Raw genomic sequence first — 115,343 nt, 5'->3', positions numbered from 1 at the left:
GTCTTTTTTGACCTTAACCTCTTCTACTTTGACGTCTTGGGTGTCATCGGTTTGGGTAAGTTTGGGCTTGTCGTCTTCTTTGACCGCATCTTTAAAGCCTTTGACAGCAGAGCCTAAGTCCTTGCCTGCATTTTTAAGTTTGCTTGTGCCAAACACGATGACCACCACCACCAATAAAATCAGCCAATGTGTGATAGAAAATCCGCCCATGATATTACCCTTTTAAATTTTAAAAAAATTAGTCTAACATAAAATTTTGACAAAATGATGAAATGCTACCCTTTTGTCGTGCGTGCATTTTTCTCATCAATGCCCGACAGCCCAAACCTTCTTGCCAGCTCGGTCAATACATCATCGCCCGACAGCCCTAACTGGTGCAAGGCGACAAGGCTATGAAACCACATGTCCGCCACTTCATAGACCACGTCCGCTTTGGCATGTTCGTCATTGTCGCCTGTGGCACGCACCAGCTGTAATTCTTTGGCGGAGATAATCGCTTCGGTCGTCTCTTCGCCCACTTTTTCTAGGATTTTGTTAAGCCCTTTATGGTATAGACTTGACACATAAGAGCTGTCTTTGTCGGCGGTTTTTCGCTCATCTAAAATACGGTCAAGCTCGCCAATGACTTTACTATTGTCTGGCTTAATCAGCGTCTGAGGTGCGTCCACTTTTACCGTATTACCATAAATTTCGCTAGGGTCTTTAATGACCTTATCCACCGCCACCCAATCAAGGCTCGCCATGTCCAATTTTTCAAAAAAACAGCTCGTCCGCCCCGTGTGGCACGCAATCCCCCCAATCTGCGTGATGATAAGCACAATCACATCCCTGTCGCAATCGGTGCGAATCTCATGAACGATTTGGGTGTGTCCGCTCGTCTCGCCCTTGTGCCACAGCTTGCCACGAGAGCGACTAAAATACACCGCCTGCCCCGTTTGTGCCGTCATCGCCAGAGCTTCACGGTTTTGCCATGCCATCATCAGTATCCGCCCTGTCTTATGGTCTTGGGCAATGGCAGGAATTAGTCCGTCTGCGTTAAAATTTAGGGCATCAAGATAGCTCATCATCGTCTCCTTTTGGGGTATTTTATCATAAATTTATCACAAAATCCGCCAATCATGCTAGGGTACGCCCTAATCAGATTTTGGCAAACCCTGCCTAATAAGTCTTGAAAATTCACGACTTTCCATGTCCGTTTTATTCAAATGCTCGACATAAGGATTGGCGCGTGCCATGGCTCGCCACATATCCACCGTGTAGCTTGTGTCAATCGCCTGCTCATCGTGCAGATATTCTGGCAACAGCCCTGCAAGTAGTGCCCGATAATCCACAGGTATCCGCTCAATCTCCCCCATCATATCAAAAATCAACGTGGTGCAATTACTAATCAGCGTATTATACCAACGGGCTTCGTGGTTGAGACTCTCGCCTTTTTGTAAATAAAGCAAAAACAGCTCACGCACGCTTTCTTTTGGCAAATTAACAGGATAAATGTACATGTCTTCGCCACGCACGTTGGTGCGAGAGTATATCAAATCCTTCTCATCGCCCACGACAAGCCCAAGCTCAAACTGGCGAAAAAATCCCCCAATCGCCGAAAAGCTCTCATGCGACTCTTTACGAATTTCAATAGAAAAGCTTAATTTTTCGCTATTTTTAAAGCCAAAACTTGCCATCATATGTACGATTTTATCCAAGCCCCAATCCGAGATGATAAGCTCAAAAGTTTCTAGCTCTTGTAGGTTATACTGGCGAGTTTCCCAATTTACATCATATTTGTCCTTATCATACCAACGAAAATTACGCACATTGTGCAGGGTAACCATGTCGCCTTGTTTTTCGTATTGAATGATTCTGGCGACTTCATCATGCCAGATGCGGTCGTTTTTTGCGTCCATGCCAAAATACCACCCAAGCCCCACGCCAAAGCAGATAAGATACACCGCCAAATCCGTCCGCCGTCTAAAAATCGCCCGAGTGATAAAAAGCCCGTTAAACTCATTGCCAAACACGCCAAAAATACCATAAAAATTTGCGTACCCACATCGCCAAAGGGCTTATGCACCCATAGTGCCATCAGTAGCCAAAAACTGCTCGCCCCAACAAAGAGCGTAAAGGCAATGGAGATAAGCCATACAAAAGCACGGGTTACAAAAAATCGGGCGATAAACCGCCGAACGGCAGGGGGCAGAGCCTTGATAAGGGCGTTTTTGGGAAGTTGGTCGGTCATAATTTTGGCAGATAAAGGGGCTATTATAAAGAACCTCAAGAATAATTGCACACAAAATCTTGCAATCCACCCAAAAACCCTTTATAATGCACGTCCCACCTTCCGCTATTTATTTTTAAATAAATTGGCAAAAAGGTTCATCGGTTGGTCTGCCAACCTTTAATAAAGAGGCTACTTATGAAAGTAAAACTAAAAACCAAACGTGGTGCGGCAAAGCGTTTTAAAAAAACCGCCAACGGCTTTAAACGCAAACAAGCGTTCAAACGCCACATTTTGACCAAAAAATCTCCTAAGCGTATCCGCCAATTGCGTGGTTGCGTCATGGTTCACGTCGCTGACGTTCCATCAATCCGCCGTATGTGCCCATACATTTAATATCTAGGAGAATATAATGGCTCGTGTAAAACGTGGTGTACAGGCTAACCGCCGTCATAAAAAAGTCTTGGCTCGTGCAAAAGGTTACTATGGTGCACGCTCTCGTGTGTATCGTGTTGCCGTGCAAGCGGTAATGAAGGCAGGTCAATATGCATATAGAGACCGCCGTAACAAAAAACGCTCTTTCCGCCGTCTGTGGATTGCTCGTATCAATGCAGGTGCTCGTCTAAATGGTCTGTCATACAGCCGTCTTATCAATGGTCTTAAAAAGGCAAGCATTGAGATTGACCGCCGTATCCTAGCAGACATCGCCATGCATGACGCAGTAGCGTTCACGGCAATCTGCGAAAAAGCAAAATCTGCCCTAGCCTAAGCTAACAGCTTGCTTAAAAACCCCAGAGCTTTTGTTTTGGGGTTTTGTTTTTACTTATTGAATAAATTTACCAATCAGCCCAAATCCGCACCATTTGGCATTTTTAAAACAGTGGTCTTGTTGGGCGTACTTTTCATGCCCTTTGGCGACATCAATCCCCAAAAGTATTATTGTCTCTCACCACCCAAACGGTTATAATAACATTCCAATATCCATTTATTGACAACCGCCATGCACCATTTTAGCCAAGTCAGCTTTGATGAAGCCTTGATTCAAAAATACAACCGTCAAGGCCCTCGTTACACGTCCTATCCGACCGTTTTAGAGTTCGCCCCCATTCTAGACGGTGTGGAGATGAGCATTTTACAGCAAAAAGACCCTGCCGTCCCCCTATCGCTCTACATTCATATCCCTTTTTGCCGTCATCTGTGCTACTACTGTGGCTGTAACAAAATCATCACCAAGAAAAACAGCGACTCGGGCGATTATTTGGATTATCTGTTTAGAGAAATTCGCCATAAAAAATCCCTGCTAAACGGCAATGCAAAGGTCAAACAAGTCCACTTGGGGGGCGGTACACCAACCTTTTTAAGTGATGATGAGCTAACCATATTGTGGCGGTTTTTACAAGATGAATTTGACTTTGCTGATGACGGGGATTATTCGGTAGAGATTGACCCACGAGAGCTTAGACAGACGACTTTGGCGGTCTTACGCTCGCTGGGGGTCAATCGCTTATCATTTGGGGTGCAGGATTTGGACGAGACCGTACAGATAGTTGTGAACCGTGTACAGCCCCACAGCATGGTGCAGGCGGTCATGCGTGAAGCCAGAGAATTGGGCTTTGGTTCGATTAATATTGACTTAATTTATGGCTTGCCCCATCAGAGTGTAGCGAGTATGGCGGACACGGTCGCCAAAATTATCGCCCTAGCCCCTGACCGCTTATCGGTGTTTAACTACGCCCATCTGCCGGAGCGATTCACCGCCCAACGCCGCATCAAAGATGACGACCTGCCTAGTCCTGCCGACAAGCTCACCATGTTTGGCAACATCATCAAGGCACTCACGGACGCAGGTTATCAGTATATTGGCATTGACCATTTTGCTCGCCCTGATGATGACATGGCCATCGCCCAACGCCAAGGCAAGCTCCATCGCAACTTTCAAGGCTATGCCATCTTAGGCGAGTGCGACCTGCTCTCATTTGGGGTGAGCAGTATCAGTCAGATTGGCGAACATATCCTACAAAACCCCACCGACCTAACAGAATATCAAGCACGCATTAATGACGGCACGCTCCCTGCCATCAAGCACATCAAAGCAGATGACAAAGACAAACTTCGCCGTTATGTCATCATGAACTTACTATGCCATGACCGTCTGGACTTTGCTGATGTTGATGAGCGATTTGGCATTGACAGTCGCCGTTATTTTGAGCCAGAGCTGGCAAACCTACACCAAATGGCAGAAGACGGGCTTGTCTTTATCGATGAGGGGGGTGTACAAATCCTACCCAAAGGGCGGATACTGGGGCGTAACGTGGCAATGGTCTTTGATGAATACCTAACCCAAAAGCACAGCGGACGGTTTAGTAAGGTCATCTGACACCCAATAAAAACAACCATCATGTGTATGGTCGTTTTTTAGGGCGTGGCTTAACCACCCACAAACAACCATATCGTATAACCCACAAAGATAGACAACAGTACCGCACCCACGCCATGCCCGAGTTTTTGACTGCCACGCACAGCAAACAGGCACAGGACAAACAGCAAGCCCGTTACCCCACCCATGACAATCATATCACGGCTCACCACTTCACGAGCCACCGCCATGGGCATGATGGCAGCAGGAATGCCCACGACCGCTAGGGTGTTAAAGATGTTTGAGCCAATGACGTTACCCAATGCCATCTCGTCTTCGCCCTTGCGTGCGGCGATGATGGATGAGACCAGCTCAGGTAAGCTCGTACCCACCGCCACGATGGTAAGACCGATGATAAGCTCGGACAGCCCTGCGATTTTGGCAATCTCCACCGCTCCCCACACCACAAGGCGTGAACTTAGCACCAGCACCACCAAGCCCCCGATGAGTTTGACGAGCGCCATACCCATGCGAAAATCCACCGTGTCAGGCACATCATCACTGGCTGATTTGCCCAGCTTTGCCATATAAATCTGAAATGTCAAAAACACCGCCAACGCCCCAAGGAGGATCGCCCCGTCCAGACGACTCACTTGTCCGTCCAATAACTGAAAAATCGCCAAAGCGGTAATGCCGATGAGTATCAAAAAGTCGGATTTGACCAAGGACTTTTGGATAAATAAAGGACTGACCAACGCTGTTGCACCCAGTACGAGCGTGATGTTGGTGATGTTTGAGCCGTACGCATTACCCAGTGCCAAACCAGGGGCTCCGTTTAGGGCGGATAGCACCGACACGACTATCTCAGGGGCGGACGTGCCGATACCAATCACAAGCATGCCTACCAGCAATTTAGGCATGCCAAATTTTAGGGCGATACTAGATGACCCTTCAATAAAAAACTCGGCACTATGCACAAGCAAAGCAATGCCGACAATCATCGCAATAATGGCTAATAACATAGAATAAAAGATAAGAAAAGGGGCGTGTATTTTAGCACATGCCAAATATTACATTGTTATTTCTCGGTAAAAATAAGAGCGTATCACTACGCCCTTAACTTTATTCACACCCCCAGACTTTCATATTGGCTACGGCTAACGACCGTATTAAATAACCCTAAATACACCGTCTTCTTATCAATCCCTGCGTATTCAAGGCTAGAATCTTCGTAGCGTTTAAATTTATAAACAGCATCATTCATTACACTTTCATCAAAGACATTTAAGGATACCAATAATTGAAAATCCTTTTGTGTTAAACCTGTTACTTTGGTAAACAATTCAGGTTCAAGCTCTTGTATCACATCTTTTAAACTGTGCTCCCGAAAATCCGACAAATACATAAAAATCGGAATGCGAGTGGCAAATTTAATCAGTTTTTCCTTGATTTCTTGGCGTTTGGATTTTTTGTCCTTTTCTTCATCGGTTAATTTTTTAAGCTCTTTCTTTTCATCATCGGACAATTCATTTTCTTTGGCTTTTTGCTTAATGGCTTTAATGCGTTCAGAGCGATTGATGACAATTTGAATGTCTTCATTTAAATTACGAAAACCTTCCAATTTATCTAATGCGTCCAATGCGTCCTTATTTGCCATCAGATTTTTTAAAGTAATATCATCAACATTGACCAAAAGTGCCGACTGCCAACGCCTTGCCAAAAGAGTCGCCGTTGTGCCACTCATCGCCATATCTAGGAGTAGTTTTGCGTCCACTTGTTGCATTGCACTGCCATCATAAGCAAGCACAGGCAAAAAGGCGATAAATTCAGCGACTTTACTCTCTGGATTGCCTTCCTTTGGGTTTAGTTTGTGGGCATAATCAGCGATTTGGCGTAAGGCACGATTGGGAGCAAAATCAAAGATATAGCACTGATTTTTAATAATATTTACCCCATCATCGCCCCGCACCGTCCACGGGGTTTGCACTCGAAACCCCGCCTGAAAATAAGTCTCAGGACTGCTACAATTACGAAGCATAAAAATCCCTGTCCACGCAGGCACAGATACGCCCGTCATCAATTTACCACAAGACAGCGTAATGGATTTGGTTGCCAAAGGATTGTTTGTCATTGCATTTTTGACAGGAATTAACGCCCTATCGCCCATTCCTGCATTATTGCCTGCCGATACGATAATATCATAATCGTGATAAAATTTATTATTAGGAGCTTTTAATAAATTCGCCATTGCAAAACAACTCGCCACACTTGGCAAAAACCAAAGGGTATGCAATAAGCTATTTAATAAATTCACATCACTAAATGGCATTGGCGGTTTGGCATTGCCTTGTTTTAAATTGGTAACAATCATTTCATCAAGATTATCACGAATTAAATCCAGCCATTTTTGTACATAATTTTCGTGTTTAAATTTAGCCGTTTCCCCATTACCATCTGCTTTAAAAAACTCGCCCAAATCAAACTCATTAAACTCGCCTTGTGTGGCAATATGGCGAATATTTTCTGGTAATTGATAAGTAAGTAACATCATTTGGGGCAATGACAAATAAGGATTATCGCCTTTTGTTTTGTCCCAATTTAATTTTTCTCTTTGTTCATCGCCATAAGTCCAATTAAAGATTTGCTCTTCAATAAATTCCCCAGACGCAATCGCTCGAAATGGCGTACCTGATAAATACAAATAATGCTCTGTGGTAATCGGCAATTCATTTTCATTAAAATTTTCTACGCCAATTTCCATTTCTTGATATTCATTTTGCATTTGTGCCAATTCATCATCTTTGGCAAAAAGCGATTTGGCACTATCACGCCACGCCCCAAAATGATATTCATCAAATACCACACAATCCCAGTTTATCGTATGTATCCATTCATTTTTGGCTTTGATATTACCAAATCTATCTTTGCCAAGCACATCTTGAAAAGAAGCAAAATATACCATTGGTTTGGTTTTATCATAATTATCTATTTTTAATTCGCTATCACGGCTGATAAATTGCCAACCATTAAAATCAATGTGGCTTGTCAAATCCTCTTCCCACGCATTTTTTACCGCAGGTTTAAAGGTTAAAATGAGCACCCGTTGCCAATTCATTTTTTTGGCTAATTGATAGGTAGCAAACGTTTTACCAAATCGCATTTTGGCATTCCATAAAAAATGCGGTGTGCGGTGGTTATTTTTATCTTGTTTAATAAGATTAAAATAATTGGCGGTTTTTTGTACAGCCGATAACTGCTCTGGACGCATTTTAAAATCTTGTGTGCGTTGCCTTTCAAAAGTTTTGGATTGTTTGATATTTAAAATGGCGTTTTTAATGGTATCTATATCACATTCAAACCATTCGCCTGCAATGCGTTTTATACCCATTTTTTCTAGCATTTTATGCACGGCAAAATCTTTAAAATAACCGCCATCATCTTTAATCGCCAACGATTCAAATTCTAGTTTCCAACTTTGGCTTGGGGTAATGGTTGGATAATGTTGTTTCATTCGCTCCATAACGGTCTCTTGGGCGGTATAGCCTACTTTAAGACAATTTGGATAACGGCTGTCTGAATAGACATAAATTTTTGGGGCGTGGATTTGGGTAAAGGTTGGATTCATTTTAAATATCCTTGTAACGGTCAATAATATGGGTAGCTTGTTTGTCTAATTCTGGGAATAGGGTTTGATGACTGATACCACAATATTCTAACTGTTTTAAAATATATTCTTTTTTACTAGCGTCAATAATAAATCTTGCTCTAACCCATTCTGGATTAACATTGGCTTGACTGGTTTTGTTGCTTTGAATGCCAAAAATTAAAAAAGCCCCTTGTTGCTTAGCAATTCTTGGATTATTTAATCTTGGCTTTACACAAATTACTTTATAAAAATCACGATAATCTATATTTGATAAAAAATATGGTTTATCTTTGCGAATGTCATTTAATAGATTAATTATTTCTTGAATTTTATTTAATTCATTGTTGATAGCATTAAACGGGATATTATTAAAACTTAAACAATTTCTTTGATGAACTTCATCATCAACTTCTTTACTTAATCTTTCTGGGCTAAGTGTATTATCTAGTAGAAAATTTGGGTTTTTTTCCATATTTCTTCTAAGAATATCTAAATTATTTAATAAATTTTCTTGTGATATTTTCTGATATAACTCAATATCAAAATCATTATTTTGTAAGGATAATGCAGACAAAATAGCAACCGTATCGCTATCGTGATATTTTATTTGACTACTTGGAATATCAAAAATAATCACTTCGCCATCTTTTAAATCATCATTAATAATATTTTCTTGATTGCATTCTTGGCAATTAACCGTTTTTTTGTCTTTACCATAATTATTATTGACAGCAAAATACAAGCCAACCAATGCATTATAAGAAATATCTAATAATCTTGTTGGATAATCATAATGTTGCATTTTTACCAATTTATCAAAAAGTGTGTCGTGTGGTGAAAAATATTCGGCACATTCCGTCAAAACATCTTTGGTAATTAAATGCTCACTTTTAATCAATTCTTGTTTGCCAGTATCCTTGTTTTTTCTATAAATGCTTGGCTCTAACAAATATTTTTTATCAGAATGTCCACGGAAAAATCTTGTGTGATTTTTTGACAACTCCAATTTTGAAATTTGCTCAACAAATTGCTCAATACTTTCAATTCTAATCGCATTATTCATCATCATTCTCCAATAAATCTGCTTGTTTAGTCTTTTTACCACGAGATTTTTTAGGCTTTACACCAGTCTCATTATCCATTGGGCGTATCATTTCTTGTATATATCTAATATCGTCATTATTAAACCCATACTTTGCAAACAACTCTTCATCAGTCCAAGGTTTTGAGAAATCCTGCATTGGCACAAGCTGATAAACTCTTTTTGGTGCATCTTGCGTATTTTTTATAAGTGTAATTAGAAAATGGAAAAATTGCGTATTGATATAACTCATTACATTTTTACAAGTTTGCTCACTATCAAAACAACCAATTACCAAATAAGTCTCTGTGCAAGCAGTATTTATACCTGCATATATTGGTTTTAGTAAATCATTTTTGCTATCACCTGTACCAAATGCTCTTGGTACAATAACTTTATGTTTTAGAACTCATTCTTGGTTTTTCAGTATTTCTGACATTTTGATATAACCAATACCACCGTTTTGGAACAAAACTACATTTTCATTACAATTTACATAAGGTTTTGGTTTTCCTTTTACAAAAGTTCTTAGTCCAAAAGGTTTTAATGAGCTAACAAAGTCTGAAAAACTTTTTTCTTTTAATTTTCTAACTTTATTTAAAATAGAAACAGCATTATTATAACGCACAAATATATCAATCCCACCTTCCTTTAAAGGGCGTTTTACTTGCGAAATACAATGACCATTATCATAGGTAAATACCATACAATCATCATTATGAGTTTTATCCCATAAAAAATAACTGACACCGCCTTTAATTTCCACATTATCAAAACAATCTTTTGAATTAGGAAAATCGTGAATTTCTTTAATGCGTTTATCATTCAACATATTATCCCGAAATTCATCAAGACCTTTACCACCTGCAAACCAACGGCTTGGCGTAATCATAATCAGATGATTGGGATTTAATTTTTTAGCTTGTTCAATAAACAAATGATAAATGGGTTTTGCACTTGCTCCTGCTCCACCGTCATCTAATTGATAAGGCGGATTGCCAATAATCACATCAAATTTCATCTTTAAAATCTCATTAAAAATTGTTTCTTTATCGCTATGAATAAATGCATAAGCGTGGTTTTCCAATCCTTGCCGATGACCAAATACTTCTTGGCTTGCCCCACATTCACTGCATTTACCATCTTTAAAGGTATGATTGACATTGCCAAAAATAATATTGCCCATTTCATTGTCAAACTCATCACAAATAGAAATGGGTGAATTGGCAATTCTGGCACAATACACACTACGGCGTGATAATAGGGCGGTTAACCCAGTAATGGCAATACCAAATACTTGATTTTTACAAATATGGTTAATGCGAGTTTGTTTATCGGGAATTTGACTTTTTAAGCCTTTATCCAAGCGTTTGACAATTTCTCGCAGGAATACCCCTGATTTACATACAGGGTCTAAAAATGTCGCCTTTGAATTTTGCCAAATATCAGACGGTAATAAATCCAGCATTTGATTGGCAAGTTTTGGCGAAGTAAATACTTCATCATTGGAAAGACTGGACAAGCAATCCAAAACATCAGGATTATAAGCCAATTCAAATAAATTTAATTGACCCTTGCCGATATTATCCAAATCAGGAATGATGTTGCTGTCTATTTGAAAGTTTGAGTTTTCCATTTATAAATTACCTTTATCTATTAATACATCAAAACCCACATTACAGCTTTGGGTTGCTATCTGATTTTTTAGAATATGATTAATGCGAGTTTTTTTATCAGGTATTTGACTCTCTAAACCCTTATCCAGTCTTTTAATTACTTCACTCACAAATATTTGAGATTTGCAACTATTATCTAAAAGTTTAATATTCGGATTAGACCAAAGATCACTAGAAAACAAATCTAGAACCTTATTAATAACTTCTTTTGTTAAGTTATCATCGACATTTAACACGGCAAGACAATTCAACACATCGTCATTGTATAAACTTTCAGATAAATTTAGATTTCTTTCTAAATTTACATCTTTAATAACATCAAATTTCATTTTTTTGTTCTCTTAATTTTTTAAAATCAGTTTCTGTATAATCAGGGGGAATAGGCTTAGCAATAAACCCTTTATCAATAGGCGAAGCGTTGTCTAGTTTTTCTACCAAATTTTCATAGACATAATCACGCCTTTGTACTAAAATATGACTAGTAAACTTCCATTCGCTAAATACAATAGGATTTTCATTTAAATCTTTTAGGGTTAAGGCATTACCATTTATGATATTTTTATTTAATAAAAATTCAGCTATTCTTATTATTTCATCATCAATATCTTTAAAATGGCTTTGATAATGTTCTGTAAAAATATCCAATAATCGCTTACGGCATTCAATGCAATTATCTGACAAAATTTCTATGCCATAAATGGACGATATGGCATAAATAGCATTCCTTTCATAATCAGATTTTGAGTATGTGTAAGATTTTTGACCTTTTTTCTTGATTTTTACCAATTTTAAAACAAGGCTAAGTTTTCGGCTTAGAATTTCCGCCAAAAAATTACCATTACCACACGCAGGCTCCAAAAAGGTCTTTCCAATAGCCTCTTTGTTACCTGCCTGCCAAATAGCATTAGGCAATAAATCCAACATTGCGTTTACTTCCCTTTCGGCTGTAAACACTTCACCAAAATCCGCCACTCGTTTTTTGGATTTGACTTGTCTATTATTGGTTGGTATTGGGGCGGTATCAGTCATTTTGCACCGCCTTGCTTGATGGGATTTGGACAAATTTTGAACACGAAAAAAGCCCGTCATTAGGCGAGCTTTTAAAAAATAAGAATGGACGGTTAATTAAACAATCATTAACCGTGCGAATTGCGAATTGCGAATTGCGAATTGCGAATTGCGAATTGCGAATTGCGAATTGCGAATTGCGAATTGCGAATTGCGAATTGCGAATTGCGAATTGCGAATTATTTTAGTGAGCATTTTACTAATGTCAAGTCTCATAAGTCATTTTTACAAAAATTTCCCCAAATATTCTAGCATAATCCCTACATATAAGCAAAAAAAATAAGAGCGTATCGCTACGCCCTTATTTATTAAACTAAACCCGCTCAATCACGGTGGCAATCCCCTGCCCAAGCCCAATACACATGGTGGCAAGCCCAAGCGTGGTGTCTTGTTGTTCCATTACATTGAGTAAGGTTGTGGTAATTCTCGCCCCAGAACAGCCCAGTGGGTGTCCTAATGCAATCGCTCCGCCATTGTGATTGACGATGTCTTGCTTGTCATACAATCCTAAGCCTTTTAACACCGACAAGCCTTGTGCGGCAAAGGCTTCGTTTAGCTCTACGGTCTGAATGTCGTTAATGGTCAAGCCTGCTCGTTTTAATGCCTTTTCGGTAGCTGGTACAGGTCCATAGCCCATAATGGCAGCATCACAACCTGCGATTGCCATAGAGCGGATTTTGGCACGGGGTTTTAGCCCAAGCTCTTGGGCAGTTTGGGCAGACATCAATAGCATTGCTGACGCACCGTCCGACAATGCGGATGCAGTACCTGCTGTTACCGTACCGCCTTTGGGGTCAAAGACAGGCTTTAGGGCTTTGAAAGTATCCAAATTGGCGTCCGAGCGAATGACTTCGTCCACAAGGCACATCTGTAAATTGCCGTCACTATCGTGTCCTTCTACGCCCACAATTTCATTTTTAAATCTGCCGTTTATGGTGGCGTCCCACGCTTTTTGGTGTGATTTTACGCCAAACTCGTCTTGCTCTTCTCGGCTAATACCATTTAACCGTCCCAGCATTTCAGCCGTTAGCCCCATCATATTGGAGGCTTTGGCATAGTGTTTGCTTGCTTTGGGATTTAAATCCACGCCGTGCATCATATTGACGTGTCCCATATGCTCCACCCCACCGATGATAAACACATCGCCTTGATTCGTTGCAATCTGGGCGGCGGCGGTGTGCAGGGCTTGCATTGACGAACCGCAAAGGCGATTGACTGTTTGTCCGCCTGCACTTTTGGGAATGCCAGCCAAAAGCCCAATGTGGCGCGCGATATTCCAGCCTTGTTCAAGCGTTTGGTTTACCACCCCCCAAATCACATCTTCCACAAGGTTTAAATCAAATTCATTACGAGCCAAAAGCTGTTTTACCACTTCGGCAGAAAGGTTGTCGGCACGCACATTGCGGAACATACCATTTTTAGATTTGCCCATTGCTGAGCGTACGCCATCCACAATGACGACATCATTCGGGTTTAGGGTTGTCATAAGTTTTTCCTTAAAAAAATAGTAAAGCAACATTAATACACAGTATACCACACCATATGGCACACCCCATTTCATTGTATCAGATAACCTGATACACAATCAAATTCTCATCAAGTCCTTTATCAAGCGTTGCAAACACCACCGCATCCGCCACATCTGCCCCGTCTTTATCATAGGACAACGCCCCAGTTTGGCTGTCGTATTTGATATGCTCTTTGATATTATCGGCGGTCAAGTTATCAAATACACGGAGTGCCAATGCAATGCTATCCTCATTCACATTAAAATCAGTAATGGTATCCACCGAGCCATTTAACAGATTGCTAAATACAAAAGTATCCGCCCCTGCTCCGCCTGTCAAGGTATTGGACAGCTCATTGCCTGTAATGCGGTTATCCAAATCATTACCAATCGCAATCTCCGCCACGCCAAACAGGCTGATGTTCTCCACATTAGGCGAGAGCGTATAACTTTGAGCATAGCTGTGGACGGTGTCTATCCCTTCAAGATAATTTTCCACCACCACATCATTGGCATTATCCACCACAAAAATATCATCGCCTTTTCCGCCGTGAATGGTGTCATTGCCACGACCGCCATCTAGGTAGTCGTTGCCATCTCGACCTTCTATCAAATCATCGCCATTTCCGCCAAAAATCTCATTATCAGCGACATTACCTTTTAGGCTGTCTGAATATTCCGAACCGATTAAGCGTTCCAACTGCGTGCCATAGCCGATAAAGGCTTGACCGTCTGTAAAGGTGTAATCGCCAACTTTACCATTAAACAGTCGCCAATTATCCGTAACCGCCCCATCGTATCCTGTAAAGTAAGTGCTTGGGGTAAAGTTTTTAAAGTCTTGTATTGCCAAGCGTTCTGCTTTATCGCCACGATAAATCCACGAACCCGCGGTCAAATCCACCGTTACACGCTCATTTTCTTTGGACGCATCAAAAGTATCCACGCCAGCCCCGTCCCAAATGTAAATATTGCCGTCAGGACTTTGCGGATTAAAGGTTTTGAAGGTGTAAGTGTCGTTGCCAGCTCTTTGCGTTTTGTTTACGCCATAACGGTATTGCACAAAAGCAATGTCAAACAGTCGCAAATCCGAACGGTTAATTTCCATATTGGTGGTTTTGTACGACATCACGCTCATACCAGTATGTTCTTCAAAATAGGACAAAGTCGGATTTTCGTGCGTGTGTTTCATACCCAAAGAATGCCCAACTTCGTGCATTATCAAAAACACCCCCAATTCTGGGTGGTTCACACTAAAATGCACATTACCGCCATAATAACCCACCCCTGCCGAACCGCTCAATGGGCGATGGTGAAAACCAATGTCCGCACGCCCCTCGCCGTTGGTGGTATTGACACCAGCATTGTCATCAATTTGCACAAACTTAATATCAGCATATTTTTCATAAGTATCAAGAGCATCACGCACGGCTTTGCGATTACCCTCTGTCCAATCAAGGGCATTTGAATATTCGTTGTTAAAAGAATAGCTAATCGTTGCCCCTTTGCCAATCTGCCAATTTTTCAAATACCCTGACGCTTGGTCTCGGTATTCTAGGCTTTGGATAAAATACGGTTTTTCGCTGTTAGAATGCTCAAAAGTGCTAACAAAATCGCCTGTTAAGTTGTCTTTGCCTGTTTTGTAGGCGTGTTCGGTATTGACGACAATGGTTTGCCCTTGATGATTTTTACCTGTCAAGGTGGCAACCACTTTGTCGCTTTGTTTTAAAATACCGTTGTCCACCAAAGTTTCAAAAGACAAATCATCTTTGACCTGTGTTTCAATTCGTTCATTGCCAATATCAAGCGTGATTGTATCGCCCACTTTGGCAGAACCCAAAACCACGCCTTTAATCAAAGTTTGCGGATTGGGCAAATTGGTTTTGACCGCCCCATTTTCAATATAAGCATTTGGGTTAAATTGATAAGCGGATTTGTCCAATTGTGGCAAAAGCTCATAGCGAGTTTTACCGTCTTCCAAATAATAAACGCTCCAACCGCCTTTATTTTCAAAGCTAATCTCTTGTCCTTTGGCATTTTGCAAATCGGCAAGGCTAATGTCCCAATAGAATGTTTGGTCTTTTAAGTTAATGCCAATTGCATATTCTTTGCCATTTAATTTGGCGACAAAGGATTGAAATTGCGTAGGATTTTGATATTGGGCATATCGCCCTGTAAGCTCAATTTTGCCTGTCAATCTCACAGTTTCGCTTGGATTGATTTCCGCCATTTCGCTAATTTTGATTTGGGCAGAGGCAAAATTATCTACCGAATACGCACGCTCAATGGTTTTACTACCCAAAGTCGCAACCATCTTACCGCTTTGATTTTCAACCAAATCTTGGGTTCTGATGTCCACGCTGAACTTGCCATTTTGTACGGTTGCCGTTGCCGTTTTGTCGCCAAAACGCAGAGTAACCATTTGACCGTCCGCACCGTTTGCTGTGCCTGTGATTTTGGTCGTTGCGATTTTGCTTTCGGTTACATTGATGACATCATCGCTGGTTAAGCTATCTAATTGAATACTAATTGGTTTTGGCGTATTGGGTGGCGTAACGACCGCTCCGACCGTGTAATTTTGTTCAACCGTTGCCGTGCCGATGTTGCCTGCGGTGTCGCTGGTTTCAAGGCTGGCTGAAAGGCTTTTGCTGGCATTTTGGATTAAGGCGGTTCGTGGCACTTCTACGCTAAATGTGCCATTTTGGGCGACATTTGCCGTAAATTCCGTGCCATTTACCGATACTTTGACTTTGTCGGTCGGCTTAAATTCGCCTGACACCGTCCCTGTTAGGGTAACAGTATCAGTACCTGTTTGGGCGATTGTGGAAATTGGGTCTAAACCTACCATCAAATCAGGGGCAATCGTATCCACAACAAATTTGCCAACGGATTGATTTTCCGCCACATTACCAGCATTATCCTGAACGCTCACTTTTACGACAAAATCATTATTGCCTTGATTTTGTTTGGCAATATTTTCAGGCAGGTTTACCGTCCACGATTTGCCGTTTACCATTGCCGAATGCGTTTGATTATTCAAAATCACATCAACTTTTACGGACGATTGCACCACATCGGCATCAAAATTCAGGCTACCTGAAAGGGTTAAACCTTTACTTTGACTATTGACCGTTTGGTTGTTTGTGGCGATTTCTACCGCTGGCTGATTGAGCGTAACATCGTAAGTATAAGATTGATTTTGCTCAATAATCTTTTCATTTCCTGCTTTATCTCGTGCGGTTAAATGCCATTTCACGGCTTGACCGCTGGCAAATTCGCCACTTGCGATAGAGACTTGATAATAATCGCTATTTTTGGTGGCAATATGTTCCTTGCCATTGACCGAAACTTTGACAGCAACGGTTTCATTTTCGCCCAGATTGGCAATTTTTCCTTTTAAAACAATATGGTTTTTGGCGACTTCACGGTTAATCACGCCATCTTTGCCAATTTTTTCATAAACAAAACTTGGGTCGGGCGGTGTGATGTCCACGCCATAGGATTTTTCGGCAGTGCCTGTGGCGGTATTTTTGGCATCGTCTGTGGTAGTAACGCTTGCCTTAACCACCGTGCGACCGCTCGCCACCATCTCTGAGCCGTCAAATGCCACGCTAAATGTGCCATTTTGAATGGTGGTCTTAATGTCCACCCATGCCACGCCCGTGCAGGTTGGGCAACCACAAGACAGGGTAACTTCATCGCCATCTTTGGCATTTTCTACCGTGCCTGAAACGCTGATTTTGCCTTCGCTTTCTTTTAGGTTGATGACATTGTCATCGGTAATATTATTAAAGCTAATCGTGGGCATGGCAATGTTGGTATCTACTTGATAAGTATGGGTAGTTGTGCCAATATCTTTGCCATTTCGGGTAAGACTTGCCGAAATTTCATTGTGGATGATTAGGGTTTTGCCGTCCAAATTTAGGCTAAATTTGCCATCGGTAATAACAACGGTTTGGCTTGCCGTGCCAATCATTACGGTCAAAACATCGCCTGTTTTGCTGTTTGTTACCGTGCCTGTAACCGCCAAAGTCGCCTGACTTTCAGATAGGTTAATGATATTATCATCAGTAATACCATCAAAGGTAATTTTAGGCGGATTTTTGGCAAGCTCGTCCGCTTCGGCTTGTTCTTTTTCAGCTTGCTCCCTCTCTTGGCGTTCTTTTTCCAAACGCTCTTTTTCGGCTTGTTCTTTTTCGGCTTTGGCTTTTACTTCTTGCTCGGCTTTATTAACCCCCTCAGCCTCATTTCTTTCTGTGTTTGGTGTTTTGGCATCAGACTTTTTATTTAAGGCAGTTACCCCGCCAACCGCCAACGCCCCCATCAGCCAAGTACCAGCCTTGATGGTGCTGACATCGGTGGCAGTCTGAGCAACCGAAGTGGCAAAGTCCGACACATAAGCACCAAAATCCTCAATCACAAAGGCAAGCTCATCATCTGCAAAATAAGCATAAACATCATCGCCCACCTGCTCAACTCGCACCTCATCGGTTGGTTGGTTCTGTTCATCAACGACCTGATAAGACATTTTGCCACGAGCTTTGAGTTTGATGGGTTTTTGCTGTTCTAAGGTAATGACTTGTTTGGTATTATGATTGTCATTAACAATAAGACGATAGGCTTTTTTCATAAATCAAATTTCCACATGGGTAATTGGTTGTTCTAAGCTTTCATTTTAACATAAATTCCCTTATTTGGACTAGGAAATACAGACAAAGCACCCAAATTCAGTTATTAATGATTTTGGCGAGCCTGAATTTTTGCCAACACAGCATCACGCACTTCATTTGAATTTACACCTTGATTGGGGTTGTCCGATAAATTTTTATAAGCAGTCATCACACGATTTTCTACCCATTTTTTATATTCATCAGAATTGAACTTTTCATTCAAATAATCATCAATTGCATCGATGGCAATTTGTTCTATGGAACAATTTTTTACTTGGCTCGCCCAATACCATAATGAATGATGCATATCAAATGGCAATGACAAAGTTAATAAAACTTCTGTATTTTCCAAATCATTTTCATTTAGTAATTCATCATTCATTGTTCATTACCTTAATTGGTGCGTACTTTTAGAAAAATACCTTACGCATTAAGTTTTGGGATTAAAGCCAATACCATAATCCATATCAATCACAATACCCAATTGCCAAAATAATAATAAATGCCTCGCCGATAATTTTAAATCAAATTCATCGTTTTTGTGTTGAGCGGATAAATATAAATGCAAAATATTACCTTCACAAAGTTCATAAAATGATTGATATTTGTCATAATTGATAATTTCAATTAATTCATTTAACCACAAGTAAAGTTTTGCATTTTGGTCTCATTCAAAATCAAGCAAATGCCCTTATTATCCTCTAATAAAGTAAATTTATCTTTAAATGGGTGATGATGAACAAATTGCAAAACTTCATCTTTGTGCGTTGAGTTAAATGACAAAACCAAATCCATGTGCTTAATATTCATTTAACTTTATTCCCAAATACTATTGGCAAATTGTAGTGGACGAATTTGAGTTCGCCCACTACCAAGCCACATTACGCTTATGATTAAGCGTAAAACGACTTCCCACTCTCCGCCATTTCTCTTAGCAATACAGGAGCTTCATACGCCTTGCCCAGATGAGCGTATTTATCGCACAAGGCGACAAATTCTTTTACGCCCACTTGGTCAATGTAGCGACACGGACCACCACGAAACGGTGGGAAGCCAAGCCCCATCAGCATCGCCATGTCTGCCTCGCCTGCACTTGCCACGATGCTATCTTCTAGGCAACGTACCGTCTCGGTACAAAACGCCACCATTAAGCGGTCAATGATTTCTTGCTCGTCAAAATCGGCATTACCGTCTTGCACCGCCTTTAACAGCTCATAAGTGGTCGTATCCACACTCTTTTTGGGCTTGCCTTTTTTGTCAAGCTCATATTTATAAAAGCCTGCACCATTTTTTTGACCTAGACGGTTACTTTCAAACATGACAGTCGTGGCACTCTTATAATCAGGGTTCATACGCTCAGGGAATGCGTTCGCCATGACCGCACTTGCGTGCACGCCTGTATCAATGCCCACCACGTCAAGCAGGTAGGCAGGTCCCATAGGCCAGCCGAACTTTTCCATGACTTTATCAATCTTGACAAAATCCGCCCCGTGTTTGATAAGTAAATCAAACGCCCCAAAATAAGGGAACAGCACACGGTTTACCAAAAATCCTGCACAGTCATTCACCACAATTGGCGTTTTGCCCATTTTTTGAGCAAGGGCAACCGTAGTCGCCACCGCTTCATCGCTCGTCTTCTCGCCGCGGATAATCTCCACAAGGGGCATACGATGAACAGGGTTAAAAAAGTGCATACCCACAAAATTCTCGGGGTGTTTTAGCGATTTGGCAAGCTCGGTAATACTAATCGTGGACGTGTTGGACGCAAGAACAGCCGTGTCTTTAATCAGGCTTTCGGTCTCGGCAAGCACCGATTTTTTGATTTTTTCGTTCTCCACCACCGCTTCAATGACGATGTCAGGCGTAGAAAAATCGCCATAGTTTAGGGTTGGGCGGATTTTGGATAGGGTTTCGCCCATTTTGGCAGTGCTAATTTTGCCACGTTCTACTTCTTTGCTAAGGAGCTTGCTCGCTTCATTCATTCCTAGATCAAGTTGCTCAGATTTGATGTCTTTCATGATGATGGGCAAGCCCTTGACCGCCGACTGATAAGCGATACCACCGCCCATAATCCCTGCCCCAAGAACCGCCATTTCATTGATGTCGTGGGCGGATTTGGATTGGTCTTTGGCACGTTTTTTGACAAGCTGGTCGTTTAGGAATACACCGACAAGAGCAGCCGCTTGTAGGGTTTTGGCGGATTTGGCAAAATTAGTCGCTTCAATCTTAATCGCTTCATCACGCCCCAAATTAACGTGGTTTTCTATCGCATCTAGGGCAAGGGCAACGGCAGGGTAATGCTTGGGATTAGCTTTGGCAAAAATCACACCTTTGGCAGAATTGAAGGCCATGGCTTGCTCGGTTCGGTTAAGTTTAACAGGTTCTAACTTCTCGGCACGTTTGGCTTGCCAGTCAAGCTCGCCATTTATGCACTTTTTGACCAAATCCAGAGCCGACTGCTCCACACTCTCGTCCGCCACGACAGCGTCCACCAAACCCACTTTTAGGGCATCGTTAGGTTTTAGTGGATTGCCTGTGGCGATGAGTTCTAGGGCGTTGTCAATGCCGATAATGCGTGGCGTACGCACACTACCACCAAAGCCAGGGAAAATACCGAGTTTGGTCTCAGGCAAGCCAATTTGAGCCGCTTGCCCCATGACACGGTACTCACACACAAGGGTCATCTCGCATCCACCGCCCAACGCTGCGCCATTAATGGCACAAACCTTAGGACATGGTAAATCTTCAAAACGGTTAAACACACTGTTAATGTCAAGTAGCCAATTTTCCAATTCTTCTTGGGGTTTTTTGAAATAACCGACAAACTCGGTAATGTCCGCCCCTGCGATAAAGATCTTTTTGCCTGACGTTACAATCAAGCCCTTGATGCTCGTGTCCTGCTCCAAGGCGGTTACGGCTTCTTTGAACTCAGCATTGGTGGCTTGGTCAAATTTATTGACCGACTCGGCCTCATTATTAAAATGAAATTTGACAATGTCGCCATCTATTCGGCTGACTTGTATGGATTTTCCACTATAAATCATGATTACTCCTGTTATGTCCCCCAATGGGGTTTGGTTAAATATCACTCATGATCGACCGATACAGGCAAAATAACAAATCACATCTGTCATCTCCATCTCGCCCACAGTCCATCACTGGTAGTGCATACTTACTATATCACAATCATTTAGGCAATGACCATTTTGTAACATTGACTTGTTGGTCATTTTCCAATAAATTTCCAATAAAAAAGCGAACCACCGTCCGCTTTTTTATTTCATGCACCTTATTTAATCACAGGCTCTTTGCCGTCTTCTATCACCGCACGAGTTACCACCACTTCTTTGGCATTCTCCATGCTTGGCAGTTCGTACATGGTGTCAAGCAGGGCATTTTCGATGATAGAACGCAGACCTCTTGCCCCTGTCTTACGCTTCATCGCCTGCTTGGCGACTGCCGTTAGGGCTTCATCTTCAAAGGTCAGCTTCGCCCCTTCCATGTCAAATAAGTATTCGTACTGTTTGGTCAAGGCGTTTTTGGGTTCGGTGAGAATCTGAATCAGGGCATCTTCATCTAGCTCATCTAATGTGGCGATCACAGGCAGACGTCCGATAAGCTCAGGAATAAGACCAAACTTAATCAAGTCCTCAGGCTCGACTTCTTTAAATAATTCGCTGATTTTGGTCTCTTCTTGGGCTTTGACATCGGCATTAAAGCCAATGCCCGTCTTCTCAGTGCGTTGCTGAATGATACGGTCAAGCCCTGCAAACGCTCCACCGACAATCATCAAGATGTTACTGGTATCCACCTGAATCATCTCTTGATTGGGGTGTTTACGTCCACCTTGGGGCGGAATGTTGGCAACCGTCCCTTCGATGAGTTTTAACAGAGCCTGCTGAACGCCCTCGCCCGACACGTCCCGAGTGATAGAGACGTTCTCGCCTTTTTTGCTGATTTTGTCAATCTCATCAATGTAGATAATCCCACGCTGGGTGCGTTCCACGTCATAGTCGGCAGATTGGAGCAGTTTTTGGACGATGTTCTCCACGTCCTCGCCCACATAGCCCGCTTCGGTGAGTGTGGTCGCGTCCGCCATGGCAAATGGCACATCTAGCATCTTGGCAAGGGTCTGAGCAAGCAGGGTTTTGCCCGAACCTGTGGGGCCGATGAGCAGGATGTTACTTTTGGCAAGCTCCACGGGCGAGATTTTGTTATCGGCACACACTTTTAGGCGTTTGTAGTGGTTATAGACCGCCACGGACAACGCTTTTTTGGCGGTGTCTTGACCGATGACGTATTCATCTAGATGTTCACGAATCTCTTTGGGCTTGGGTAGCACGGCACTCGCCCAGTCTTTATCATCGGTTTTGGCTTTGGCATGGCTTGGTTTTTTGCCTTGCTCGTTTTTGGTGTTCAAATCCATACCGCCCAACATGTCGCCACACAGCTCCACGCACTCGTTACAGATGTTGGTATTCTCATCAATGCCGGCAATGAGCTTTTTGACTTCATCTTTTTTCTTGCCACAAAAGGCACAGCACGGCTCTTTGGTCTTAATCATCAGTTTTCCTTTTACACATCTTTGCTAGGCAGGATAAGCCTGCCGTTATCGGTCATTTGCTACACAGGTCGTTTTTCAAGCACGGCATCCACCAAGCCATACTCTTTGGCTTCAAAAGCATCTAACCAATAATCACGCTCAACGTCTCGCTCGACTTTTTCAAGTGGCTGACCGGTACGCTCGGAAAGAATGGCATTTAGGCGTTCACGGATTTTTAGGATTTGTTTGGCACTAATCTCAATGTCGGTCGCCTGACCTTGAGCCCCGCCCGATGGCTGATGAATCATCACACGGCTATTGGCAAGGGCATAACGCTTACCCTTGGCACCCGCCGCCAACAGGAATGACCCCATACTACACGCCTGCCCCAGACAGATGGTAGAAACGTCAGGCTTGATAAAGTTCATGGTATCAAACATCGCCATGCCTGCCGTTACCACGCCACCGGGGGAGTTGATGTATAGATGAATGTCTTTTTCAGGGTTGTCCGCTTCCAAAAATAGCAGTTGGGCAACAATCAAATTTGCCATGTGGTCTTCGACTTGACCGGTCAAAAAAATCACACGCTCACGCAAAAGACGTGAGAAAATATCAAACGAACGCTCGCCACGACCTGACTGCTCAATTACCACAGGCACAAGGGCAGACTGTGGGGCAGTGTGAAAGGTGTCGACGAGTTGGTCATAAAAAGGGTTTTTGCGAAAATCACTCATACAATATCCTGTTAAGTCTTAGGCGTGCCTGCCCTTTATAACACAATTTAAAATTTAGAAATATTTTAGAAATAAACTATCTGTTTTTGCATGAAAAATGGCTAAATCTGGTTTTTCATCGTCAAAAGCTCGTTTGATAGAACGACTATCAGACTTCACTTTTTCTTTGAAAAACGGGCGATCTCTCCTATTTTTCATTGCAAATACAAAAGGCAGGCACGCCCTTAAAAATTCAAATGAAATCAAGCTATTTTACCACAAAATAAAAATACCCCAACACTTTTTGTTAGGGTATTTGTGTCATTTTGGCAAATTACATTTGGGCTTGCTGAGCTGCCGCCAATAGGTCTTGGTATTTGACCTCTTTGTCGGTCACTTTGCCTTGTGATAGGATATATTCCACCACTTGATCTTCTAGTACGACCGCTTCGATACCAGCACGCTCTTGTTTGTCGTTGGTGTAGTATTCGATGACCTCGGCAGGGTCTTCGTAGTTTTCGGCAGCTTCTGCGATAAAGGCAGTCACACGCTCTTGGTCAACTTCTAGCTTTTGCTTGTCGATGATTTGACCCACGAGCACGCCCAGACGTACCGCACGCAACGCTTGGTCTTCAAACAGCTCATCAGGTAGCATGTTTTTGTCAAAGGTATTTGGGTTGGCACCAAACTGCTGGGCAAAACGTTGTAGCATTAGGTTACGCTGACGGTCAATCTCCCCAGCCAGCATGGCATTTGGCACGTCAAATTCGTTTTTCTCAACCAACGCGTCAAAGGTAGCTTGCTTGACTTGGTTGCGAGCGGCACTCTTAATCTCACGCTCCATGTTTTTACGAACATCCGCTTTTAGCTTATCAAGACCACCTTCACTCACACCGAACAGCTCAAAGAATTCATCGTTTAGCTCAGGTAGTTTGGCTTCTTTGACTTCTTTAACAGTGATTTTAAAGTCTGCTTCTTTGCCTTTTAGGTTCTCGGCTTGATAATCTTCTGGGAAAGTTACCTTGATGGTTTTCTCTTCGCCCGCTTTCATGCCTTTCATGCCGTCTTCAAAGCCTGGAATCATCTGAGCTGAACCGATGATAAGACGATAGTTCTCAGCACTGCCACCTTCGAATTTCTCGCCATCGATTGAGCCTTCAAAATCAAAGGTCGCTTCATCACCGTCTGCCAACTCGCCATCTTTGGTTTCAAAGGTTTGGCGTTGTTTTTGTAGGTTTTCAATCATGATGTCCACGTCTTCATCAGACACGGTGGCAACTTGACGCTCCACTTCAATCTCGCTAAGACCTTTAACTTCCACTTCTGGCATGGTCTCAACAGACGCTTGGTACACCAAAAATTCGTTTTCTAGCTTGACATCATCAATGCTAGGCACGCCCACGGCACGCACTTTTTTGTCAGCCAATACTTCAAAAACGGTGTCACGAATGACATCATTGATGACTTCTTGCTGAATGCCGGCACCATACTGAGCACGGATGTGGCTCACAGGCACTTTACCTTTACGAAAGCCATCAATCTTGGCAGTTTTGGCAAGGCTACGAATACGGCTTTCCACTTTGCTCTGGATGGTACCAACAGGTACTTTAACGGTCAGTTGGGTTTCTTTGTCTGAGATGACATTTACAGCAACGTCTAAGTTACTCATGAGGAATCTACCTTAAAATTTGTTAAAATTCAATCACTTACTTAGTGAAATTCTCAAAAATCTGGGTAAGCATTTTATAAAAACGCCCACAAAAATCCTAAAAGATAAGTAGTATAGCTTTTTTTTGGCAAAATTACAACCTATCAAATTCGCCCTATTTTAAATGGGCGATGAGCTTATCTAGGGCTTGCCCCCGATGACTGATTGCATTTTTTTCGCTCTTTTCTAATTGTGCCGAAGTTTTATTAAGCTCTGGCAGCCAAAATAAGGGGTCATAACCAAAGCCATGCTCGCCTATCGGCTCTTTTAAAATCTGCCCACGCCACAATCCTTGGGCAATCATCGGCAACGGGTCATCGGCATGGCGAACAAGTGCCAACACACAGACAAAAAATGCGTCCACCATTTCGCCTTTTTCAAAAAAGGGCTGTAATTTAGCAAGTAGTGTTTGATTATTCGCCCCATCATCGCCTTTTTCGCCCATATTATTCAAACTGGCATAGCGAGCCGAATAAATCCCCGGGAAATTGCCAAGCACAGGCACACAAAGTCCGCTATCGTCCGCTAGGGCGGGCAGTCCGCTTGCAGAACTGGCATGACGAGCCTTAATGATGGCGTTTTCGACAAAAGACAGTCCTGTCTCATCAGCGTCCGTAATGCCAAGCTCGCCTTGGGGGATAATACTAATGCCTAGATTTGCACCATCAAAAAGAGTTTGAAATTCGGCAAGTTTGCCTTGGTTGTTGCTTGCTAGGATAAGTTTTTTCATAAAAAATTAAGCCTAAGTTTAGATGTCTTATTTTATCATAAAATCAGTAAAATTAATCAAATCTTAACTTTTGTATTTTTGGTTTGATTTTGGTATAATTTGTGTACAAAAAAACAAAAGCCATTCTCACATTAAGCATAAGGACATTGTATGTCAATCCCCAAAGACGACCAAAATACCTTCAATACCTACGACACCCTACCCCCTACCAATTATGACACACCCACACCCCCTGCCCTGCCCGATGAGCCGTATCAATACGACTTTTATTTTTATGGAACAGGGACGGAGTATTTTAAGATTTGGATTGTCAATTTACTGCTCACGATTATCACGCTTGGGATTTATTCGCCGTGGGCAAAGGTTCGCCGTCTGCGGTATTTTTATGGCAACACCGAGCTAAAGGATGAGCCATTTGACTTTACCGCTAATCCCAAGCGGATTTTACTTGGGCGACTCATCGCTCTTGGGGTGTATGTTGTCATTAGTGTCTTGGGGCAATTCTCGCCCATGGTGGCAGCGGCGGGCGGTCTTTTGCTGATGGCTTTGTTTCCGTGGCTTGTGCGTTCTACGTTACGCTTTCGGGCAAGAAATAGCCAATACAAAAATGTCCGCTTTGCTTTTGTAGGCAGTCTGCTTGCCGCTTATGTGTTGTTTGGCTTGGTTATTTTTGCCAATCTGATTATCACTGGGGCGGTGTATTTGAGCATAAATTTCGACGTGGCTGATGTGATTGGTATGATGATAATCATGATTGGCTTTGCTCTGCTTGCTCCATTTGCGTGGCGATTGTTTAAGAGTTATCAGTTTGACAACACCCAATTTGGCGAAATGGCATTTGAGTGGCACGCCAGTATGCTTGATGTGTACAAGGCGGTGTTGATACCGATTGGGATTGCTATCCTTGCCTCTATTGGTGGTGTGGTCATGATAGGTCTTGGGGCAGTGATTGGGTCGGATTTTGGTGTGGGAGTTGCAGTGCTTGCCTTGATTGGTATGTACCTTATGATGCTACTTATCGTACCGCTCACCCAAGCCTGTTTGCACAAGGTCGTGTGGGGCAATTTGACCATTGGCGAGAGTGAGTTTGTGCTAAATGAGTTTAGCATTTTTAGATTTGCTTTTATTCAATTTACCAACTTTTTGCTGATTGGCTTGACGCTTGGGCTATTTACCCCGTGGGCGGCAGTGCGACTTCATCGCTATAAGACCGAGACGCTGTCTTTGGTAAGTTATGAGAATTTTGACGAGATTATCACGCCCCAAATGGTAGAAGAATCCGCTTTGGGTGAAGAGATTGCCGATGTATTTGACATTGACGTGTCATGGTAGGTTGTCATGAGTACACGCCTAATCATCGTACGCTATTTTGATGGCAAAACAAGCAAAGCCCATACCGCCCATATCCGCCCAAGCACAAGCCCTGATAGCTTTGTGCTAGAAGGCGAAGGCTTTGGCGGAGTGTATCAGACTGCCGACTGTGAATTTGTGCCGAGCGTTGGGCGGTCGGCAGGGGTGCTTGCCTTTGGTGGGGGTGAGCGGATTGAGCTGATTGGCGGTGTACCTGATTGGCTTGAACTGCACAACAAACGCCTATTTCAAAAAATCTCCATCATGGAGAGTAGTTTTGGGTGGATTTTGGTAAGCTTGGTCGCTGTTGTTATTTTTATGACAGGCGTACTCAAATTTGGCGTGCCATTGGCATCGCACCACATCGCCCACTCCCTGCCCCCTGATGTCTTGATGGAAGTCGGACAAAAGGCAGAAGAGCACGTCATGGAGCTGACCGAGCCAAGCAAGCTGCCACAGGCTCGCCAAGATGAAATCGTCGCTCTGTATAACAAGCTAGATAGCAACCCCAAAGCCAAAGTGCTGGTACGTGGGGGCGGGGTCATCGGGGCAAATGCTCTTGCCATACCGAGTAATACCATCGTCATCACAGACGAGCTCATCGAGCTTAGTGGGGATAACAACGAAATCCTGGCCGTGCTTGCTCATGAGCAGGGGCATTTGGTGCATCGTCATAGCTTAGAGCAGGCGATTAGCAGTATTGGTGTGGGGGCACTGGTCATCGTCATCACAGGCGATGCGTCTGATTTGATACTCGCCCTACCCACCATGCTCGTCGCCGCCCAATACTCCCAAGATGCGGAGATGGAAGCAGATAAATTTGCCATCGATGAGCTAAAACGCCTTGGCATATCGCCCATGCACCTTGCCAACTTCTTTGAAAAAATGAAAAAAGAACATGGCAATGGTCAAGGACATTGGTCGCTACTGTCCACGCACCCCAAGACGGATAAGCGGATTGAGCAGGTTAAGAAGCATAGTGAATAGGACATGACTGTCATAATGTCGCAAAAACCGCCTTTGGGCGGTTTTTGTTTAGGCATGATACCCTCTGGGATTTTGACTTTGCCAACGCCATGTGTCCACGCACATACGCTCGATGTCGTATTCTGCCGTCCAGCCAAGCAAATTTTTGGCTTTATCGCTACTGGCATAGCAAGTGGCAATGTCCCCTGCTCGTCTTGAGGCGATGACGTATGGCACGGACTGCCCTGTGGTGTGGATAAAGGCATTAACCAGTTGTAGTACGCTTGTGCCGTTGCCTGTGCCTAGGTTAATCGGCTCAAAGCCAAAAGCCGTCTCACATTTGGCGATATAATCCAGTGCCGACACATGACCTTTTGCTAAATCCACCACATGAATATAATCACGCACGCCTGTGCCGTCCACCGTGTCATAATCATCACCAAAGACGGATAATTTTTCTAATTTACCCACCGCCACTTGGCTGATATAAGGCATGAGGTTATTGGGAATGTCGCTTGGGTCTTCGCCGATTGTCCCTGATACGTCCGCCCCAATGGGGTTAAAGTAACGTAGGGAGATGATATTCCACACTTGGCTACCCTTGGCGGATTTTGCCAAATCTTCTAGGATATACTCCACCGTGAGCTTGGACTGCCCATAAGGGTTGGTGCATGAGCGTTTGGCGGTCTCGGTAATTGGTAAAGTTTCTGGGTCGCCATAGACCGTTGCCGATGATGAAAAGATAAAGTTGGTTACGCCTTTGTCTTTCATGACTTCTAGTAGGTTTAGCGTGCCTGTTACGTTGTTTTGGTAGTATTTAAGCGGTTTTGTCACGCTCTCGCCCACCGCTTTTAGCCCTGCAAAATGAATCACACCAAAAAAATCATGTTCATCAAATACCCGCTCCAAATGAGCCTTATCTAGCACATCGCCTTTGATAAATGCTATCTCTGTACCGACAATCTTTTGCACACGCTCAATCGCCACAGGGCTAGAATTGGACAAATTGTCATACACCACAGGCGTATAACCTGCTTTAATCAGTTCAATCAAGGTATGCGAGCCGATATAGCCCGCTCCGCCTGTTACTAGGATTTTTTTCATGTCGTACTCTCTTAAAAATGGGCTTAGTGATTTTTACGACCAATGCCAATATAATCACCGGTTAATAATTTAATCTCATCATCACTTAAAATATTTTTGGCATCAAATATCGGTACATTGTATTTATTTAATTCATAAACATCAGGCGGTGTTAATCCTGACCAATTAATGATAAATAAACTATCCACACCATTTAATTCATAAGGGTTATTTGTTATTGCAAATAAGGCTTGATTTTCATACATCGTTTGTAATTCAATCGTGGTATTATTGGTATAAACCACCGTTTTTATGTCATAAGACCACAACAATTTTAATAAAGGGTGAATGGCACTATTGGTACTAAGCCCCGCCCCAATGCGATAACCTGCCCCCCATATCATCACGGTTTTATTTTCTATAAAGCCATTAAAATATCGCCAAAATTTTCTAAAAATCAGCTCTTTTTGGTCAGCATTAACATCAATCACAGCATTTAATACATCCGATTTGACGTTTTGATTGTCAAATTGACTTTTTAATAAAGCCAATTCATTAGGCAAGGTCTTTCCACCAAACCCCCAACCTGCCGCCAAATATGCCGAACCAATACGACTGTCCGAGCCCATAATCCGCTCAATGTGCTTGATATTGACGTTTTCTTTATCGGCAAGGCGTGTCATTTCATTCATAAACGACAAGCGAGTGGCAAGCATTGCCATAATCGCACTGCGAGCAAATTCTATGGTTTTAATGGTGTCAATTTGGCATTGTTTGGCTTGGGATTTGATAAACGAGATAATCTCACAATTTGCCACGCTATTTCCTGTTTTTTCGCCAATCAATACCAAATCCGATTGATAAAAACTGCTAAAATTCGCTCCGTCTTTCATAAAAATAAACGGCAAATAATACACCCATTTACTAATCATCTCATCGGCGATTTGCTCCATTTTGCCAATCGTATCAATACCACTTAGGATAATTTGACTGTGTGGATTGTCTTGGGTTTTGGTAAACACTGCCAATTCATCATCACTCATGTCATCAACAAATAACCAAATTAAACTACCCTGTGATTTTTTAATAAAATCAATTACATCATCACGGCTATTTTTATGATGATGAATGATTTTATTTTCATTAACATACAGCGACCACAAGGCATTGATTTGACGGTCAAAATGATAATGAAACAATGTCTCATCAATGGCATTTTTAATACTTAATAAATGCACTTTTTTATTTAAACTGGCAAGCAAAATCCCTGCGTTAATCGCTTCATGATTTGCTCCGATGATATAGACCGTGTCGTGTGTTTTCATTATTGTTTACCGTGATTTTTATTAAAAATGCTTTTTAAAATTTACCCTTAATTTTATTCAATAGCGTATTGGTTGATGAATCAAACGCCCCCACGCTTTGTTTGTCGCACAACACATCATAGACTTGATTTGCCATGACTTTACCCACTTCCACGCCCCATTGGTCAAACGGATTGATGCCCCAAATCACGCTCATCACATAGACTTTATGCTCATATAGGGCGATGAGCGAGCCGAGCGTTTTTGGCGTTAGGCTGTCAAGTAAAAGTGTCGTGGACGGCTGATTGCCACGATATTGTTTGAATTTGGCAAAATCATCGTCATTTTTTTGCAACTCATCAGGCAAGGCGTGATTGCCAAATGCCAACACCTGCGACTGGGCAAGGCAATTTGACAAGGAAAGCTTGTGCTGTTCGGACAAATGAGCATTGGCAGTTTGGTGCTGATGATAGCGATGAATGGGCGTGATAAAGTCGCAAGAGACCCGTTGCGTGCCCTGATGAAGGAGCTGATAAAAAGCGTGCTGAGCATTTGAACCAATGTCGCCCCACAAAATCGGGCAAGTGTCATAGCCGACCTGCTGACCATCTCTGGCGACCGATTTGCCGTTGGACTCCATTTCAAGCTGGGTCAGATAGTTGGGAAAATGCGACAATCTGCCGTCATAAGGTAGCACGGTGTGGGCGTTAATCCCCAAAAAAGTGCTGTTCCATACACCCAACAGCCCAAGTAGGACGGGCATATTTTGGGCAAAATCGGCTGTGGCAAAATGCCTGTCCATGTCGTTCGCCCCTGATAGTAACTCATAAAAGCCGTCCATGCCGATTTTTATGGCAATGGCAAGTCCGATGACCGACCACATACTAAACCGACCGCCGACCCAGTCCCACAGTAGCAACTGATTGTTTTCATGAATCCCCCACTCGCTCATCTTGTCAGGGCGTGTGGAAATGCCGATAAAATGACGGCGTAAAATCGTGGGTCTGTTGTCGTGGGCGAACAACAGCCAGCTCAAGGCCGTTTTGGCGTTGGAGAGCGTGTCTATCGTGCCAAATGACTTTGATGAAATGATAAATAGCGTGGTTTGGGGATTTAGCACTTTTAACAGACTGTCAAGCTGAGTACCGTCCATGTTGGAAACAAAATGCACCCGAATGGACGTGTCCGCCCACTCTGACAAGGCGGTGGTCGCCATTAGAGGCCCTAAATCCGAACCGCCTACACCAATATTTACCACGTCTGTCATGGCGTGTCCTGCATAGCCACGCCACACGCCTGTGCGGATACGGCTGACAATGGTCTCGGCTTTGGCAAGGCTGTCGTGGACTTGGGTATTTACGTCCGTGCCGTCCACGATGAGAGTTTCGCCCTTTGGTAGGCGTAAAGCGGTGTGTAAGGCAGGGCGGTTTTCGGTGTCGTTTACTTTTTTTCCTGTTAATAAGTCATTGATTTTATTGGATAAGTCAAAGTCACTGGCTAATTTTAACAAGTCTTTTAAGATCACTTCATCAATCGCTTGCTTACTAAAATCCATGTACATATCACAAGCGTTGGCGGTAAATTTTTCGCCACGAGCAGGGTCGGATTTAAATAAAGTGTTTAAATCGGGGAGCGTGGCGGCGTGGGATTGTAGGGTTTGCCAAGGGGTCATAAAAATCCTTGATTATCAATGCTTTATATAATTTTTGGGGATTTTAAGCATTTAACTGCTTTTGGGCAAAATACATAAATGCACGCATATAGCTGGTCATATCGCCTGCATCAAAACTATCGCCCACCATTGTCGTTACATCCACGCCTTTTGTATCAATCAAGGCATCAATGGCATCGGTAAGCTGAATCTCACCGCCCACGGACGGTTCAACTTTTGCCAAAAAGTCAAAAATCTCTGGGCTAAACACATACCGCCCCACCACCGCAAGGTTGGACGGAGCGTCTTTTAGCGGGGGCTTTTCTACAAAACCCTTAACATCAAAAGATTGATTGGTATCCGACTTGGCAATGGTTTGCTTATCGGCAAGGCGAGCAATGCCATATTTGTGCACATCATCGTCCGCCACAGGGTCTACCAAGATTTGTGAGCGACCTGTTTTGGCAAACTTATCCAGCATGTACGCCAAATTATCCGCCTTAAAATCGGTCTTAAAGGGGTCTAGCACCACATCGGGCAGCAGCACGGCAAAGGGGTTGTCGCCCACGACCGAACGCCCTTGCAAGACAGCGTGTCCCAGTCCAAGCGGTTTGCCTTGACGAACACTGACAATCCGCACATCATCAGGCAAAAAGTTTAGACTGTCCGCCAGCTCATTTTTGCCCTTTGAGCGAAGCTGGGTATCTAGTTCGCTGTTAATGTCAAAATAATTTTCAATGGCACTTTTTTGGGCGTGATTGACAAGCACGATATTTTTGATGCCAGCACGCACCGCCTCCATGACGACATAGTGAATGGCGGGCTTGTCGCCAAGTGGCAGAAGCTCTTTTGGCACGGCTTTGGAGAGTGGCAACATACGAGTGCCAAAGCCTGCAGTGGGGATGATGGCGTGGGTGATGTGTCTGGTCATTAAATAGCCTTATCAGTTTTATGATACTTTAAATTATAGCGAATATCATCTATATCCACAACCAAAGAATGGGGGATTTCAAATATTTTTTGGATTGTTTGCTCTTGAATGTCAGGCATTTTTAAAGGTTGTTTTTTTGTCAAACAATCAATGTGCCATAATTGCCAATTTTCCCAATAGTCCAGCCGTGTTAATGCCGATTGTCGGTTATGCACGCCAAATTTATTCGAATTCATCAAAGAATCCTTATGATGACTGGCAAAAGTTAAAGGCTGTTTAATAGGTAATATTTTATCATCGCCATAACACAACTTTAATCTCGCCCAAAATTCACTATCTGCACCTGTTCTGGCAATATGCCAAAGCCCAATTTCATTTTGGACTTTTTGACGGCGAAATAAGGGCGATGCAGGATTTTGTCTCAAAAAAGGATAATATTGCCTTGCATAAAAATTACCATTATTATCTATTCTAAGCCAATAAGAAGTTGTAGCAACTAAATGTTCATTTTTTAATAATGGTTCAACTTGAATGGCGATTTTTTGGGGATGAGCAAAATCATCAGCATCTTGACAAGTTAAAAATTCGCCAGTAGCATACATTACTCCAATACTTTTGGCAACAAAAGTCCCAGTATTTCTTGACAAATCAATCCATCTGATGCGACCATCTTGTCTTGCCAAAGCTTGAATGATGCTTAATGTATCATCATCACTATGATCATTGATGATGATGATTTCTAAATTGGCGTAAGTTTGATTTAATAGGCTTTGAATACAAGTTTTAATGGTGTTTTGGGCATTATAAGCCGTAACAATCACGCTAACCTTTGATGAATGCTCTTGTGCTTTATCAATATTGGATGACAAGTAATTAACACAAAAACAATCATTGTTTAAAGATAATGATAATAAGTGATATTCTGATAAAATATGATTAAGTTGAGTGATTTTCTTATCATTGGTATTTAAATAAATATTGGCATGTAAGCATTGCTTATCAATCGTATCAAAATGTTTAAAAAATTCACCACATTCTGATTCAAAGTCTTCTAAAATATTATTATCATTAGCATACGATAATGCCAATCCCAAATAATATTGATCACTAAGCCATTCTCTATGATTTAAAAAATATTCTACAAAAATTTTAGGATATAAATAAAAAGCTTCCTTGATAAATTCTTTGTGATATTTTTTTAAATCATCATTGGATAGTATTTGCCAAATCTCTATTTGCAAATATTCATCAGAAATAACAAAACGTTTTAATTGAGCAATTTTTTTGGTAATGAATGATTTTTTTGTTTGAATAATGGGTGTATTATTTAAAACTGTTTGATAAAGCCCCAATCGCATTGCTTGCCAGTAGCTTTTTGGGGTTTTATAACGCAACACAGCAGGATAATTTGCCACTTGACATGCCATATTATCCTGCTTTTTATGTTGTGTTTTAAAAAACACTAATCATCTACCCCTGAAATATCACGAGTATAGATTTTTTCTAACACATCAGATAGCTCATCGGTCAAGCGATTGGCGATAATGATATCGGCTTTTTGTTTAAATTCTGACAAATCTGAAATCACCTGCATTCCATCTAATTCATCGCCCGCATATTTTGGCTCATAGATAATTACCGCGATGCCTTTGGCGCGCAGGCGTTTAATGATACCAAACATCGCAGACGAACGAAAATTATCTGATCCTGCTTTCATAATCAAACGATACACACCCACGACATTGGGATTAGTTTTTAAAATGTCTTTGGCAATAAAATCCTTACGAGTGGCATTAGCATCGACGATCGCCTGAATGAGGTTTTGAGGGACATTTTTATAATTGGCAAGAAGCTGTTTGGTATCTTTTGGCAAACAATAACCGCCATAACCAAAAGAGGGGTTGTTATAATAATTACCAATGCGAGGATCTAGCCCTATACCCTTGATGATTTGGGCAGTATTTAGACCGTGTATTCCAGCGTAGGTGTCCAGCTCATTAAAATACGCCACGCGCAAAGCAAGATAAGTATTAGCAAAGAGCTTAATCGCCTCCGCTTCGGTAGGATCAGTTAATAGGATTTCAACATCTTTTTTAATCGCACAATCAAGAAGCATATCGGCAAATGCTTTGGCACGCTCTGACTGCTCACCAACAATAATCCTAGACGGATAAAGATTGTCGTACAATGCCTTACCCTCTCGCAAAAATTCTGGCGAAAAGATGATGTTGTCCACGCCTAATTTTTGACGAATGTTTTGGGTAAAACCAACAGGAATGGTGGATTTGATGACGATGAGTGCCTTTGGGTTAATGGCAAGCACATCATCAATCACCGCCTCCACACTACTGGTATCAAAATAACCTGTCTGACTGTCATAATTGGTTGGCGTGGCAATAATGACAATATCAGCATTTTGATAAGCGATATTTTTATCGGTCGTTGCTTTTAGATTTAATGATTTGGTGGATAAAAAATCGCTGATTTCTTTATCATCAATCGGAGATTGGCGATTATTAATTTTATCTACTTTATTTTTATCAATGTCTAAGGCAATGACAGGGTATTTTTGGGATAATAATACCGCATTGGATAGGCCGACATAGCCTGTGCCTGTGATGGTGATGTTCATTTTATTTTACTCTTAAATATTGATAATACAATCTCAAAACATTTGCCAACATCGCCTCTTGTCGGTATGGCTTGTCAGAATGTAACGGCAACATTGATAGAAATAGCAAAATAGTTGGAGCGACAATATCTCTATTGTTGATTTCTGGCACAATACTTCCAGAAATAAAATTTTCCTGAATTTCTTTCAATCTGTCATCGTTGATTGAAGTTGCTTAGATAATATTCCACTTGCTTATATTTGAAATTTTCATAAGAAATTTCAGAATTGATAATTATTTTGACGTTATGCTGATTTTCAAATTCATATAGTTTATTAGAGATATCAATACTGATAAATTTTGGATTTAAATGCAGAATGATAACAACTATACCAAAATTATATTCAATAATATTATCCAATTTCCTCAATAACCCATCCAGCCGATCAGGATAAACTAGGCTAAAAGCCAGTTTTACCTACACTAAATCAGATGATATATTACTGCCACTATTTTTGATAAAGGAATATTTTCTACTACCGTCATCGTTGTCAGCAGCACTATATTGATAGTTAGTAATTCCTTGACGATTTAAAGCATTATTAACAACTAAAAAATGATTTTTCTTTTGAATGCCCAAGTTTTTAATAGATGTATTATTTCCGTGCAATACCCGATTATAACTTATCTTATTGATATGCTTAAATGACCCAACCTCACTTAATTTAAGATACATATCCAAATCAACAGCATTTTCAATTTTCTCATCAAAACCAGTGGTTAGGTGCCATGCTCTTGCCGTAAACATCCTGAAATGATGAACTATCATTGCCGTAGTTAGCTTTTCCCTTGAAAATTCAGGCCAATTATACCCATTAGCTATCAAACTACCATCAGAATTTACATTGCGATTAGTTGTATACACACAAACAAGTGATCTATCCTTTAAGAATTCTTTCAAGCATAACTCTACTGCATCAGGTTCCAGATAATCATCAGAATCCAATTGACCAATATAATATCCGTTAGCATTGTGAACTGCTATATTGGAAGCTGATGCAATCCCACCATTCTCTTTAGAAATAATCTTAACTCTTGGATTGTTGCCATATAAATATTTTACAACTTCTAGAGTATTATCGGTAGATCCATCATTGCAAATACAAACCTCTAAATCAGTAACAGTTTGGTTTAAGGCACTATCAACACATCTTTGAATAGAATTTGCACAATTATAGGCAGGAATGTAGATGGTTACCAAAGGCACTTTGTAAATTTGTGCCTCATTAATGGATTGGATTTTTCGATAAAAGTAAGGAACTTTTTGCTTTACAGCATTAATTGTAATTTTTTTACCTTCGGCTCTATCCGTCTCATTTTCTTTTCCAGGCGGTTCTTGATGATATGCCATACCACCCCAAACAGCACGAAAAAAACAACCGTATTTAAATAGGCGATAACCAAATTCATTATCTTCTCCACCCCAATGAGTAAATTCCTCATCAAAATAACCAGCTTTCTCTAACCATTTCCGTGCAAAAGCAACATTGCCACCACTAAAAAACCGAAATGGTGTATCACACAAACGCAAATCTTCAGTCTTTTTAAAATGTTCAAGTCGCCAGTCTACTGAAATTTCACCGTCATTTTTCCCCGATACAGAATTATTGGTTTGAACTTCGGGCAATTGTTCGATCAAAGCGGGGTTATTTATAATTTCACTTGGCTGAATATTATGTGTATCTACATATTTTCTTGGACCAATCAATGCAACATTATCATTCTTCTCCAAAAGTTTCATGTATGATTCTACCCACAGAGGATTTGGTGCCATATCACAATCTAATATCGAGACAAAATCATACTTAGCCGTTCTTAGACCTAAATTTCTGACAGCACATAGTTGATAGCCGTAGTCTTTTTGACGCACATACTTAATATCTAAATCTTTTTCATATTTCCTGACGATAGCACAAATGTCTTCTCTACTGCCATCGTCAGCAACAATCACCTCAAAAGAGTATTGTGTTTTTTGGTTAATCAGGCAAGATAGTGTGATTTCTAAGATGTGGCCTCTGTTAAAGGTAGGTATAATCACCGACAGTCCAAAATTAGATGTCTTTTTATTACTATTTTTTCTTGTATTGCTCCAAAAAAAATCATTCACCCCTTCTGGCAAACTAGGCAAGACTAAATCTTTTGGCCAATCACTAGGAATTGGATTGATTGGTTTAATGTCCGCATCTGCAGATTTATTTTTTGTTTTTTTATACCAAGTCTCTAAAATGTCCTTGTATTCCTCATCTGAAAGTTTAGATTCTCCCATATTGGATAACATAATTTTGGTGGCATTATCCAAATCGTTTGATTGAGAAATAATCACAACTGAATCTTTATTTTGTATCTTATTTTTTAATATTTCCAGTTGGTACTGAATTATTGAGTCGCCAAATACTTTACCCAATTCAACATAGATATCATAAGCTTCTTGGTACTTCCCCTCATTATACAAACGATTTGCTTCTACAAAACTTGCCATAATATCAACCTCAGCAAAACCTATTTGTTACCAAACCCAACAATCTCCCTACCCATCTTCACAGGTAGGTCCAATACTTTTTTTGATTTTACCCCATCGACCAGCGTTTTACCCAGTCGATAGGATAGATGTTTTTTTGCTTTCTCCGCCTCGTGAGCATCTTGATACTCCTCGATTGCAGGCAAATCAGTTGGCTGATGTTTTTGAAATTCACGATATTCCTTCGCCAAAGCCAGTGGCAATATCGCCAAGTCTTTGGCGGATTTAGAATGACTCACCATGGTAGCTCCGAGTCGATAAGGCAAATCTTCTTTCACCCTATCTGCCGCTCCATAATAAACAGGTTTAGCAGGTTCTTGCTTTTGAGATTTTAATCTCTGATTCTCAAGATAATATCTTTCAAGCTCTTCTTGGGTCTGCTGAAGCTGTTTAATTAATAAATCATTTTCTTGTTTGATTTGCGGTGAAAGCTGATTCGCATTTAATAACTCTTGTTTATTAGTCAACTGTTTTTCTAAACTCTTAACCTTCTCTTGTTCTTGACGTAGCAAATCTGATGACTTTTTATTCTCAAGATAATATTTTTCAAGTTCTGCTTGTGTTTGGTGCAATTGCTCAATCATCAGTGAGTTTTCTTGCTGGCTAATCATTAACTTGCTCTGAATTTCTTGCTCAGCATCCATTTGTAGTAATTTTTTTTGCTTGCTCACTGTCTCTTTGAGTAAATCTAACGCACTACCAATCTGAGCCTGACTAACAAGTGGTATATCTGCCAAGTTTTGAAGTCTATTAAACATTTGATGTATATCATCACTAGAAGCAAGCACTTCACGAATCAAGAAATCTAATGTCAGAGAATCTGCTAGTGAAACATCATCTTGCAACGTGGGCAATTCTTCACTGCCTGAAGAAAATTCAATTTGAGTAATTTTAGCAACAGAATGAACATAATCTTTTGCCGAATCCAATACCTGTTCACCATTAACAAGCAGACAGCGATTCTTATTTTTTTGATAAAAGTTAATTAAAGCTTGATTATACTCAAACCAATCTTTTGTTTTTTCATCGATAACTGATTGTTCCAACTGCTGGACTTCAACGTCATTAAGTAGGTGCTTTAAAATAACATCGGGCTTATCATAAGTTAAGACAAAAACCATGTCTTCGTCGAAATCAGCCCAATACTCTAACAGGCTAATAGCATTAGAGTCTGCCCAGCCCCATAATGACTGTTCATCATTTGCCATAATCAAATCAAAAGCTAGACTATCCCACATTTTTTTAGGCTTTTTTTGAACATAAGAACTTTCTGATTGAGCATGACGAACTACAAGGGTTTTTTGGTTTTTTGAGAGTCTACTAGCGGCCGATCTCTGTTGTCGAGTTGATAACACTTTTTGTGGCACTGATATAGCAACACTACCAATTTTGATATTAATGTCTTGTGGTGTCATACTGTAAGCTTTGGAAGGCAATGCCTTTGCCATTCCACAAAAATTTAATATTTCTTCTAATTTTTGATAATTAGAATACTGATGACCAACAATCAAAACCTTGCTCATAAGAAACCCAATAATTAAACAAGTAAAATATTTCTATAATAGCAAATAAACACCTGTTTTTCAACAGATGTTTATTAATCTCTTACACTAATCAACGCTTCTTACGCTGAATCGCATGAATCGCACGACCGTCTGCTGACAATGCCGCCTCATGCACCGCTTCTGATACGGTTGGGTGAGCGAATGTCATGAGCTGTAGGTCTTCTACACTTGACACAAATTCAAGGGCAATCATGCCTTGGTGGACGATGTCGCCAGCACCCACACCTACCATGTGTAAGCCTAGCAAGCGGTCAGTCTTGGCGTCAGCCACAACCTTAATCACACCCACGCCCTCACCTTGTGCCAAGGCACGACCGTTGGCAGATAGGTTAAATGAGCCAGTTTTGACTTCATGTCCACGGGCACGTGCTTGCTCTTCGGTCAAGCCCACCCACGCAATCTCAGGGTGCGTATAAATCACACTGATGATGGTATCGTAGTTTACCTGAGCTTTTTCGCCATGAATGCGTTCTACCGCCATCATGCCTTCTTCCATCGCTTTGTGGGCAAGCATTGGGCCACGCACCAAGTCGCCAATGGCATACACACCATCTAGGTTGGTTTTGCACTGGTCATCTACCGCCACAAGTCCACGCTCAGTCAGCTCAATGCCACAGCCGTCTGCAAGCAAGCCTTCACTGTACGCACGGCGACCCACGCACACGATAAGTTTGTCAAAGGTTTCGGTTTTGGTTTCGCCTTTGACATCCGTGGTTACAACCACTTCGCTACCCACCACCTCAGCACCCGTCACTTTGGTATCGACACGAATGTCAAGACCTTGTTTTTTAAGGAGTTTTCCTGCTTCTTTGGCAATGTCTTTATCGGCAACTGCCAAGAACTCTGGCATGGCTTCGTACACTACCACTTCTGAGCCAAGTCTTCGCCATACCGAGCCAAGCTCTAAGCCAATCACGCCAGCACCGATAACGCCAAGACGTTTTGGGGCTTCGCTAAATTCTAAGGCACCTGTACTGTCTACGATAAATTCGCCGTCAGTTTTGGCAACTGGGATTTCAATTGGCACAGAACCTGCCGCCAAAATCACATATTTGGCAGTAATGGTGGTCTCGGTGCCGTCATGAGCGGTAAATTTGACTTGTTTTTCGGCTGATTTGCCGTCAAGCAAGGTACCCACGCCTTGTAGCCAGTCCACGCCATTGCCCTTTAATAGACCTGCCACGCCTGCGGTCAAGCCTTTGACAATACTGTCTTTGCGTTCTAGCATTTTGGCAACGTCAATCGCCACATCGCCTGTCGTGATACCGTGTTCGGCAAGTTCATGGCGGGTTGCTTCATAGCGGTGTGAGCTGTCAAGCAAGGCTTTCGACGGGATACAACCCACGTTTAGGCAAGTACCACCAAGGGCAGGCTCGCCTTTGTGAATGCGTTTTTCGATACAAGCGGTGCTAAAGCCAAGTTGAGCTGCACGAATGGCAGCTTCATAGCCACCAGGGCCGCCACCGATAACCACTAAATCATATGAATTTTTCATCATTATTCTCTCTTATTTTAAAAATAAAATGCCCACCCTTTGAGCAGGCATTATAACACATTACAAATCCAAAATCAGACGGGCTGGGTCTTCGATAAGCTCTTTAATCGTTACCAAGAATTGCACCGCATCTTTACCATCAATCAAACGGTGGTCATAAGACAGGGCAAGATACATCATCGGTAGGATAACCACTTCACCATTGACCGCCATAGGACGCTCATTGATGGCGTGCATACCTAGGATAGCAGTTTGTGGTGGGTTGATGATTGGGGTAGACAGGAGCGAGCCGAACACACCGCCGTTAGTAATGGTAAATGTACCGCCAGTCATCTCTTCAATAGACAATTTGCCTTCACGGGCTTTGGTGGCGTAATCACGGATACCGCCTTCGATGTCGGCAAGACCCATGCTGTCAGTATCACGAAGGACAGGCACAACCAAACCACGGTCGCTTGACACCGCCACGCCCACGTCATAGTAGCCGTGATATACAATATCATCGCCATCAATAGACGCATTCACCGCAGGGAAACGCTTCAACGCTTCGGTGGCTGCTTTTACAAATAGCGACATAAAGCCCAATTTTACGCCATGGCGTTTTTCAAATTGGTCTTTGTATTTGGCACGCAAGTCCATCAGTGGCTTCATGTTTACTTCGTTAAAGGTCGTAAGCATGGCTGTTTCTTGGGTGGCGGACAATAGACGCTCGGCGATACGCTTACGCAGACGAGTCATTGGCTCACGTTTTTCGATACGCTGACCGATGGCAGTAGCGATGACTTGACCGTTGTCGCCTTTTAGAGTGGGGTTCACCATGTCAGACTTGGTAACACGACCGCCACGACCCGAGCCTTGTACGTCTGCTGGGTTTACGCCTGTTTCTTTGGCAGCTTTACGCACGGCAGGGCTTTGGTCTTTAAAGTCGCCTTCTGCTTCGGCTTTTGGCTGTACAGGAGCGGCAACGCTGGCTGGGTCAATGGTTGTGCCTTTGTCAGCTTCGTCTTTGGATAGCTCTTCGCTCTCAGCCTTTGGAGCAGCAGTTGCACCTGCCTCAAAGGTAGCGATAACTTCAGCAGACACCACGGTGCTGTCCACGCCTTTGGTAATGCTACTAATCACGCCATCATCAGGGGCAACCACTTCTAACACAACTTTGTCGGTCTCAATCTCGGCAAGCAGTTGGTCGCGGGCAACTTGGTCGCCCTCACTAACGTGCCATTCTACGATGGTGCCGTCTTGTACCGATTCTGGAAATACGGGGGCTTTAATGTCAGCCATGATAAACTCCTAAGAATTAATTTGCAGTTTTGATAAATTAATAAATAAAATGAAAAGACAGATAAACCCACAAATCATGAGTTTATCCTGACACTTACTTATAGTTGGTCTTCGCTCACGCCTAGGCCTTGGGCAATCAGAGCTTTTTGCTGTGCCACATGAATCTTTGGCGAACCTGTCGCAGGAGCCGCCGCCGCAGGACGACCTGACGCAGGTAGCAGTTTGGCTTTACCTTCCGTCAAGCGGTGTAGCTCTGGCAGTAGATAGTACCACGCACCTTGGTTAAGTGGCTCTTCTTGCGTCCAGATGATTTCGCTAAGATTTGGGTATTTGGCAAGCTCTGCCAAGATACGCTCTTCTGGCAATGGATAAAGCTGTTCAATACGCACAATGGCGATGTGGTCAAGCCCTAGCTTACGGCGAGCTTCAAGCAGTTCATAATACACCTTACCGCCACACAACACCACACGAGTTACCTTGCTGTTGTCAATGCTGTCAATCTCAGGCAACACACTTTCAAATTTACCATCTGCCAACTCGTCAAGCTGAGACGTGGCAAGCGGATGACGAAGTAGCGATTTGGGCGACATGACAATAAGTGGCTTACGAGCTTTTTGGACAACTTGACGGCGTAGAGCATGGAAAATCTGAGCAGGCGTTGTCGGGGTGATGACCTGCATATTATCCTCAGCACATAGCTGTAAGAAACGCTCCAAACGAGCTGATGAATGCTCAGGGCCTTGACCTTCAAAGCCGTGTGGCAGCAACATAACAAGACCCGACAGACGTTGCCATTTGGTCTCACCCGATGAGATGAACTGGTCGATGACCACCTGAGCTCCGTTGGCAAAGTCACCAAACTGAGCTTCCCACACAATCAGAGCATTTGGCACGGTGGTAGAATAGCCGTATTCAAAGGCAAGTACCGCTTCTTCTGATAGCAGTGAGTTGTAGGTGGCAAAACGGGCTTGCCCCTCACGAATGTGCTGTAACGGGAGATATAGGCTGGCATCTTTTTGGCTGTACAGCTCGCTATGACGGTGCGAGAATGTCCCACGACCCACGTCCTCACCTGTGATACGCACAAGCGAACCCTCATCCACAAGTGACGCGTATGCCAACGTTTCGGCAGCACCCCAGTTTAGGGGCTCTTGACCTGTTTGCATGGCAAGGCGTTGCTCTAGCACCTTGGCAACTTGGCGTTGCAACTCAAAGCCTTCTGGTACTTTTGCCATCGCTTGTGCGTAGGATTTGAGCTTTTCAACAGGCACGCCAGTTTGGACGTCATCAGTCAAGCCATGACCCACATAAGGCGACCAATCCACAAACAAGCTGGTATCAGGCTCTTTGGCAAGCCCGTGAGCCACATCCTCGCCATTGTCTAGGGCGATGCGATAGTCGTCTTCAATTTGGGCAGATTCTTCTTTGGTCAATACACCCTCAGCAACCAGTTTATCAGCGTACTGAGTGCGAGTGGTGGGCAGTTTTTTGATGACTTGATACATAAGTGGCTGAGTCGCTGACGGCTCGTCCGATTCGTTGTGTCCGTTACGGCGATAGCAGACGATGTCAAGCACAACATCACGACCGAACTCGGTGCGATAATCCAAGACAAGCTGGCTTGCGAACACCACCGCCTCTGGGTCATCGCCATTGACGTGTAGGACAGGGGCGTGTACCATTTTGGCAACGTCCGTGCAGTACTCGGTAGAGCGGGCATCATCAGGGCGAGACGTGGTAAAGCCCACTTGGTTATTGATGACGACATGTACCGTACCGCCTGTTTTGTAAGCACGGGTTTGCGACATCTGGAAAGTCTCTTGGTTGACACCTTGACCTGCAAACGCCGCATCGCCATGCACCACGATGGGCAGTACCGTGCTGTTGTCAATGTCATAGCCATAAGCCTCACTACGGCGGGCTTGACGAGCACGCACCGAGCCTAGCATGACAGGAGAGACGATTTCTAAGTGAGACGGGTTAAATGCCAAGGCAAGGTGCATCTCTCCGCCTTTGGTGATGACGTTTGAGCTAAACCCATTGTGGTATTTCACATCGCCCGAACCGACTGTTGGCTGAACTTTACCATCAAATTCATCAAATAGGGCAGATGGGTTTTTACCCATGATATTGACAAGTAGGTTTAGGCGACCACGGTGAGCCATGCCGATGACGACTTCTTTGGTGCCATAGGTTCCCACACGCTGAATCATCTCATGCACCGCAGGAATGAAGCTCTCGCCCCCTTCTAAACCAAAACGCTTAACGCCTGTGTATTTACGAGCCAGGTATTTTTCTAGACCCTCGGCGGCGGTCAAGCGGTCAAGGATTTCTAATTTTTTGTCTTTATCAAATCTGATAAATCCTTGATTTTGCTCAATATATTTTTCAATCCACTTTTTCTCGGTGGCGGTAAAGACATGCATGTACTCATAGCCAATGCTACCGCAGTAGATACGCTCACAAATCTCAATAATCTCACGCAGTGTTGCTGACTCTTTACCAATATGCATGAGCGTGGTTGGGAACGTCGTGTCAAGGTCAGCCTCGGACAGACCATGATAAGCCAAGGTCAAGTCCTCAATGCCATCACGCTTTTGTAGTCCCAAGGGGTCAATCTTAGCGACACGATGTCCACGACGACGATAGGCACTGATAAGCTGTTGCACCGCCATCTGTTTGGGGTCGCAGTCACCTGTCCCAACGGTCTGCACAATAGGGCGAGCGTTGGTTTGGTTGCGGGCTAGGAGCAAGAACTGCTCTTTAATGGCATTGTGCGGGGCATCGCCTGCTTGCTCATAATCGGCAAAGTATTTTTGCCACTCGATGCTCACGCTTGCCTTATCCGCCAAATAGTCCTCGTACAACGCCTCAATATACGCTGCACCATCTGCGGTGAGTTCGGTGCTTTGATAAGCCACCGTATCTTTGCTACTTTTTGTCATAATATTCGCCATATTATTTTTAAGGAAAATTTTGATACATTGTTGCATTAGGTCAGCGAATGATGAGCATGGCAAAACCGTCTGTCGGCAAAATCATCTCGCTTACTCTAAAATCTATCCATGAATCCGTCCCAAATTAAGCCAAAGACAGCTTCATCAAATAAATACTGTATAGTTTACGTCATTTGACAAAATATAACAAGTTGCAATGGTTTTAAAAATGTGAATAGGATTTAATTTTTGAAAAAAACATATGTTTTTACATTTATTTCAATCTAAAATTTCAATAGATTTATATTTTAAAAAACATTATTTTAAATTTTTAATCGAAACTGGTCATTTTGCCCATTCTAGCACCAAGGAGAGTACCGCTACCATCAAATCAACTTAACGTCCATGCCACTAACCTGTCTGTCGATACCAATGCCATACGCAAAAATAAAAATGTCGGTTAAAACATCCATTACCAACACAGAGACAAATAGTTTTGACACAAACACCTCCAATGTTAAAAAATTAACAATAGCAACAATCTCAGACGTTGCACCTTTTAATTTTTCTGATGGAAAAGGAGCCATTACAGGTTTTGATTCTGGTGTATTGCATTGCCAAAAACAAAAAGCTTAACATTCAATTTAAACCAACAACATCTGAAAGCTTATTTTGCCGAAATTAGATTCTAGAATCAGCGATATGGTACCACTGCCATTTTCCAAACCGAAAAGTGCACATCAAAATACGGTACACCCAATGCCTATTATGCCAAAACATCTATATTATTCTATCTTGCTGATAACCCAAAACTAGCAAGCACCACCCTAACCCCTTATCAGACATAAACAGGGATGCAAGCAAAAAAATCATACCCTACTCCGACAAAGCCAACTACACTTTTTAGCCAATAAAAATAACACCAAACTACCACAAATACTCAATAAAGGCATTGATGAGTTAGTCAAAAATGGCAAGATAAAAACCATTGCTCAAAAATATGGCATGGAATAATTCGCTTTAATCATAAAAAAATAAGGCATTTGATGATGCCTTATTTTTTTATGATTACTTTACAAAATCAAACCTTCACCCTGATTGAGTTGGTTCAACACACCATCGATGTTATTTGAATATATGTCAGCGATTGCTATTTTTTCAAACATCTCATCCTTGCCATCAATATCAATCATCATCGTAATATTTTTGGCACCTGATTTTTCAAAATGAATATAATCACCAAAATTGTCCATGATTGATTTGTCAGCAAAAAGTCCTGTTAGATCAATCTTATCTCCTTGCTTTAGATCAAAATCAGCAATTTTATCAAATCCAATTTGGCTAACATCTACCACCAAATCCACGTCCAAAGAGAACACAAAAGTGTCCGCTCCTGCACCTCCTTGCAAATAATCATCGCCAGCACCACCATTTAAGATGTCATCGCCGTTACCGCCTATCAATCTGTCGTTGCCGTCTTGACCAAATAGGAGGTCAGAATTTTTAGTTCCAGTCAACCGATCATTAACAGCACCTGCAAACACAGCACCGCCATTTAAATGATTATGTTGTGCATCGCCCATCTTAATTGGTAATTCTCTATCAATCTTAAAATCAATACCATTTATCCAACCATCCAATTCATGTTTTGGCACGTTAGATACAACATGCTCTATCAAATTAACCAACTTATCTCTGCCAACCATGTTAGGTTGTGTTTGCACTTGAAGATAAGCAAAATACTCCATGATATCGCCAAAGGCAGGCATTGCGGTTTGACCGCCTACATCCAACCTTGCCTTAAAGTCGCTCACCAGTCGGTTAATGTCCAAACCAAACAGAATATTACCATCTTTGACATCTACCACAATATCTATCAAATCGCCATAACGATTCTGAACAGTTTGCGGATAGAGTCTACTATAAACAGACTTAATCAGCCTATCATAAGTATGATTGATAATTTTGGTTGTTTTTTCAAAGTCTTTGACGTTAGCATAAAACATGTTATCTGTTTTTGTGCTCATAAAACTGTCAATCACGCCAATTTTATATTTGATTTTATCAAACTCTGCCATGCCTGTCAGGTCAAGCATTGAAGTACCACCACCTGCTACTCTTACCGCTCCTTTTTGAGAGAACTGCTCATCGACAAGAGAATCGGTTTATTATAGTCTTGATACTCAGGGTCGGTCTTTGCCCACGCTTTGAGCAAACCGTTCATCATTGACAACTGTTCCTCTTTGCTTTTAGCATTTAGATAGCCCGTTACTATCTCTTTGAGCTGGGTAGACAATGCCATCGCCTCGTTTAGACTTCGGACACGCCCAGAGCCTTGTAGATTTGGCAATCTGTCATCTGTATTTTTTACACCATCGAGATGTTTGGTGTACACACCATGAAAGTTAAAATTCACATCGCCCATGATGCCTGTTTTCCCATCACGCTTTTCATAACTGCCAAGCTGGATACCACTTGGACGATAAGTCAGCTCGCTCATCTCGCCAATGGGGTCAGGCAAGCCAATCACATCATCAAGCGAGCTTAAAATGCCGTGAAAGACTTTATCGCTAATCACAAGGCGGTCAAGCAAGGCAGACTCTAAGCCTTTATCCTTGCCGTTTTGGACATCTTTGGCGTTGGCGGATAAAATCTCATCTTTGTGGGCGATGATTTGGTTTTTGATACAAATTAGGGCGTGGTTTTTGATTTTGGTGTCGGCACGGGCAAAGAGGGCGGAGGCGGTTTTGGCTTTTTGTCCCACTTCGGTCATGTAGGTGGTTAAATCGGTGGCGAGTTCGGTCATGGTAAGCTTCTAATAACATTAAAAATCACCAAGTTATAACATTAAACACATAAAATATCAAGATTATCCACCCAATCATTGACAAAATAACCATTTACGCTTAAAATCCACAAAAAGACCGAGGGAATAACCATGCCAACCAACCAACCAACCATTCTAGGGCAACTCTTGCCCAGCTTCAAGCCATCTTTGACACTTTCTTTGATAACCATCAAACCCACAACCTACACGCCCTATCCCATCTAGTACAACAGCATTGTCATTTAGATAATATCATACACATCATCAAAAATGACATTTTAAGCTCCGAAAAAACACTCCAACAAATCGCCAAACACAGTTACTTTCACGGCAATGGCTTTCTTAAAGTTGTTCTTATTGATAATGCCTACAAACTAAGATTGCATATTTGGTTTGAGGGCGTACTTGCTGAGGAAAATATTCACAATCATCGCTGGGATTATACTTCTCATATTCTGCTTGGGGAATTAAATTCCGAAACTTGGCAAGAAAGTTTTCCACATCACGATAACGCTCAACCTTTGGATTGCTATCTCTATACAGCAAAATCCCAAAATAAACCAGCACAAACAGCATATCTTGGCAAAAAATACCTCACAAAAACCAAAACACACCACCATGTCTGTGGCGATACTTATCATCTAAGCTCAAACACACTACACAAAATTATTGCTGGGCAAAAAAGCATGACCGCAACCATTATTTGCACCACACCCACAACCAATCTACAAAACCTATTATTTCCCACCAGCAACAATCCAAACATTAATCCAACTTATATCACAACCAATCAATTAAAAGAACATCTAAATACTTTTATTACTCACACTCAGTCCATGGAAAAATCATGAAAAATAATACCTTTTATCAAAAATTGATTAACAATCATCAAGTAGAGAAAATACACAATCAAAATGAGATAAACCATCTCATCAATAAGGAACAATTAAGTTTAAAAATATTAAGAAAGAAAAATTTATCAAACAAATACGATTGTTATTTAAATTTTTATGACAGAATTTTTCGCCATGTGTGCCTGCACTTATTGGAGCATAATTTAAAAATAACAGACAATCATCCACACCAAACCTTAATTACCATTCTTGAAAATAAATACCCAAAAGATGATTTGATACTTATGGTTTCTTTGCGTCATAAAATCAAAAAGAAAATCAATTTTTATCAGCAGGATTTTAACATAAAATCCTGTGAGTTAATGCTTGATATTCTCAATGATTATAGCAAAAATGATGCACAAGATTGCCAATCATTTTTACAATCCCTTTAACATTTTAGGAGCTTATTATGCAAGACAATATTGTACACTTAACAGAAACTGGTTTTAATAATCTTAAAGCCCTCTTAGAGAGAAAAAAGCAAGAGTACGCTCAAGTAAGAACAGATAGGCAAGTCGCCTTTGAATTGTCGGGGGATGGCTGGCACGATAACCCCGAATTTAACAGACAGCAACAAATGGAGGCAAACCTAAATCATTTGGTTAAAGAATTAACCGACAGATTATCGCAAGCCAAACCCATTGTGATTAATAACGACAACAGACCAACTACGCACGTCGCCATTGGCTCATGGGTCAGTATCACACGTTGGAATTTATTAACGGGCGATTCAATTGACGAGGATTGGGAAATTATGGGGTTTGATGAAACCGACATTGATAATCAACAAATTGGCTATAATACCCCACTCGCCAAATCTATTATGGGATTGCAAGAAGGAGAAATATCTGATGAGTTGGTTTTAGGTTCTCAATCTTGGGAAATAGAAGTCAATAAACTTCACAAAAAAAGATTTTGATGTTATGTATATAGCAATTGAAGGTGTAAAAGGCGTTGGCAAATCCTCCGTGATTAAATATTTATCACAAGAGTATGCCAACTACCAATTATTATTTTTACACCCAACGCATCCCATGCCATCAAATCATATTTTGGAGAGGTTATTTCCATTATTTAAATATTTCGATTTTTATCAAGCTTATTTGTATCACTTCCGTTCAAATTATCATGCCAAATCTATTGATTGGCATGATAATCATTTAATCATTAGCGACAGAGGAATTGTTACCAGTCTATCTATCAGATGGCATAAGCATACTGATAAAATGGCTTATTTTTCCAAAATTAGACAAAAAGAATATGCCATTCAAATACCAGATATTGTCATTCAACTTCATTTACCAGAAAATGAATTATTAACACGTTATCATTGCAGACAAAGAAATTATGGCAAACATGAGGAAAATAAACATTCTTTACATCAAATATCAAATAACCTTGCAGAAATTCATCATTGGCTAAAACAATCTCATGTTATTCAATATATTGGCAAGGAGATAAATTGGATAGATGTAGATTGCCATAACAAAACGGTAGAAAATATCGCCAATGATATTTTACAAATCATTGAAAAATACACACCAGTTCCAAGAATACACAACACGATATGACTTATCGCTCTTTTATCACCCCTATATCCAGCACCGTCCATAGGGCGGTTTTGACATCGGCTTTTTGAAATCCGTGATTGACCCACGAATTACAGGTATAAAAGGCATTATAACTACCCACCGCAGGATAAAAAGCGTCATTATGCCAATAGCGTGCATTACTGATTGCGAATGGTCGCTCGGCAGGCAAAGTGGCACGAATATGGGCAATGATACCTTGGTATTGGTGGGGTGTTAGGGTGATTTTGCGACATTTTTGGCAGGTTTGTACCGTTTTGTCAGGCTCAAAACTGACGTGCAACACAGACGTACTAAGCCCAAACAAGGCATTAAACGCTGTATCCGCTTGCAAATCCGCCCACGTGGGGGTATTTAGATAAAAATCCCTATCGCCCCACCCGATACTCACCCAGTTATCCGCCATGCCGTCTTGGGGCTTGGGTCAAAGACGCTTGTCCAGTTCATCTGACTACTGACAGTTGGTAGCACAAAATCCGTATGCACACCATTAGAAATCACATAAATATCAATGGCAGGCTCATCATTGGTGAGCTTATATTTACTTATTTGGCTTGGTAAAAAAGTCGCACAGGTCATCAGTATGCCATACGTCAGCAATAAGGAGATAAAATAACCCATTGTTTTTAAGAAAATTTTTAAAAATTTTGGCACATAAACACCCAATAAAATGGGTAACTGGTTTTATCCAATTACCCATGCTACACATCAAAGTGTGAAAAGCGTGATTAACCCGCCGTATCCAATAGCATATTACGGATATGACCGATAGCCTTAGTGGGGTTTAGACCCTTAGGGCAGACAGACACGCAGTTCATGATACCACGACAGCGGAACAAGCTAAATGGGTCATCAAGCCTGGCCAAACGAGCTTGAGTGTCGGTATCACGACTGTCAATGATAAAGCGGTAGCCGTTAAGCAGGGCTGACGGCCCCAAGAACTTATCTGGGTTCCACCAAAATGACGGACAAGACGTAGAACAGCACGCACACAAGATACACTCATAAAGTCCGTTCATCTTCTCACGGTCTTCTGGCGACTGCAAACGCTCTCTTGGCGGAGCGGGTTGTGAGTTGATTAGGAATGGATGAACTTTTTCGTATTGGGCGTAGAATTGGTTCATGTCCACCACCAAGTCTTTGATGACTGGCAAACCTGGTAGGGGGCGAACGATGATTTTCTCGGGCAAGGTGTTCATGTTGATAAGACACGCCAAACCGTTTTTGCCATTGATATTCATACCATCCGAGCCACAGATACCCTCACGGCATGAACGGCGGAATGTCAAGGTTTCGTCCATCTTTTTAAGACGCAATAATACGTCAAGCAACATACGGTCGGTATCTAGTAGCTCAATCTCATATGTTTGCATATAAGGGGCTTTGTCTTTGTCTGGGTCGTAGCGATAAATCTCTACAATGCGTTTGCCTCGACTCATGGGTTTCTCCATTGGGAATTTGGGATTTTTAACTGTTTTTGTTAAAAAAGACCTAATTTAAATTTGAAATGATACATTTTGCAAATCATCTATATAAGTTGGGCTTTTACACCCAACTTATCAATTTGTCAAAATTAGAACGTACGCACTCGTGGCTCACAATACTCCACAGTCAAAGGCTGTTTGCGTACAGGCTTATAAATCACACGGTTATCCTCAGAGTACCAAAGCGTGTGTTTCATCCACTCATGGTCGTTACGTCCTAGTGGGGCGTAGCTGTCATCTTCTGGCTTTTCATAATCTAGCACGCTGTGAGCCCCACGGCATTCATGACGCAAGGACGCTGATAGCATGGTCGCTTTTGCCACTTCGTAAAGGTTGGCAACTTCGAGTGCCTCAATGCGAGCGGTGTTAAAGACGGCTGATTTGTCTTTTAGGTGGATTTGGGCAACTTTTGGAGCCAGTGCCATGATTTTTTCTACACCTTCATCCATAAGTGCCTGCGTACGGAACACCCCAGCGTGAGACTGCATGATATTGCGAATTTCATCGGCAACTTCTTGGGCGTTGTAGCCTTCGGTAGAGTTTTGTAGCTTGTCAAGACGAGACTGCGTGTAGTCCAACACTCGTGGGTCAAGTGGCTTATAACTGCGGTCTGATTTGGCAAATTCATCTAGGATATGCTGACCTGCCGCACGACCAAACACCACCAAGTCAAGTAGCGAGTTCGTGCCTAGGCGGTTTGCACCGTGTACTGACACGCACGCACATTCGCCAATGGCGTACAAGCCTTTGACCACACGACCTTCGGTATATAGACCTTGTTCGTCCACATGACCGTCAAGCACAGGCACGGTTACTTGACCGTGAATGTTGGTTGGGATACCGCCCATCATGTAGTGAATGGTAGGCACAACAGGCACCGCTTCTTTGGCGATGTCCACGTTAGCAAAGTTATGACTAATCTCAAACACAGACGGCAAACGCTTCATCAAGGTGTCCAGACCCAAATGCGTCATGTCCATCAAAATATAGTCACCGTTCGGACCACAGCCACGACCTTCTTTAATCTCTTGGTCCATAGAACGAGAGACGAAATCACGGGGGGCTAAGTCTTTTAGTGTCGGTGCATAACGCTCCATGAACGGCTCACCATGCTTGTTACGCAAAATCGCACCTTCACCACGACAGCCTTCGGTCAAAAGCACGCCCGCTCCTGCCACGCCCGTTGGGTGAAATTGCCAAAATTCCATGTCTTGTAATGGAATACCTGCACGCACCGCCATGCCAAGACCGTCCCCTGTGTTGATGTAGGCGTTGGTTGAGGCACGGAAAATACGTCCTGCACCACCTGTTGCCAGTACGGTTGTTTGGGCTTGGAATACCGAGATGTTGCCTGTTTCTTGGTCAAGGGCAATCACGCCGTTAATGTTGTCGTCAGCGTCCTTGATAAGGTCAAGGGCAATCCACTCCACAAAAAACTGCGTGCCTTTTTCTAGGTTCTTTTGGTACAGAGTGTGCAAAAGAGCGTGTCCTGTACGGTCGGCTGCCGCACACGCACGGGGAACAGGTTTTGCTCCGTATTCGGCAGAGTGTCCACCAAACGGACGCTGATAAATCGTGCCGTCTGCGTTACGGTCAAACGGCATGCCCATATGCTCAAGCTCGTACACGACTTTTGGGGCTTCACGGCACATATATTCAATGGCGTCTTGGTCGCCCAGCCAGTCAGAGCCTTTGACGGTGTCATAAAAGTGAAAATGCCAGTTATCAGGACTCATGTTACCCAATGACGCACCGATACCCCCTTGGGCGGCAACAGTGTGGCTACGGGTTGGGAATACTTTGGTCAAAACGGCAACTTTCATACCGCCTTCAACGAGCTGTAAAGACGCTCTCATGCCTGAACCGCCACCGCCAACGATGACCGCGTCAAAGTTTAGGGTGGGGATATTTTCAATGGGTTTTTCTGGTGCTAATGCCATAATTATTTTTCCTATGAATATTTAAGAAGGACGATTTTGGAAAATTACCAAAAAATCATCACGCCCCAAAATAGGTACGCCAAAATGGCAACGATGACCACGCCTTGTAGAGCAATACGCAAGCCTGACGATTTGACATAGTCGGTAAATACCGTCCACATACCCACCCATGCGTGAAACACGAGCGACAAAATCGCCACAAGGCTAAATAACTTCATGGGCAAGCTCATCATAAAGCCATGCCATGCTTGATAATCCACTTGATTAAATAGGAAAAATCCTACCAACACCACAGAATAAAGGGCAAGCACCACCGCACTGATACGTTGTAGCACCCAATCACGAGAGCCTGAACCTGTCAGACCTGTGGCACTTTTAATGCCTGAATTGTTTCTTTTCATTAGAACATCACCCACACAAAGGACGCAATAATCAAGGCAAATGCGATAACAAAGCTCACAATCGCCGCCGTCTTACCTGATTTGAACTCTTCGTTCATGCCAAGGTCAGCAAGTAAGTGCTTAACTCCCATGACAAAATGGTAAGCGGTTGCCGCCACAAAAATCCACGCCACAAACCTAAGGGCGATATTATTTAGCACCGTCTCAAACCCTTCTGGCGATGACAGTGACGTCTGTAAAATACACAGCATGACAGGCACAAGCAAAAACAGCACAATGCCTGATACACGGTGCAAAATAGAAGCCATAGCGATTGGGGACTTTGAGTTCACCGCAATCACTTGACTTAGGGGTAAGTTAATCGGTCGGTTATCTTTCACGAGCGGGCGTCCTTATCAAAATGAGCCGTACAAAACGAACAAGACGGCAAGGAGAGCTGGCTTTTTGGGTGATTTTTGCCACAATTAAAATACAAAACGGCCTTTCAATTGTAAAATTAAAAACTTAAAACATCGGTTTTGATTTTAATCTGCCAAATCTAGTAAATCACCCTAAATGATTTGGCATGAGTATATTAAGGATATTTTAAATTTTTAAACGCAAAAAATCACACCGTCAGGCTGTCTTTAAAAATAAGAAGTCTGAACACAGCGTTAAATCAATGTCGCTTGTGTCACGCAGTGTCAGCGTGCCAAGCAACCATGCAAAAGCCATCAGGCTTAAACACTTCGCTATTTTTACTTTTACAAATCATTAAAAATCTTTAATCTTTTAAAAACCTTGTCCAAACAGCACATTTGAGAGTATTTATCAGTAAAATTTCACAGACTTTTACCAAACTTTTTGTGAAATTATCACAAAACTTATTACAAAATTTATCAAATGTCGTGTTACCCTATTGACAATGAAATTGATTATCGTTTTTTAAAATGACCTGCCAAGTTAAACAGATAAATTATAAAACGCTTGAACAAATTTTACAAACAAAATTACAACTTTTATGTAACTGACGTCAAATTTTTTGCTAAAATTTGAACCACTTTGACGATAATATTGTTACAAAATATGTCAAAAATCCGTATGATGGCTAAGGTTTTTACGATTTGGACGGTCGGAGCAAGATAAGCTTAGGCAAAAAAGTGAATGAGTGTAAGGGCTTGGAGATTAATTACAATTTTTTAAGGAATTTATCGTGCTAGGGCTTGTAAGTTTGGCAAAGTTTTTGTATCATCATGATACTTGATGGCGATGATGAGCAATATGCCTTTGCTTTGGCAAACGGACGCACGTTGCAAGGAATTCAGCGACCAACAAGACCAAGGACATCATGCTCGGTTACCTGCCAGCATGCAAATTCACAATGCCAAATTAGCCCAAACCAAGCAGGATAAGGCTTTTGGGTCAGGATTTAGGCACCGTTAAATTAAGGTTATTATTATGACACAACAAGTGAAATTAGTCGTTGATGGCACGGAATATGAAATGCCAGTCCTAGAATCCACCTTGGGTCGCCCTGTATTGGACGTAAGTGCGGTGGCAAAAGCAGGTCTTTGGACATATGATCCAGGATTCATGGCGACCGCCCCAGTAGAATCCAAAATCACTTATATTGACGGCGACAAAGGCGAGCTTTTGCACCGTGGCTATGCCATTGACGAGCTTGCGGACAATGCCGACTACCTAGAAGTCTGCTACGCCCTACTCTATGGCGACTTGCCAAATGCCGAAGAAAAAGACAAATTCTACGCACGCATCACAAGCCACATGGCAGTACATGACCAGTTGCGTAAATTCTTTGAAGGTTTTCGCCGTGATGCCCACCCAATGGCGATTATGCTTGGCGTGGTCGGTGCGTTGTCAGCGTTTTATCACAACCACCTAGACATCTCAGACCCACAGCATCGTGATGATACTTGTGTGGACTTGATTGCAAAAGCCCCAACGCTTGCTGCCATGAGCTACAAATACTCAATTGGCGAGCCGTTCATGTATCCACGCAAGGATTTTAGCTACGCCGAAAACTTCCTATATATGATGTTTGCCACCCCTGGTGACAAAGATTACAAGCCAGACCCTGTACTGGTCAAAGCGATGGACAAAATCTTTACCCTACACGCTGACCACGAGCAAAACGCATCAACATCAAGCGTACGTTTGGTAGGCTCAACAGGTGCCAACCCTTATGCCTGTATCGCAGCAGGTATCGCTGCCCTATGGGGGCCATCACACGGTGGTGCCAACGAAGCGGTATTGACCATGCTTGATGAGATTGGCTCTATCGAAAATGTTGCTCCATTCATGGAAAAAGTTAAGACCAAAGAAGCCAAGCTCATGGGCTTTGGACACCGTGTCTATAAGAACTTTGACCCCCGTGCCAAAGTCATGAAAGAGACTTGCGATGAAGTGTTAGGTGCCTTGGGCGTAAATGACCCCAAGCTTGCCCTTGCTATGGAGCTAGAAAAAATCGCACTAAACGACCCCTACTTCATTGAGCGTAAGCTCTATCCAAACGTAGACTTCTACTCTGGCATCATCCTAAAAGCGATTGGCATTCCAACGTCTATGTTCACTGTTATCTTTGCCCTAGCTCGCACGGCAGGCTGGATTGCTCACTGGACAGAAATGCACTCAGAAGCCTTCAAAATCGGTCGTCCACGTCAGCGTTATACTGGCGAGATGCACCGTGCCTTTGTTAAGGTGAAAGACCGCAAATAATCCTGTCTTTTAACAAATGACCATAAAATCCCCCAAGCGATTGGGGGATTTTATGGTCATGGTTGGGACATGTAAACATTAGGGCATGCTTGCCATTGTTACCGTTTTTATTAAATTATAAGGTATTAGTCCAAAAAGTATGCCAAACTAGGTTTTCCGTTCCCCCCTGAGCCTGCGAGTAGGAAAATCGTTATGAGCAGGCATGGCTCACCACGAATGGTTTTCTTTATAACATACTTTTTGAACCAGAGCCAATTATAAAATAAGGTGAAAATACAAGCATACCCCATCACCAATTTAAAAAGCATCAAACATTTTACAAAAATAACGCTTGCCATTTAGCAAAAAATATCTTATGATAACGCCTATATTAAAAAACTTTTTATATCTTATTTATCATGAATTACCCCGTTATCGCCACTCGTCATCATCACCATCACTCCTAAATTTCTTTTGGGCGTGTGGCTTTGCTTGAAAGAAAAAAGACTTTCAAGGCGATGGCACAAAAGACGGTATCAACCCTTGAAAGCAATTTCAAGGGTTTTTTGTTTTTTAATCTTAAAGGAAAAATTATGAATCGTCTAAAAATCGCCATTCAAAAATCAGGTCGCCTAAGCGATGACTGCCAAGAGCTACTCAAAGCCTGTGGTATCAAATTTCATTACAACAAAGACCGTCTCATCGTCTATGCCAAAAATCAGCCCATTGAACTACTTCGGGTGCGAGACGATGACATTCCCGCCCTTGTGTTTGATGGCGTGGCGGATTTGGGTTTTGTGGGCGAAAATGTGCTGGGCGAATGCCAGCTTGACCGCCAAAACAAGGGCGAAACCGCCAGCTTTAACAAACTTAAAGTCTTTGAATTTGGCGAATGCCGTCTGTCGCTTGCCGTGCCAAAGGACTTTGATTATCAATCACTTGCAAGCCTAAAAAACGCCCGCATTGCCACCAGCTACCCCAATTTGTTAAAAAAATATATGGACGACAATACCGTCCCCTTCAAAAACTGCCTACTGACAGGCTCGGTAGAAGTCGCCCCCAGTGCAGGGATAGCCCACGCCATTTGCGATTTGGTCTCCAGCGGGGCAACCTTAGAAGCCAATGGCTTAAAAGAAGTGGAAGTCATCTACCGCTCAAAGGCTTGCCTAATTGTCAAAAGCGAGCCATTATCCGCCGAAAAACAAGCCCTTGTGGACAAACTTCTAACTCGAATGACAGGCGTAGAGCAAGCCAAAGAAAGCAAATACATTATGCTCCACGCCCCCAAAGACAAGCTCCCTGAGATTGTCAAATTTCTGCCCTGTGCCGAAAATCCGACCATCTTGCCCCTTGCTCAAGATGACGGCAAAGTGGCGGTGCACATTGTCAGCCAAGAAACGCTGTTCTGGGAAACGATGGAAAATTTAAAAGCAATGGGGGCAAGTTCTATTTTGGTGTTGCCCATTGAAAAAATGATGATTTAATTCAATAATTTATCATCAATCGTAGGTGCGTAGCACGCACCGTTTTGGACAATGATTTTTTAAATGGTGAATACGGTTATTAAAAAAGCACACACCTTACCAATTACACCTAATTAACTGATTTTAAAGAGAAAACTATGCAAACCCTAATCTGGAAAAACCTAAGCCAAACAGAACGCCAAACCGCCCTAACTCGCCCCGCCCAAACGCTTGGCAATGAGATTACCGCGATTGTTGCTGATATTAAAAATCAAGTGGTAAATCAAGGGGATACTGCTCTGTTTGCCCTTGCCGAAAAGTTTGATAAAGTCAAATTGGACAGCCTAAAAATCGCCCCAAGCGAACTTGACAATGCCCAAAACACCCTATCAGACGAGCTAAAATCCGCCATTGACACCGCTTATGCCAACATTCACAAATTTCACACCGCCCAAATCCCCACGCCCATTGACACCCAAACAATGGCAGGCGTTCGCTGTTCTGTCGCCACTCGCCCGATTGAAAAAGTGGGTCTGTATATTCCAGCAGGCTCTGCTCCTTTGTTTTCAACGGTTTTGATGCTTGCCATTCCTGCCAAAATCGCAGGGTGCAAAAAAATCGTCCTTTGCTCGCCCGCCCCGATTTGCGATGAAATTCTATACACCGCCAAACGCTGTGGCGTGGACGAGATTTTCTCGGTAGGCGGTGCGGGGGCGATTTGTGCAATGGCGTACGGCACGGACAGCATTCCCAAAGTGGATAAAATCTTTGGGCCGGGCAACGCCTTTGTTACCGAAGCCAAACGCCAAGCGATGGCGGACGGTGTCGCCATTGACATGCCCGCAGGCCCATCGGAAGTACTTGTAATTGCGGATAATTTTGCCAATCCTAGCTTTGTGGCAAGCGATTTACTCTCGCAAGCCGAACACGGGGCGGACAGTCAAGTGATTTTACTGACCGACAGCCACGCCTTAGCCGATAAGGTTTTGGGCGAGATTGACACACAATTAAAAAGCCTGCCAAGAGCCGACACCGCACGCTTTGCCCTTGCCAAAAGCCGTATCATCATCGCTGATAATTTGACAGAATGTGTCTCAATTTCAAACAGTTACGCCCCTGAGCATCTCATTATCAATACCGACAATCCCCGTCAATATCTGGACGACATCAGCCATGCAGGCTCGGTGTTTTTGGGGGCGTACACGCCTGAAAGTATGGGCGACTACGCCAGTGGCACCAACCACACCTTGCCGACTTATGGCTACGCCCGCACCCAGTCATCGCTTGGTTTGGCGGACTTTTATAAACGAATGACCGTGCAAGAATTGTCCGTGGACGGCTTTAAAAATTTGGCGAACACCGTTGCGACAATGGCAAGTGCCGAACAGTTAGACGCTCATAAATTGGCGGTAGAAGTGCGGTTAAAAGAATTGGGGGAATAAATTATCATTTTAACGGATTTTTAAGGGCGAATTGCAATTCGCCCCTACACGCCAATGAATTAAAATGGTTATTTTTTTAAATGTAAAAATGGAAAAAATACAATGCAAACCTTAATTAAAAAAAGCGTACAAACCTTAACCCCCTATCAATCCGCCCGTAAAATTGGCGGTAATGGCACCATTTGGTTAAATGCCAATGAATATCCTATTTCGCCCAATGAATTATTAACCAATTTATCTTTGGAAAATTTAAATCGCTATCCTGAACCACAACCGCAAAGCATAATAACTGCCTATGCCAATTATGCAGGGGTGAATAATAATCAAATTTTAATCACTCGGGGTGGCGATGAAGGCATTGAGCTGATTATCCGTGCCTTTTGTGAAAATGATGAGAGCGTACTTTATTGTCCGCCCACTTATGGAATGTATAAGGTCAGCTCCGATACGCTTAATATCAATACCAAAACCATACCTTTAACGGCTGAGTTTCAATTAAATTTAGCTGAAATTGAAAATAATTTGGATAAAGTCAAAGTTATTTTTATTTGCAGTCCCAATAACCCAACGGGCAATTTATTAAACAAAGATGTTATTATTCAATTACTTGATATGACCAAAAACAAAGCGGTTGTGGTGGTTGATGAAGCCTATATTGATTTTTGTTTGGATAACAGTATTGTAGATGAATTAAATCATTTTGATAATTTAATCATCATTCGCACGCTTTCAAAAGCCTTTGCCTTAGCAAGCATTCGCTGTGGTTTTGTTTTGGCAAATGAATGGATTATCCAAAGTTTACAAAAAATCATCGCCCCTTATCCCATTCCCACGCCTTGTGTATCAATCGCCGAACTTGCTTTATCAGATATTGGCATTCAAGCAATGCAAGATAAATTTGCAATTACGCTCGATAATAAAACTTGGCTGGAAAATGAACTATCAAACTTAGAAATTGTACAAAACATTTACCCAAGTGTTGCCAATTTTATTTTGGTAACACTTAAAGATGGTCAAGCGGTGTTTGACAAACTTTGGGAACAAGGCATTATTGTCCGAAACCAACATACCGCCTTAAATTTGGCAAATTGTATTCGTATTAGCATTGGTACACAAGATGAAAATTTGGCGTTAATTAATACGTTAAAGAAATTTTAATTTTTGAACTCGTAAGGTGCGTACCACGCACCCTTTAAAATCAGAACCCTAAATGGTGCGTATTACGCACCTTACGCTTAAACCCAAGTTATTTTTTAAAGGAACAACAAATGAAACCTACTCTATTTATTGACCGAGACGGCACTTTAATTGACGAACCCAAAACCGATTTTCAAATTGACAGTTTGGAAAAATTAAAGTTAGAAAAAGGTGTGATTCCCGCCCTGTTGGCATTACAAAAAAAATACCGCCTTGTGATGGTGTCCAATCAAGATGGGCTGGGCACGGACAGTTTCCCAAAGGAAAATTTTGACAAACCGCACAATAAAATGCTGGATATTTTTACATCACAAGGCATTGTCTTTGATGATATTTTGATTTGTCCGCATTTTAAAGACGATGATTGCGACTGCCGAAAGCCAAAAACCAAACTATTACAATCTTATATTGATAATAATTTATTTGATAAAGAGAGTAGCTTTGTGATTGGCGATAGAGATACCGACATTGAGCTTGCGAATAATTTGGGTATTGTTGGACTTAAATATAATCCTGATAATTTAAATTGGGCGTTAATTAGCGAAAAGTTATTGGGACAAGCGACAACTAATATTGGCGAGCGAGAAAAACGCTATGGCGAAGTTATCCGTAAAACCAAAGAAACTGACATTAAAGTGCAAGTCTGGCTTGATGAAACGGGCGTGAATGACATTAAAACAGGCATTGGCTTTTTTGACCATATGTTAGACCAAATTGCCACGCACGGTGGATTTAAAGTCGCCATTGACTGCAAAGGCGATTTGTGGATTGACGAACATCATTCGGTAGAAGACACCGCCATTGCATTTGGGGAGGCATTAAAACAAGCGATTGGCGATAAAAAAGGCATTGCCCGTTTTGGCTTTGTTTTGCCAATGGACGAATGCCGTGCCGAATGCACGATGGATTTATCGGGCAGACCATTTTTAAAATTTAAAGGCAAATTTAGCCGAGACAAAGTGGGTGATTTTAGCACCGAATTGACCGAACATTTTTTTCAATCGCTTGCGTATGCAATGATGGCAACTTTGCATTTAAAAGTCAAAGGCGACAATGACCACCACAAAATAGAAAGTTTATTTAAAGTGTTTGGCAGAACACTCAGACAATGTATTAGAATTGAAGGGAATGAATTACCGAGTAGTAAAGGGGTTTTGTGATTTTTAAATTGTTTATTGATTATTTTTTGAGTGGATTTGTAGGGGCGTGTTGCACACGCCCAGTTATCAGAATATTATTTTCAGGGCGTGCCAAGCTAAGCCCCTACACACCAAAAAATTAAAATAAATGAATGATATGATTTTAGTTAAACAGGATAAAAAATGAAATTAGTAATTATAGACACAAACTGTGCCAATTTAACTTCGGTTAAATTTGCCTTTGAACGCTTGGGTATTACCCCGATTATTTCGGACGATAAAGAAATCATCTTATCCGCCGAAAAGATAGTATTACCGGGGGTGGGAACGGCTGAATTTGCAATGAATGAACTTAGCAAAAAAGGTTTAATTGATACCATTAGACAAATCAAAGTACCCACGCTTGGCATTTGTTTGGGAATGCAATTATTGGGCGAGTATTCTCTTGAGGGGCAAACTGCCAATATTAACACGCTAAATTTAATTGCCAACAATACGCATAAACTAGAAGTGGGTGAATTGCCCTTACCGCATATGGGCTGGAATAAACTGTATTTTGATGAGATAAATAATCCTTTGTTTAAAAACATTAACAATGGCGATTTTGTTTATTTTGTTCATAGTTATGCAATGGGTGTCAATGAATTTACCCTTGCCACAAGCCATTATGGGCAGGCATTTAGTGCCATTGTCAATAAAGACAATTTTTTTGGAATGCAATTTCACCCAGAGAAATCTGGCAAGGTTGGTTTACAATTATTAAAAAACTTTGTGGAAAATATTTAAATCATAGGGGCGAATATAATTTGCCCGCAAAGTCCACATTTTAAAAAAATATTAAGTCCAAAAACGGTGCGTATTACGCACCTTACAAATGATGGAGAATATATCAATGAGTTTAATTATCCCCGCACTTGATTTAATAGACGGGCAAATTGTGCGTTTACATCAAGGCGATTATGCCAAACAAACGAGTTATGACTTTGACCCGATTAAAAAATTCCAAGAATATATTAACGATGGGGCAAATTATTTGCACCTTGTGGATTTGACAGGGGCAAAAGACCCAAACAAACGCCAAATTGATTTGATTGGACAAATCATTAAACAAACGAGTGCCGACATTCAAGTCGGGGGCGGTATTAGAAATGAGAGCGAAATCAAAGCCTTATTTGACCTTGGGGCAAGACGGGTGGTAATTGGTTCATTGGCAATTAAAGAAAAGGCTCTGGTTAAATCGTGGTTTAATACTTATGGGGCGGATAAATTTGTCCTTGCCCTTGATGTCAATGTCATTGACAATAACCCCTATATTGCCATTAGCGGTTGGCAAGAAAATAGCGGGGTATTGCTTGATGATATTATCAATGAATATTTGCAAGTGGGCTTGGTTCATGTTCTTTGTACCGATATTAGCAAAGACGGGACATTAACGGGTTCTAATGTTGCCCTATATCAAGACTTAATAAAAAAATACCCCACTTTAAAAATCCAATCATCGGGCGGTATTGGCAATCTTGATGATATTAAAGCGATTAAAAATACAGGCGTGAGTGGTATTATTGTTGGGCGAGCGTTATTAGAAGGGAAAGTTGATTTAAAGGAAGCGATAGAATGTTGATTTTAGAAACTTTAAAACAAAAAAATGAATTAGCCAAACGCATTATTCCTTGTCTTGATGTCAAAAATGGACAAGTGGTCAAAGGCGTGCAATTTAAAAATCACGAGATTGTTGGCGACATTGTGCCACTTGCCAAGTTTTATAGCGATGAAGGGGCAGACGAACTGGTATTTTATGACATTTCGGCATCGTCAGACGGACGGACGGTGGACAAGGCGTGGGTACGTGAAGTGGCACGGGTCATTGACATTCCCTTTTGTGTGGCGGGGGGCATTCGTACGCTTGTCGATGCCGAAGTGATTTTTGAATATGGGGCGGACAAGATTTCGGTCAATTCGCCCGCCCTTGAAAATCCAAGTCTGGTTGCCGAGCTTGCCAAACGCTTTGGCGTGCAGGCGGTGGTGGTAGGCATTGACAGTTGGTACGATAAAAGCACGGGGATTTATTGGGTAAACCAATATACAGGCGATGAAAAAAAGACCAAAAAAACTGAGTGGCAGGTGGCGGACTGGGTGCGTGAAGTCCAAAATTTGGGGGCGGGCGAGATTGTGCTAAATGTGATGAACCAAGACGGCGTAAGGGCTGGCTACGATGTGGCACAGCTTGCCAAAGTGCGTGAAATTTGTGCTGTGCCACTGATTGCGTCAGGTGGGGCGGGGGCAATGAGCCATTTTTATGATGTATTTGTGCAAGCCAATGTGGACGGAGCGTTGGCGGCAAGTGTGTTTCATAAGGGGTTGATACAGATTGGCGAGCTTAAAAGTTACCTTAAAAATCAAGGTGTTGCAGTTCGAACTTAACCACCACTACCCACAAAAACGCCGTTATCAGAAAATGGCGTTTTTTAACCATCGTCATTTAACAGCAACCTCATTGACTTTATCGATTTTTACCACCGCCGACATGCCCATACTCACATTTTTTACCGCACTTTGATTAGGGTCAAACTCAATTTTGACAGGAATTCTTTGAGCGATTTTGATAAAATTACCCGTACTGGGGTCGGTTTTGGCAGTGCTAAACTCCGACCCTGTGGCAGGGGCGATTTGAGTAACTTTGCCCGTTAATATGGTTTTTCCGCCCAAAGCATCCATCTCAATGTGAGCAAGTGACCCTATGCCAATTTGGGCGATTTCGGTTTCTTTGACATTGGCAATCAGCCAATAATCAGGTGGTACCACCGTCATCAAATTCGTCCCCACCGCCACCAGTTGCCCTGTCTTTGCGGTAATCTCGCCAAGCTGTCCGCTGATGGGTGATTTTATCAAGGTCTGCTCCAAATCTAATTTGGCAAGTTCAAGCCCTGCTTTGGCATTGTCAATCGCCACCAGATTACTTTTTTCATTCACCTTCACATCAATCGCCTGCTGTTCAGAGGCTTTTTTCTGAGCAATGGCTTGGGCAAGTGCCGACTGTGCTTTTTTGACATTGGTTTGGGCGTCATCATAGGCTTGACGAGACACAGCGTCTATCTTAATCAGCTCTGCCATTCTGCCAAATTGTGCCTGCGCATTGGCAAGGGTTGCCTGTGCCGAGCTGATGTTTGCGTCCATGACGGCGATGTTAGCGACCGCCGAAGTTTGGGCTTGCTTGATTTTTTGCAATGCCGTCTCTTGGGCAAGCACGCCTGCACTCGCCTGAGCCACCTTCATCTCATATTGCTCCGTCTCAATCTGTACAAGCGGTTGTCCAGCCTCCACCCACTCATAATCCTGCACCAAAATTTCCTTGACATAGCCACCCACTTTGGGACTAATCACGGTCGCCTTACCACGAATGTAGGCGTTGTTGGTCTCGATATAATTGGGAGAAAAAGGTGGTAATTGATAAGCATACAAAATCCCCATCACGCCCGAGAGCAAAAGACCTAGCACCAACAATTTCTTCAAGGGAGATTTCTTTTTGGGTTGCCAAGTTTGTGGCTCATTTGGGTTTGTTTGGGGTTCTTCATTTTGTATTGGTGTAGATTGCGTCATTTTTTACTCTATTGCATTTATTTGGTTTTTAATTAAATATTGGTGATGGGGCAAATAACGCCCTTGATAACTTAACCATCATCGTCTGCCTCGATTGGTGTCTGCCAAATAGGCTTGCAATTTTTGCATTTCCACTTCTAGCACATCAATTTGATGGTAACGGCGATACGCCCAAAAGACAAAAGACACCACAAAGCCCAAACTGGCAAATACCCAAACCCAAAAGAACAAATCGTTATATGCCAAGATTCTTGCTTCTAGATTTGCCATTTGTACCGCTTGGGCGTAGTTGGCGGTGGTGATGGTGCCATCATCGAGGGTGATTTGAGCAAGCAGGTTTTGTAGGTGGGCTTGTGTTTGAATTTGCACAAATGCCCCAAAAATGGCATTCCCCAAAAGCCCGCCAAACACCTGTGTCGCCGAATACACCGCCACAAAGCCCGCTATCTGCTCTACCCCTTCGGCAATCGCTCTCACCATGCCCTCCAACATCACAGGTCCTGCAAAATAAAAGGTCGCAAAAGCAATCAATGACTGACTGACATAAAAATGACTGACAGGCGTAACGGACGACACACCGATGTCCAAATATGCCCCCACCGCAATCCCCAGCAGGGCTATCATGGTATTTCGGCGAACATCTTTGGGGTTTAGGGTGATGATACTTAGTATGAGTCCAAATAAAGAGGAGATAAAAATGAGTTTATAATACCCATAAAGCTGTTCACTACTTAACCCCATCAACGCCAAAACACCCCCTGCCCCCACGCTTTGCTCTGTCGTAAACAGTCGTGTCAGCATTGCCATGAGCAAAAAGAAACTGATTTGCCGAGCAGAAATCCAATGCCAGTTAATGAGTGGTTTGTCACGATAGGCTTCCAGCCACAACGCTAGCCCCAAAAAGAGCACCCCAGACGCCAAGAAAAACCCCAGCCAAGTGGTCGTCCACCACACCACATTCCCCAAACTCAAATACGCACAAAGACACGCCACCCCTGCCGAAAACAGCCCAAAACTGAGCCAATCTCTCCATGATAAAGCAGGCTCGTGATAGCCTTTTGGTAGGGGCAAATACAGCACAGCAGATAGGCAAATGAGGGTGATGGCAAGCTGAAACACAAACATCGCTGTCACATTGCCGTCCGCCAGTAGCGTGGGCGACATCATATAACAAAGGCTTGACACCGCCTGCATGAGCCCTGCTGATAACGCCAGTGGAATGAGTGCCTTGCCTGCCCGAAAAGTTTGCATGGCATAAAACATACCCAGCGTCAAAAGCCCGCTCGTTCCCACACCCATGATAAAACGAGCGACGAGTTCGAGCTCAAAGCGACCACCAAAAGTTTGGAGCACATTGCTCACAAACATCAAAATCAGCGTCCAACGAACAAACTTTTGTAAAGAATAATGTTGGCGAATTTTTAGCCACATTATGCCCATCACCGCATTGCCCATCAAATATGCCGACTGCACCCAAATGCCCTGCATGGTGTCTAAGGCAAGCTCACCACGCACCGCCCCCATGTTGGCGGTCAAAAGCCCGTTTTGTAACCCTGCACAAAAAATCAATAACAGCCCAATCAACACATAAGCAAGCTGTCTTTTGCCTGTGTGAATCGGAGAGGCAGGCGAGCCAGCCATAAAAGGCTGTTCATCAGGTTTATAAATGTAGCCGTTGTCTTGAAGTGCCATAGGGTTTGTTGATTGGGATAAATGAGCTTAAAATTGGGTTTGGATAAATTGATTTAGATAAATGGGTTTTGGGTAAATTCGCCCATAAATTCACCCAGACAAATCAGCTTAGATAAACTAACTGGGTCAAATTAAGCAACAACACCTTAATACCCATGAGGCAGTTGGGCATTATCCGCCATCGTGTATTTTTGATGATATTGATACAAAGAATGGCTATTATACTGACAAAAATTTTATTAAAATAGGTCAAAATCATACTTTTTTAGGGTAAAAATGGGAAATTTTGACATACCACTCATTCCACCACGCCAATTCTCACTCAATTTTAATTGTGGACTCATCAGTAAACTAAACGCCAACGCTGACGATTATCATCGCAATCTGATGGCACAAATGGACAAAACACACCGTTTTGATTTTTTTATTTGGTTTTTTTGCACCAGTGGCACCATCGAGCAAGTGATTGATTTTGAAAAAATTTCCACCACCGCAGGGCAAGCGGTATTTATCCGCCCCCACCAGCTACACAAGATGAACCACACCGACGGTTTTGATGGTTTTATTTTGACTTGGCGAGATGAATTTTTGGTAAAATCGGTGTCGTGTGAGACTTTTCCGTCCGTGCAAGTCTTTGATGAGCAAGAAAAAATCGCCCTGCACAATTTTGGCGAAGTGTTAAAAATTGGCTTAACCATGACCGACTTGACCACAAAGGTGGCGTTTTTACAACATCAGCTATCGGCATTTTTATTATATTTACAGTGCTGTTTTGGCAAAGCAACGCTGACCAACAGCCCAAGTTTGGTTCGTCATCAGGCGTTTTTGGCATTATTAGAGCAACATTATCAAACTCATCATCAAGTACAATTTTATGCCAAAATGCTCGCCTGCTCACCAAAATCACTAAGCACCGCTTGCCAAACCCACGCCCAAAAAACCGCCAAAACATTGATTTTTGAGCGGTTATTATTGGAGAGCAAACGACTGCTTGTCCACAGTGATTTGACAATAACACAAATCGGCGAACGGCTTGGTTTTGGTGAAAGCACCCATTTTGCTAAGTTTTTTAGGACATGGCAAGGTGTTACAGCCCATGAATTTCGCAAACAATTTAACCTTCATGACAACGCCACCCAAAAATGATGGGGTTAAATGCTATTTATGGCAGTTTTATTTTACAAAATAATACACTTGTAAACTTCTATTTTTAAAAAAATCTTGTTACAATACCCTCTTTAAATTGTAAACAAATTTTTCAAAAACATTTGCAAGGAATATAACGATGAAAAAACCTCATTTTGAGCGAGCCGACAGCGAGCGAGTGGTCATCACAGGCATGGGGGCGATTACCCCTGTGGGCAATGATTTGGACACCATTTGGGCAAACTTAACAAATGGCGTGAGCGGTATTCGTGCCATACCTGATTTTGACGGCTTGGAGATGAGTGAGTTTCGCTCAAAGATTGCAGGGCTGGTTAAGGATTTTAATGCCGAAGAGTTTTTGAACCCCAAAGAGATTCGCCGTTTTGATGAGTTTGTGCACTACGCCCAAGTTGCGTCCGCCCAAGCCTTGTATCACGCTGGACTGATAGATAGCATTAAGGGCGAAAGTTTGCCTGTTAATGTGGACAGCGAGCGATTTGGTGTGGTGATGGGGTCAGGGATTGGTGGCATACAAACCATTGAGAATAGCCGAGATACCCTGCGTGATAACGGGGCAAAAAAAGTCTCACCTTTTATCATCCCAGGCTCCATCGTCAATATGCCCGCAGGGCTCATCGCCATTCGCCATAACCTAAAAGGGGCGAACCTTGCCACGTCCACCGCTTGCACCACATCCACGCACGCCATCGGGCTTGGGGCAAGGCTCATCGCCTGTGGCGATTTGGATGCGGTGTTGGTGGGCGGTAGCGAAAAGGCAAGCACACCGCTTGGACTGTCGGGCTTTGGGGCAATGCACGCCCTATCCACTCGCAACGATGAACCCACCCGAGCGTCTCGCCCCTTTGATAAGGACAGAGATGGCTTTGTGCTTGGGAACGGAGCAGGGGCGTTGGTGCTAGAAAGCCTTGCTCATGCTAAGGCTCGTGGGGCAACGATTTTGGCAGAAGTGGCAGGTTTTGGTATGAGCAATGACGCAAGCCACATCACCGCCCCACCAACAAACGGTAACGGGGCAAAACGTGCGATGATAAACGCCTTAGCAGACGGCGGTATCAGTACCGACAAAGTCGGCTATATCAATGCCCACGGCACGTCCACGCCCGCAGGGGACGTGGCAGAAAGCAGTGCGATTGAAAGCCTATTTGGTAAAAACATTTTGGTGAGTTCCACCAAATCCATGACAGGGCATTTGCTCGGGGCGGCAGGAGCGATAGAAGCCATCTTTACCGTGCTTGCCTTACAGCACCAAACCCTACCCCCCACCATCAACCTAGACAACCCAGATCCTGCCTGTACGCTTGACTATATTCCCCATACCGCAAGGGCGGTGAGTGGTGTGAACTATGCCATTTCGAACAGCTTTGGCTTTGGCGGGACGAATGGTAGTTTGGTGTTTAGGCGTTGGGCGTAATAAAAATCCAAAAGCCCTGTCTTAGAACAGGGCTTTTTATAGATAGACTTGGCAGAATTATTTCACTTTAACCAATTTGCCTTGATTATTTGATTTTAGTTTAACCGTTCGCTTTTTTGACGGGAAACAGCTCGGGTCGCTATCGGCATAAGATACTTCTGTAACATGGATAATGCCATTGACCACTTTAACATTGCCTGATAATTCTGCCGAATGCACATCGCCTTTTTTGTATTGATTTTTTCCCGTTGCCAAAAATGTCGCCACTTCAAAACTGCCTGTGGTATTATGACAGTTTAGCTCTTCGCAATAATACAGTGAGACTATCGCATCTTTTTTGCCATCTTTATTGATGTCAGCATAAATAATGTCTTTTTGCGACAATGCGTACGTATAGGCATCTTCGCCATTATGCTCTATCTCTTCTTGATTCATGGCGTGTACCGTTTTATTGGCTTGTTTATTGGCTAGGCTGTTTAAGCTCTCTGCATGGGCGGTACTGGCGAATAACAAGACAGCAGGCAGTAGATAAGATAATTTCATCATTTTCTCCGTGATATGGCTAGGTTAGGTTTAAATCATCAAGTTAGGGCAAGATGACTTAATCATCCATCATTATATAAATAAAGAACTTTAAAATTACCACAAATTTACAATATGTGGGCGTAGGGACTGGCTCTGCACGTCCGATAAAATCATTACATCATCAAGGGCGTGTTCAACATGCCCCTACAAATCCTGTGGCAAATATCAAATTCGTTAGATATAATTAAAAAAAGCACTGAGATAAAACACTTGTTATCAATTTTAAAATAAAGAGCATTGTTTATTGATGATATTTTGGATGAATTTATAGAAAAAAATAACCGACAATCAGTAAGTTACCATTTTAATTTAAGATTGGGCAAATTTTAACCCCCCTTTACACGAATAATTTACAAGAATTATTCTCAATTCTCTTGTTTTTTGCTTATTTTTGGTATATTATAACATTTTATTTATCCCAGCTCTGACAGGAGAGTATCATGCAAGTACTATCATCACTCAAATCCGCCAAAACCCGCCACGAAGATTGCCAAGTGGTTCGCCGTCGTGGTCGCACCTTTGTCATTTGCAAATCCAACCCCCGTTTTAAAGCCGTGCAAGGCGGTAAAAAACGCAAATAATTGTGTGTCATGCCCCCGAACCGCTCTTTACGGGGCGGTTTTTTTGTAATTACTTATTTTAAAATGTCGCTGTTTTGTACAGATGGGCGGGCTTGCGTTGTCAAGCATGGCTTATTTTGTTATGATGATTATACTTACTAGCCATCATATCTCTTTTATTTATTGGACAAGCCATGAGCCAGTCAGACATTTTTAGTACACTCATTCATCATCACGACATTCAGCGTAAGCTGTGTCAAGATTTTCAACATGCCATCACCCAACAAGACCGCCCCAAAGCAGAGAGTGCCTTTATCCCCCTAAAAAATGAGCTAGAAGCCCACGCCGCCGCCGAAGAGCGTCATCTGTATGTGCCTGTGATGGCGTTTGATGATGGGTTAGAACTCTCTCGCCACGCCATTGCCGAACATCATGAGATGGACGAGATGATGGCGGTGCTGTCCGATGGGCGAACAGGGGACGAGCGATTCTTTAAGACGGCACAAGAGCTTATTGATGAGACTTGCACCATTTAAAAGAAGAAGAAAATGAGTTTGTTAAAGAAGCCAGAGAACTGCTTGACAAACCCACCCAAGAGCGACTGGGCAAGTTATATCAAGCCGAACATCAGGCATTTGAAGATAAGCATGGGGAGTGATTGTTTTACAATGCAGACCCAAACCGCTTTAAAAAAATGGTAAAATAACCCATGAATTTTGACATCATACCACCCATTACTGGTAAAGATTGCTTTGCCAAAATGGGTGCTATCAGAGACATCAACCGCCTAAAACGCACCTATGGGGAACCAATTGGAAAAATGCAAGGGCTTTTGCCTTGTCAAAATAAACAACGAAGTCTATGAAGCCAAAGGTCGTGGGTTCAATTCCCGCCAGGCACGCCATTTATTCCATAACTCCCCATTTTCGGGGTCTGTCTCTGCCTTTACAGCAAAAAATACCTGCATTGGGTCAAGCCCTACATACTCCGCTAATTTAAAAATAAGTGCGTCATCAGGCGTTCTCCGCCCTGCTTTATAATCTCCAAAGCGATGATAAAGCACATCAAACCTACATGCTAATGCTTTTTGTGAACCTGCCTTTATTTCTGCTTGCTTAATTAAGTTTTGTAACATTTTGTAAACTCCATTGCAAAAAATCCAAAAATGGATTATTATTTTATTAAATCCAAATATGGATTATTTTTTGATTATGAATAATCCAAAAATGGATTTTAATCCAAAATCGGTGTATAAATTCCGATTATACCCCTAACCGAAAATCTTGGCAAGTTTAACAGTAATATCTCCAAAAATTGGTTGTGGGCTTTAATCAGCTTAGGGGTGCTGTAACACCGCTTAAGCACCTAATTTTACAGTTTTCCGCCATCCACATCCACCCCTATGGGGTGGGGCGGATTTTTTAAAAAATTTTGCTCAGTAAATTGGCGATTGAAACAACGAGAGATATCCAAAGTAGAATTTGTATTACTTGCATAAATATATTTTTCTTGCTAAATAAATCATGCTCTACTTCTTTTTCAATCTCTTTTTGCTCTTGCTCTTGGTGTGGTTTTTTAATAACCGCATACACGCATATCAGCGATATGGCAAAAGCACCAACTCCAAAAATAAACGCCAGTGCTGATAAATTGACAGTTTCGCTCATGGTCGCCCCTATCACTTGTTAATTTTCGCAACATAACAGTATAACAGGGCTACCACCATTTTTGAAGTTTGAATATTTGTCGCCCTTCCACATCGCCCCTTTTGGGGCGGGGCGACTCTTTTTTACATAAGCTTAATAAAGGCAAAAAATGCCATGACAACAATTATGGTTTGCAAAAAGTTCATGGCTTCCCTACTGGGTCGCCTTCCAGTCACTTTCTTGTAGCCAAAAATCACGGCAACAAAAACAACAAGACCAAAAACCAACAACAAGGCAAATTTTTGGAACGGTTCTACCATTCTGGTTTGTAGCGTTTCGCTTAGTATAGGCTCGCTACTAGCAACCATTACCGCCTGTGTTTGTGTCTCTGTCTGTGGCTCGACGTATATCGGCTGTTGGTTTAAGAATTGATGATTTAATATGACTTCATTGTCATATTCGCTTTTCGGCATTACTTTGATGATTTTATCATCTCTGATAATTGCAATTTATTCACTCATGGTAACACTCTTTAATTTGGGTTTGCATTCTTATTATAGCAGTGTTACCGCCTTTTTTAATAGGTGCATTATGAACTTTGATGATGATTTTGATGATGACTTTGATGATGACTATTTAGACCATTCACCTGACAACTGGGATTGCATGGTTTGTGGCACAAGCATTCCTCCCAATAGTGAATTTGAACTCTGCGACAACTGCAAAGATGACAATTTAGAAGAAATTTACGGCGACCAAACACCTTGTAGATTCTGTGGCGAACCGCTAGGACATCAAGAATCATACAACGATTTTCATTTTGATTGTTGGATGACTTCCGATAAATGAATCATCAATCCTTTTAATCATTAATTTTGCTTTTTAAATTAATGATTAAAAGGATTCACGGGGGTTTGGGGGTGTAGCCCCCAAATGTTAAGAATATACCCTATGTTTAGTACGTTACTCCGCCCTGGATGCGTTAGGGATTGAAGCGGAAATATCTTTTAAACAAAGGATATATTTTTCTTAGATAAATTTCATTTCTCGGTAGAAAGAATGAAATTTTGCTTAGAAAAATAATACTTTGGCTTAAAAGGATTGAAGCGAAAAGCCCGACCCGTCAGGGGAACGCCCAAAAACAAAAAGCACAAAAACCGCTTATTTTGTTCCCCCAATATACAAAGAGTAGCGAAAACCAAACGAAAAACCCAAAGACAAGACAAAACCTAATACCCAAATTTTTGGGTTTACGCCTTATGTAATACGGCGTAAACAAAACTAACCACTGTACAAGACTTGGCACCGTACGTTACAAAACGTTTTAATGTGGAAAAACAAATGAACTCAACAATGCTAGAAACAATATCAACCGTGCAAGAGCAGATAATATTAATAGGCGGTGAAACGCACCTTTTGCCCTTACGTGTACCAACAAAAGGCGAATATGTGGTTATTGATGCCCTTAATATTGTCTGCTCCGTGGAAACATTTACAAATAAGCAAATGTATGAGCTTGGCACCACTGCCAAAGACTTGTTTAGATTGGACTTGGATAACGAACAAAAAGAACAACTAAATGGCATGGTCATCTCTGCCATGGCTTTGGACTTATCAGATATCTTTGGCGATATGTTTGGCATTATTATCCCAAAAAATGCTGGCATTCACTACTACAAACAAGGCTATACCGTTTATTCCCCCGAAAATGAGATTTTAGACCCTGCAAAGCCCGACACGAAGCCCGAAACACAACCCGAAACGAAGCCACAGCCAAAGCCTGTGCCTAGCCCAGAAACACAGCCACAGCCAAAGCCTGTGCCTAGCCCAAATCCACAGGACAGACCGCTACCACCTAAGGTTAATCCCATTGGCGTGGAAGAAAAAAAGCCCGATGAGGCTAACCCCGCTGATGAAAAACCTTTTGAACTTCCAGAGTTTTGCAAATGGGCTTCATGGTTTTGTGAAGGCGATATAGATAAAAAAGATACTGACATTGATATTGATGAAATGCCAATACCCACAAACTCAGTAAACATTAGTTTTGGTGGTTCATGCCCTACCCCCAAAAATTTTTCATTTTCTATTGGTGGTCGCTCCATGGTGTTTTCCATGTCTTTTGATCCAATTTGTAGGATTGCAACATCATTTGGCGGAATTGTTAAAATCATATCAACAATCATCGCCGCTTATATTCTAACGGGTATTAAATCATGAAATTTGCTGGCTTATCATCTCTTTTATCAAGGGTTTTAGACTCTTGGGGTTCAGGACTTCTAAAAAACGTTTTAACGGGCGCTGGTCTGACATTTGGTAGTACTGTTGTGATGACTTCACTGGTTAATAGCTATGTTGCTCGCATTCGTTCGGATATCAATTCTATACCTGATACCGTTCTTTCTTTGATGTCCATGTCTCAAATGGATTATGCTTTTTCGGTTATTTTATCTGCCATTGTTTCTCGTGCCGCCATGAATTCAGCTGGCATTTTTATTAAAAAGAAATAAAGGGCGGTGAGCGACGACAACGACGAAGGAGGCGGAGGAGCGAACCGCCCGCTAAATCATTTAACTTAATTTAATGTGGTGAATTATGATTACCTTAATTACTGGAACGCCCGGCTCTGGCAAAACTTTGTTTGCTGTTACAAAGATTTTAGAGTACGTTAAACAAAATCAAAAACTACTTGAACAGGGCAAAGAACCCCGCATGATTTACGCCAATATAGACGGCTTAAACATAGATGGAGTAGAACCTGCCCCCGTTGATTGGCGTGATACACCAGACGGTTCTGTGATATTTTATGATGAAATACAACAGCTAGAACCCTACAAAAAATCTCGTTATGATAATGAGATTTGTGATGCCCTGCAAATACACCGTCACACAGGGCATGATATTTTTGGCATTACTCAATTTCCTGTATTGCTACATCCTAATTTTAGGGCGGTTGTTGGTATGCACCATCATTTACATCGGGGGTGGGGTCTATCATCAGCGACCATTTTTAATTGGGCTTATTGTGTTGATTCCCCAAATGCTCCAAGCAATAAAAAGTTAGCCGAACACACCGAACGCTTTAATTATGATAAAAGCGTTTATAAGTACTATAAATCAGCAACCATTCACACCCACAAAAAACGCATTCCCAAAAACTTATTTTTTATTATTTTGGGTGTGATTTTATTTGGCTATTTTGCTGTCAAAATGCTATTTTTTAATGATAACTTTTTCTCTAAAATTTATGGTGTAGAACAAAAGTCTACCGAAAAAACACAGCAAGACGATGCCACAAATTCAACATTTTCATTATCAACTGATAGTCAAAACAATTCACAAAGTGAATCAATCACTCAAAATAACTATGAACATCATCAAGATGAATTACATAATCGTCGCTTGTTTTTATACCAAAGGGATTTGCCAGAAGATTACATCATCAGACGTCAAGACCCCATGTTACAAGTAAGGGGTGTTATGAAAATGGGCAATAACTGCATCGCCTATAATTCTTATGGCGACCGCATGACATTATCAAATAAAGAATGTCTAGATTACATCAATACTGGCAAAGTTTATCGTTCCGAAGGAAACGGTTTTAATAATACTACTTTTACAACGCCAACAGAAACATCAGATCAACAACAAATACCACCCAAAGAACCACAACAAACAACACAAGGAATCACAAGTACCGAAGAGTATTTATTTGCTGATAAATCAAAGACAGAACCTATTTTTAATCCATCTTAATCAGCTCTTGACTTATACCCCAATGGGGTATATAATGCACGTTAAATAGATTAGGATTTTCCCATGTTGCATTTTGCTGAAACATCATTATTCACTAAACAAATCATAGACTTAATGGATGATGACGAGTACAGACTATTACAAACAAACTTGATGAAAAACCCACATCAAGGCGACATTGTTCGTGGTACTGGCGGAGTACGCAAAACAAGATGGTCAATTGATGGCAAGGGCAAAAGTGGTGGCAGTCGCATCATTTACTTTTTTGTTGATGGTGCTGGCATTTTCTTTATGCTCTTGGCTTATCCTAAATCAAAACAAACAACGCTATCGGCGGATGAGAAAAAAGAAATGCTCAAACTAACCACCGCAATTAAGGAGATTTACCGTGCAAAATGAGTTTTACGATGATTTAAAAGCCTCATTGACTGAGGCTCTGGCAATCGCTAAGGGCGAAATTTCCCCAAGTCGTACATTCACTTATGAACGCCCAAACATCAAAGATATTCGGGCAAAAACAGGGCTATCACAAACCCAGTTCGCCCAGAAGCTACACATAAGCCCTAAAACGCTTAAAAACTGGGAACAGGGCATTAGAACGCCAACAGGTCCAGCCATTACCCTAATTAGATTACTTGACAAAAACCCTGATTTAATTAGCATGGCATAAATTACCCTGTGTTGCGGTGTAATGTCGCACCGCAACATAAGGTAAAAACATGAACTTTGAAAAATTATCCGACATCATCAAATACTATCAAGAATACCACTTGACTAAGTACAAATACACTTACAGACTGGCTCTGTTAGCCCCATTTGATGATTATCCCTTATCCACCCTAAAACGTGCTGACGTTAAAAAATGGGCATTAGAACGCCAAAAACAGGTATCTAACGCAACGGTTAATAAAGAAATCGGCTTTTGTCGCTCTGCAATAAACCTAGTCTCAAAAGATTTTGAGATTACGTTAAATAACCCATTTGCCAACGTCAAATATGTGGAAGCCGACACAATCCCAAACTACCTAAGCCCCCAAGAGTACGAAAAACTACTAACCGCAAGCCTAGAATTTGACAACACAGACTTGCATGACTTCATCACACTACTTGTCATGACTGGTTGCCGTCAATCCGAAGTATTAACCCTAAAATGGGCAAACGTACACCTGGAAAAACGCCAATTCATCGTTAGAAATACGCTCAGTAAATCAAGACGCACCATGTATAAGTATCTCAATGATACAGCTTACAACGTACTAAAACACCGCCAAGCCAACAAACAAGGCGATTACGTTTTTACCAACCCCAAAACCGGCGAAAATATCAAGTCCTTTAACAAAGGCTGGCAACTTTGTAAAAAGCGTGCTGGCATTAACTGCCGTATGCACGACCTACGCCACACCTACGCAAGTTGGCTTGTTCAAAAAGGCGTGCCAATTTACACTGTCAAAGAGTTATTAGGGCATGGCGACATCGCAAGCACCCAGCGTTATGCACATCTTGACTACTCTACCAAGCTACAAGCGGTTGATTTAATCGGCTAATCACAAAAAACGGTACTAAAAAGTACCGTTTTTTTCCACTCTCCGAAGCCGAAATCCATTGGTGCGAATGTCATGGCATTGGTGCGGTTGAGTATAAAATCAAAAGGTTACTATCATGAAATGGTTATTGTGCATTAATAATAAAGACTACCCTGCCAGTTTGGAAGTTATGAAACTTTACAAACAGCTAGACGACCCAACCGCAGAGCAGTTGGGCATGGTGCGAATCATCGATGAAAGCGGGGAAGATTATCTGTATGCCAATTCCCTATTTATCCAAGTGCCTACTGTCTTTGGCAATTACATAGACATGGCTTTATCCGTCTAGTGCCGGACTTATTGAGTTGCCAAGCAACCTTGCAAAGCGTTAAATCTGCCGATACACTTCATCAAACGGCACACGAAACCGCTCGCCCCATACGCCCTGCTCGCTACGCACACCGCACGACACCACCATATTAATCTCGGCTATGGCAGGCAGTCTAAGCAGGGTCTTTATCATCGCCCCGTCAAAGCCTTCCATAGGGCAAGTATCAAGCCCACGCTCACTCATGGCAAGCATGAACGTCTGAGCGACCAGTCCACAGCTTTTGTGCATGACGATACGAATGTCATCTTTTGAGACGTCCTTTTGCATGGGGCGAACCTTTGAGATGGCACACGCCACGCCCTTTCTTGCCGTCCCCACCAGTGGCACATCTTGGGTGTAGAGCAGGGGCATGAGACGATTATAATAATGGTCAAATTTTTTAATACGCCTGTCCACCTTATGAACAGGGCTGTATGTACGTACGTTTTCACGCTCAAAGGCAAACACCGATGTGGCACGCTGTCTGTGCAAATCAGGACGAATCACGAACACCACCATTTGGTCAGCGGTCGTGGCAGAGCTTTGGGATAGGCAGGCTTTAGCAAGTGTGGCGAGTGTGGCTTTATCGGTGATGTGGTAGCACTCGTACAGTTGCATGTTAGAGCTGGTCGGGGCAAGCGTGGCAAGGGCTAGGCAGTCCTTGACGATGTTGGGGTCAATGGGCGTGGGTAGGTACTCACGCACGGCACGGCGATGGTGCAAGATGTCAGATAGGCTCATAATCTATGTCGGTTGGGTGTGAAACAACTATTATAGCATGGCTGGTGCGGTGATGATTGGCATTTTTGCATAAAAATTTTGCATAAAAAGGGCGAATTTATTCCGCCCTAATATTTTTAAACATTTTTACAAACGCATCTCGCCCTACATCCAGTCCCTATCCGCTACTTCTTCGGTATTACTTAGCAGACGAGTCACCAACACTTGGTCAATCTTATAATGGTCAATGTCCACCACTTCAAATTTTAGATTTTCATGCACGACAAAATCGGCAGGACGTGGGATTTTTCGCAAGCGATACATGATAAAGCCCGCCAACGTCTCATAATGATCCCAATCTTCAAACTCCACCACATCAAGGGCGTGCTTGACATCATCGATGGGCGTGCTACCGTCAATGAGCCATGAATTTTCATCACGGCGGATAATCTGCTGTTCTTCCTCGATGGGCGACCCCCAGTCCCCCATGACCGTCATCATGATGTCGGACAATGTAATGACCCCGACCACCCATGCATATTCGTTGATGACGACCGCAAATTTTTCTTTACTGGCACGAAATTTATCCAAAAGCTCAGACAAAGTGAGCGTATCAGGGATAATCAGCACGTTACGAATGGTACTCTCGTTAAGCTGTACAAAAGATTGGTTGTTGAGTAGCCTTACCAAAATGTCTTTGGTGTCCACATAGCCGATGACTTGGTCAATGGTCTCATTGCACACCAAAAATTTGGAATACGGAAACTCAGCTATCTTTTGTCGCATGGACTCTTCGGACTCGCCCAGCGTAAAATACACCACATCTTCACGCACGGTCATCGATGACGGTACGGTACGCTCTTCTAGCTCAAAGACATTTTCAATAAAATGCTGTTCTTGCTGTAACACCACGCCTGCCTCCGCCCCTGCATCCATAATGGCAGAGACGTCATCAAAGGTAATGCTCTCTTCTCGCACGGTGTTGATTTTGAACAGGCGAAACGTGGCGTTGGCAATGCCATTGATAATCCACACAAGCGGTTTGACCACCTTGATGACCACGAGCATGGGATTGATGACTGCTAGGGCGACCTTTTCGGGGTTTATCATGGCAATGCGTTTGGGAATCAAATCAGCATATAGGATAAAGATGAGCGTTACCACCGCAAAACTCGTAAAAAACGCAATACTCTCTGTCCACTGCCCTTGATAAAACTGTCCGATAAACTGGGCAAAATAAGGACGAAGCGCCCCTTCACCCACCGAACCACCAAGGATAGCGACTGCGTTTAGGCCTATTTGGCTGGTGGCAAAGAAGTCCGCCGAATTTTCTTGCAAGTGCATGATTTTATCAGCACGATTATCGCCTCCTTCGGAGATGAGTTTTAGTTTCAATTTTCTTGCCCCTGCTAAGGCAATCTCAGAAATTGAAAAAAAACTTGATACTAATATCAATATGGCGATTAAAAATAAATGTTGTAATAAATCCATGTGAATGCTCAAAATGTTTTAATGTTTTGTAGTAGTTTATCAATTTTCGTTTAAATTTCAAGTACAAAGACGTACGCCCACAAAAAAGGGCGAACACTCGCCCCTGATGTTATTTGGGTTGGCAATGTATCACTTGCCCTTTTACCCCGCTTGCCATGTCGGTCATGAGATACACATAGGCAGGCATGATGTCTTCGGGCGTTTTTAGGGTCAAAGGATTCTCCCCTGGAAAGGCGTGGGCTCTCATGTTGGTGCGAGTCGCCCCTGGATTGATACAGTTAAACCGCAAGGCGGTGTGGTTTTTGGTCTCTTCGGTAAAAATGGTACTCATGCCTTCTATCATCTGCTTAGATAAGGCATACGCCCCCCAAAAGGGTCGCACTTTTGCCACGCCAGAGCTTGTGAACACCACCGAGCCACTGGGGGCAGAGACAAGTAGCGGAAATAGGGCTTGGGTAAGCATAAACACGGCTGTGGCATTGACGTGCATGACCTGCTCAAAGGTAATAGGGTCGTACATTTCAAGTGGGGTCAATGCCCCAAGCACACCTGCATTATGTAGCACGCCGTCAAGCCTGCCAAACTCTTTTTGAATTAGGGTTGCAAGCTCATTCATCTGGGCAAAGCTCGCCTTTTCTAAATCCATGGGCAAAATGGCAGGCATGGCAAGCCCCAAACTCTCTATCTCATCATAGACCGCTTCTAGTTTGGACTCTGTTTTGCCAAGCAGGAGTACAGTCGCCCCACATTTGGCATAGGTTAGGCTTGCCACTTTGCCAATGCCGTCCCCTGCCCCTGTTACTAGAATAATCTTGTCGGATAGGCTGTCGGCGGTCGGGGTATAGTTTAAAATGTCTTGTGTCGTCATGGTTGGGTGCTGATTTTTTTATTAAGTAAAAATTAAAATATGGTTAAATTTAAATAATTTTATACTTGCTTAACTTCAAAATATACCACCGTAGGAGTGTACTAGTTTTACCAACGGGCGTGGAAAGCCCACCCCTACAAGCCTGTGGCAAATATTAAGTTCATTAAATACATTTCTTATTTAAAAGGTGTGTGGCACGCATATTTTATCAATGAAAAATTAAAAGCGGTTAAATTTAAATCATTTTAAAATTGGCATTGTCAAATTGGCAACGGCTTAAACCAACCCCAACACCAACCGCCTCAATTCATCAGGCGTATCCACCACCTTATCCGCCCCCCACTCATGGGGATTTTCATCAGGGACAATATAGCCAAACCCCACCGCCACCGTCATCATGCCAGATGCTCGCCCTGCCTGTATGTCTCTGATGTGGTCGCCCACATAAATGCAATTTTTGGGGTCTATGTTTAGCTTTTTGCACGCCAAAAACATCGGCTCTGGGTCGGGTTTGGTGTTTGCCACATCATCAGGGCAAACAAGCACCGCACAGCGTTTGGCTAGGTCTAATTTATCCAGAAGCTGTTCTGCTAAATATCTAGGTTTGTTGGTAACAATGCCCCACGCCACGCCTTTATTTTCTAAGGTGTCAAGTAGACTGTCCAAGCCGTCAAACAGTCGGCTATCCACACAAATGTCCTGCTCGTACAAATCCAAAAACTCTTGACGATAGGCAAGCATTCGCTCGTCCGTGTCCGCCACGTTCATGAGCTCATCGCCAAACATCAAACGCACCATTGCCCTAGCCCCTGCCGAGACCTGCTCACGAATGGCGGTATCAGTGGGGCAAGGGTGATTGTGCTTGGCACACATGAGCTTGATGATACGGATAAAATCAGGGGCGGTGTCGATGAGCGTGCCGTCTAAGTCAAATAAAACCGCATTTAGCTTTGTTGTGCTTGTCATGTCAGCCCACCGCCTTTGGGCTTTGACCCTTGACAAACGACATCATGTAGTTTACGTCCACATTACTGTCGGAGAGCCAAAACCGCTTGTTTAAGGGGTTGTAGTGTAGCCCTGTCATGTTATCACGGGCAAATCCTGCCCTGATAGCCATGTCATCAAGCTCGGCAGGCGTGATGAATTTGTTAAAATCGTGCGTGCCTTTATCCACAAGGCGTAGCACATACTCCGCCCCCACAATGGCAAATAGGTAGGATTTGGGGTTACGGTTAATCGTGGACGTTACAAACACGCCATTGGGCTTTAATAAGGCAAAGCACGCACGCACAATCGCAGACGGGTCAGGGACGTGTTCTAACATCTCCATGCACGTTACGACGTCATACATCCCCGCCTGCTCGCTAGCAAGCTCTTCTATCGCCACACAGCGAAAGGCAAGCGTGTCGGTCATGCCTGTCCGCTCGGCATGAATCTGCCCTGCTTGCAGGTTTTGCTCCCCCAAATCCACACCCAGCACGTCCGCCCCACGCACCGCCATAGAATGCGACAAAATACCGCCACCACAGCCCACGTCCAGCACCTTTTTGCCGTTTAATCTTGAGCCAAAAAAGGCGCACGTTTGGTCTTCTATCCAGTCAAGGCGTAAGGGGTTAATGTCGTGCAAGGACTTAAACGCCCCTTGTCTATCCCACCATTCATCGGCAAGGCGGGTGAATTTGCCAATTTCATCAAAGTCGGCATTGTGGGCGGTGTGTGCGGTCATGAGCTATCCCAAGTGATAAATTGGCTTATCTTACCATTTTTAGCGATTTTTAACCACTTTTTCCCTTGCTTTTCATACAGATTTTGGCAAATTTTGTGTTGTTCATTTAAAAATGCTTAAATTTTAGGCATATTTCATAAAAATTTACATAATACAACGTTTGATTAAGAATTCTATTACCCAATTTTGGCAAAAATAAGTTAAACTATGCGATATTTTTATTTACCCATATTTGGTTTTACCAAAACGATTTGTTGGCACTGTGCCAATCTAGGATTTTTTATGAAAAACACCCTTAAATTCACCGCCCTTGCGTTAGCGGTTGGTCTATCTGGCATGGCTCATGCCAATTTTGTTGAAGGTCAAGACTACAAAGTCCTGCCCAATCCTGAGAAAATCGCTGGCGATGTCATCGTGGTGCGTGAGTTCTTTTGGTATGGTTGTCCGCATTGTTACAGCTTAGAGCCACACATGCAAAAATGGGCAAAAACCCGTGCCAAAGACGTGGCGTTTTTCCGCACGCCTGCCGCCATGAACCCTGTGTGGGAAGTGCCTGCCCGTGGTTTTTATGCCGCCCAAATTATGGGTTATGAAGAAAAAACCCACCAAGCCCTATTTGACGCGATTCACAAAGACGGCAAACGTGTGGACAGATCCAAAGAAACCCTTGCCGACTGGTATGCCACCCAAGGCGTGGACAAAACCAAGTTTAATACCACTTACGACTCATTTGCCGTTACCACCAAACTAGAACGCTCAAAAGCAGGGGCGAAAAACTATCAGCTCACTGGCGTGCCTGCCGTTGTCGTGCATGGTAAATATGTGGTTGCAGGCGATGATGCCAAAGTTACCCAAGTGGTTGATTTTCTTATCAATAAAGTGCGTGAAGAGAAAAAATAATCAGCTTGCTCATACAGTCCGTGCCATGATTGGTGCGGACTTTTTTATGTCTTTTTATCATCGTTTAACTTCAAAATACACCACCAAAAGGCGTGGAAAGCACGCTCCCACAAAGGTATTTTTCAATATTTAGCATTGGTGCAAATTGGGGTTAATTTACTATAATTACTCCCCCCTTAACAGCTCGCCAAACACCCCCAAACTCTCTCCAAACTCGTCCACCTTTTCGTTGTCTAGCTCCACGCTCATCACGACATGGTGAGCATAGTCTACCCCTAAAATCTCGCCACCAGCCTGCCCGACCAGATAGCGGATTTGGACTTCGTGGGCGAAGGTGGTGGCGACTTTGACCTGTGATTTTGACACAAATGGCACAAGGATCATCTTATCTACCACCAGCTGCGTGGCGGTAGCGTAAGCTCGTGTCAGCCCACCTGCCCCAAGTTTGATGCCACCAAAATACCGCACGACCACCACAAGCAAATCGCCAATTGCCTTGTGTTGCAACACATTTAAAATCGGTCTGCCTGCCGTGCCACCTGGTTCGCCGTCATCGTCAAAACCTGCGTGCGTGGTGTTGTGTGGGTCGCCGATAATATAACCATAACAAACATGGCGAGCATCTGGGTAGGTGGTTCGCAGTTGTTCCACGTGGAACATTAATTGTTCACGGCTATCAATCGGATAGGCAAAGGCAAGAAATTCGCTTTTTTTGATTTCATAAACCGCTTGGCAAGGGGCGGATAAGGTATGGTAGGTCATGCGAAAATTTTCTAAAAATGTATAAGTATGATACACTAAACACCGTTATTTTTAAACTAAAACACCTAAGACCAAACAATGAGGCTGGACAAATTTTTAAGTAAAGCCACTGAACTCTCCCGCAGTGAATGCAAAAAAATCCTGCACCGTGGCGAGATTACGGTAAACGATAAAGTCATCAAAGACGGTAGCGTACATATCAATGCCGATGATGAAGTGCTGTGGGCGGGCGAGCCGTTGTCGGTGGCGGACGGTAGCCGTTATATTTTGCTCTATAAGCCAGACGGCTTTGAATGCACTCTAAAAGCCAAAGAATACCCCATTGTTACCGAGCTGATTGCCGTGCCAGAAGTGGCAAGTTTGCGGATTGCAGGACGGCTTGACGTGGACACCACAGGAGCGTTACTTCTATCCGATGACGGAGCGTGGCTACACCGAGTTACCAGTCCCAAGCGTCATCAGCCCAAACGCTATGAGATTACGCTTGCCGACCCGATGACCCCAGACGAGCAAGCCTATGCCATAAAACAAGTGGCAAACGGCATTTTGTTAGAAGGTGATACCGAAAAAACTCGCCCTGCCGAGCTGTTATTTACAGATGAGACGCACGCCACGCTTATCTTGACCGAAGGTAAATATCATCAGGTCAAACGCATGATGGCGTATTTTGGCAATAAAGTCATCGAGCTACACCGAGCAAGCATTGGCACGATTACGCTAGATGGGCTTGAGATGGGCGAGAGTCGCTTTTTGAGTGATGATGAGATTGGGCAGTTTTGATTAATTTGGGCGGATTGGTGTGTTTATTTGAGCAATAAATCACCGCCCCAATTTTTATGGATTTTTGCCAATCATACTTTACTGCCCAACCTTGTCAGATTGTGGGGAAGTTGTAAACGGCTCTCGCTCGCTTAGATTTTGGGGTATAATCTATGCCAAATCATTTTGGGATAAACCATGAAAACATTTAGCACGTTACTTACCCTAAGCCTTGCCATCACAACTGCCACCATCAGTCTGCCAAGCACCGCCCAGACACCCACCCCCATTACCGCAAGTGACAACCAACTCATCAAACAAACCCTACGCCAAATCGGACTTGCCACACCCGTTCGCACCATCACCCCGACAGGCATTGGCGAGCTTTTGATGGTAACGCTGACCACGGGCGAGAGTCTGCTTATCACGCCTGACGCTCGCTATGTGATTAACGCCACCGCCGAACCGAACCCCAGCACCATTCACGCCATCGACCCTACCATCATGAGCGATAAGCCCACAGGCACCCCGATAGACGAAGACCATAAAATCGCCCTGCTTGCCAACATGAACGCCCTGCCCCTAGTCACCCCTGACACCGTGTTTTTTCACACGAGTATCAAGGGCTTGCTTTGGGCGGTTGCCCAAAATGGCACGCCATTTTTGGTCAGTGCAGACGCTCGTTATGTCATCGGGGGTGATGTCAGCGTGATTGCCAACGTCAAACTTGGCGGACTTGACACCGCCTTTGAGACTGCCAAAAACCGCCACACGCTCGCCACCTTAGACCCTGCCAACCTGACCATCTATCCTGCCAAAGACGAGCGAGCGGTCGTCTATGTCGCCACCGACATCAACTGCCCCTACTGCAAGATACTTCACAAAAACATTCCCAATCTTACCGCCAAAGGCATTACCGTCAAGGTCATCGGCTATCCTGTCTATGATGAGTCGCCTAAGCCCATGCGACAAATCTGGTGCGAGCGTGATAACGCCAAGCGCGCCAAGCTCCTAGACCTTGCCATGAAAGGGGTCAAGGCAGGCAACCAATGCGGTAATGACGACAACCATCTGTCATCCAACATCGCCAAAGTCCGCCCCCTTGCCATCATCGCCACCCCTGCCGTCTATGGTGAAAATGGCGAGTTGTTTGAAGGCAACGTGGCAAATGATGAATTGGTCAAGTTTTTGACAGCAAAGTAGGGCATGCCTGCCCTTTATAATACTATTTACAATATAGAAATATTTTAGAAATAAATAAACTGTTTTTGCATGAAAATGGCTATCCGACCACTTAATTTTAAAAGTTAAGTTAAAATTTTAAAAATTTACCTGATTGAAGTGGTCGGATTGTTTTTCTTCCTTCGTCAAAAGCTCGTTTGATAGAACGACTATCAAACGAGCTTTTTCCTTGAAAAACGAGCGATTTTTCGTGATTTTCATTGCAAATACAAAAAGCAGGCATGCCCTAGTATTGTCTTGACAAATATTTTTAAAATCGCTATATTAAAAATCATTTTCGTTTTTAAGGACAAAACCATGACCCACTTCATCACCTGCGACTTACTGGACGACAACGAAGATAAAGCCATTCACGTCATACCACCCATGATAGACAGCAAATCGTTCAGGCATTATGGCGGTATCACAACCTTTGGCGGGCAAGCCGTTACGGTCAAATGCTTTGAGGATAACTCTCGTGTCAAAGAACTGCTCGCCACAGACGGACAAGGCAAAATCCTAGTCGTGGACGGTGGTGCATCCCTACGCTATGCGTTAATGGGCGACATGATTGCCAAATCGGCTGTGGATAACGGCTGGGCAGGGGTCATCATCTGTGGCTGTGTGCGAGACGTGGACGAGATTGCCAAGATGAGTCTTGGCGTGCTAGCCTTAGCAAGCACACCCAAAAAGAGCGTAAGAAAGGGCGTGGGCGAGACAGGTCTGGCGATTGTGATTGGTGGGGTGGTCGTCCATGACGGCGATTGGGTCTATGCCGATAATAATGGCGTGATTGTGAGTGGGGAGAGATTGGTTTAGGTTGGGGCTAAATGGGTTGGGTTTTAATTTAACCCACAATTCCATTTATCAAACCCAATTTAGGCAGGTTATCAGGGTAAATCACATTTACCCTATCCCAAAATATTCTTGGGCGAATATGATTCGCCCCTACACGTCTTTTTATTTTTTGGTCTTAGTTCAAAAAGTATGCTACAAAGAAAACCGTTCATGGTGAGCTTGGGAAACCTAACGGTTTTCTTTGTAGCATACTTTTTGAACCAGAGCCAGATTTTTAAATCCACAAAAATCAAACAGCATTAAGGCAGTCAAGGTGTAAATCAGTATGTCAATAATGATAAGGGCAAATATTTGTGGGTCTCTTAGGTCAATAAATTTTGATAAAATTATCAATGCAATAATATTGACAATCACACATATCAAAAATACCAACGCCCAAACCGCCTTTTGTGCCTTTACCATGATAAGTATCAGATAGGATAACATCATGCCAAAGAACAACCCAAACACCACACCGCCTATCATAAGACCAACATATAGCCCAAGCCACACCAACAGCACTGAGCCAACGACGGTTGATGCCAATGCACCGACATTGTTATTGGGCGTGGTGTTGTCAAGTGTGGTGTTGTCAAGTGGAGTAGTGTCAGGCGTAGTGTTGTTAGGATTTTGCAACTTGTCCAATCCTCTGCCCCATTACCACCGTCTTACCATTTACAAACTCATCGCCCCATGCGGTATGTGCCGATTTGGGTAGCACGATAATGGCGGTAGAACCTAGATAAAACCGCCCGAGCTCATCGCCTTTTTTGAACGTGATGTCATGCTTGCGGTGCTGAATGTAGGGCGTGCGTTTGATTGCCCCTGTCGCCACAGACTCAATCCCCGCCACAATCATCGCCCCAACCAGCACCACGCACGCACGCCCAAAAGCGGTATCAAATTCGCACACCAACCGCTCGTTACGGGCGAACAGGTCAGGCACGTTCTCGGCGGTGGTGTTATTGACCGAAAACAGCGTACCGGGGACGTAACGTGTGGCAAGCAGCGTACCGTCAAAGGGCATATGCACACGGTGGTAGTTGGTGGGGGCAAGATAAATCGTGGCAAATGAACCGTCCACAAACGCTTTACCCAGCTCAAAATCCGCCAAAAGTTGCCCCACGTCATAATCTCGCCCCTTGGCTTGGAGAAGTTGCCCGTTTGTGATTGCTCCGATTTGGCTGATTTTACCGTCAGCGGGGCAGGCAATGCCGTCTGCCGTCTCGTCAATCGGACGCATTCCACTCTTTAATTCACGGGTAAAAAAGTCGTTGAAACTGTCATAGTCATCCAAATTGCCACGCTCATATTCTGCCAAATCAATGTTATAGACTTTGGCAAAAGTATGAACAAAGGCTTTTTTGATGTACGGATTTTGGCTTTTGGCAAGGTAGCCTGCCACTTCTGATAGGGTTTGCTGTGGGGCTAAGTTTTGGGCTAGGGTAAATAGGTTCATGATTTTTCCAAAATAAAAACGGGTTTGGGCTATTTTAACCGATATTTGCTATAATAACCGTTTTATTTTGCTAAATTTTATGTCAAACACTCAACCGATCCCATGACTGCCAAAAAACGCCTATTTCATGCCGTGCTGTTTGAGATTGGGGCGATTGGGCTGACGGTGGCTGTTTTTGCCCTGTTTGGCGACAACCATAGCCATGCCCACGCTACAGGCTTGGCGGTGGTAGTCTCGGTGCTGGCGGTGGTGTGAAACATGGTGTTTAATTTTTTGTTTGACAAAGTGGTAACGGGCGAACGCCTTTACCGCTCGCTTGGCACTCGCCTTGTTCATGTGGGCTTGTTTGAAGGTGGGCTGTTTTTGGCAGCCGTGCCGATGATTGCCTACGCCCTAGATGTCTTGCTGTGGATGGCGTTTGTTATGGATATTGGCGTGGTGGCGGTGATTGGGGTATATACGCTACTTTTTAATTGGGGCTATGATTGGGTGCGGTATAAGATACGGGCAGAGTAATTTTTAAAATGGTTAAAATTTGGCATCTTTCCATTAAAATAATTTTTGCAATAATATGGGCGTGTAGGGGCAATCTATTCGCCCAAAAATCATAATTTGCACTAGAATAAATTTTAGCAAAAAAAAATAAATCACCCCAACACCCCATTTAAACCCAACCCAAAGGAAAAACCCATGAAAGCCCTAATCCAACGAGTCCAATCCGCCCATGTCAGTGTGGACGGTCAAATCATCGGACAAATCCAATCAGGCGTGCTTGCCTATATCGGCATTGGCAAAGATGATGATTTTGATAAAGCGTGCAGACTGGTGGATAAAATCATCGCCTACCGCATTTTTGAAGATGGCAACGGCAAAATGGGCAAATCAGTGTCCGATGTGGGCGGTGGCTTGCTACTGGTGTCGCAATTTACCCTAATGGCAAAAACCGACAAGGGTCGCCGTCCCGACTTCGCCCCTGCCATGCCCCCAGATGACGCAAGGGCATTGTTTGATAAGTTGGTAAATTATGCCAAACAAGTCTATCCCGAGGTTGCCACAGGCGAATTTGGGGCGAATATGGCAGTCGTGGCGGTCAATGACGGCCCGATTAATTTTTTGCTTGACGTGTGATTTTTATAATTTACCATTAAAATTGTTATGATAAAATGGGCGTGTCAGATCAAAGAGCATTCGCCCAACATCAAGGTTTTTTAAAAGGGCAAATGTGATTTGCCCTACAAACCCCTTTAAAACATCATCAGCCCCTTATTTTGCTCGCCCCACATCGCCCATCAGGTTATCAGGCAACGGCAAAATCTCCCCAATCTCTACTACATGCTCAGGCGAGCCGATGACGAGTGCGTCAAAGCCGTCATCATGCACCACGCCATTGACGATTTGCACTTTGCCGACCTTGTCGCCGTCTTGGACAGGCTTAGGCAGTCGCACACGGTGTAAGTAGGCTTTTGGACTTGCCTTAAAGTAGAGCCGTGCGATAATCTCCTGTCCTAGATAGCACCCCTTATCATAATCCACGCCCCCACGCTGGTGCAGGCGTAACTCTTGGGGTTGGAACAGCCCCGCTGTGGCTTGGGTTATCCACACATTGCCCGTCTCAATGCTCGCTTTCGCCCACGTCCCAAAGTCGGTAAGGCTGTCATCATTATCAAAAGTCGGCACGCCATTTGCCACGATAGGATAAATGGGCGTGGGGGCGGACTGGCTAAATTTAGAAAATGCCCCGTATTTTTTGATATGGGCGGTAAGATTATCCATGCAGTCCGCCGACGTGATGAGTACAAAGGTCTCATCATCGGTGCGAGATACCCACAACCCAAAGGCAACACGCCCTTTTAGGTCGCTAATGGCACAGGGCAAAAAATCATGGGTGAGTTTATCAACATTGACAGTTAATTGACCTTGTAAAAATTTGGCGGTATCTTTGCCGTTTAGGGTGATTTGTGAAAATTGGCTCATGGTACTCTCGGTTGTTATTTATCATTTGTCATTTTCATTTCAATAAGGAGGCTTGGCTTTATTTTCAAGCCAAAATGTATCAAAAATGATATAATGCTTTTATTTTAGGTAAAAATTTATGACTTATCCTGCCTGCCCCAAATGCGATGAAACCTACACCTATGCCGATGGCGACCTGCTCATCTGCCCCATGTGTACCCACGAGTGGTCAGCCGATGGCGATACGGACGACACGCCCGTCATCAAGGATGCGGTGGGTAATGTGTTAAATGATGGCGACAGCGTAACGGTCATCAAGGACTTGAAGGTCAAAGGCTCGTCCACACCTATCAAGGTCGGCACCAAAGTCAAATCCATTCGCCTGATTCATGATGCCCCTGATGACCATGACATTGATTGCAAGATTGACGGCTTTGGGGCAATGAAACTAAAATCCAGCGTGGTTAAAAAGGCGTAATGAAAGGATAAAAAGGGCGAGAATATGCCCTTTTTTGATGGTTAAAAAACCGCCAATTTCTTGACGGTTTTTATCGGTTTATTCCCACTCAATCGTGGCAGGCGGTTTGCTACTGACATCATAGACAACACGAGAGACATCGGCAATCTCATTCATGATACGCGTTGAGATTTTATCCACAAGCTCATAGGGCAAATGGGCAAAACGAGCGGTCATAAAGTCCACCGTCTCCACCGCACGCAGAGAAATCACCCACGCATAACGGCGTGCGTCCCCCACCACGCCCACCGATTTGACAGGGCAAAACACAGCAAAGGCTTGGGCGGTCTTGTCATACCAGCCAGACGCACGAAGTTCTTGCATAAAAATATCGTCCGCCACTCGCAAAATGTCAGCATATTCTTTTTTAATCTCGCCCAAAATCCGCACGCCAAGACCCGGGCCGGGGAAAGGGTGTCTGTAAATCATCTCATGGGGCAAGCCAAGCGTTGTGCCAAGTTTACGCACTTCATCTTTGAACAAATCACGCAGTGGCTCAACGAGTTCAAAGTGCAAATCATCAGGCAGACCACCGACATTGTGGTGCGATTTGATGACGTGAGCCTTGCCGTTTTTGGTTTTGGCAGACTCGATGACATCAGGGTAAATCGTGCCTTGCGCCAAAAACTTCACGCCGTCCAATTTGCGAGCTTCTTCGGAGAATACTTCAATAAACTCTCGTCCGATGATTTTGCGTTTAACCTCTGGGTCAGTCGCTCCAGCGAGTGCGTCCAAAAAGCGATTCTCAGCGTCTGCCCGAATCACCCGAATGCCCATGTTATCGGCAAACATTTTCATGACTTGGTCGCCTTCGTTTAGGCGAAGTAGCCCATTATCCACAAACACGCAGGTTAATTGGTCGCCAATGGCTTTGTGAAGTAGTGCCGCCACCACCGAGCTGTCCACACCGCCTGATAAGCCAAGTAACACCTGCTCATCGCCAATTTGCTCTTTTAACTGTGCCACACGCATTTCAATGATGTTCTGGGGGTTCCACAGATTGCCACAACCACAAATACCATGCACGAAGTTGCTAATCACTTCCACGCCTTTGGCGGTGTGGGTTACTTCTGGATGAAACTGCACGCCATAGAGCTGACGGCTTTCATCGCTGGCGGACGCAAAGGCACAGCTTGGCGTGCTTGATGTTGCGGTAAAGCCGTCTGGCAGGCTTGCCACTTTGTCGCCATGGCTCATCCACACTTGGATTTGGGCGTTATCGTCTTTTAAGCCGTTTAGTAGTTTGTCGTCCACCGCTACGTCAATTTGGGCGTAGCCAAACTCCTTGACCGCCCCTGCCACCACCGAACCACCAAGCTGGGCGGACATGGTTTGAAAGCCGTAACAAATACCAAGCACAGGCACGCCAAGTTCAAAGACGATTTGGGGCGCTCGTGGCGAGCCTGCTTCGTACACGCTTTCAGGCCCGCCTGATAGGATAATGCCTTTGGGGTTAAAGGCCTTGATGTCGTCATCGCTCATGTCAAAGGGGTGCATCTCAGAGTACACACCTGCTTCACGCACACGGCGAGCGATGAGCTGGCTGTATTGCGAGCCAAAATCTAGGATTAGGATACGGTCGGAAGTGATGTTGGTCATGGATATTCCTACAGGTCAAATGATAAAGGTACTATTATACCAAAACTAAACCGACAAAATCGCCACTTCTTTGACATAACTTTCAAAATCCGCCACGCTCTCCGCGAAAAGTTCATCATCGCCCAAGTGCTTGGCGTATTCTATCCACAAAAGTAGCTGATAAATACTGTTGTATTCTGCCTTTTTAAATTGCCTTACAAACTGCTTTATTGTACCCTCATTGCTTAGGGTTAAACGGTTAAACCACGTCTCAATCTTGGTGCATTGTTCGGGTGTAAACACAATCTCAAACAACGCCCCCGTCAAAACATGGCGGTCTTCTTCAATGATGAGCTTACCCACCCGTTTGATTTGGCGGTTTTTGGCGGCGTGACTGTCAATCTCGGTCAAATGCTTTAATTCGTCCAAAAAATACTCACTCACTGGCAAATTGCCAAGTTGTTTTTTGGAGAGTGTGGCAAGCGGTTCGGACAATTCTTGTAAACGTTCGTGGGCTTTTTTGATTTCGGTGCGAGACACTCTCATGTCTTGTTTTGACCAGTCGATATTCATAGATTTCTCTTTTTAAATTTAATATTAAAATATGTTTTGTAAAAAGTTGGGATAAATCACTATTTTTTAATAACAGGGCGAATAAATTTCCCCTACATTTGCAAATTTTAAAATATTTTTATCTAAAATATACAAATTTTTAATATAAATTAATTCAATTTATTCGTCAATTCATACGTTATTTTTAACATTACCAATACCGTTTTTCACGGTGTTTGACAATAATAGGCATATTATCAGGCAACTGATTTTTTAATAACTCGCCCACCTTTTGGGTAATATATACAGAGCGGTGTTTACCCCCTGTACAGCCAATGGCGACCATTACTGAATAACGGTTATTATTTAAAAAATTAGGGAGCCATTTTATCAAAAACTTGCCAATATCGTCCGCCATAGTATCCACTTCTGGATAATTGGCAAAAAAGTCTTTTACGTCATCATCAAGCCCTGTTTGCGGACGCAAGTTTTCTTGCCAATGCGGATTGGGCAATATCCGCACATCAAAAACAAAATCAGCGTCAATGGGCGTGCCATGTTTAAACCCAAAGGACAACACATTGACCGACACCACATTATCCACACCGATATGTTGGCGGACTTTTTCTTTGAGTTCGTGAATATTGAGCGTGCTGGTGTCAATCTTAATATCGGCATTGGTTGCAATCGGCTTTAACAGTTCAATCTCTTGGGCTAGGGCGTTGGGCAAGTTATTGGCGATTGGCATGAGTGGGTGAACTCGCCGTGTCGCCCCAAAACGTGCCACCAGTACGCTCTCTTGGGCGGTAACGTATAGGATTTTAACCGCTTCATGGTACTTGTCGGTCAAGCTCTGATATACGCTTTCAAAGGCGGATAGGTCGGCTTTTGGCGTTCTGACATCAATGCCCAACGCCACTTTTTTGACATCATTGCCAATCAAATCATCCACCGCCTGCCCCACAAGCGACAAGGGCAGATTGTCAATGACATAAAAACCAAAATCTTCTAAAATATTTAGAACAGACGTTTTGCCAGAGCCTGACCGTCCTGATACGATGATGATTTGGGTGTTTGACATTTATTTTCCTTACCCCACTCTCAACTTAAAATCATCTCAAACCTTAAGGGTGGATTGCCAAGTTGTTTGTTGATTTGTACACAAAGACTGTGAGCTAAGAGTTTTCTAATAAAACGGTTGGACAGATGCCACAAGTCTCTTGCCTTGGTGGTTTGAACATTAAATCTTTGTGATAATTGAGAGATGACGGTTTCAATGGTTTTTCTTGTTCGTTTAAGATAAGACACAAAACCTTGACCTCTATCCTCTTTCATATTATCCCTAAGAGGTGTTTGTAGATCAACCCCCAACTTAGCAAGTTCCTCTTGTAATGCTTTGGATAAATAACCCTTATCCCCAAAGACCAAACTGGCTTGCCCTCCTTGCAAGGACTGTGTCAACTCAAACACTACCTGTCTGTCATCTGTATTGGCAGGTGTTAATGTGTAAGCAATCACTTGACCGTCTTGGTTTGTGAGTAAATGGGCTTTAAACCCAAAGTAGTGTTCGCTCTTACTGGCACAATAACCAAAGCTCCCAACCCCCTTAAAAGATTTGTGTCTTTTTGCTCTTTGATAGACACAGACAGGCAAAGGAAAGCTGTCAATCAAATAAGGCTTAGTGGGACGGCTGTCTTGATTGTCAAGAATACACAAAGAGCCAAGTACCTTCATCATTTTGTCTTTAACCCAAACCAAGTTGGCACAGTGTTTGGCAAAGTTTGGGTATGAGCCTAATTTGGGGAAATAGTGTTGATAGCAGTTTTTAAAGTAAGCCCAAATCTCCTTGTCAGTGTCAAAACCTAAACTTTCACCCACAAGCTCCATGGTGATGATTTCTGTGTCAGACAAGGCAGGCAAAAAGCCTTTGCTTCTTAGAGGTTTGGTTACAATATTTTGATACAAAGCCTCTACCAAAAGATAGACAACAATGATAAAATCATCATACGACATAGCCTACTCCTCGACTGTTTTGTGGTGAAACATTGGATTGGGCTATGTTGTTTTTATTTCAAGCACCCTGCTTGTTGTGGTGTGTTAGTTGAGAGTGGGGTTTTCCTTATAACAATTTAAACAGATTTCTTAAAAACTCCGCATTTAAAGAAAACCGTTCGTGGTGAGCTTGTCGAACCATGAAAAGGTTTTCTTTCACCCTTCGACTTAGCTCAGGGCGAACGGAAAACCAGTTTTACAGGAAATCCGATAAATCAATTTCTATATTATCCAAAAGCCGTGCCTTACCAACATATACCGCTGTTAATACCACCAATCTTTTATCGGTATCTTTAACAGGCTCTAATTTATCATTATAAAGCTCCAAATAATCCACGTTTAATCCCATGTTGGTTAATTCATCGTAGTATTTTTGGATAATGGTTGGATAATTATTTATATCCGATTTTATCACATCGGCTTTAATTTTTTGCAAGGTTTTTTGGATAATTGGGGCGGTAGTTAATTCATCATCATTTAAATAATCATTTCGTGATGACAATGCCAAACCGTCTTTATTACGGACAATCTCGCCACCGATGATTTTTATGCCAAAATTTAGCTCGTCATTGAGCCTACGGATAATCGCTAATTGCTGGTAATCTTTTTTGCCAAACACCGCCACATCAGGGCGGACAATGTTAAACAATTTGCCGACCACCAAGCCCACGCCGTCAAAATGCGTGGGGCGAGATTTGCCACATAGCATCTTGCTAATCTCGCCAGAGAGCACCTGCACATGGGGCGGATAAGTCGGATACATCTCATCAATGCTCGGGGCGAATACCATGTCCGCTTGTACACTTTGCAATTTTTCGCAATCAGCGTCCAGCGTGCGGGGATAGCTGTCAAAATCTTCGTCTGCCCCAAACTGCGTGGGATTGACAAAAATACTCACCACGACAATATCGGCATGGGCTTTGGCGATATTGACAAGCGATAAATGCCCGTCATGCAAATTCCCCATGGTCGGCACAAAACCAATGGTTTTGCCGTCTTTGCGGCGCTTGTTTAGGGCGGTTTGTAAGTCGTTGATATGATGAAAGATTTTCATTATTTATCCGTCATTAGTGAAAAGTATGCTCAACACTAGGGAAAGTTTTGTTTTTGACCGCTTGATGAAAATAAACAAACGCCCCCAAAATATCGCCTGTCTCGTTGCCGTCATCTTTTAAAAAGTCTTTGACAAATTTGGCTACCTTTTGGGTATAAACGCCAAGCATGTCATGCATAACCAACACTTGCCCGTCCGTGTCCACGCCCGCCCCAATGCCGATGACAGGCACGGCAAACCGCTCGGTAACGGCTTTGGCAAGTTTGGCAGGCACGCATTCTAGCACAATCATGCTCGCCCCTGCGTTTACCAAAACTTCACAGTTTCTTAATAATTTGTCGGCTTGTGTGTCCGTTTTGCCCTGCACCTTATAACCGCCAAGCACATTGACCGATTGGGGCGTTAATCCCAAATGCACGCACACAGGCACGCCATTATCCGTCAAGACCTTGACCGTGTCGGCAAGCTCGCTACCACCTTCAATCTTAACCATGTTCGCCCCTGCTTGCATGACCGCACGGCTACTTGCAATCGCATCAGGCAACGTAGCATAGCTCATAAAGGGTAAGTCGGTCATAATCAAGGCGTGGCGGTTGGCACGGACAACATTGGCGGTGTGATACACCATGTCGGCAACGGTAACAGGCAGCGTGGACGCCTGCCCCTGCACCACCATACCAAGACTGTCACCCACCAAAATCACGTCAATGCCCGCCTGTGCCATAAGATAAGCAAAACTGGCATCATAGCAGGTCAGGCAAGAGAATTTTTCGCCTTGCTTTTTGTATTTGGCAAGCGTGGATAGGGTTATGGGGGCGGCGTGGGTTAGGTAGGTCATTCATCTTCCTAATTCATTGTGTAAAAACAGTTTGATAAACAACATTTTTGCCAATCATGGTACTATGTTTATTGGCTCTGGTTCAAAAAGTATGCTACAAAGAAAACTGTTCGTGGTGAGCTTGGGAAACCTAACGGTTTTCCTACCCGCAGGCAGGCTCAGGGCGAACGGAAAACCTAGTTCAGCATACTTTTTGGACTACTATCTGTTTATTTAGTTTGAATTATTTGCCAATTTGGTTAATCCATCCATCTCATGAGCCAACGCCAAATCACAGATAGCCTGCCCATTTATCATCAATTTATCATTTAACTCCAAAAGTGGCACCAGCACAAAATTTCGCTCAAAAATCCCACTGTGTGGCACGGTCAATCTGTCATTATGGATAACTTCATCGCCATAGAGCAAAATATCCACATCAAGCGACCGCTCGCCCCACCGCCGTAACCGCACACGCCCTGCCCCCTGCTCTAAGTCTTGACAAAAATCAAGTAGACTCATGGCATCAAGACCTGTCTTGGCGGACAACACCGCATTGACAAAATCAGGCTGGTCGGTAACGCCAAACGGCTTGGATACATATAAAGACGACAGCACCACATCACAAAACCGCTCATCAGCATCAAGCGTATCACGCACCGCCAAAATGTGGCTGGTCGGGTCGCCAAGCTCGTTGGCGATATTGCCACCTAGTCCCAGATAGATTTGTACCTTATCAGTCATCGTGTTTGGCTCGTGGCTTGGCATTGGATTTTTTGCGTTTTTTGGGTTTTGGCGTGTCCGTATCTTGGGCGGTTTCTTGTGGCTCTGCTTTTTGTCTTGTCCGCTGTCGTCCTGTTGTTTGGCGTTTACTCGCCTGCGTTTTGGGCTTGGCAGAGCTTGGCACAGATGGTCGTAAGTCACTCTCGGTCAGCCCCTGCTCACGCTCTTTGATAGAGAGTGTTGATGACGGCTGACGTTTGCGATAACGCACCGATGGAATATAAGGCTCGTCATTGTCCAGCAGTTTGGCAAAATCACTCTCGCTGTACGTGCGACGCTCAAAGGTCGGCACATCCACCTGCCGTGCTCTTGGTGTGGGGCGAGTACTCTTGGGTGTGTTGGCATTATCCACCACCAGTAGCGGTTGTGGCACATCATCCGCCTTGTCATCATCACGCCCTGAGAGCTGTTGTAGTTGTAGAAGTTCGGCATCTTTGTCAATATCAATGCCTGTATCTACCCCACGTCGTCTGCGAGTGCGAGTCACACCACCCCCCAATGCACTTAGCATTTGGCTTTGACTGGTCGCATCGACCGCCAAATAACGTTGCCACCACACCCCCATGCCATTGGTCGGCTCAGACAGCGGACTGTCATCATGACTCTCACGCATGATAAGAAAATCAAGCCCCGCCCGAAATTTACCCTGCGAGCTTAGCCTGTCCACGTCTTTGGGTTTGGGGCTGACGAGCTTGGGTTGCATGAACCAAATATCACTGATAAAATCTTCGGCAAATTTAGGAATGGCGGTCTTGATACGCTGAGCATCAAACACCTTGCGAGACGCTTTTATTTGGGCTTCGTGAAAGGGCAGACCTTTTTTCTTAAACTTTGCCAAAGCATGCAAATAATTCTCCCACAACAGCACCGCATAAAAAAACGCAGGGTTGGCGGTTTTGCCTGACGCAATCCGCTCATCGGTGTTTTTGGCAACTTGCAGGGCAAGGCGAGTGGGCTTGGGCTGAGCGTAGGTCATCAAACTGCTCATCGCCCCGTATTGATACAGCAGGGGTAACAGCGGAGCCAGATAACCGCCCGTGAACATCTTTTGGGTCTCATCATAAAGCCGATGAGCCGAGACCTGCTCCAAAAGCGTCCAGCTTGTGTCATTAAACTGTTTGGCTAGGACTTTGTCAAATTCAAAGCCCAGTTTTGCCTTAAACCGCAAGGCACGAAGCAAGCGAACAGGGTCTTCTTCCACACGCACTTTGGCATCACCAAGCAGGCGTAATGTGCCGTTTTTGATGTCATCAACCGCCCCACAAAAATCGAGCACTTCACCCTTAATCGGCTGATAATACAAGGCGTTAATGGAAAAATCACGACGGGCAAAATCCTGCTCTATCGTCCCCCACACATTATCACGGGTAATCATGCCGTCATCGGTGGTGTGCGTGTCGTCCTTAGGCGGAGCCCGAAAGGTCGCCACTTCAATAAGTTCACGCCCCGAATAGACGTGAGCGAGCTGAAACCGCTTGCCAATGATGCGGCAACACCCGCCAAAAATCGCCTTAATCTCATGGGGGCGAGCGTTGGTTACGGCATCAAAATCCTTAGGAGTAAGCCCCAAAAGACTATCACGCACGCCACCGCCCACGATATAGGCGTCAAAACCTGCCTTGTTAAGCGTGCTAATGACTTCCACGATACTGTGCGGTAAAGTGCGTTTGTCAAGCCCCAATTTCTGTGCCGACAGCACGGTCGCTGATGATTTGGGGGTTTTGTGTTTGGTTGGTTTTTTTTGCATAAGGTGTTTAGACTGCTTTTTTGATGTTTGGTCAATGGCGTGCTTTGCCATTGGTTTGTCTGTTTGGCGGTGTTTGGGCTGTTTAGACCGCTTGACTTTTTTTGGTTTTCTTGGTTTTTTTGGAGCTAGCATGGGACTGCCCGAGTTTTGCATCCGCTTTTATCTTTGCCATGACTTGTGTCACTCATTTTTTACTGGGGCGTGTTAAATTTTGATAACATTTATTTGAATTTATGAAAATTTACACTTTTAAATTGTTTTTACATGAAAATGGCTATCCCACCACTTGCATTTAAAAGATTAAAAGATAGGTAAAATCTTGCATATTTACCTAATTACACCCAACCAACTTGATATTTACCACAGGTTTGTAGGGGTGTACTGAACACACTCTTTGATGGTATTACTGTACAAGGCATGCTCAGCATGCCCCTACATCTACAAATCATTATGTTTGTAATAATTTTAAAGTTTATTGGTTATAAGCGGTCGGATTGTTTTTCATAATAAAAACTTGCTTGATAGAATGACCATCAAACACCCTTTAACAACCACCCATCATAAGCTTCATTGTACCTTGTTTTTGCCAAAAAAGCTAATGCACCGTGAGTCTGTGACGGTTTTTTTCTAAGGTTTTGACCCCAATGCCCTTAACCTTTGTCAAATCGTCCACACGCTCAAATCGCCCAAATCCCTCACGATAATCCACAATCGCCTGAGCGGTCTTTGCCCCCACGCCATTTAAGGTTGCAAGCTCGCCTGCTGTGGCGGTGTTGATGTTGATGCGTTCACTCACGGCTTGGGCGTGAGCCTGTTGTGCCAGCAGGGCTTGGTGGGCAAGTTTTGGGTCGCCATAGCATTGGTTGGCGGATGCTGAGGAGATGGTCAGCACCATCATTAAAAACCACAATCTCACCACCAACATCATTAGTGTTTAGCCTCAAAGTATTGTTTCGCCCCCAAATAGGCAGCCGCTAAGCCTGGCGCACACCAATCTTTATAGTAGCATTTCACCCATTCATGTAGCTCCTCAATATTCTTCCATGTAATAATTTCAGGAGAAACATCTTCATACTCCCAATTTAATATTCCATTTAAATCTCCATCAATATAAAGAGGCAGAATAATTTCAGGTCTATAATTCAAAGCATCAATAACCATAAATGCACCACCATTATCTTTAGAATTACGTAGTTCTAGCATGGCATCTAAACTTGGTCGTTTATATTTTTTATGACCAAACCCCTGCCAAATATTCTCCCAATTATCAATGATAGTTTCTGCAGCACAATCAATCACGTTAAAATCCACTCCAATCTCTGAAGGGCAACCATCATCCATGAAACAGTCTAAATAATAACGAAAAGCGGTGGAATCACGTATTAACTTGTCGCTTAATAATGTCTCCTCTAAAAGCTCTTTGGTTGCAATCGATTTAAAATGAGAGAATTCTAAAGCTTTATTTTTACTCTCACCCCAGTACTCTAGCATTCCTGCAGGGCAAACGTGCTTTTTTCCCGCTCCTGTTGCTTTTTGTTGCGATCCTTTGGCACATAATAACTGCAAACCTCCGCATTCTAGTATTTTAAATGTTGGCAAAGAAAATCCTAGACCGGCATTATATTGAGAAAAATCTCCAGTCATAACTTGATTCATTCTGTTTGCCCATGTTTTTACAACTCTCAAAAGTTGTTGATTCTCTTTATCTTGTTGTTGCGACTTTTGATAGTAGGATTTCAGACGTGAGCTGAGATAATCAGCAGAATCCAAAATATCAAAATAACGGCAGTTGGCAAGCTTTAATTCTCCTGTTTGTTGATTTTTCTCCAAAAGCCGATAAATAAATCCATTGTATAATTTAGCATTTAATAACTTCTTTTGCTCCAGTAAAGAATCTTTATACCCATGTCTAACTACATCTGTCTACCTCTCAATCTTTATAGGAAAAATAATATTAGGGTTATTGGGCATAATAAATGGCAAAACCACATCATCAACACGATAAAGATTTTTAGCTTCGTCTGGACATTTTTTCAACAAATACTCAAACAATTCAAAATAGTCGGCACTCATTTCAAGTTGGTGCAATTCATTCATATCTGATAACGCCTGATAAATATTGGTTAAATATTGGTTATTTTTCATGATATTATCAATGTGTCGACTACAATATTGACTGGCAACCTCTTCAGAAATTTTTTTAACATCAAATGCAAAAATTGTCTTTGTGGAGTTTTTATGCAGACCCTTCTTAAATATGTCTTGCTTGATATTAGGAATATTTAAGCCAGATGATTCAACAAATTTATCAGCAATAGCGCCACGATGATTTGTTAGGTAATCCACATCATCTGGGACATCCAACGCCCTTTTCAATGTCCTTCTTATGATGATTTTATTTGGATGATTGATGTAGTACATCAATAGCTGATGCTCATTATGCTTTAAAGTCTGCTCATTACCCATGCCGTCTTTTAGTGTTCGTGGAATATATTTTAAGACCTTATCAGCACTATGATAAATCCACAAAAACTCATGACCACCAACAGTATCCAGTTTTAAAAAGTACATCACAAAGAACTCCTAATTATCGCATAATTACCCAAAAAGACTAGGTGAAATCAGCAAATTTTCCACCTAGTTCACTCCTAATTAAACATTGTAAAATTATTTTACAATGTTTAATTAGGAGCTTATCATGAAGAAAGTGATCGCCTTACTAGCATCTTTTATTGTAGCACTGTTGGGATATGTCATGCAAGATCATTGGGCAAGACAAAGTCTACAAAAGCACCTGATAGAACATCGATATAGTGAGGTTTTTGTGAATGGCAAGGGGCAAATTATCGCTTCTGACCCCAGAATCACTCCACAAAATATTGAACGCTATCGACTCCCGCTAGCGTATGAGGTGTACGATAAACAACTGGTTAGATACATGATGACGGTTGAAGGTTATGGCATTCTTGCTAAAACTAAAGGGCTTATTAAAGGCGCATTAAGCATGATTGGCGTGGGTCATTATGGTGGTGGGAGTACGCTCGATGTTAGTTCGGCCGGCTCGATGTTGAGCCAAAGAGTGGCGCAACCTGACTTTATTGGAAGGGTTTTTAATCGAGGAAAAGAGATGGCTTTGGCTAGAGTCATTAATGAGTTGGATGAAGCTCAAAGAGATGTCATTATGCTAAATGAGGTTTGTATGTACAATAACGTTACTGGGTGCACACTTGTGGCCAGTGCCCTTTGGGGGCGACCTGCTAAAACCGCCAAAGAGAGAATCATTCTCATTAGCTCAATTAGGTACCCAATTACCGAAGACAATGCTGAGCGTTTAGTTGACTATTCAACGGTTCAATGCAACAGGCTAAGAAAAGTTTATGATGAAATCGCCCAAAACGACTGTTATTTTACGTCAAGCGACTTCAAAACCAAAGCCACGGTCAAATACCCAAGTGTGCTACATCAGCATTTGATGGGGGCAAATCATTTATCATTAGATAACAAGTTGTTTGCGATAGAGCAAATGTCAAAAATTAAAAATGCAGATGTCGAAATATCATTAAAAGATGCTACTACAGGCGAGTTGGTGTTATTGATATCAAACAGCTCGAAAATAATGCAAAATGGTGGCTTCGATGAAACATACAATATCGCCTCTGTCGCCAAGCTCATAACGCTATTGGATATCCAAGCACACTATCCACAAGGTATGGTACAAGCCATGGCTAAATCAAATAATGATGCCATCTTAAAACTTGCACATCAATCAACCAGTGGTCTAAGTCTTGAACGATACATGATGCAAGCAGGTATTACCTTTAATTATAGCGACCTATTGGTTGATTCAGCCAAGGGACGCGTCAATGGCTCAAGCGATAACATTCATCATCTGCTTTCCACACTTATAGCTAACAAACCCAAGATGACCTCCATCAACCAGCAAGCCCTATCATCGGCAACATCAAAAGATGGCACACTTAGATATGTTCAACAGTTTGTCAAGAAAACAGATATTGACGTGGTTGTCGCAAAGTCGGGCACTGTGGCAGTCAGACAAAACTCTGGTGAAAAAGGTGTTTATGGCAACCTTGCTGTCTATGGCTTGAAAAGCCCCAACCAAAAAAATTACACTCTCGTGATTAGAGTGCATGCCAAAAACAATAAACCCATCTGCCAAGCCGAAGGGTGTGGTCATGCCAATATGATGAGATTAACCGATTTGGCATTTGGCCTTTTGCCAAAAGCTTAATTACAAACAAAAAGGAGTCACACATGAAATTCACCCCCAATCCTCACATGCTTAAAGTTGTCTGCATTGCCTCCTTGGTAAGCGTATTTTTAATGCTCGGCATCAATGCCATCATTTTTGGCAGGCTATATATTCATAATCCATTGTTAACATTTTCAATCTATGCAGGTGCTTTTATTTTAACCATATTATCGTTTTGGTTGTACGCCCAAAGACGCATTCAAATACTGGAGCATCTGGCATTTAAAGTGCTTATTATTATTATCGTCGAGCTTGGCTTGAGTATGAATTCTTATCAAAATATCATGAATAATCAAAATGCCACAAGCGAACGTTCTAAAATCAAGAACGAAATAGCACTGCTCGATACAGAGTTGGTTGCCACTATTAAATCACACAATAACCGTATTCATGACATACAACAAAATCTCAACCATATTGTTCTGAATACCTGCCAGGAATGGCAAAAAGACCGTGAATTAGGTAAGTTGGCGGGACTAAATTTGCTGACCATTGATATTAATGACCCGCCATCAAGCATACACGATATCAATATCAGTAATCTGGGTTTAGTCTGCTCAAAAGGAGCTGTGCAAACCAAAATTGATGACTTGAATCAATTTAAAAAGAGCGTCATCAACCTTAAAACCCAGAAAAATACATTAACCTTACAAGAAAGCAATATTCAAAATCAAAATTCACAAAGCCATTCCCAATCATTAAGGCTATTTATTAAGGATTATGGCTTAGAAATAATATTGTCTGCAGTATTCTTATTTTTTATACAGCACTTGCTATTAAACCCCGCAATAAAAAAAATACGCTATCAATCATCCAAGGATGATCCGGCATTCTCCAGAGATGAGCTACTATCGCTCTTGCTTACTCCAAATAAGCAATACGATATTCGCATTGCTCAAGAATATCAAAAAACCCACTTTCTGCTAAAACCATTTAAATCAAAACCTCTATCCAGTAGCGACTATTTAAGAAATAAATTATTTTTAAAAATCAACCAAAAAGACCATCAACATCTTATGGATTTATTGCATTGTAGCATTTATGATTTTAGCAATAAATGTCAGATCGCCAAAGACGAGGAGATACTTCAATTGGTTGAATTTGGTATTCTTGATGAAAATGAACTTCCTGAGGTGGTTATTTATAAGTTTGATCAAAGATTTTTTGGTCATTACTTATCCTTTAACACAAGATTAAAAGGCGGATAATTATGAAACATTTAAGTTGGCTGGAGGCATTTTTGGTTAGTGCATCAATGCTATTGCTGGCAATCGATTTATATGCGGTATATTCAGGAGATGATTCCTACGCCACCATTCATTACGCCATTCCTCTAATGCTTATATACGTACTGATTGAGGCCAGAAAATAAACGATAAAGCAAAACCTGTAAAATCCTGACAATATCATCCAATATTCAGGTTTTTACAGGTATGTTGATTCGCTCATGGTGCAACTTATCAGTCAATCATCGCGACCGACTCTCTCAAGCACCTTCATGGCTTTTGCCATGTCCCAATATTTATCCATCTCCGCCAAATCGCTCTGTTCAAAGGTTTTACCTTGTTCCATCAGCGACTTTTCCACAAAAGCAAATCGGCGTTTAAACTTGGCATTGGTATTTTGCAAAGCCATCTCGGCATCAATGTCTAAATGACGAGCAAGGTTAGTCAGCACAAACAGCACATCGCCAAGCTCGCCTGCGATTTTGTCTTTTTGGGCTTCATCCAATTTATCTGTTTTATAATTAAACTCAGGCGTGGGTAATTCTGCTTTTAATTCGCTAAGCTCCTCTTGGAGCTTCTCCAACACACCGCCCAGATTATCCCAATCAAAACCAACCTTACCCGCCTGTTTTTGTAAGTTTTGGGCGGTCATCAGAGCCGTGCCTGCCTTGACATCGGATAATAGGCGTTTTGGGCGGTCTTGGTTTTCTATTTGCTTAATCTCATCCCAACGGCGTTTGACGTCTTCGTCCGTTTTTAGATTTTCTTTGTCAAACACATGGGGGTGTCTGCGGATGAGTTTCTCTTGTAAGGTATAAATCACGTCCGCCATATCAAACCGCCCTTGCTCGGCATACAGATGGGCATGAAAGACAATTTGCAAAAGCACATCGCCAAGCTCGCCTTTAATGTCATCGGTGGCAAGAGGGCTTTTGTCATCGCTTACAATGGCTTCAATGAGTTCAAAAACTTCTTCGATGGCGTATTTTTGTAGGCTGTCGTTAGTTTGTTTTTTATCCCACGGGCAATCGGTACGAAGGCGCGCCATGAGTGCTAACAGGTCAGAAAATTGGTTGGTTGGAGTCATGATTATTATCCAAAATAAACCCCATTATACTAGATAACAGGGTCTATCACACCTATTTTATGCAAACTACTGAGCCAAATCTTCAAACAAGGCGGTGGACAAATAACGCTCGCCCGATGACGGAATGACCACCACGATGAGCTTGCCGGCATTCTCAGGACGACTTGCCACTTGCAGGGCTGACCAGACTGCCGCCCCTGCACTGATGCCCACGAGCAGACCTTCTTTTTCTGCCATTTGACGAGCCGTGGCAAAGGCGGACTCGGTGGTAACCGTGATGACTTCATCATAAATCTTAGTATTTAAAATGCTCGGCACAAAACCAGGGGCAAGCCCTTGCAATTTATGAGCCCCCTTCTCACCACCGCTAAACACAGGCGAATCGGACGGCTCTACCGCCACGATTTGTACGCTGTCCTTTTTGGCTTTTAACACTTCGCCCACGCCTGTAATCGTACCGCCCGTGCCAATCCCTGCCACCACGATGTCCACTTGCCCATCTGTGTCTCTCCAGATTTCTAGGGCGGTGGTTTCACGGTGGATTTTTGGGTTGGCTAGGTTGTCAAATTGGCGTGGCATAAAATAGCCGTCTTGACTGGCAAGCTCGTTCGCCTTGGCAATCGCCCCGCCCATACCCTCTGATGCAGGGGTTAATACAAGCTCTGCCCCATAGGCACGCAGCAGAGCACGGCGTTCTAAGCTCATGCTCTCAGGCATGGTGATGACAAGTTTATAACCCTTAGACGCACACACCATGGCAAGCCCAATGCCCGTGTTGCCCGATGTCGCTTCCACGATGGTGGTGTTTTTGTTGATAAGCCCGTCTTTTTCGGCTTCGTTTATCATGGATAGGGCAATGCGGTCTTTGACCGAGCTTGCGGGGTTAAAGTATTCTAACTTTGCCACGACACGAGCGGGCAAACCTTCACTTAGGCGGTTTAATTCCACTAGGGGTGTGTTGCCGATAAGATCGGTGATGTTTTTGGCAATGTTCATAAAATTTCCCTTGTTAAAGGTTGTCGGTTTAAAATGATACACGGTTAGCATACCAAATTTTTATGAAAATTTATAGGCAAAAAATGTTAAGCCTTATTCTATTTTGGCATTTAAATAATTTCACAATATCCACGGCTAAATCATGATAAAATTAAGCTGTTTCATGTTCATATTTAGGATAATTTATGACCGCTTTTAACCCCATAACCATCTCCTGCTTTAAAGCCTATGACGTGCGTGGCGAGCTTGATGTCAATCTCGACAACGCCATCGCCTACCGTATCGGACGAGCGTTCGCCCAATATCTTAATGACGGCAAAGAAAATCCCGTCATCGTGGTCGGCTCGGACATCCGTCCGTCTAGTGAGAGCCTAAAACAATCTGCCATTGACGGCATCACGGACGCAGGCGTGGATGTGATTGATTTGGGGATGGTTGGCACCGAAGAAGTCTATTTTGCCACAAGTCATTACAGTGCCATCGGTGGTATTGAGGTAACCGCTAGCCACAACCCCATCAATTACAATGGCTTAAAAATGGTGCGTGAAAACTCCCGCCCCATCAGTGGTGACACGGGGCTTGCCGACATTCGCACGATTGCTGAACGTGGCGAATTTGTGGTGGCAGACAAAGGTAGGGTTATCCTAAACGCCGACAAAACCGCTTATATTGATAAGCTCATGAGCTTTGTCAATACCACCAAATTTACCCCCAAAAAAATCGTGGTAAACAGTGGCAACGGCTCGGCAGGGCCTGTGGTTGATGAACTACAAAAACGTCTTGGTGATAACATTGAGCTTATCAAAGTTCATCACACCCCAGACGGCTCATTCCCCAACGGCATTCCCAACCCCATGATTATCGCCAACCAAAAAGCGACATCGGAGGCGGTTATCGCTCATGGGGCGGATTTTGGCGTGGCGTTTGATGGCGATTTTGACCGCTGTTTTTTGTTTGATGAACATGGGCGATTTATCGAAGGCTCATACATCGTGGGCATGCTTGCCGAAGTGTTTTTGAAAAAACATCAAGGCGAGAGCATCGTCTATGACCCCCGAGTGATTTATAACACCGAGAACGTCATCGCCCAAAATGGTGGTACACCTGCCATCAGTAAATCAGGACATTCGTTCATCAAGCAAGTCATGCGTGAGACGGGGGCGATTTATGGTGGGGAGATGTCGGCTCATCATTATTTTCGTGATTTTGCCTATTGTGATAGCGGTATGATTGTGTGGCTACTGGTGATTGAGCTTCTGTCAGTAACGGGCAAAACCCTATCCGAGCTGGTAAACGGCTATATCAATGATTTCCCCAGTTCGGGTGAGCTAAATTTTCGCTCAGGGCAAAAAACCGGCAGCGAAATCAGCGAGCTGTTAGAGCAAAAATACCACGCATTAAACCCTGCCAAAAACACCCTAGACGGATTAAGCCTAGATTTTGGCAGTTGGCGGTTTAATCTACGTTCATCCAACACCGAGCCACTCATTCGCCTAAATATCGAAACCAAAGGCGACAAGGCATTATTACAAGCCAAAACCGATGAAATTTTGGCACTACTGGCAGAGTGTGGGGCGGTGAATGCTGACCATTAAGCTTCAAGCCAAAAAGAGCTGATAAAAAACAGGGTAGTGATTGCTACCCTGTTTTTTTGAACATGGTTAAATATTTGGGAATCAAGAATCAGTTCAATAGACAAAAAGAAAACAACATTCCATTCTTCCTGCTTTTTAGCTTAATTGATTTATCCATAAAACCAACTGTATTGACATATCTTGGATAGCCAGTACCATTATAACCATTTGCCTTTGTCTTAATTTTTGGTATAATGGGATAAATAGGTATGTTCGACATCTCCATCTCGACACTCACATCATCAACTACTTTAATAAAGTCAAATTTGCTGACTAGGTAGTCTACCATGGCGGAGGTCATGTCAAACTGAGGGTCTTCTTTAAGGTAGTTTGAAACCTCACCTAATTTAAAACCTTACTTTCTATTTTCTGCCAACATATATCCAGCTCTTGCTAATAACGCATGATAAAAAACATCTTTCATAGAACTACTCATAAAAAAAACTCCTGTTACCTTAAAAATGAAAGTTGAGAACGATTATACGCTGATTTTAGTGGGTTGTAAATAGGGATTTTTCGGGGGTTAATATGTACTCTTCATAGAAAGTATTAACAACATTTCCCGTTCCTCGTTTGCCATGATGATTAGAGCCCCACACCCACAACTCACCATTATTTAGAACTACTGAAGTTAGATACAACTCACTTGGTTTAACATTTTGCATAATACAAATAGGATGATGTATATAAACGCGAGAGCGTGAAGTGACACTATCACCAAACCCTTGTTCACCCCATATATACAAATCACCATTACTGGCAACAGCAGAACCTTCACCTATATTAATGATTTGGTTTAATTGTGGGTGTTTGATTGGCTTTGTTATTCTATTACTGGCTGATGATTTTATGCCAATTCTTACAGGATTTGCCCCCCAAACCCAAACTTCACCTGTTTCAAGCAATACCCCAACATCTGAACCTGTCACAAAAAATCAACCGCTTTGTGTGGCAGTTCTACCTTATTGGCAGGATAAAAGGCGATTTCATCATGGTCATGACGCTCCACAACTTCACGCCCTAGTCCTTGCCAATCAACTCCTGTGGTATAAATCTCACCTTGGCTATTGAGTGCTACCGAGACATTGCCTAATGACCCAAACCGAACAATGTTGGTAAGATTGGGAATTTTAGTGGGAACTTTGTTGGGTTGATTAACACCATTTATCCAGCCTTTTTCATTTTCACTAATAGTATAAACTTCACCTTGTTTGGTTAAAAAGAAAGAATCACCAATGCCTGCCACCACATCCACCACCTCCCCCACGCCTTCTATTTTTCTAGGTTCATCAATAAAATTACTGTCATCATTGGGGTCTACATAGCCATCATAATTACTTCCCCACCCCCATACACTACCATCTTTTTTAAGCATGAGTATGTGTCCAATACCACCAGAGACAGCAACCACATCAGTTATGCCTTCTATCTTAGTGGGTGTGGGGTCTTGTCCTGTTTTGGTTTTTCTAAGCAGATAATCTGTTCCCCAAGTCCATAATGTGCCATCGTCTTTTATACCAACGGCGGTTGTGGCAGTCATCGCCACTTTCTTGGGTTCTATGATAATCTCTAAGGGTTGTTCTAATGGCGTATCAGGCATATTTGCCTTAGGGTATTTATCATTACAAGCAGTCAAGGCAACAGATAGACATAAAAAAAGAGCGGATAAGGCTCTGGTGGGGAGGGTTTGATAAAACACATCTTTCATAGAATTACTCATAACTAACCCCTGTTACCTTAAAAAATGAAAATTGAGAATGATTATATGCTGATTTTAGTAGGTTGTAAATAGAGATTTTTGCAAAACTAAAACGATATTCTCATCTGACCATCACCCTTTCTTTGATACTTCCCTCATTGCCAGTTTACCATCATAATCCTCCTAACACCCCACATCATCAACACGCTTTCTAACAACCCCTGTATGCGTTAAAACAATCCTATAAGACAACTCATCGGACACCGAACAATACTTAATATGTCCAAAATGACCACGTGGACTGGCACTGAGCCCAAAGTACTTAATATAATGCCTAGATGCTGACACTCTCATGTCAATTCTGCCATGTTTTAAATTAAGCCCATACTCTTTAATCAACTCACCATCATCAAGACGGGCATTACCATCTAAATCCCTAAACACGATAATTTTTACTCCCGACTGCTTATGGCAACGATTTGACTCATCGGCAGGACACATAACAATGTTTTGCTTAGTAATATGGCTTTGACTGCGGGCTTCTTTTAATGCATCAGTAACGACAGACGTAACATTCTTTGCTTCCATCCCCCGCAAAACCCGCATCACACTAGGATAAGCAATCATACCAATCATACCAATCACAACCACTACCACCATCAACTCAATCAACGTAAACGCCTTTTGCCCACCCATTAATATCACCCTACGCACAAGCAAGTTACTCACATAAATAATTATAAGTAAAGTTAGGTCAGCTATTATACACAAATTCAAGGATTTTAAAAACCAAAACCCCCTCTATCAATGACAGAGAGGGCTAAATAAGGTGCTGACGATGACCTACTCTCGCATGGGCAAACCACACTACCATCGGCGCTAAGACGTTTCACTTCTGAGTTCGGGAAGGGATCAGGTGGTTCCATCTTGCTATTGTCGTCAGCGTAAAAGGATTAACAACGCTGCTTATGAGTCTGTTGTTTTATTTTTTACTTTAAATTTAATTTTTAAAGTTTTAACTTTTTAAGTTAAGTTATTCAAGATTGATTCAAGCTTGTTAGGTAAAATCTTTACACTTATCTCATACTAAACCACTTGGGTGTTGTATGGTCAAGCCAAACGAGCAATTAGTATTGGTTAGCTACACATGTCACCATGCTTCCACACCCAACCTATCAACGTCGTAGTCTACAACGGCTCTTTAGGGAAATCTTATCTTGAGGTGGGCTTCCCGCTTAGATGCTTTCAGCGGTTATCCCATCCGAACATAGCTACCCGGCAATGCGACTGGCGTCACAACCGGAACACCAGAGGTTCGTCCACTCTGGTCCTCTCGTACTAGGAGCAGATCCTCTCAAATTTCCAACGCCCACGGTAGATAGGGACCGAACTGTCTCACGACGTTCTAAACCCAGCTCGCGTACCTCTTTAAATGGCGAACAGCCATACCCTTGGGACCTGCTTCAGCCCCAGGATGAGATGAGCCGACATCGAGGTGCCAAACACCGCCGTCGATATGAACTCTTGGGCGGTATCAGCCTGTTATCCCCAGAGTACCTTTTATCCGTTGAGCGATGGCCCTTCCATACAGAACCACCGGATCACTAAGACCTACTTTCGTACCTGCTCGACTTGTGGGTCTCGCAGTTAAGCGCGCTTTTGCCTTTATACTCTTTGAACGATTTCCGACCGTTCTGAGCGCACCTTCGTACTCCTCCGTTACTCTTTAGGAGGAGACCGCCCCAGTCAAACTACCCACCATACATTGTCCTTGATGTTGTTACATCTAAGTTAGAACCCCAACATAACCAGGGTGGTATTTCAAGGATGGCTCCATGGCAACTGGCGTCGCCACTTCAAAGCCTCCCACCTATCCTACACAAGTTAGGTCAAAGTTCAATGTAAAGCTGTAGTAAAGGTTCACGGGGTCTTTCCGTCTAGCCGCGGGTACACAGCATCTTCACTGCGATTTCGATTTCACTGAGTCTCTGCTGGAGACAGCGCTGCCATCATTATGCCATTCGTGCAGGTCGGAACTTACCCGACAAGGAATTTCGCTACCTTAGGACCGTTATAGTTACGGCCGCCGTTTACTGGGGCTTCGATCAAGAGCTTCGCATACGCTAACCCCATCAATTAACCTTCCAGCACCGGGCAGGCATCACACCCTATACGTCCACTTTCGTGTTTGCAGAGTGCTGTGTTTTTAATAAACAGTTGCAGCAGCCTGGTATCTGCGACTGCCAACAGCTCAAAGAGCAAGTCTTATCACCATCGGCAGCGTACCTTCTCCCGAAGTTACGGTACCATTTTGCCTAGTTCCTTCAGCAGAGTTCTCTCAAGCGCCTTGATATTCTCTACCTGACCACCTGTGTCGGTTTCGGGTACGATTTGTTTATGACTATCGCTTAGAAGCTTTTCCTGGAAGCATGGTATTTGCCACTTTGCCAGTAAACTGGCTTGCTATCAGATCTCAGTAATAGTCTAGCGGATTTGCCTACTAAACCTACCTACATCCTTTCACCTGGACAACCAACGCCAGGCTGACATAACCTTCTCCGTCCCTCCATCGCATCATAAACAAGTATTGGAATATTAACCAATTTCCCATCGACTACGCCTTTCGGCCTCGCCTTAGGGGTCGACTCACCCAGCCTCGATTAACGTTGGACTGGAACCCTTGGTCTTCCGGCGAACGGGCTTTTCACCCGTTTTGTCGTTACTCACGTCAGCATTCGCTCTTGTGATACCTCCAGCATGCTTTACAACACACCTTCACAGGCTTACACAACGCTCCCCTACCACTTAATTGAAACAATTAAATCCGCAGCTTCGGCTCCTAGTTTGAGCCCCGTTACATCTTCCGCGCAGGCCGACTCGACTAGTGAGCTATTACGCTTTCTTTAAAGGGTGGCTGCTTCTAAGCCAACCTCCTAGCTGTCTGTGCCTTCCCACATCGTTTCCCACTTAACTAGGAATTTGGGGCCTTAGCTGGCGGTCTGGGTTGTTTCCCTCTTGACGACGAACGTTAGCACCCGCCGTCTGTCTCCCGGATAGTACTCATCGGTATTCGGAGTTTGCATCGGTTTGGTAAGTCGGGATGACCCCCTAGCCGAAACAGTGCTCTACCCCCAATGGTATTCGTCCGAGGCGCTACCTAAATAGCTTTCGGGGAGAACCAGCTATCACCGAGTTTGATTAGCCTTTCACCCCTATCCACAAGTCATCCCCTGGCTTTTCAACGACAGTGGGTTCGGTCCTCCGGTGCCTGTTACGGCACTTTCAACCTGCTCATGGATAGATCACTCGGTTTCGGGTCTATACCCTGCAACTTAATCGCCCTATTAAGACTCGGTTTCCCTACGGCTCCCCTAAACGGTTAACCTTGCTACAGAATATAAGTCGCTGACCCATTATACAAAAGGTACGCCGTCACCCGACCACTTAATCACTCTGCTTCGCATCGTAATTAAGTGATCGGGCAAGCCCGACTTAGCTTATTTACGATACTTTGTCATTTTATGATGACTCAAACTGTGATTTAATGCGGTTCATTAAGAAAGTTCGCACTTTGCCATTATTTTTTGTGGCGTGTTCTCGCTT

Annotated in this window: 115 protein-coding genes, 2 rRNA genes and 1 other annotated feature (2 of these 118 running past the window's edge); of the genes, 44 read left to right on the top strand and 73 right to left on the bottom strand. The window is 43.0% G+C overall.

Going from position 1 to position 115,343, the window contains the following annotated elements:
- The 4 genes from tatA to LP107_RS00850 all read right to left on the bottom strand — a co-directional run.
- Window positions 1-210, bottom strand: the 5' portion of a protein-coding gene (gene tatA, locus LP107_RS00865) for a Sec-independent protein translocase subunit TatA (protein ID WP_264676022.1). 12 nt of this gene lie to the left of the window's left edge; only the first 210 of its 222 coding nucleotides appear in the window; it begins with the start codon at window positions 208-210; its stop codon lies beyond the left edge, outside the window.
- 65 nt (window positions 211-275) lie between these two features.
- Complete coding sequence (gene hisIE / locus LP107_RS00860; RefSeq protein WP_264676023.1) at window positions 276-1,064, bottom strand: bifunctional phosphoribosyl-AMP cyclohydrolase/phosphoribosyl-ATP diphosphatase HisIE; 789 nt, start codon at window positions 1,062-1,064, stop codon at window positions 276-278.
- Between the two features lie 69 nt (window positions 1,065-1,133).
- Window positions 1,134-1,826: an Lnb N-terminal periplasmic domain-containing protein gene (locus LP107_RS00855; RefSeq protein WP_264676348.1), complete on the bottom strand. Its 693-nt coding sequence runs from the start codon at window positions 1,824-1,826 to the stop codon at window positions 1,134-1,136.
- On the bottom strand, window positions 1,766-2,230 hold the full coding sequence (locus LP107_RS00850) for a hypothetical protein (protein WP_264676024.1): 465 nt from the start codon (window positions 2,228-2,230) through the stop codon (window positions 1,766-1,768). The genes LP107_RS00855 and LP107_RS00850 overlap by 61 nt, the downstream gene beginning before the upstream one ends.
- Window positions 2,231-2,407: 177 nt before the next feature.
- Between LP107_RS00850 and rpmI the strand changes: the two genes are divergently transcribed.
- The 3 genes from rpmI (at window position 2,408) to hemN (ending at window position 4,586) form a co-directional block, all read left to right on the top strand.
- Window positions 2,408-2,605, top strand: a complete 198-nt coding sequence (gene rpmI / locus LP107_RS00845) for a 50S ribosomal protein L35 (RefSeq protein WP_029102391.1) — start codon at window positions 2,408-2,410, stop codon at window positions 2,603-2,605.
- Between the two features lie 16 nt (window positions 2,606-2,621).
- Window positions 2,622-2,978 (top strand): 50S ribosomal protein L20, encoded by a 357-nt coding sequence (rplT, locus tag LP107_RS00840; protein WP_079325634.1) that lies wholly within the window; start codon window positions 2,622-2,624, stop codon window positions 2,976-2,978.
- 231 nt (window positions 2,979-3,209) lie between these two features.
- Window positions 3,210-4,586, top strand: coding sequence for an oxygen-independent coproporphyrinogen III oxidase (gene hemN / locus LP107_RS00835; RefSeq protein WP_264676025.1), 1,377 nt, complete (start codon window positions 3,210-3,212; stop codon window positions 4,584-4,586).
- Between the two features lie 50 nt (window positions 4,587-4,636).
- Here hemN and LP107_RS00830 read toward each other — a convergent pair whose 3' ends face one another.
- The 16 genes from LP107_RS00830 to rdgB all read right to left on the bottom strand — a co-directional run bounded on the left by LP107_RS00830 (window position 4,637) and on the right by rdgB (window position 25,904).
- Window positions 4,637-5,587: a calcium/sodium antiporter gene (locus LP107_RS00830; protein ID WP_115368942.1), complete on the bottom strand. Its 951-nt coding sequence runs from the start codon at window positions 5,585-5,587 to the stop codon at window positions 4,637-4,639.
- Between the two features lie 104 nt (window positions 5,588-5,691).
- The gene (locus tag LP107_RS00825) at window positions 5,692-8,190 is read right to left on the bottom strand and encodes a DEAD/DEAH box helicase (protein ID WP_264676026.1); all 2,499 of its coding nucleotides are present in this window, start codon (window positions 8,188-8,190) and stop codon (window positions 5,692-5,694) included.
- A gap of 1 nt (window position 8,191) precedes the next feature.
- Entirely contained in the window at window positions 8,192-9,277 is a 1,086-nt protein-coding gene (locus LP107_RS00820) for an FRG domain-containing protein (protein WP_264676027.1), read from the bottom strand.
- Window positions 9,267-9,545, bottom strand: coding sequence for a hypothetical protein (locus LP107_RS00815; RefSeq protein WP_264676028.1), 279 nt, complete (start codon window positions 9,543-9,545; stop codon window positions 9,267-9,269). The genes LP107_RS00820 and LP107_RS00815 overlap by 11 nt, the downstream gene beginning before the upstream one ends.
- A 156-nt stretch (window positions 9,546-9,701) precedes the next feature.
- Window positions 9,702-10,928, bottom strand: coding sequence for an Eco57I restriction-modification methylase domain-containing protein (locus LP107_RS00810; RefSeq protein ID WP_264676029.1), 1,227 nt, complete (start codon window positions 10,926-10,928; stop codon window positions 9,702-9,704).
- Window positions 10,929-11,297 carry a DNA methyltransferase gene (locus tag LP107_RS00805; RefSeq protein WP_264676030.1) on the bottom strand — a complete coding sequence of 123 codons (369 nt, stop codon included), beginning with the start codon at window positions 11,295-11,297 and terminating at the stop codon, window positions 10,929-10,931.
- Window positions 11,287-11,997: a restriction endonuclease subunit M gene (locus LP107_RS00800; protein ID WP_078274654.1), complete on the bottom strand. Its 711-nt coding sequence runs from the start codon at window positions 11,995-11,997 to the stop codon at window positions 11,287-11,289. The genes LP107_RS00805 and LP107_RS00800 overlap by 11 nt, the downstream gene beginning before the upstream one ends.
- Before the next feature lie 352 nt (window positions 11,998-12,349).
- A complete protein-coding gene (gene fadA, locus LP107_RS00795) occupies window positions 12,350-13,522 on the bottom strand; it encodes an acetyl-CoA C-acyltransferase FadA (RefSeq protein ID WP_264676031.1) in 1,173 nt (390 codons plus the stop codon).
- A gap of 79 nt (window positions 13,523-13,601) precedes the next feature.
- The gene (locus tag LP107_RS00790; RefSeq protein WP_078274656.1) at window positions 13,602-18,170 is read right to left on the bottom strand and encodes an Ig-like domain-containing protein; all 4,569 of its coding nucleotides are present in this window, start codon (window positions 18,168-18,170) and stop codon (window positions 13,602-13,604) included.
- 104 nt (window positions 18,171-18,274) lie between these two features.
- On the bottom strand, window positions 18,275-18,592 hold the full coding sequence (locus tag LP107_RS00785; RefSeq protein WP_078274657.1) for a hypothetical protein: 318 nt from the start codon (window positions 18,590-18,592) through the stop codon (window positions 18,275-18,277).
- Between the two features lie 254 nt (window positions 18,593-18,846).
- On the bottom strand, window positions 18,847-19,020 hold the full coding sequence (locus tag LP107_RS00780) for a hypothetical protein (protein WP_158079676.1): 174 nt from the start codon (window positions 19,018-19,020) through the stop codon (window positions 18,847-18,849).
- Between the two features lie 83 nt (window positions 19,021-19,103).
- Window positions 19,104-21,254 carry a fatty acid oxidation complex subunit alpha FadB gene (gene fadB, locus LP107_RS00775; protein ID WP_264676032.1) on the bottom strand — a complete coding sequence of 717 codons (2,151 nt, stop codon included), beginning with the start codon at window positions 21,252-21,254 and terminating at the stop codon, window positions 19,104-19,106.
- A 245-nt stretch (window positions 21,255-21,499) separates the two neighbouring features.
- Window positions 21,500-22,774, bottom strand: coding sequence for an ATP-dependent protease ATP-binding subunit ClpX (gene clpX, locus LP107_RS00770; protein ID WP_115368935.1), 1,275 nt, complete (start codon window positions 22,772-22,774; stop codon window positions 21,500-21,502).
- Window positions 22,775-22,833: 59 nt separating this feature from the next.
- A complete protein-coding gene (gene clpP / locus LP107_RS00765; protein ID WP_264676033.1) occupies window positions 22,834-23,487 on the bottom strand; it encodes an ATP-dependent Clp endopeptidase proteolytic subunit ClpP in 654 nt (217 codons plus the stop codon).
- A 313-nt stretch (window positions 23,488-23,800) separates the two neighbouring features.
- Window positions 23,801-25,135, bottom strand: coding sequence for a trigger factor (gene tig / locus LP107_RS00760; protein ID WP_264676034.1), 1,335 nt, complete (start codon window positions 25,133-25,135; stop codon window positions 23,801-23,803).
- A 154-nt stretch (window positions 25,136-25,289) separates the two neighbouring features.
- On the bottom strand, window positions 25,290-25,904 hold the full coding sequence (gene rdgB, locus LP107_RS00755) for an RdgB/HAM1 family non-canonical purine NTP pyrophosphatase (RefSeq protein WP_078274663.1): 615 nt from the start codon (window positions 25,902-25,904) through the stop codon (window positions 25,290-25,292).
- 150 nt (window positions 25,905-26,054) lie between these two features.
- On the opposite strand from rdgB, the gene LP107_RS00750 reads away from it, so the two are divergent.
- Both LP107_RS00750 and LP107_RS00745 read left to right on the top strand, forming a co-directional pair.
- Window positions 26,055-27,236 (top strand): YjgN family protein, encoded by a 1,182-nt coding sequence (locus tag LP107_RS00750; RefSeq protein ID WP_078274664.1) that lies wholly within the window; start codon window positions 26,055-26,057, stop codon window positions 27,234-27,236.
- 6 nt (window positions 27,237-27,242) lie between these two features.
- Window positions 27,243-28,241: a M48 family metallopeptidase gene (locus LP107_RS00745; RefSeq protein ID WP_112741713.1), complete on the top strand. Its 999-nt coding sequence runs from the start codon at window positions 27,243-27,245 to the stop codon at window positions 28,239-28,241.
- Between the two features lie 48 nt (window positions 28,242-28,289).
- Here LP107_RS00745 and galE read toward each other — a convergent pair whose 3' ends face one another.
- The 14 genes from galE to LP107_RS00670 form a co-directional block, all read right to left on the bottom strand.
- A complete protein-coding gene (gene galE / locus LP107_RS00740; protein ID WP_078274666.1) occupies window positions 28,290-29,324 on the bottom strand; it encodes a UDP-glucose 4-epimerase GalE in 1,035 nt (344 codons plus the stop codon).
- A gap of 23 nt (window positions 29,325-29,347) precedes the next feature.
- A complete protein-coding gene (locus LP107_RS00735) occupies window positions 29,348-30,628 on the bottom strand; it encodes a UDP-glucose 6-dehydrogenase (RefSeq protein ID WP_078274667.1) in 1,281 nt (426 codons plus the stop codon).
- A 34-nt stretch (window positions 30,629-30,662) separates the two neighbouring features.
- Window positions 30,663-32,279 (bottom strand): glucose-6-phosphate isomerase, encoded by a 1,617-nt coding sequence (gene pgi / locus LP107_RS00730; protein WP_078274668.1) that lies wholly within the window; start codon window positions 32,277-32,279, stop codon window positions 30,663-30,665.
- A 43-nt stretch (window positions 32,280-32,322) separates the two neighbouring features.
- Window positions 32,323-33,189, bottom strand: coding sequence for a UTP--glucose-1-phosphate uridylyltransferase (locus LP107_RS00725; RefSeq protein WP_264676035.1), 867 nt, complete (start codon window positions 33,187-33,189; stop codon window positions 32,323-32,325).
- A complete protein-coding gene (locus tag LP107_RS00720; RefSeq protein ID WP_078274670.1) occupies window positions 33,189-34,616 on the bottom strand; it encodes a glycosyltransferase family 2 protein in 1,428 nt (475 codons plus the stop codon). Before LP107_RS00720 ends, LP107_RS00725 begins: the two co-directional genes overlap by 1 nt.
- Window positions 34,617-34,651: 35 nt before the next feature.
- Entirely contained in the window at window positions 34,652-35,821 is a 1,170-nt protein-coding gene (locus LP107_RS00715; RefSeq protein ID WP_078274671.1) for a nucleotide sugar dehydrogenase, read from the bottom strand.
- Between the two features lies 1 nt (window position 35,822).
- Entirely contained in the window at window positions 35,823-36,011 is a 189-nt protein-coding gene (locus LP107_RS00710; protein WP_143821703.1) for a hypothetical protein, read from the bottom strand.
- 268 nt (window positions 36,012-36,279) lie between these two features.
- Window positions 36,280-38,340, bottom strand: coding sequence for a glycosyltransferase family 2 protein (locus tag LP107_RS00705; RefSeq protein ID WP_169836098.1), 2,061 nt, complete (start codon window positions 38,338-38,340; stop codon window positions 36,280-36,282).
- A 20-nt stretch (window positions 38,341-38,360) separates the two neighbouring features.
- On the bottom strand, window positions 38,361-39,902 hold the full coding sequence (locus tag LP107_RS00700; protein ID WP_078274672.1) for a hypothetical protein: 1,542 nt from the start codon (window positions 39,900-39,902) through the stop codon (window positions 38,361-38,363).
- Between the two features lie 91 nt (window positions 39,903-39,993).
- Window positions 39,994-41,439 carry a dihydrolipoyl dehydrogenase gene (lpdA, locus tag LP107_RS00695; protein ID WP_264676349.1) on the bottom strand — a complete coding sequence of 482 codons (1,446 nt, stop codon included), beginning with the start codon at window positions 41,437-41,439 and terminating at the stop codon, window positions 39,994-39,996.
- A gap of 60 nt (window positions 41,440-41,499) precedes the next feature.
- A complete protein-coding gene (gene odhB / locus LP107_RS00690) occupies window positions 41,500-42,720 on the bottom strand; it encodes a 2-oxoglutarate dehydrogenase complex dihydrolipoyllysine-residue succinyltransferase (RefSeq protein WP_112741705.1) in 1,221 nt (406 codons plus the stop codon).
- Window positions 42,721-42,818: 98 nt separating this feature from the next.
- Window positions 42,819-45,665, bottom strand: coding sequence for a 2-oxoglutarate dehydrogenase E1 component (locus LP107_RS00685; protein ID WP_078274674.1), 2,847 nt, complete (start codon window positions 45,663-45,665; stop codon window positions 42,819-42,821).
- A gap of 1,064 nt (window positions 45,666-46,729) precedes the next feature.
- Entirely contained in the window at window positions 46,730-47,752 is a 1,023-nt protein-coding gene (locus tag LP107_RS14310) for a type I secretion C-terminal target domain-containing protein (protein WP_078274676.1), read from the bottom strand.
- Window positions 47,753-47,775: 23 nt separating this feature from the next.
- Window positions 47,776-48,462, bottom strand: a complete 687-nt coding sequence (locus tag LP107_RS00670) for an aldehyde dehydrogenase family protein (protein WP_264676037.1) — start codon at window positions 48,460-48,462, stop codon at window positions 47,776-47,778.
- Between the two features lie 401 nt (window positions 48,463-48,863).
- Between LP107_RS00670 and LP107_RS00665 the strand changes: the two genes are divergently transcribed.
- Genes LP107_RS00665 through LP107_RS00650 form a run of 4 tightly spaced genes read left to right on the top strand, consistent with a single transcriptional unit; the run spans window position 48,864 to window position 50,950 of the window.
- Window positions 48,864-49,334 carry a hypothetical protein gene (locus LP107_RS00665; protein ID WP_264676039.1) on the top strand — a complete coding sequence of 157 codons (471 nt, stop codon included), beginning with the start codon at window positions 48,864-48,866 and terminating at the stop codon, window positions 49,332-49,334.
- Window positions 49,331-49,771, top strand: coding sequence for a hypothetical protein (locus tag LP107_RS00660; protein ID WP_078274679.1), 441 nt, complete (start codon window positions 49,331-49,333; stop codon window positions 49,769-49,771). The genes LP107_RS00665 and LP107_RS00660 overlap by 4 nt, the downstream gene beginning before the upstream one ends.
- Window positions 49,772-49,788: 17 nt before the next feature.
- Window positions 49,789-50,298 carry a GreA/GreB family elongation factor gene (locus LP107_RS00655; protein WP_078274680.1) on the top strand — a complete coding sequence of 170 codons (510 nt, stop codon included), beginning with the start codon at window positions 49,789-49,791 and terminating at the stop codon, window positions 50,296-50,298.
- Window positions 50,299-50,302: 4 nt separating this feature from the next.
- Window positions 50,303-50,950 carry a nucleoside/nucleotide kinase family protein gene (locus LP107_RS00650; RefSeq protein ID WP_078274681.1) on the top strand — a complete coding sequence of 216 codons (648 nt, stop codon included), beginning with the start codon at window positions 50,303-50,305 and terminating at the stop codon, window positions 50,948-50,950.
- 1 nt (window position 50,951) lies between these two features.
- On the opposite strand, the gene LP107_RS00645 is transcribed toward LP107_RS00650, so the two are convergent.
- The 6 genes from LP107_RS00645 to sdhC form a co-directional block, all read right to left on the bottom strand.
- Window positions 50,952-51,374 carry a DUF2459 domain-containing protein gene (locus LP107_RS00645; protein WP_078274682.1) on the bottom strand — a complete coding sequence of 141 codons (423 nt, stop codon included), beginning with the start codon at window positions 51,372-51,374 and terminating at the stop codon, window positions 50,952-50,954.
- Window positions 51,356-51,622, bottom strand: a complete 267-nt coding sequence (locus tag LP107_RS00640; protein WP_112741703.1) for a DUF2459 domain-containing protein — start codon at window positions 51,620-51,622, stop codon at window positions 51,356-51,358. The genes LP107_RS00645 and LP107_RS00640 overlap by 19 nt, the downstream gene beginning before the upstream one ends.
- A gap of 74 nt (window positions 51,623-51,696) precedes the next feature.
- Window positions 51,697-52,407 carry a succinate dehydrogenase iron-sulfur subunit gene (locus tag LP107_RS00635; protein ID WP_078274684.1) on the bottom strand — a complete coding sequence of 237 codons (711 nt, stop codon included), beginning with the start codon at window positions 52,405-52,407 and terminating at the stop codon, window positions 51,697-51,699.
- A gap of 134 nt (window positions 52,408-52,541) precedes the next feature.
- On the bottom strand, window positions 52,542-54,395 hold the full coding sequence (sdhA, locus tag LP107_RS00630; protein WP_112741702.1) for a succinate dehydrogenase flavoprotein subunit: 1,854 nt from the start codon (window positions 54,393-54,395) through the stop codon (window positions 52,542-52,544).
- 41 nt (window positions 54,396-54,436) lie between these two features.
- Window positions 54,437-54,793 carry a succinate dehydrogenase, hydrophobic membrane anchor protein gene (gene sdhD / locus LP107_RS00625; RefSeq protein ID WP_029103419.1) on the bottom strand — a complete coding sequence of 119 codons (357 nt, stop codon included), beginning with the start codon at window positions 54,791-54,793 and terminating at the stop codon, window positions 54,437-54,439.
- On the bottom strand, window positions 54,793-55,173 hold the full coding sequence (sdhC, locus tag LP107_RS00620; protein WP_078274686.1) for a succinate dehydrogenase, cytochrome b556 subunit: 381 nt from the start codon (window positions 55,171-55,173) through the stop codon (window positions 54,793-54,795). The genes sdhD and sdhC overlap by 1 nt, the downstream gene beginning before the upstream one ends.
- A gap of 871 nt (window positions 55,174-56,044) precedes the next feature.
- Between sdhC and LP107_RS00615 the strand changes: the two genes are divergently transcribed.
- From LP107_RS00615 to hisF, 9 genes are all read left to right on the top strand, one after another.
- A complete protein-coding gene (locus LP107_RS00615) occupies window positions 56,045-56,215 on the top strand; it encodes a hypothetical protein (protein WP_158079677.1) in 171 nt (56 codons plus the stop codon).
- Window positions 56,216-56,230: 15 nt separating this feature from the next.
- Entirely contained in the window at window positions 56,231-57,508 is a 1,278-nt protein-coding gene (gene gltA, locus LP107_RS00610; protein ID WP_078274688.1) for a citrate synthase, read from the top strand.
- A gap of 427 nt (window positions 57,509-57,935) precedes the next feature.
- Window positions 57,936-58,058: a sequence feature (His leader region), on the top strand.
- A 22-nt stretch (window positions 58,059-58,080) separates the two neighbouring features.
- On the top strand, window positions 58,081-58,971 hold the full coding sequence (gene hisG / locus LP107_RS00605) for an ATP phosphoribosyltransferase (protein ID WP_264676040.1): 891 nt from the start codon (window positions 58,081-58,083) through the stop codon (window positions 58,969-58,971).
- Between the two features lie 137 nt (window positions 58,972-59,108).
- Window positions 59,109-60,392 carry a histidinol dehydrogenase gene (gene hisD, locus LP107_RS00600; protein WP_078274690.1) on the top strand — a complete coding sequence of 428 codons (1,284 nt, stop codon included), beginning with the start codon at window positions 59,109-59,111 and terminating at the stop codon, window positions 60,390-60,392.
- A gap of 102 nt (window positions 60,393-60,494) precedes the next feature.
- Window positions 60,495-61,550 carry a histidinol-phosphate transaminase gene (gene hisC / locus LP107_RS00595; protein WP_078274691.1) on the top strand — a complete coding sequence of 352 codons (1,056 nt, stop codon included), beginning with the start codon at window positions 60,495-60,497 and terminating at the stop codon, window positions 61,548-61,550.
- A 110-nt stretch (window positions 61,551-61,660) separates the two neighbouring features.
- Window positions 61,661-62,749, top strand: a complete 1,089-nt coding sequence (gene hisB, locus LP107_RS00590; protein ID WP_112741700.1) for a bifunctional histidinol-phosphatase/imidazoleglycerol-phosphate dehydratase HisB — start codon at window positions 61,661-61,663, stop codon at window positions 62,747-62,749.
- A gap of 162 nt (window positions 62,750-62,911) precedes the next feature.
- On the top strand, window positions 62,912-63,514 hold the full coding sequence (hisH, locus tag LP107_RS00585) for an imidazole glycerol phosphate synthase subunit HisH (RefSeq protein ID WP_112741699.1): 603 nt from the start codon (window positions 62,912-62,914) through the stop codon (window positions 63,512-63,514).
- Window positions 63,515-63,620: 106 nt separating this feature from the next.
- Complete coding sequence (gene hisA, locus LP107_RS00580) at window positions 63,621-64,349, top strand: 1-(5-phosphoribosyl)-5-[(5-phosphoribosylamino)methylideneamino]imidazole-4-carboxamide isomerase (RefSeq protein ID WP_228157742.1); 729 nt, start codon at window positions 63,621-63,623, stop codon at window positions 64,347-64,349.
- Entirely contained in the window at window positions 64,343-65,149 is an 807-nt protein-coding gene (gene hisF, locus LP107_RS00575) for an imidazole glycerol phosphate synthase subunit HisF (protein ID WP_112741698.1), read from the top strand. The genes hisA and hisF overlap by 7 nt, the downstream gene beginning before the upstream one ends.
- A gap of 54 nt (window positions 65,150-65,203) precedes the next feature.
- Here hisF and LP107_RS00570 read toward each other — a convergent pair whose 3' ends face one another.
- Together LP107_RS00570 and LP107_RS00565 are read right to left on the bottom strand one after the other, a co-directional pair.
- The gene (locus tag LP107_RS00570; protein WP_158079678.1) at window positions 65,204-66,238 is read right to left on the bottom strand and encodes an HlyD family secretion protein; all 1,035 of its coding nucleotides are present in this window, start codon (window positions 66,236-66,238) and stop codon (window positions 65,204-65,206) included.
- 165 nt (window positions 66,239-66,403) lie between these two features.
- Window positions 66,404-68,017: an MFS transporter gene (locus tag LP107_RS00565; protein WP_112741697.1), complete on the bottom strand. Its 1,614-nt coding sequence runs from the start codon at window positions 68,015-68,017 to the stop codon at window positions 66,404-66,406.
- Between the two features lie 276 nt (window positions 68,018-68,293).
- Between LP107_RS00565 and LP107_RS00560 the strand changes: the two genes are divergently transcribed.
- Together LP107_RS00560 and fabF are read left to right on the top strand one after the other, a co-directional pair.
- On the top strand, window positions 68,294-69,163 hold the full coding sequence (locus LP107_RS00560; RefSeq protein ID WP_078274702.1) for an AraC family transcriptional regulator: 870 nt from the start codon (window positions 68,294-68,296) through the stop codon (window positions 69,161-69,163).
- A 139-nt stretch (window positions 69,164-69,302) separates the two neighbouring features.
- Entirely contained in the window at window positions 69,303-70,595 is a 1,293-nt protein-coding gene (fabF, locus tag LP107_RS00555) for a beta-ketoacyl-ACP synthase II (protein WP_112741696.1), read from the top strand.
- A 57-nt stretch (window positions 70,596-70,652) separates the two neighbouring features.
- Here the strand turns inward: fabF and LP107_RS00550 are convergent, their stop codons facing one another.
- Window positions 70,653-71,138 carry a hypothetical protein gene (locus tag LP107_RS00550; RefSeq protein WP_112741695.1) on the bottom strand — a complete coding sequence of 162 codons (486 nt, stop codon included), beginning with the start codon at window positions 71,136-71,138 and terminating at the stop codon, window positions 70,653-70,655.
- A gap of 482 nt (window positions 71,139-71,620) precedes the next feature.
- Between LP107_RS00550 and ykgO the strand changes: the two genes are divergently transcribed.
- The 4 genes from ykgO (at window position 71,621) to LP107_RS00530 (ending at window position 72,605) form a co-directional block, all read left to right on the top strand.
- Complete coding sequence (ykgO, locus tag LP107_RS00545; protein ID WP_029103571.1) at window positions 71,621-71,761, top strand: type B 50S ribosomal protein L36; 141 nt, start codon at window positions 71,621-71,623, stop codon at window positions 71,759-71,761.
- 173 nt (window positions 71,762-71,934) lie between these two features.
- Entirely contained in the window at window positions 71,935-72,276 is a 342-nt protein-coding gene (locus LP107_RS00540) for a hemerythrin domain-containing protein (protein WP_228157741.1), read from the top strand.
- On the top strand, window positions 72,264-72,398 hold the full coding sequence (locus tag LP107_RS00535) for a hypothetical protein (protein WP_264676041.1): 135 nt from the start codon (window positions 72,264-72,266) through the stop codon (window positions 72,396-72,398). The genes LP107_RS00540 and LP107_RS00535 overlap by 13 nt, the downstream gene beginning before the upstream one ends.
- A 51-nt stretch (window positions 72,399-72,449) precedes the next feature.
- Window positions 72,450-72,605 carry a hypothetical protein gene (locus LP107_RS00530; RefSeq protein WP_158079680.1) on the top strand — a complete coding sequence of 52 codons (156 nt, stop codon included), beginning with the start codon at window positions 72,450-72,452 and terminating at the stop codon, window positions 72,603-72,605.
- On the opposite strand, the gene LP107_RS00525 is transcribed toward LP107_RS00530, so the two are convergent.
- From LP107_RS00525 to LP107_RS00515, 3 genes are all read right to left on the bottom strand, one after another.
- Window positions 72,600-72,875 (bottom strand): hypothetical protein, encoded by a 276-nt coding sequence (locus LP107_RS00525; RefSeq protein WP_078274708.1) that lies wholly within the window; start codon window positions 72,873-72,875, stop codon window positions 72,600-72,602. The genes LP107_RS00530 and LP107_RS00525 overlap by 6 nt on opposite strands.
- A 286-nt stretch (window positions 72,876-73,161) precedes the next feature.
- Window positions 73,162-73,407: a hypothetical protein gene (locus LP107_RS00520; RefSeq protein WP_078274709.1), complete on the bottom strand. Its 246-nt coding sequence runs from the start codon at window positions 73,405-73,407 to the stop codon at window positions 73,162-73,164.
- Between the two features lie 122 nt (window positions 73,408-73,529).
- Complete coding sequence (locus LP107_RS00515; RefSeq protein ID WP_264676042.1) at window positions 73,530-73,859, bottom strand: hypothetical protein; 330 nt, start codon at window positions 73,857-73,859, stop codon at window positions 73,530-73,532.
- 118 nt (window positions 73,860-73,977) lie between these two features.
- Between LP107_RS00515 and LP107_RS00510 the strand changes: the two genes are divergently transcribed.
- The 8 genes from LP107_RS00510 (at window position 73,978) to LP107_RS00475 (ending at window position 79,011) form a co-directional block, all read left to right on the top strand.
- Complete coding sequence (locus LP107_RS00510) at window positions 73,978-74,235, top strand: hypothetical protein (protein WP_112741693.1); 258 nt, start codon at window positions 73,978-73,980, stop codon at window positions 74,233-74,235.
- A 492-nt stretch (window positions 74,236-74,727) separates the two neighbouring features.
- The gene (locus LP107_RS00505) at window positions 74,728-75,603 is read left to right on the top strand and encodes a virulence factor TspB C-terminal domain-related protein (protein ID WP_162860331.1); all 876 of its coding nucleotides are present in this window, start codon (window positions 74,728-74,730) and stop codon (window positions 75,601-75,603) included.
- Complete coding sequence (locus tag LP107_RS00500; RefSeq protein WP_078274720.1) at window positions 75,600-75,893, top strand: DUF2523 family protein; 294 nt, start codon at window positions 75,600-75,602, stop codon at window positions 75,891-75,893. The genes LP107_RS00505 and LP107_RS00500 overlap by 4 nt, the downstream gene beginning before the upstream one ends.
- An 85-nt stretch (window positions 75,894-75,978) precedes the next feature.
- Complete coding sequence (locus LP107_RS00495; RefSeq protein WP_078274721.1) at window positions 75,979-77,139, top strand: zonular occludens toxin domain-containing protein; 1,161 nt, start codon at window positions 75,979-75,981, stop codon at window positions 77,137-77,139.
- Window positions 77,140-77,202: 63 nt separating this feature from the next.
- Window positions 77,203-77,538 carry a type II toxin-antitoxin system RelE/ParE family toxin gene (locus LP107_RS00490; RefSeq protein ID WP_228157738.1) on the top strand — a complete coding sequence of 112 codons (336 nt, stop codon included), beginning with the start codon at window positions 77,203-77,205 and terminating at the stop codon, window positions 77,536-77,538.
- Entirely contained in the window at window positions 77,528-77,809 is a 282-nt protein-coding gene (gene nadS, locus LP107_RS00485; RefSeq protein ID WP_078274722.1) for a NadS family protein, read from the top strand. Before LP107_RS00490 ends, nadS begins: the two co-directional genes overlap by 11 nt.
- A 49-nt stretch (window positions 77,810-77,858) precedes the next feature.
- Complete coding sequence (locus LP107_RS00480; protein ID WP_078274723.1) at window positions 77,859-78,683, top strand: tyrosine-type recombinase/integrase; 825 nt, start codon at window positions 77,859-77,861, stop codon at window positions 78,681-78,683.
- A gap of 115 nt (window positions 78,684-78,798) precedes the next feature.
- Entirely contained in the window at window positions 78,799-79,011 is a 213-nt protein-coding gene (locus LP107_RS00475) for a hypothetical protein (RefSeq protein ID WP_078274724.1), read from the top strand.
- Window positions 79,012-79,050: 39 nt separating this feature from the next.
- Here the strand turns inward: LP107_RS00475 and LP107_RS00470 are convergent, their stop codons facing one another.
- The 5 genes from LP107_RS00470 to ubiG all read right to left on the bottom strand — a co-directional run bounded on the left by LP107_RS00470 (window position 79,051) and on the right by ubiG (window position 83,837).
- Entirely contained in the window at window positions 79,051-79,773 is a 723-nt protein-coding gene (locus LP107_RS00470; RefSeq protein WP_029103568.1) for a nitroreductase family protein, read from the bottom strand.
- Window positions 79,774-79,917: 144 nt separating this feature from the next.
- Entirely contained in the window at window positions 79,918-81,243 is a 1,326-nt protein-coding gene (paeA, locus tag LP107_RS00465; protein WP_112741690.1) for a polyamine export protein PaeA, read from the bottom strand.
- A gap of 109 nt (window positions 81,244-81,352) precedes the next feature.
- Window positions 81,353-82,111: a YciK family oxidoreductase gene (locus LP107_RS00460; RefSeq protein ID WP_078274726.1), complete on the bottom strand. Its 759-nt coding sequence runs from the start codon at window positions 82,109-82,111 to the stop codon at window positions 81,353-81,355.
- Window positions 82,112-82,387: 276 nt separating this feature from the next.
- The gene (locus LP107_RS00455; protein WP_079323962.1) at window positions 82,388-83,077 is read right to left on the bottom strand and encodes an HAD family hydrolase; all 690 of its coding nucleotides are present in this window, start codon (window positions 83,075-83,077) and stop codon (window positions 82,388-82,390) included.
- A gap of 1 nt (window position 83,078) precedes the next feature.
- Complete coding sequence (gene ubiG / locus LP107_RS00450) at window positions 83,079-83,837, bottom strand: bifunctional 2-polyprenyl-6-hydroxyphenol methylase/3-demethylubiquinol 3-O-methyltransferase UbiG (protein WP_078274728.1); 759 nt, start codon at window positions 83,835-83,837, stop codon at window positions 83,079-83,081.
- 282 nt (window positions 83,838-84,119) lie between these two features.
- Between ubiG and LP107_RS00445 the strand changes: the two genes are divergently transcribed.
- Window positions 84,120-84,737 (top strand): thiol:disulfide interchange protein DsbA/DsbL, encoded by a 618-nt coding sequence (locus LP107_RS00445; protein WP_078274729.1) that lies wholly within the window; start codon window positions 84,120-84,122, stop codon window positions 84,735-84,737.
- A 165-nt stretch (window positions 84,738-84,902) separates the two neighbouring features.
- Here LP107_RS00445 and LP107_RS00440 read toward each other — a convergent pair whose 3' ends face one another.
- Window positions 84,903-85,499: an IMPACT family protein gene (locus LP107_RS00440; RefSeq protein WP_264676043.1), complete on the bottom strand. Its 597-nt coding sequence runs from the start codon at window positions 85,497-85,499 to the stop codon at window positions 84,903-84,905.
- Window positions 85,500-85,577: 78 nt separating this feature from the next.
- Here LP107_RS00440 and LP107_RS00435 point away from each other — a divergent pair, with 78 nt between their 5' ends.
- The 3 genes from LP107_RS00435 to rraA all read left to right on the top strand — a co-directional run bounded on the left by LP107_RS00435 (window position 85,578) and on the right by rraA (window position 88,298).
- Window positions 85,578-86,279 (top strand): pseudouridine synthase, encoded by a 702-nt coding sequence (locus LP107_RS00435; RefSeq protein ID WP_078274731.1) that lies wholly within the window; start codon window positions 85,578-85,580, stop codon window positions 86,277-86,279.
- A 177-nt stretch (window positions 86,280-86,456) separates the two neighbouring features.
- Window positions 86,457-87,461, top strand: coding sequence for a DsbC family protein (locus tag LP107_RS00430; protein WP_264676044.1), 1,005 nt, complete (start codon window positions 86,457-86,459; stop codon window positions 87,459-87,461).
- 336 nt (window positions 87,462-87,797) lie between these two features.
- Window positions 87,798-88,298 carry a ribonuclease E activity regulator RraA gene (gene rraA / locus LP107_RS00425; RefSeq protein ID WP_078274733.1) on the top strand — a complete coding sequence of 167 codons (501 nt, stop codon included), beginning with the start codon at window positions 87,798-87,800 and terminating at the stop codon, window positions 88,296-88,298.
- A gap of 207 nt (window positions 88,299-88,505) precedes the next feature.
- Here the strand turns inward: rraA and LP107_RS00420 are convergent, their stop codons facing one another.
- Window positions 88,506-88,952, bottom strand: a complete 447-nt coding sequence (locus tag LP107_RS00420) for a hypothetical protein (protein ID WP_264676045.1) — start codon at window positions 88,950-88,952, stop codon at window positions 88,506-88,508.
- On the bottom strand, window positions 88,939-89,775 hold the full coding sequence (gene asd, locus LP107_RS00415; protein ID WP_264676046.1) for an archaetidylserine decarboxylase: 837 nt from the start codon (window positions 89,773-89,775) through the stop codon (window positions 88,939-88,941). Before asd ends, LP107_RS00420 begins: the two co-directional genes overlap by 14 nt.
- A 102-nt stretch (window positions 89,776-89,877) precedes the next feature.
- Here asd and LP107_RS00410 point away from each other — a divergent pair, with 102 nt between their 5' ends.
- The 3 genes from LP107_RS00410 (at window position 89,878) to dtd (ending at window position 90,903) form a co-directional block, all read left to right on the top strand.
- The gene (locus LP107_RS00410; RefSeq protein WP_112741684.1) at window positions 89,878-90,030 is read left to right on the top strand and encodes a chlorhexidine efflux transporter; all 153 of its coding nucleotides are present in this window, start codon (window positions 89,878-89,880) and stop codon (window positions 90,028-90,030) included.
- Between the two features lie 3 nt (window positions 90,031-90,033).
- The gene (locus LP107_RS00405) at window positions 90,034-90,291 is read left to right on the top strand and encodes a chlorhexidine efflux transporter (RefSeq protein ID WP_112741683.1); all 258 of its coding nucleotides are present in this window, start codon (window positions 90,034-90,036) and stop codon (window positions 90,289-90,291) included.
- Window positions 90,292-90,465: 174 nt separating this feature from the next.
- On the top strand, window positions 90,466-90,903 hold the full coding sequence (gene dtd / locus LP107_RS00400) for a D-aminoacyl-tRNA deacylase (protein ID WP_078274735.1): 438 nt from the start codon (window positions 90,466-90,468) through the stop codon (window positions 90,901-90,903).
- A gap of 135 nt (window positions 90,904-91,038) precedes the next feature.
- Here the strand turns inward: dtd and ygfZ are convergent, their stop codons facing one another.
- Entirely contained in the window at window positions 91,039-91,749 is a 711-nt protein-coding gene (ygfZ, locus tag LP107_RS00395) for a CAF17-like 4Fe-4S cluster assembly/insertion protein YgfZ (protein ID WP_112741682.1), read from the bottom strand.
- 118 nt (window positions 91,750-91,867) lie between these two features.
- On the opposite strand from ygfZ, the gene LP107_RS00390 reads away from it, so the two are divergent.
- The gene (locus LP107_RS00390) at window positions 91,868-92,206 is read left to right on the top strand and encodes a zinc ribbon domain-containing protein YjdM (protein WP_078274737.1); all 339 of its coding nucleotides are present in this window, start codon (window positions 91,868-91,870) and stop codon (window positions 92,204-92,206) included.
- 78 nt (window positions 92,207-92,284) lie between these two features.
- On the opposite strand, the gene guaA is transcribed toward LP107_RS00390, so the two are convergent.
- The 11 genes from guaA to LP107_RS00335 form a co-directional block, all read right to left on the bottom strand.
- Window positions 92,285-93,844, bottom strand: coding sequence for a glutamine-hydrolyzing GMP synthase (gene guaA, locus LP107_RS00385; protein ID WP_078274738.1), 1,560 nt, complete (start codon window positions 93,842-93,844; stop codon window positions 92,285-92,287).
- A gap of 45 nt (window positions 93,845-93,889) precedes the next feature.
- Window positions 93,890-94,396 carry a ribosome biogenesis factor YjgA gene (yjgA, locus tag LP107_RS00380; protein WP_264676047.1) on the bottom strand — a complete coding sequence of 169 codons (507 nt, stop codon included), beginning with the start codon at window positions 94,394-94,396 and terminating at the stop codon, window positions 93,890-93,892.
- Between the two features lie 190 nt (window positions 94,397-94,586).
- The gene (rapZ, locus tag LP107_RS00375) at window positions 94,587-95,456 is read right to left on the bottom strand and encodes an RNase adapter RapZ (protein WP_112741680.1); all 870 of its coding nucleotides are present in this window, start codon (window positions 95,454-95,456) and stop codon (window positions 94,587-94,589) included.
- A gap of 20 nt (window positions 95,457-95,476) precedes the next feature.
- Window positions 95,477-96,388, bottom strand: a complete 912-nt coding sequence (locus tag LP107_RS00370) for an IS982 family transposase (RefSeq protein WP_078275357.1) — start codon at window positions 96,386-96,388, stop codon at window positions 95,477-95,479.
- A 235-nt stretch (window positions 96,389-96,623) separates the two neighbouring features.
- Window positions 96,624-97,481: a pantoate--beta-alanine ligase gene (panC, locus tag LP107_RS00365; RefSeq protein WP_112741679.1), complete on the bottom strand. Its 858-nt coding sequence runs from the start codon at window positions 97,479-97,481 to the stop codon at window positions 96,624-96,626.
- 13 nt (window positions 97,482-97,494) lie between these two features.
- On the bottom strand, window positions 97,495-98,319 hold the full coding sequence (gene panB / locus LP107_RS00360) for a 3-methyl-2-oxobutanoate hydroxymethyltransferase (protein WP_264676048.1): 825 nt from the start codon (window positions 98,317-98,319) through the stop codon (window positions 97,495-97,497).
- 213 nt (window positions 98,320-98,532) lie between these two features.
- Window positions 98,533-99,066: a 2-amino-4-hydroxy-6-hydroxymethyldihydropteridine diphosphokinase gene (gene folK / locus LP107_RS00355; RefSeq protein WP_112741677.1), complete on the bottom strand. Its 534-nt coding sequence runs from the start codon at window positions 99,064-99,066 to the stop codon at window positions 98,533-98,535.
- Window positions 99,035-100,828 (bottom strand): polynucleotide adenylyltransferase PcnB, encoded by a 1,794-nt coding sequence (pcnB, locus tag LP107_RS00350; RefSeq protein WP_078274756.1) that lies wholly within the window; start codon window positions 100,826-100,828, stop codon window positions 99,035-99,037. The genes folK and pcnB overlap by 32 nt, the downstream gene beginning before the upstream one ends.
- Window positions 100,829-101,423: 595 nt before the next feature.
- Complete coding sequence (locus LP107_RS00345; protein ID WP_228157737.1) at window positions 101,424-101,738, bottom strand: ComEA family DNA-binding protein; 315 nt, start codon at window positions 101,736-101,738, stop codon at window positions 101,424-101,426.
- Between the two features lie 17 nt (window positions 101,739-101,755).
- Window positions 101,756-102,658 carry a hypothetical protein gene (locus tag LP107_RS00340; protein WP_078274745.1) on the bottom strand — a complete coding sequence of 301 codons (903 nt, stop codon included), beginning with the start codon at window positions 102,656-102,658 and terminating at the stop codon, window positions 101,756-101,758.
- Window positions 102,659-102,751: 93 nt separating this feature from the next.
- On the bottom strand, window positions 102,752-103,402 hold the full coding sequence (locus LP107_RS00335; protein WP_143821707.1) for a hypothetical protein: 651 nt from the start codon (window positions 103,400-103,402) through the stop codon (window positions 102,752-102,754).
- 124 nt (window positions 103,403-103,526) lie between these two features.
- On the opposite strand from LP107_RS00335, the gene LP107_RS00330 reads away from it, so the two are divergent.
- The 3 genes from LP107_RS00330 to LP107_RS00320 are packed head-to-tail and all read left to right on the top strand — an operon-like array spanning window position 103,527 to window position 106,470.
- Window positions 103,527-105,077, top strand: coding sequence for a hypothetical protein (locus LP107_RS00330; protein WP_078274747.1), 1,551 nt, complete (start codon window positions 103,527-103,529; stop codon window positions 105,075-105,077).
- 23 nt (window positions 105,078-105,100) lie between these two features.
- Window positions 105,101-106,306, top strand: a complete 1,206-nt coding sequence (locus LP107_RS00325) for a hypothetical protein (RefSeq protein ID WP_078274748.1) — start codon at window positions 105,101-105,103, stop codon at window positions 106,304-106,306.
- A 2-nt stretch (window positions 106,307-106,308) separates the two neighbouring features.
- Complete coding sequence (locus tag LP107_RS00320; protein WP_158079682.1) at window positions 106,309-106,470, top strand: hypothetical protein; 162 nt, start codon at window positions 106,309-106,311, stop codon at window positions 106,468-106,470.
- 92 nt (window positions 106,471-106,562) lie between these two features.
- Here the strand turns inward: LP107_RS00320 and mazG are convergent, their stop codons facing one another.
- Window positions 106,563-107,411, bottom strand: a complete 849-nt coding sequence (gene mazG, locus LP107_RS00315; RefSeq protein ID WP_112741676.1) for a nucleoside triphosphate pyrophosphohydrolase — start codon at window positions 107,409-107,411, stop codon at window positions 106,563-106,565.
- A gap of 66 nt (window positions 107,412-107,477) precedes the next feature.
- Window positions 107,478-108,407 carry a cysteine synthase A gene (gene cysK / locus LP107_RS00310; protein ID WP_112741675.1) on the bottom strand — a complete coding sequence of 310 codons (930 nt, stop codon included), beginning with the start codon at window positions 108,405-108,407 and terminating at the stop codon, window positions 107,478-107,480.
- 185 nt (window positions 108,408-108,592) lie between these two features.
- On the opposite strand from cysK, the gene LP107_RS00305 reads away from it, so the two are divergent.
- Window positions 108,593-110,002 carry a phosphohexomutase domain-containing protein gene (locus LP107_RS00305; protein WP_112741674.1) on the top strand — a complete coding sequence of 470 codons (1,410 nt, stop codon included), beginning with the start codon at window positions 108,593-108,595 and terminating at the stop codon, window positions 110,000-110,002.
- Window positions 110,003-110,532: 530 nt separating this feature from the next.
- Here the strand turns inward: LP107_RS00305 and LP107_RS00300 are convergent.
- The 5 genes from LP107_RS00300 to LP107_RS00280 all read right to left on the bottom strand — a co-directional run.
- Window positions 110,533-110,970 (bottom strand): RCC1 domain-containing protein, encoded by a 438-nt coding sequence (locus LP107_RS00300; RefSeq protein ID WP_112741672.1) that lies wholly within the window; start codon window positions 110,968-110,970, stop codon window positions 110,533-110,535.
- Entirely contained in the window at window positions 110,967-111,761 is a 795-nt protein-coding gene (locus LP107_RS00295; protein WP_162860330.1) for an RCC1 domain-containing protein, read from the bottom strand. Before LP107_RS00295 ends, LP107_RS00300 begins: the two co-directional genes overlap by 4 nt.
- A 162-nt stretch (window positions 111,762-111,923) precedes the next feature.
- Window positions 111,924-112,436 (bottom strand): GspH/FimT family protein, encoded by a 513-nt coding sequence (locus tag LP107_RS00290; RefSeq protein WP_112742596.1) that lies wholly within the window; start codon window positions 112,434-112,436, stop codon window positions 111,924-111,926.
- 134 nt (window positions 112,437-112,570) lie between these two features.
- Window positions 112,571-112,684, bottom strand: a 5S ribosomal RNA gene (gene rrf, locus LP107_RS00285).
- Window positions 112,685-112,846: 162 nt separating this feature from the next.
- A 23S ribosomal RNA gene (locus tag LP107_RS00280) occupies window positions 112,847-115,343 on the bottom strand; it runs 729 nt beyond the window's last position.

The organism is Moraxella bovis (genome assembly GCF_025985205.1).
Classification (GTDB): Bacteria; Pseudomonadota; Gammaproteobacteria; order Pseudomonadales; family Moraxellaceae; genus Moraxella; species Moraxella bovis.
This window is presented reverse-complemented; position numbering and strand designations above follow the sequence as displayed.

What these genes read in the sequence shown, in the direction of transcription:
- hisIE (WP_264676023.1), bottom strand. Translation starts at nt 1,064, where the DNA reads ATGAGCTATCTTGATGCCCTAAATTTTAACGCAGACGGACTAATTCCT.
- LP107_RS00855 (WP_264676348.1), bottom strand. Translation starts at nt 1,826, where the DNA reads ATGGTTACCCTGCACAATGTGCGTAATTTTCGTTGGTATGATAAGGAC.
- LP107_RS00850 (WP_264676024.1), bottom strand. Translation starts at nt 2,230, where the DNA reads ATGACCGACCAACTTCCCAAAAACGCCCTTATCAAGGCTCTGCCCCCT.
- rpmI (WP_029102391.1), top strand. Translation starts at nt 2,408, where the DNA reads ATGAAAGTAAAACTAAAAACCAAACGTGGTGCGGCAAAGCGTTTTAAA.
- rplT (WP_079325634.1), top strand. Translation starts at nt 2,622, where the DNA reads ATGGCTCGTGTAAAACGTGGTGTACAGGCTAACCGCCGTCATAAAAAA.
- hemN (WP_264676025.1), top strand. Translation starts at nt 3,210, where the DNA reads ATGCACCATTTTAGCCAAGTCAGCTTTGATGAAGCCTTGATTCAAAAA.
- LP107_RS00830 (WP_115368942.1), bottom strand. Translation starts at nt 5,587, where the DNA reads ATGTTATTAGCCATTATTGCGATGATTGTCGGCATTGCTTTGCTTGTG.
- LP107_RS00825 (WP_264676026.1), bottom strand. Translation starts at nt 8,190, where the DNA reads ATGAATCCAACCTTTACCCAAATCCACGCCCCAAAAATTTATGTCTAT.
- LP107_RS00820 (WP_264676027.1), bottom strand. Translation starts at nt 9,277, where the DNA reads ATGATGAATAATGCGATTAGAATTGAAAGTATTGAGCAATTTGTTGAG.
- LP107_RS00815 (WP_264676028.1), bottom strand. Translation starts at nt 9,545, where the DNA reads ATGAGTTATATCAATACGCAATTTTTCCATTTTCTAATTACACTTATA.
- LP107_RS00810 (WP_264676029.1), bottom strand. Translation starts at nt 10,928, where the DNA reads ATGGAAAACTCAAACTTTCAAATAGACAGCAACATCATTCCTGATTTG.
- LP107_RS00805 (WP_264676030.1), bottom strand. Translation starts at nt 11,297, where the DNA reads ATGAAATTTGATGTTATTAAAGATGTAAATTTAGAAAGAAATCTAAAT.
- LP107_RS00800 (WP_078274654.1), bottom strand. Translation starts at nt 11,997, where the DNA reads ATGACTGATACCGCCCCAATACCAACCAATAATAGACAAGTCAAATCC.
- fadA (WP_264676031.1), bottom strand. Translation starts at nt 13,522, where the DNA reads ATGACAACCCTAAACCCGAATGATGTCGTCATTGTGGATGGCGTACGC.
- LP107_RS00790 (WP_078274656.1), bottom strand. Translation starts at nt 18,170, where the DNA reads ATGAAAAAAGCCTATCGTCTTATTGTTAATGACAATCATAATACCAAA.
- LP107_RS00785 (WP_078274657.1), bottom strand. Translation starts at nt 18,592, where the DNA reads ATGAATGATGAATTACTAAATGAAAATGATTTGGAAAATACAGAAGTT.
- LP107_RS00780 (WP_158079676.1), bottom strand. Translation starts at nt 19,020, where the DNA reads ATGAATATTAAGCACATGGATTTGGTTTTGTCATTTAACTCAACGCAC.
- fadB (WP_264676032.1), bottom strand. Translation starts at nt 21,254, where the DNA reads ATGATTTATAGTGGAAAATCCATACAAGTCAGCCGAATAGATGGCGAC.
- clpX (WP_115368935.1), bottom strand. Translation starts at nt 22,774, where the DNA reads ATGATTAAGACCAAAGAGCCGTGCTGTGCCTTTTGTGGCAAGAAAAAA.
- clpP (WP_264676033.1), bottom strand. Translation starts at nt 23,487, where the DNA reads ATGAGTGATTTTCGCAAAAACCCTTTTTATGACCAACTCGTCGACACC.
- tig (WP_264676034.1), bottom strand. Translation starts at nt 25,135, where the DNA reads ATGAGTAACTTAGACGTTGCTGTAAATGTCATCTCAGACAAAGAAACC.
- rdgB (WP_078274663.1), bottom strand. Translation starts at nt 25,904, where the DNA reads ATGAAAAAACTTATCCTAGCAAGCAACAACCAAGGCAAACTTGCCGAA.
- LP107_RS00750 (WP_078274664.1), top strand. Translation starts at nt 26,055, where the DNA reads ATGTCAATCCCCAAAGACGACCAAAATACCTTCAATACCTACGACACC.
- LP107_RS00745 (WP_112741713.1), top strand. Translation starts at nt 27,243, where the DNA reads ATGAGTACACGCCTAATCATCGTACGCTATTTTGATGGCAAAACAAGC.
- galE (WP_078274666.1), bottom strand. Translation starts at nt 29,324, where the DNA reads ATGAAAAAAATCCTAGTAACAGGCGGAGCGGGCTATATCGGCTCGCAT.
- LP107_RS00735 (WP_078274667.1), bottom strand. Translation starts at nt 30,628, where the DNA reads ATGAAAACACACGACACGGTCTATATCATCGGAGCAAATCATGAAGCG.
- pgi (WP_078274668.1), bottom strand. Translation starts at nt 32,279, where the DNA reads ATGACCCCTTGGCAAACCCTACAATCCCACGCCGCCACGCTCCCCGAT.
- LP107_RS00725 (WP_264676035.1), bottom strand. Translation starts at nt 33,189, where the DNA reads ATGACCAGACACATCACCCACGCCATCATCCCCACTGCAGGCTTTGGC.
- LP107_RS00720 (WP_078274670.1), bottom strand. Translation starts at nt 34,616, where the DNA reads ATGGCATGTCAAGTGGCAAATTATCCTGCTGTGTTGCGTTATAAAACC.
- LP107_RS00715 (WP_078274671.1), bottom strand. Translation starts at nt 35,821, where the DNA reads ATGAACATCACCATCACAGGCACAGGCTATGTCGGCCTATCCAATGCG.
- LP107_RS00705 (WP_169836098.1), bottom strand. Translation starts at nt 38,340, where the DNA reads ATGGCAAGTTTTGTAGAAGCAAATCGTTTGTATAATGAGGGGAAGTAC.
- LP107_RS00700 (WP_078274672.1), bottom strand. Translation starts at nt 39,902, where the DNA reads ATGAGCAAGGTTTTGATTGTTGGTCATCAGTATTCTAATTATCAAAAA.
- lpdA (WP_264676349.1), bottom strand. Translation starts at nt 41,439, where the DNA reads ATGAAAAATTCATATGATTTAGTGGTTATCGGTGGCGGCCCTGGTGGC.
- odhB (WP_112741705.1), bottom strand. Translation starts at nt 42,720, where the DNA reads ATGGCTGACATTAAAGCCCCCGTATTTCCAGAATCGGTACAAGACGGC.
- LP107_RS00685 (WP_078274674.1), bottom strand. Translation starts at nt 45,665, where the DNA reads ATGACAAAAAGTAGCAAAGATACGGTGGCTTATCAAAGCACCGAACTC.
- LP107_RS14310 (WP_078274676.1), bottom strand. Translation starts at nt 47,752, where the DNA reads ATGCTTGACCTGACAGGCATGGCAGAGTTTGATAAAATCAAATATAAA.
- LP107_RS00670 (WP_264676037.1), bottom strand. Translation starts at nt 48,462, where the DNA reads ATGACCGAACTCGCCACCGATTTAACCACCTACATGACCGAAGTGGGA.
- LP107_RS00660 (WP_078274679.1), top strand. Translation starts at nt 49,331, where the DNA reads ATGAAAAATAATACCTTTTATCAAAAATTGATTAACAATCATCAAGTA.
- LP107_RS00655 (WP_078274680.1), top strand. Translation starts at nt 49,789, where the DNA reads ATGCAAGACAATATTGTACACTTAACAGAAACTGGTTTTAATAATCTT.
- LP107_RS00650 (WP_078274681.1), top strand. Translation starts at nt 50,303, where the DNA reads ATGTATATAGCAATTGAAGGTGTAAAAGGCGTTGGCAAATCCTCCGTG.
- LP107_RS00645 (WP_078274682.1), bottom strand. Translation starts at nt 51,374, where the DNA reads ATGGCGGATAACTGGGTGAGTATCGGGTGGGGCGATAGGGATTTTTAT.
- LP107_RS00635 (WP_078274684.1), bottom strand. Translation starts at nt 52,407, where the DNA reads ATGAGTCGAGGCAAACGCATTGTAGAGATTTATCGCTACGACCCAGAC.
- sdhD (WP_029103419.1), bottom strand. Translation starts at nt 54,793, where the DNA reads ATGAAAAGAAACAATTCAGGCATTAAAAGTGCCACAGGTCTGACAGGT.
- LP107_RS00615 (WP_158079677.1), top strand. Translation starts at nt 56,045, where the DNA reads ATGAGCAATATGCCTTTGCTTTGGCAAACGGACGCACGTTGCAAGGAA.
- gltA (WP_078274688.1), top strand. Translation starts at nt 56,231, where the DNA reads ATGACACAACAAGTGAAATTAGTCGTTGATGGCACGGAATATGAAATG.
- hisG (WP_264676040.1), top strand. Translation starts at nt 58,081, where the DNA reads ATGAATCGTCTAAAAATCGCCATTCAAAAATCAGGTCGCCTAAGCGAT.
- hisD (WP_078274690.1), top strand. Translation starts at nt 59,109, where the DNA reads ATGCAAACCCTAATCTGGAAAAACCTAAGCCAAACAGAACGCCAAACC.
- hisC (WP_078274691.1), top strand. Translation starts at nt 60,495, where the DNA reads ATGCAAACCTTAATTAAAAAAAGCGTACAAACCTTAACCCCCTATCAA.
- hisB (WP_112741700.1), top strand. Translation starts at nt 61,661, where the DNA reads ATGAAACCTACTCTATTTATTGACCGAGACGGCACTTTAATTGACGAA.
- hisH (WP_112741699.1), top strand. Translation starts at nt 62,912, where the DNA reads ATGAAATTAGTAATTATAGACACAAACTGTGCCAATTTAACTTCGGTT.
- hisA (WP_228157742.1), top strand. Translation starts at nt 63,621, where the DNA reads ATGAGTTTAATTATCCCCGCACTTGATTTAATAGACGGGCAAATTGTG.
- hisF (WP_112741698.1), top strand. Translation starts at nt 64,343, where the DNA reads ATGTTGATTTTAGAAACTTTAAAACAAAAAAATGAATTAGCCAAACGC.
- LP107_RS00565 (WP_112741697.1), bottom strand. Translation starts at nt 68,017, where the DNA reads ATGGCACTTCAAGACAACGGCTACATTTATAAACCTGATGAACAGCCT.
- LP107_RS00560 (WP_078274702.1), top strand. Translation starts at nt 68,294, where the DNA reads ATGGGAAATTTTGACATACCACTCATTCCACCACGCCAATTCTCACTC.
- fabF (WP_112741696.1), top strand. Translation starts at nt 69,303, where the DNA reads ATGAAAAAACCTCATTTTGAGCGAGCCGACAGCGAGCGAGTGGTCATC.
- LP107_RS00550 (WP_112741695.1), bottom strand. Translation starts at nt 71,138, where the DNA reads ATGAAATTATCTTATCTACTGCCTGCTGTCTTGTTATTCGCCAGTACC.
- ykgO (WP_029103571.1), top strand. Translation starts at nt 71,621, where the DNA reads ATGCAAGTACTATCATCACTCAAATCCGCCAAAACCCGCCACGAAGAT.
- LP107_RS00540 (WP_228157741.1), top strand. Translation starts at nt 71,935, where the DNA reads ATGAGCCAGTCAGACATTTTTAGTACACTCATTCATCATCACGACATT.
- LP107_RS00530 (WP_158079680.1), top strand. Translation starts at nt 72,450, where the DNA reads ATGAATTTTGACATCATACCACCCATTACTGGTAAAGATTGCTTTGCC.
- LP107_RS00525 (WP_078274708.1), bottom strand. Translation starts at nt 72,875, where the DNA reads ATGTTACAAAACTTAATTAAGCAAGCAGAAATAAAGGCAGGTTCACAA.
- LP107_RS00520 (WP_078274709.1), bottom strand. Translation starts at nt 73,407, where the DNA reads ATGAGCGAAACTGTCAATTTATCAGCACTGGCGTTTATTTTTGGAGTT.
- LP107_RS00515 (WP_264676042.1), bottom strand. Translation starts at nt 73,859, where the DNA reads ATGCCGAAAAGCGAATATGACAATGAAGTCATATTAAATCATCAATTC.
- LP107_RS00510 (WP_112741693.1), top strand. Translation starts at nt 73,978, where the DNA reads ATGAACTTTGATGATGATTTTGATGATGACTTTGATGATGACTATTTA.
- LP107_RS00505 (WP_162860331.1), top strand. Translation starts at nt 74,728, where the DNA reads ATGAACTCAACAATGCTAGAAACAATATCAACCGTGCAAGAGCAGATA.
- LP107_RS00500 (WP_078274720.1), top strand. Translation starts at nt 75,600, where the DNA reads ATGAAATTTGCTGGCTTATCATCTCTTTTATCAAGGGTTTTAGACTCT.
- LP107_RS00495 (WP_078274721.1), top strand. Translation starts at nt 75,979, where the DNA reads ATGATTACCTTAATTACTGGAACGCCCGGCTCTGGCAAAACTTTGTTT.
- LP107_RS00490 (WP_228157738.1), top strand. Translation starts at nt 77,203, where the DNA reads ATGTTGCATTTTGCTGAAACATCATTATTCACTAAACAAATCATAGAC.
- LP107_RS00480 (WP_078274723.1), top strand. Translation starts at nt 77,859, where the DNA reads ATGAACTTTGAAAAATTATCCGACATCATCAAATACTATCAAGAATAC.
- LP107_RS00475 (WP_078274724.1), top strand. Translation starts at nt 78,799, where the DNA reads ATGAAATGGTTATTGTGCATTAATAATAAAGACTACCCTGCCAGTTTG.
- LP107_RS00470 (WP_029103568.1), bottom strand. Translation starts at nt 79,773, where the DNA reads ATGAGCCTATCTGACATCTTGCACCATCGCCGTGCCGTGCGTGAGTAC.
- paeA (WP_112741690.1), bottom strand. Translation starts at nt 81,243, where the DNA reads ATGGATTTATTACAACATTTATTTTTAATCGCCATATTGATATTAGTA.
- LP107_RS00460 (WP_078274726.1), bottom strand. Translation starts at nt 82,111, where the DNA reads ATGACGACACAAGACATTTTAAACTATACCCCGACCGCCGACAGCCTA.
- LP107_RS00455 (WP_079323962.1), bottom strand. Translation starts at nt 83,077, where the DNA reads ATGACAAGCACAACAAAGCTAAATGCGGTTTTATTTGACTTAGACGGC.
- ubiG (WP_078274728.1), bottom strand. Translation starts at nt 83,837, where the DNA reads ATGACCGCACACACCGCCCACAATGCCGACTTTGATGAAATTGGCAAA.
- LP107_RS00445 (WP_078274729.1), top strand. Translation starts at nt 84,120, where the DNA reads ATGAAAAACACCCTTAAATTCACCGCCCTTGCGTTAGCGGTTGGTCTA.
- LP107_RS00440 (WP_264676043.1), bottom strand. Translation starts at nt 85,499, where the DNA reads ATGACCTACCATACCTTATCCGCCCCTTGCCAAGCGGTTTATGAAATC.
- LP107_RS00435 (WP_078274731.1), top strand. Translation starts at nt 85,578, where the DNA reads ATGAGGCTGGACAAATTTTTAAGTAAAGCCACTGAACTCTCCCGCAGT.
- LP107_RS00430 (WP_264676044.1), top strand. Translation starts at nt 86,457, where the DNA reads ATGAAAACATTTAGCACGTTACTTACCCTAAGCCTTGCCATCACAACT.
- rraA (WP_078274733.1), top strand. Translation starts at nt 87,798, where the DNA reads ATGACCCACTTCATCACCTGCGACTTACTGGACGACAACGAAGATAAA.
- asd (WP_264676046.1), bottom strand. Translation starts at nt 89,775, where the DNA reads ATGAACCTATTTACCCTAGCCCAAAACTTAGCCCCACAGCAAACCCTA.
- LP107_RS00410 (WP_112741684.1), top strand. Translation starts at nt 89,878, where the DNA reads ATGACTGCCAAAAAACGCCTATTTCATGCCGTGCTGTTTGAGATTGGG.
- LP107_RS00405 (WP_112741683.1), top strand. Translation starts at nt 90,034, where the DNA reads ATGGTGTTTAATTTTTTGTTTGACAAAGTGGTAACGGGCGAACGCCTT.
- dtd (WP_078274735.1), top strand. Translation starts at nt 90,466, where the DNA reads ATGAAAGCCCTAATCCAACGAGTCCAATCCGCCCATGTCAGTGTGGAC.
- ygfZ (WP_112741682.1), bottom strand. Translation starts at nt 91,749, where the DNA reads ATGAGCCAATTTTCACAAATCACCCTAAACGGCAAAGATACCGCCAAA.
- LP107_RS00390 (WP_078274737.1), top strand. Translation starts at nt 91,868, where the DNA reads ATGACTTATCCTGCCTGCCCCAAATGCGATGAAACCTACACCTATGCC.
- guaA (WP_078274738.1), bottom strand. Translation starts at nt 93,844, where the DNA reads ATGACCAACATCACTTCCGACCGTATCCTAATCCTAGATTTTGGCTCG.
- yjgA (WP_264676047.1), bottom strand. Translation starts at nt 94,396, where the DNA reads ATGAATATCGACTGGTCAAAACAAGACATGAGAGTGTCTCGCACCGAA.
- rapZ (WP_112741680.1), bottom strand. Translation starts at nt 95,456, where the DNA reads ATGTCAAACACCCAAATCATCATCGTATCAGGACGGTCAGGCTCTGGC.
- LP107_RS00370 (WP_078275357.1), bottom strand. Translation starts at nt 96,388, where the DNA reads ATGTCGTATGATGATTTTATCATTGTTGTCTATCTTTTGGTAGAGGCT.
- panC (WP_112741679.1), bottom strand. Translation starts at nt 97,481, where the DNA reads ATGAAAATCTTTCATCATATCAACGACTTACAAACCGCCCTAAACAAG.
- panB (WP_264676048.1), bottom strand. Translation starts at nt 98,319, where the DNA reads ATGACCTACCTAACCCACGCCGCCCCCATAACCCTATCCACGCTTGCC.
- folK (WP_112741677.1), bottom strand. Translation starts at nt 99,066, where the DNA reads ATGCCAAGCCACGAGCCAAACACGATGACTGATAAGGTACAAATCTAT.
- pcnB (WP_078274756.1), bottom strand. Translation starts at nt 100,828, where the DNA reads ATGCAAAAAAAACCAACCAAACACAAAACCCCCAAATCATCAGCGACC.
- LP107_RS00330 (WP_078274747.1), top strand. Translation starts at nt 103,527, where the DNA reads ATGAAGAAAGTGATCGCCTTACTAGCATCTTTTATTGTAGCACTGTTG.
- LP107_RS00325 (WP_078274748.1), top strand. Translation starts at nt 105,101, where the DNA reads ATGAAATTCACCCCCAATCCTCACATGCTTAAAGTTGTCTGCATTGCC.
- LP107_RS00320 (WP_158079682.1), top strand. Translation starts at nt 106,309, where the DNA reads ATGAAACATTTAAGTTGGCTGGAGGCATTTTTGGTTAGTGCATCAATG.
- mazG (WP_112741676.1), bottom strand. Translation starts at nt 107,411, where the DNA reads ATGACTCCAACCAACCAATTTTCTGACCTGTTAGCACTCATGGCGCGC.
- cysK (WP_112741675.1), bottom strand. Translation starts at nt 108,407, where the DNA reads ATGAACATTGCCAAAAACATCACCGATCTTATCGGCAACACACCCCTA.
- LP107_RS00305 (WP_112741674.1), top strand. Translation starts at nt 108,593, where the DNA reads ATGACCGCTTTTAACCCCATAACCATCTCCTGCTTTAAAGCCTATGAC.
- LP107_RS00295 (WP_162860330.1), bottom strand. Translation starts at nt 111,761, where the DNA reads ATGAGTAATTCTATGAAAGATGTGTTTTATCAAACCCTCCCCACCAGA.
- LP107_RS00290 (WP_112742596.1), bottom strand. Translation starts at nt 112,436, where the DNA reads ATGGGTGGGCAAAAGGCGTTTACGTTGATTGAGTTGATGGTGGTAGTG.